Below are 95,755 nucleotides of genomic sequence, written 5' to 3' on the forward strand. Positions count from 1 at the left end.
TGGCATTGCGGAAGCGGCTGACGTCGTCGATCTCGGCATCGATCAGCCGGGCGAAGAACTCGCCAATGCCGGGGATCGTCTTCAACAGCTTCACATTGGCATTGGCCTTGGTCATCACCCGGATCGTCGTTTCCGACTGCTTGATCCGCTCGTTGATGTCGCCGATGAACGCGAGGCCGCGGTCGATTTGGACACGGTCAATGTCCGAGACGTTCACTTCGGCAAGCTGGATGCGGTCGGCCTTGCCAAACAGGTCGCCGAGTTTCTTCAGCTGGGCTGTTTGCTCCGGATACCGGTCAAACACCGTGACGATCCGGTTCTTGGTCATCGTGCGCAGTCTTACGTAAAACATCCGTTCGCGCAGCGCGACGCGAAGCTCCCGAGATTTTTCGCTGGGTGCCCAAGCCTCCGGCACCAGGTCGGCCCGCAGCAGATGCGCCAGTACCGTCGCATCGATCTTGTCGGTCTTGATCTTGGCGTCGGCGATCGCCTTGACCTTCAACGGGTGGGCGAGAACGACATCATCACAAATGTCGTCGAGCCAATCATACATCACCATCCAGTTGCGCGTCGCCTCGATGACCGCATGCGAGTTCTCGCGGTAGCGTTCGAGGAACCCGCCAAGCGAATGGCGATCGTTCTTAACCCGGCCGGAGCGCAGCGTCTTGCCGCTACTGTCCTGGACCACCAGGTGGCTGTAGGATTTGTGGTAATCGACGCCGATATGGTAATCATAAGAGGCAGTCATGCTTTCAACTCCCTTGTTGAGATCTGCGAAACCCCAACAGGATAAGCCGAAAGGCTGGAAGTGTGACTGTCCCTCGATCATTACCTGCATCTCACTGATCCGTTCTCTCAACGGGCGCGGCCTCTTTCATGCCACCTCCTTTTGCAGAACCAAGATACCTTCCAACTTGGCCAAATCACTTGAATCGAGATTGTTTGTTCCAATATGGCCTTAAGATGAACATGTCATGTGTGCACAAGCCATTAATCCGTCAATTATGGCAGGGCGCCTTCAATTTCGCGAGAATGCGGCATTGCGGCTGTTGAATTTAAATCGATTAGATAATAGACAAGGGCAGCGTGAAAATCGCATGCTGCCCACAAGCAGACTGATTTGCGCAAGAAGAGAAGAGAGCGATAGATGACCAGCCAGACAATTCCGGTAGAGCCTTTCGATTGCATCGTGTTCGGCGGTTCCGGCGATCTTGCCGAACGCAAGCTCATTCCGGCACTGTATCAGCGTCAGCGTGCAGGCCAGCTCACCGACCCAACGCGCATCATCGGCGCATCGCGCAGTGCCATGACCGATGAGGAATATCGGCAGTTCGCACGCGATGCCATCCACGAGCATGTGAAGGCTTCGGAAGTCGACGAGAAGGAAGTCGACAAGTTTCTCGCCCGTCTCAGCTATGTGGCGGTCGATGCCAAGTCCGAAGAGGGCTGGGATGCGCTCAAGACGCTGATCGGCAAGAAGCCGGAAAAGATTCGCGCTTTCTATCTCGCCGTCAGCCCCACGCTCTTCGGTGATATCGCCACGCGCCTCAAGGCGCATAGCCTGATTACCCGCGATACACGCATCATCGTGGAAAAGCCGATCGGTCGCGACCTCGAATCCGCCATGGCGCTCAATGATACGCTGGGCAGCGTTTTCCGCGAAGATCAGATTTTCCGCATTGACCACTATCTCGGCAAGGAAACCGTTCAGAACCTGATGGCGCTGCGCTTTGCCAATGCGCTTTATGAGCCGTTGTGGAACTCTGCCCATATCGACCATGTGCAGATCACGGTTGCCGAATCTGTCGGCCTTGAGGGCCGCGCCGGTTATTACGACACGGCAGGCGCGCTGCGCGACATGGTGCAGAACCACATTCTTCAGCTGCTCTGCCTTGTCGCCATGGAACCGCCATCCTCGCTGGAGGCCGATGCCGTCCATGACGAAAAGGTCAAGGTTCTGCGGTCCCTTCAGCCGATTACCAATGCAAATGTCGAAGACTTGACCGTTCGCGGCCAATATCGTGCGGGCGCATCCGCAGGCGGCCCGGTCAAGGGCTACCTGGAAGACCTCGAAAACAACACCAGCAACACCGAAACCTTTGTGGCGCTGAAAGCTGAAATCGCCAACTGGCGCTGGGCTGGCGTGCCGTTCTATCTGCGCACCGGCAAGCGTCTTGCCACGCGCGTTTCGGAAATCGTCGTCACGTTCAAGCCGATCCCGCACTCCATCTTCGGCGAAAGTGCTGGCAAGGTCATCGCCAACCAGCTTGTCATCCGCCTGCAACCGGATGAAGGCGTGAAGCAGTGGATGATGATCAAGGATCCGGGTCCGGGCGGTATGCGCCTGCGTCACGTGCCGCTGGATATGAGCTTTGCCGAATCTTTCAGCGAGCGCAATCCGGATGCCTATGAACGTCTCATCATGGATGTCGTTCGCGGCAACCAGACCCTCTTCATGCGGCGCGACGAAGTTGAGGCGGCATGGCGCTGGGTCGACCCGATCCTTCAGGGGTGGGAATTGAACAGCCAGCCTGTGCAGGGCTACACAGCAGGAACTTGGGGACCGTCATCGTCCATCGCGCTCATTGAGCGTGACGGACGCACATGGCACGAAAGCCTCTAAAAGCATTTCCAGCAAAAGTACGCAGCGGTTTTGCGTAGAATAATGCGAAAAACAAAGAGATAGAGCGGCTTCACGATTTTATCCGATTGAAACCGCTCTGGTTTCTGCTTTGGAAAGGTATGGAATGAGCATTGAACGGCACGATTTTACCAGCGGAACGGAACTGGCGCAGGCATTGTCGGAAGCCATTGCGAACAAGCTGAATGCCGCCATCGCTGAACGGGGACAGGCCACCTTGGCCGTCTCTGGCGGCACCACGCCGCTCAAGCTGTTCGAAGTGCTCTCCCGCAAGATGATCGACTGGAACCTCGTCACGATCACCCTTGTGGATGAGCGTTTCGTCCCCGTCGATAGCGACCGTTCCAACGAAAAGCTGGTGCGCGAGCATTTTTTGCGCGATCATGCGGGCGTGGCCAAATTCGTCGGCCTTTACAATCCGGCGGCGACGGCCGAAACGGCGGCGCTTGCTGCCGCCAGCCGCATCGATGCGTTGCGTCGTCCTTTCGACGTGGTGGTGCTTGGCATGGGCAATGATGGTCATACCGCCTCCTTCTTTCCCGGTGCCGACCGGCTTGATCAGGCGATCAACCCGGAAACAAGGGCGCTTGTGCTGCCGATCCATGCCGAAGGTGCTGGCGAAAAACGTCTGACCCTGACCCTTCCCATCATTGCCGAAGCCGACATGCTGGTTCTGCATATCGAAGGCGCTGCCAAGCAGGCAACGCTGGAAAAGGCGCTTTCCGGCGATGACGAGAATGAAATGCCCGTGCGGGCTGTCTTCCATCATGCGCGCACACCGATCCAGCTCTACTGGACAAGTTAAATTCGATTCAAGCCAGATTGGCACAGGTGATACCCATGCCCACCGAGACGGCACATAAACGCATTCAGGAAATCACCGCGCGCATTCGCGAACGGTCCAAGCCGACACGCGAAGCCTACCTTGGCCGTGTGCGAGAGGCTTCATCCAACAAGCCAAAGCGCGCCGTGCTGGGCTGTGCCAATCTCGCGCATGGTTTCGCCGCCTGCGGCCCGCACGACAAGGCGGCGCTGATCGGCGACGAGATTCCGAACCTCGGCATCATCACCGCCTATAACGACATGCTGTCGGCGCATCAGCCATTCGAAACCTTCCCGCAGCTTATCAAGCAGGCTGCACGTGAAGCGGGTGGCGTGGCGCAGGTTGCTGGCGGCGTGCCTGCCATGTGCGATGGGGTTACGCAGGGTTTTGCGGGCATGGAACTGTCGCTGTTCTCCCGCGAAGTGATTGCGATGGCAACCGCCGTCGGCCTGTCGCACGATATGTTCGATGCGGCCGTCTATCTCGGTGTCTGCGACAAGATCGTGCCCGGTCTCATCATTGGTGCGCTGACCTTCGGCCACCTGCCCGCCGTGTTCGTGCCTGCCGGGCCGATGACCAGCGGCCTGCCGAACGACGAAAAGGCCAAGACCCGCCAGCTCTATGCTGAAGGCAAGGTCGGGCGTGCCGAGCTGCTGGAATCGGAATCGAAGTCCTATCACGGTCCCGGCACCTGCACTTTCTACGGCACAGCCAATTCCAACCAGATGCTGATGGAAATCATGGGCCTGCATCTGCCGGGCGCATCCTTCATCAATCCGGGCACGCCGCTCCGCGACGCCTTGACCCGCGAGGCCGCCAAGCGCGCGCTGGCGATCACTGCCTGCGGCAATGAATATACGCCGGTCGGCGAGATGCTGGACGAGCGTTCCTTCGTCAATGGCGTCATCGGTCTGAATGCGACCGGCGGCTCGACCAACCATACCATCCACCTGATCGCCATGGCAGCTGCGGCCGGTATCAAGCTGACATGGCACGATATTTCCGAGATTTCGGATGTGGTTCCGCTTCTGGCACGCGTCTATCCGAATGGCCTTGCCGATGTGAACCATTTCCATGCCGCTGGCGGCATGGGCTTCCTGATCCGCGAACTGCTCGATGGCGGCATCCTGCATGAGGATGTGCGCACCGTGTTCGGCGACGGCTTGCGTCCTTACGCGATCGAACCGAAGCTTGGCGCCGATGGTACAGTCGTGCGTGAGCCGGCGCCGGAGAAAAGCGGCGACGACAAGGTTCTGGCCAAGATCCATACGCCATTCCAGCCGACCGGCGGCCTCAAGGTTCTGACCGGCAATATCGGCAATGCGATCATCAAGGTTTCCGCCGTGAAGCCGGAGCGCCAGGTCCTCGAAGCGCCCGCCAAGGTCTTCAACGATCAGGCAGAAATGCAGGCCGCGTTCAAGGCTGGCGAGCTGACCGGCGATTTCATCGCGGTGGTTCGCTATCAGGGGCCGAAAGCCAATGGTATGCCCGAGCTGCACAAGCTGATGACGGTTCTGGGCATTCTGCAGGATCGCGGCCAGCGTGTTGCCCTTGTTACCGACGGTCGCCTGTCCGGTGCATCAGGCAAGGTGCCCTCCGCTATCCACGTCACACCGGAGGCTCTCGATGGCGGCGCCATCGGAAAAATCCGCGACGGCGATGTCATTCGTCTGGATGCCGTGAACGGCACTCTGGAAGCTCTGGTCAATGTGGCCATGCTGAATGATCGTGGCGAAGACCGTCCCGATCTTTCAGGCAACGAGCATGGCATGGGGCGCGAATTGTTCCGCGCTTTCCGCCAAATCGCCGGACGGGCCGACGAAGGCGCTTCGGTGTTCTGAAAACAGTCCGAATGAAATTAAGGCAAAACAGCGATTTCAGCTGTTTTGCCTCTCAAACCATCAAAACCGGAATAAAACTGCGCAAAAAGCGCGGTTCAATTGTGTCAAAAAACTGGCTTTTTCACGCCAGCAGTGCGGCAGGCCGCAGTCAGCGTGTTGGCCATCAGCATGGCGATGGTCATCGGACCGACGCCACCTGGAACTGGCGTGATCGCTCCGGCAACTTTTTCGGCTTCCGCGAAATCGACATCGCCGACCAGTCGTGTCCTGCCTTCGCCCCGTTCCGGTGCCGGAATGCGATTGATACCGACGTCGATCACCGTTGCGCCCGGCTTGACCCAATCGCCCTTGACCATCTGCGGGCGTCCGACCGCCGCCACCAGAATATCCGCAGTGCGGGCAATCGCGGGCAGGTCTTTCGTGCGGCTGTGCGCAACCGTAACGGTTGCATTGGCAGCGAGCAGAAGATTGAACATCGGCTTGCCAACAATGTTGGAGCGACCGATTACCACGGCATTGAGACCCGAAAGATCACGACCATGGACGCGCTCAATCATGATCATCGCGCCCGCGGGCGTGCAGGGAACGAAAGCCGTTTCAACTTCGCCGGTGCCAAGCTTGCCGACATTGATAAAGTGAAAGCCATCGACATCCTTGTCGGGTGAAATGGTCTGGATCACCCGGCCCGAGTCGATGTGCTTCGGCAGCGGCAACTGCACCAGAATACCGTGAATGGCGGGATCGTTGTTCAAGCTCTCGATCAGGTCGAGAAGCTCCTGCTCCGACGCCGTTTCCGGCAGATCGTGCTGCACCGAGTGGAAACCGCATTCCTTGGCCTTCTTGCTCTTGGAAGCGACATAGACCTGACTTGCCGGGTCTTCACCGACAATCACCACCGCAATGCCGGGCACGATGCCGTTTGCGGCCACGAGCTTTTCGGTTTCGGTCTTCACCGTGGAAACCACATCCTCGGCGAGCTTTTTGCCATCAATCAATTGAGCCATAGCGAGCGCTCCGTTCTTTTGTGATATCGGGCTTAAGTGTCTGGGAGATACACGACATCTTTTTCGTACACATGCCCATAAGCGTCATGATGCCCGATGACAATTGGCGAATGCGCGACAATGCAGGATTTTATGAAGTTTCAGAACGGAAAGTCCTGCGAGAACCGGTCAGGACTTTGCGACACGGGATGAGCGCACATCATCGATGGCACGACCGAGGGCGGCATTTTCCGTGGTGCTGTTGATGCCTTCATTCTCGGCTTCCCAGCGCGCATTGGCTTCGCGGATAACGGCAGCAAGCCGGGTTTCGCCATAGGGTTCCAGAACCTCGTCCGGCTCGACTTCGCTTCTGACCGACGATCGGGGCTTGCGACCGGCCAGCATCATCGCAAGAAGGCCAAGCAAAAACCCGCCCAGCAATCCAAGGGCGATAAACCCTTGTGGAGAGAGAGTGCGCGGGCTCGGTTCCGCCATCGCTGGCGTAACGATCCGCACTGTCGCAGCAGACCCCGCCGAGGCAGGTTCGCCCCGTGCCGCACGCATCTGCAAATCTTCAAACAGCGCCTGCTTTGCCGCCACATCGCGTTCCAGCATCTGCAGGTGTGCTTTGTCTTCGTCCGTGGCAGGCGTCGAGCCGAAACCGGCAATGGCAGCTGCTGCCTTTTGCTCGCGTTCGACTGCATTCTTAAGATCGGCCTGTAACACACTACGTTGGCTGGAAATCTCCTTGTCGATTTCCGCTTCGATCTGGTTCGCGTCAGCCCCCTGCCCTGCAGCGCGATAACGCTCCACCAGAGCACCCAACGCTCCGGAACGCATGGATTCGGGCACGCCCTTACCGGCGAGGCTCTCCGCAGTCACGTCGTTCAGGCTGTTGGCCTCCGCTGCGATGCGTGCTGTCTCGGCCTTGCTGTCGGCGAACTCGCGTTGAAGCGCGGCCTTGTTGTCGTCATCGCCAAAATCCCGGCTGACGCGAAACGCAGTTGCAGCCTGCTGCGCCGCTTCGGCATCCGCCTCCAGACTTTGCAGACGCGCTGGAAGATCACCCGCAGACCCGTTTAACTCTTCGCCACCCTGCAGATGATCGCGAAACGCCTGCGCAACGGCATTGGCCAAAAGTGCGGCCGTTTCCGGCCTGTCAGCCGTGGCCTCGACATTCACCGTGCCACTGTCAAGCGCCTGTGTGAAATCAAGGCGCTGGCGCAGCAATTGCGCACCCGACATTTTTTTGTGTCCAGCCAGGGCCGGAGATTGCTGGTCTTCGGGCAGCAATCGGGTCAAGCGAAAGCGCAATTCTTCCAGAAATGAAGGCGCGCCGAGATCAACTGCACGTTCAATGCGCGCCATCTGTGCAGCACGCTCCAGAACGACATTCGAGGCAATTTCGCTGCGCCGCCCCGGCGGAAAAACCTGCAAGGATGCCGTCGCGCCATATTGGGGCGGTTCCAGAAGAGCATATGTGGTTCCGATAATTCCGCCCAACAGCGTGAAACCGGCCAGAAGCCCGAAGCGACGCCTGCGGCGCGGCGCTTGCACCGGCTGGCTTTCAGGTTTCGTGACAGGGGGTAAGGACGTTTCCGGCGTTGGCTCGGTCTTAATCGATGCACCGTCGAGATTGGCTTGCAGTGCCTCCCGCACGGCATTCATCCGGCCCTGCATATCCGCCTTCGGATCGATCCTTTCGCTCTCTTCGGCGTCTATCAGATCCTGTTTGCGGCGAAGCAATTCCTCCCGACGTCTTTGATGTTCTCGGTCTTCGTCGCTGTCTGCGGTCTCGCGTGCAAATGGCACAGGCTCAAGGAATTCCGGCGCATAGGCCAGAAGTGGGCGCACAGTCGCACGTCTCCTCTCTCCGTCCCGTTCCACCATCGCTCCGTCCCGCTTTTCACCCGTGATTATTGATCCAGATTAATATACATCATGGCAAATAAACCGTTAAAATTGCAATTATATGTATTGATTCATACAGATAAATCAGGAGACCGCCATGAGCGCCGAAACGGAATACCCGATCGATCCTGTCCGGCTTGGCGGCATAATCCAGTTTATCCAACACGCTGAACGACTGAAAAGCACTTTGCGTTCCGGCCATACCTCTCAGGGCCGACCGGAAAGCACAGCCGAACACAGCTGGCGGCTATGCCTGCTGGTGACGCTGTTTGACCGGGAGCTGGGTGATTGCGACCGGCTGAAACTCATCAAGATGTGCATCGTCCACGATCTGGGCGAGGCGATTTCCGGTGATGTGCCCGCTATCCATCAATCCGCCGATGATGGACGAGCCAAGCGCGAAAAAGCCGACCTCATAACGCTGTGCGCACCGCTGCCGGATGATCTCAGCGCAGAAATCATGGAGCTGTGGGCAGATTACAGCGAAGGCAAATCGACGGAAGCTATTTTTGCCAAGGGCTTCGACAAGCTCGAAACCATGATGCAGCACAATATCGGGCTCAATCCGCCGGATTTCGATTATGCGTTCAATCTCGATTACGGCGTCAAGCAGACGGCACGCCACCCGCTGCTGCGCCAGTTCCGCGAAATCGTGGATGCGGAAACCCGGCGTAATGCAGAAAAGCGTTAGAGCATTTCCTGTTTTGATTGAATCATCGGAAACACTCTATCTCTTTGTTTATACGCATGTCTTTATCTCAAAACTGGTTCACTTCTGGGAGACACGCTCTAACTCAACGTCGCGAAGTGGCGCAGTGTGAAGGTGATCTGGTAAACTAGCGCAACGGCGGCAAAAACCGCATGATAACGCCGGTTATCCCAGAACACCGCGATCAGACTGAACAGGATGAAGCAAGCGACCTGAATCGGATATTCGATTCCATAGACCCGGTAGTGGTCTGCTCCTTTCAGCAGCGTATCGATGAAATCAGCCACATAGACCAATGCCAGAATGCCGAAGAACCATTTGCGCCGAGAAATGAAATAGTCACGATAGCCTGTATATTCTTCCATACTGTCGGGGAAGAGCAGCGTGCAGAGCAGGAAATAGAGACCGGCGTAGAAAATAACGAACAGATATTTCTCGAAGGTCCAAAGCGGAATGGTTCGCAAGCTGAACTCGAACCACCAGAAATGAATGACCGAAAGCAGAATGAAACCCACCCATGCCAGATGAACCGGATAGATTTTCTGCTTGCCCGGATGCTGGATAAAGCGCGCTAGCCCGCTGAGAAGTCTGGAAACGCACAGGCCCAAGATCATGCCTATGATGATGCGGACGTGGCCGAAAGCTTCGGCTGGCGGCACACCCGTTGTCAAAGCCGGATCCATTCTTCCCCTCCGAAACTTCACTCAATTTTCGTTCATATTGGTCGAGATAGTTCGGGCAATCAATGATTTAACCTCAGAAATTCGTGGATACGCCGCATATACTTGCGCAGCGTAATAAGGCAGGGCTATACCATCGCGGACCATGTCCCAATGAAATCCAAAGGTGGAACAATCACTATGTATGACACGGTAATTCTGGTCGGTTGCGGCAATATGGGCTTCGCCATGCTGAAAGGCTGGCTCGATAGCGGTATCCTCAAGGCGAAAGACGTGTATGTCGTGGAGCCTACCGAAGCGCTTCGTGATCGCGCCGCCGGTGCTGGCGTCCATGCCTTTGCCGACGCTGAAGCCCTCCCCGGCGATCTGAAGCCCCGCATGGTTCTCGTCGCGGTCAAGCCGCAGGTCATGGCACAGGTTCTGCCAGCCTATAAGCGCTTCACGCCGGCTGCCACTTTCGTCAGCGTTGCAGCCGGTATTCCGGTCGCTCTTTTTGAAAGCAAGCTTGGTCACGATGCAGGTGTGCTACGCTGCATGCCGAACACGCCTGCCGCCATAGGCAAGGGGATGCTCGTCACCTACAAGAACGCCAATGTAACCGACGAGAACGAAGCCTTCGTCGCGCGCCTGCTTGAGACATCCGGCAAGGTCGCAAGTGTGGATGATGAAGCGCTGATGGACGTCGTAACCGCCGTTTCGGGTTCCGGGCCCGCCTATGTGTTCCACTTCATCGAAGCGCTGACCGACGCCGGTATGACCGCCGGTCTGCCGCATGAAACGGCCGCACTTCTAGCCATGCACACCGTAATGGGTGCAGGCGCTCTGGCCGTTGCCAGCACGGACACGCCGTCAAAGCTGCGCGAACAGGTGACCAGCCCGAACGGCACCACCGCTGCCGCGCTCGAAGTTCTGATGAGCGGCGACCGCCTCAAGACGCTGGTGGCCGAAGCCGTGGAAGCCGCCCGCAAGCGTTCGGTGGAACTGGGCAAGGTTTAAACGAATAGTCGCGGCACCGCCTCGATGAGCGCTTTGGTGACAGGCGCTTGCGGTGCCGTTATCAACTCCCGCGTCGGGCGGCATTCAACAATCTGCCCGCGCTCCATCACCGCAATACGGTCCGCCATCTGTGCCGCGACCGCCAGATCATGCGTGATGAAAAGATAGGCCGTCTGTTCGGTTTTCTGTATACCCCGCAGCAGGTTGAGAATGGCGCCGCGCAAGGTGACATCGAGCGCCGAAACCGCCTCGTCCAGCACGATCAGCGACGGAGTAGTCGCAAGCGCCCGCGCAATCGCGACGCGCTGGCGCTGCCCACCGGAAATCTCATGGACGCCGCGCCGTGCCAGCGCCGGATCAAGCCCGACCGTTTGCAGAAGGCTGGCAATATCGCGCTTCAGCCCATGAATGCGCAGCGGTTCGCGCAGAAGATCATAGACGCTCGCACGTGGATTGAAGGCCGAGAGGGGGTCCTGAAACACCATCTGCATGCGCGCGCGCTGCTTGCGGAGGCCGGTCCCCTTGAGCGCCAGCCAGTCCTCGGCTTCAAATCGGATTGTACCACTTGCAAGCGGGTGAAGCCGCAGTAGTGCCCGCGCCAGCGTGGACTTGCCGCTGCCAGACGGACCAACCAGCGCCAGTGTCTCGGCCGGCTGGATCGTGAGGCTGACACCGTCGAGCGCAAGGGCGTCGCCGTAGCGTAAAATGAGATCGTCGGCCTTCAGAAGTGGATCAACCATGAGCGGCTTCCAGCACCGGCACGGCAGCGATCAGCGCCTTCGTATAATCTGTTTGTGGGTCTGAAATGATCGTTCGAGCGGGGCCGAGTTCGATCAACTCTCCCTGACGGAAAACCGCGATGTGATCGGCCAATCCCGATGCCAGCGCAATGTCATGGGTGATGAAGATCAGCGTCATTCCATCAGCATGCACCAGTTCGCGCAAGAGAGAGACAATCTCCTTCTGCACAATAGTGTCGAGCGCGCTTGTCGGCTCATCCGCGATCAGCAAGCGTGGACCGGCGGCAATGGCGAGCGCAATCGCAATGCGCTGTTTCTGACCGCCAGAAAACTGATGCGGATAGCGCGAAAAACTTGCTTCAGGTTGCGGAATGTGAACCCGCTGTAAGAGGCTGACTGCTTTGGCTTTCGCTGCTGTTTTGTCGATTTTCGCATGGGCGCGAATGGTCTCGACAAGTTGCGCGCCAACCGTCATCAGCGGATCGAAGCTCGATGCCGGGTCCTGAAACACAAAGCCAATGTCGCGTCCCGGCTTCAACCTGTCCTCCGACCATTCCATATTGCCCGAAATGCGTGCGTTGGCTGGCAGGAGCGAGGCCAGCGCCAGTGCCAGCGTGCTTTTGCCCGAACCGCTTTCACCAATAATCGCCAGCGTTTCACCGCGCCGGACATCGAGATCGATATTCTCCAGCGCCGTTTCACGGCCATAGCGCACGGAAAGCTGTTTCAGCCGGATGATCACCGTCATGACTGCACCTCGCGACGGGACAAGGCGTTCGTCAGTCCCTCGCCCGCCAGATAGACGCCAACAACAGTCAAAGCTAGCGCCAGACCCGGCAGGATCGAAAGCCAGGGTGCAGAGCGCAGGACCGTGCGCCCCTCGGCAATCATACCGCCCCAGGTGACGCGGTTCGGATCGCCAAGGCCCAGAAAAGACAGAGCCGCTTCAATCAATATGGCGGAAGCGACAATCACCGGCACCAGCGCCAGAACCGGCGGCAGAGCGTTGGGCAGTATCTGGCGGAAAGCGATTTCCATCGGATGCATGCCGATGACGCGGGCGGAAGCCACGTAATCGCTTTCGCGGATTGTGAGCACCTGTGCGCGTGTGAGGCGCGCAGCCTGCGTCCAGCTAGAAAGCGCAATGGCAGCGATCAGCACTGGCAGCGACGGCCCGGCAATGCTGACGAGCGCCAGCGCCAGCAGAAAGCCCGGTACGGTCTGGAAGGTTTCCGTAATCCGCATCAGGACTTCATCGACGATACCGCCCGCAAAGCCGGCCAGCGTCCCGATAATACTACCGAGGATAATTGAGGCCAAGGCAGCGGCCAGCCCAACGCCAAGCGATGTGCGCGCACCATAGAAAAGCCCAGCCAGAACATCACGTCCAAGCCGGTCAGTTCCAAGAATAAAATCCGCATTATCAAAAGGCTGCAGCAATGGCGTTGAGACGATGCTTAAAGGATCAGCGGGAAAGATAAAAGGTGCGACAAGTGCCGCCAGCACAAGCAGCGCCAGCAGGATTATACCTGTTATACCCTCACCTGCTCTGAAATAACGTTTAGCTCCACTCATGCTCTGCCGCCTCCAGCCGCGATACGCGGGTCGAGCCAGAGATAGATCATGTCGATAAGGAAATTGACCACGATCACCATGACGGCGCTGACCAGAATGACGCCGAGCAGAAGCGGCGTGTCACGACTTGCGACAGCCTCCTGCGCCAACCGTCCCAGCCCCGGCACGGCGAAAACGCTTTCGATCACCACGCTGCCGCCAAGCATGGATGCAGCCTGCAAGCCCAGCACGGTAACGAGCGGCAGCAGTGCATTCCGCGTCACGTGACGCAGGACAATGTGCGAATGCGAAATGCCCCTCGCCCGCAAGGCGCGCACGAAATCCATGCGCCAAACCTCAGCCATGGCAGAGCGCATGACACGAAGGTAAAGCGCCAGATAGATTACCGCCAGCGAGACGACCGGCAGCACCAGATGGACCGCAATATCGCCTGTCCGCGCCAGCCCGTGCTTGCCGGAAGCGATTGTTTCGATGCCGCTCGACGGCAACCAGCGCAGCCTGATCGAAAACAGGATGACCAGCACGAGCGCCAGCCAGAAACCGGGGATCGCATAGAGAACCAGCGATGCCACTGAAAGAAACCGGTCGCGAAAGCTTCCGGGCCTGGCACCAGCCACAATGCCGAGGAGCGACCCCACGGCAAAAGACAAGGCGGTCGCCGCCCCCATCAAAAGAAGCGTGTTGGGCAGGCGCTCCAGAATAACATCGAGAATAGGCCGGTTGAAACTGACGGACCAGCCGAGATTACCCTGCGCAAGCGCTGCCAGATAGGCCCCGAGCCGATGCCAGACCGACTGATCCAGCCCCCATCGCGCTCGCATCTCGGTAATCGTTGCCGCATCGCCGCCAAATGTCACGGCATAGGCGTCGACGGCATCGCCCGGTGCGCTTTCTGCCAGGAAAAAACAACCGATAATGACAATCAGCAGCACCATAATGCTGCCGACCAATCGTTTGCGGAAAAGGGCCAGAATCTGTTTCACGGTGGTAGGATACAATCAATCCACGAGGTTCGTCACTGTTCCAGCCACGTATCCGCCCAGTTGGAAACTGCCCAACGCGGATTGCTGGAAACATTCTTCACGCGGTCGCTCGCGACGGTGATGAAACCCCATTCCGCAACATTGATGAGCGGCAAATCTGCGTCCACCATCTGCTGGAACTGATGATAGAGCGCCGTGCGCTTTTTCTCATCGATCTCGCGTGCGGCTTTGGCGATCAGCGTGTCCAGTTCAGCATTGGCATAGCCGCCCTGATTGGAAAACGGCACGCCGACCGGGATACCGCCCTCAACCAGAATTGTCGTGGATATGGCTGGATCACCACGATAAACCGTCGGCGCAATGGCCAGATCAAAATCGTGGTCAGTGTAAACTGCCTTCTGGTGCGCGGCGGAATCGTTGTTGACGATGCGCGCATCGATGCCGACTGCAGCGAGCGCCTGACGCAGATAATCGCCGAACTGCTTCGTTTCGTTGAAATAGGGCGCTGGGAGAAGCTTGAGCGTGAAGCGCGTTCCGTCCTTGCCCCGCTCGTAACCAGCCTCGTCCAGAAGCGCATTCGCTTTCGCGACGTCGAACGGATAGGGCGGCACGTCATCGGTATAGAACTGGCTGTCATAACGCGGCACAGGACCGGTCGAGGTCTTGGCGTAACCGAGGAAAATTGTCTTCACCACGAAATCGCGATCGATGGCATGGGCGATTGCCTGCCGAACCTTCAGGTTCGCCAGTTCCTTGCGGCGGTGGTTGATTTCCACCACGAGCTGGTAGGTCAGCGCCTCATAGCCCTTGGAGATGACCGTGAGGCCCGGAACCTTCGAAATGCGGTCCAGATCGGCGAGCGGCACGGCGGAAAAGGCGGCGAGGTCGATTTCTTCGGCCTCCAGCGCGCCTGCCGCTGCGGCACGGTCCGGCAACACGCGATAGACAATCTCGTCCAGATAAGGCTCACCCTCGCCCCAATAAGCGTCGTTACGTGTCAGCCGGTAATATTCGCCGGTCTTATGTTCGGCATATTTGAACGGGCCGGTGCCTACGAGCTTTTCATTGGCTGGATTAGCCATGACGTCACTGCCCGCAAAGACATGCTTCGGCAGCACTGCCGTCAGCGCCGGCAGGGCATTGCGGATAAGCTGGAAGGGCGTCGGCTCGGAGAAATGGAAAACGGCAGTGAGGTCATCCGGCGTTTCGACCTTCTCCAGCGCCTTGAACACAACACGGCCCAAGTTTTGCAGCGGTTTCCAGATTTCCATGGCCGAGAACGCAACATCCGCCGATGTGAACGGCTTGCCGTCATGCCATTTAACGCCTTCGCGCAGACGGAACCTCACCGTCAGCCCGTCGGCGGAGCCTTCCCAGCCTGTCGCAAGCCGTGGCGCGAGACCATTTTCGCCCTCGAAGGACGCTTCCGCCAGAGGTTCGATCACCTTGCTTGCGACGAAGAAAACGCCATTGGAGGCCACGATGGCCGGGTTCAGATTACGTGGCTCTGAATCTGCGGCCACGACCAGCCGCCCGCCTTTCTGCGCTTCACCAGCCGCATTCGACCGTTGCGGCCAGACGGCGACAGCGGCCAAAGCGGTCGATCCCGCCAGAAAAGCCCTACGTGACAGAACCAGTTGAGCCATATCCATTGCCCCGCAATCACATTTTCATTTGACGACTTTTTATACCAGTCACCCGTAAATGACAGGATCAAAACCTGTTACCGGAACAATAAATATCGAAAGACACTTCGCTTTCCGGCATCTTTAACCGTCAAGTAAAAATAATATTTCAATTATTTGCTAGCTTATTATTGAAGTATTTCAACCTATGCGTTTGAATTATTTTTTCGATTAAACCCAATTTAAAGAAAATCGCCTCTTGCCAAACAGGCCTTCTTCCGTAGATCATGGTTAATTATGTGTTGTCGTATTTCGTGAGCTTCATTTCGACACGGCACGCATAGACCACTGAAGAGCAATTCATGGCTCTTATTTGAATGCATTTGTGCGCCCCATTTCATTCATCTGGCGGCAAATGCCCCTGAAAGCTGAACCCATTGGAAGAGAGGAAACAGAAATGTCTAGTTTGCTGCCCCCGCTTCATGACGGTCACGCACCGATCTATCTGCATCATGCATTCCAGGATGCGGTCGATGCTTATGAAGATTGGGCTCTGGAAACGACCGAACCGTCCGTTCAGGTCAACGGCAAGGTCACACGGATCAGTGTCATCTTCCGCCGCCTGTGGAACTGCACCGACATGGTGCCGCGCCACACGCTGGAAGCGCTGAGGGATATCGTTCCGACCGGCATCATCCATGCTGAACATTGGAAGGAAACGCCCACATTTGCAGAAGCTGCCCGCATCATGCGTGCCGCTCTGGAAGGGCGCAAGGCACGACGGCTCCCGGTCGTGTGCTGATTTCCTGAAACCCATAAAGGAAACGGGCGGATTTTCCGCCCGTTTTGCATTCAACTGCTGATCCTTCGACAAGCTCAGGATGAGGTTCGACAGTTCTGGATGAAGGAAGCCGAGCCTATGCAGCCACCAGCGCTTAAGAGCCTGAATCAAAAAGCTGCATGTGTGTGCGAAAATGGTGATTTTCGAGTACCGGAGCGCAGTGTACTTTTGAGCATGGCCCCCAAAAGTTGCAGACTTTTCGGATAAGACTATGCACCAGAGAAAGCTACATGAGCGCCGGAACGCAGACAAATTGCCATTTGCAGCCACACAGGATGGCTTTTGGAACAGGCTCTAAACAACAGGATCAAGTTTGCGGAAGCGCACGCGGGCGCTGCGTTCGATAGCGGCAACGGTCAGTTCATCCAGTGTCCAGCGGTCACGCAGCATCTGGAGAAATTCCAGTTCTTCCTGCTCCACATGCAGATCGGCAGCAGCGACTTCGACAGCCAGCGCATAGGCCGTATCGTAGAGACGTTCCGGCAGTGCTTCATGGGCAAGGTCGAGAATTTTTTCCAGGCCGTCTTCATCGGCAAGAAGCGCATAGCAATCATTGGCAATCTGCGGCAGGCGCCCGGTATCGAAACCGCGGAAAACCGGCAGGCGCGTCACCACATTGCCGATGGATTCCAGCTCGGCATCGGTCATGGTGGTGTCGGCGGCAGACGTCGTAATCATAATATAGACGAGTGCATCCTGCTGGGTGATCTTTTTCATCGGGTACTCCTGCACAACAATAGCCGGAATCAACTTCAACGGCCCAAATTGTTTTGAAAGTTAGGAAGCCGCATCCCGTTGCGCAAGGAAATTCGGTCGCAACCGTTGACGGACAGTGGTTGCCGCGCCATAGAGCAGTATGCGCCTCCGCTGCGCGCAAGTTTTCAATGAATAAACTTTCTTCACAGGATTAAACCATGACCTCGCACCGCCTTCCCGAAATCACGCTGACCCCGGAACTGACCGCGGCGGCTGCGGAAGCGAAAGCATGGCCTTTTGAAGAAGCGAAGAAAATCCTCAAGCGCTATGCAAAGACCAGCCTGCCGGAAACGGTGATTTTCGAGACCGGTTATGGCCCTTCCGGCCTGCCGCATATCGGCACGTTCGGCGAAGTGGCGCGTACCTCTATGGTGCGCCACGCCTTTCGCATCCTGACCGAAGACAAGGTCAAGACACGCCTGATCTGCTTCTCGGACGATCTCGACGGCATGCGCAAGATCCCGGACAACGTGCCGGACAAGGCAGCCCTTGAACCCTATCTGCAGATGCCGCTTTCCGCCGTTCCGAACCCGTTCGGTGGCGAATACAAGAGCTTTGCGGACCATAACAACGCCATGCTGTGCCGCTTCCTCGACACTTTCGGCTTCGATTATGAATTCGCCAGCGCGACGGAATATTACCAGTCCGGCAAGTTCGACGCCGTGCTTCTCAAGGCCGTCGAGCGCTATGACGACATCATGAAGGTGATGCTGCCGACGCTCGGCGAAGAGCGTCAGGCGACCTATAGCCCATTCCTGCCGATCTCGCCGAAGTCCGGTCGCGTGCTTTATGTGCCGATGAAGAGCGTGGATGCCAAGGCTGGCACCATCACGTTCGACGATGAGGACGGCGTTGAAACCACGTTATCCGTCACAGGCGGCAAGGTGAAGCTGCAATGGAAGCCGGATTTCGGCATGCGCTGGGCAGCGCTCGGCGTCGATTTCGAGATGTTCGGCAAGGACCACCAGACCAATGCGGGCGTTTATGACCGCATCTGCGAAATTCTCGGTGGACGCGCGCCGGAACATTTCGTCTACGAACTGTTCCTTGACGAGCTAGGCCAGAAGATTTCCAAGTCCAAGGGCAACGGCATTTCCATCGATGAATGGCTGGCTTATGCGCCGACTGAAAGCCTTGCGCTTTACAATTTTCAGAAGCCGAAGACCGCCAAGCGGCTTTACTTCGATGTCATCCCGAAGGCGGTGGACGAATATTTCACCTATCTCTCGGCCTATGAGCGTCAGGAATGGAAGGACCGGCTGAACAATCCGGTCTGGCACATTCATTACGGCAACCCGCCGAAGGTGAACCTGCCAGTCACTTTCGCGCTGATGCTCAATCTGGTCAGCGCATCGAATGCCGAAAATCCAGCTGTACTGTGGGGGTTCATCTCGCGCCACGTGCCGGGCGTTACGCCGGAAAACAATCCGGAACTCGACGCGCTCGTCGGCTATGCGATCCGTTACTTCAACGATTTCGTGAAGCCGACCAAGCAGTTCCGCGCGCCGGACGATGTGGAACGCGCAGCGCTCGAAGCGCTCGATGCGAAGCTCGCAACGCTGCCTGCCGGCACTGATGGCAACGACATCCAGAACGCCATTCTTGACGTCGCCCGTGCCATTGAGCGTTATCAGGACCACACCAAGAAAAGCCCGGAAGGCGGTCCCGGCGTTTCGGTTTCCTTCTTCCAGATGCTCTATGAAGTGCTGATCGGTCAGGAACGCGGACCGCGTTTCGGCTCCTTCGTCGCGCTTTACGGCATCGACGAAACCCGCGCGCTGATCAAAAAGGCGCTGGCTGGCGAACTGGTCTAAGCGTCAAGACAAGAAGCGAAACAGCCCCGGTTTTCCGGGGCTTTTTTCATTGGATGACCGACGTTGCCCTGGGTCACATACCCATGCGCTGAACAAGTTCTTGCTGATAGCGCCTGATCTGCGGGCTCTGCGCGGTTTCAATAACCTCCGCCGCCCAGCTGCTATCTGTCACTCGACCCCAATATGCCTGGGATGATGAGCAACCACGCTTCCTATGCTGAATCAATCCTGTTGAGGAGCCATGGTGGCACTCCCGGTCACCTATTCACTTCTGCGCTCCCGCGCTGGAGTATTTCAAAGTAAGTTTAAATATACTCTTGATTGCCATTTTCATCTTTTCTTGTATTAACATATGTTAACCTGGAATAATCTCTATTAAATAACGGCACCGGAATATAAACCAAAGATTATTTGGTAATCCCACCATCATCTGTGATAGGATGTATGGATAGTATCCAATCTTCACACACAGTGCGAGCATCCCTTTACTCCATCGAATGCTAGGTTCGATGGACATTCGGAACTGTCGAGAAGACCTCCGGCGATTGAAGAAACGGAGCCTGCAGTGTCAACCGGGTTTGAAAAGATACGGCGCACAGTGCGCAGACGTCGAACCATGATCATCGTGGCCAAACATACGCTCGTGCGGACATCCATCGTGAAATTCCTGGAATACGAACTTGCCGATTGTAATGTTGTTGGCATGGCCTCTTTGACAGAACTGGTCAAAGCCAGTAGACGTGACATAGCTCTCATTGCGTTGGATCTGGGAGGCAGGGCGATGGATAGCTCCGCACTGCGGGAAGAGCTCCTCGTCGTTGAGAGCCACTTTCAAGCGGCGTCGATTGCCCTTTTCTCTGACAAGGACGATGTTCTGCTGGAGTCACAAGCAATTAAAATGGGCGTGCGAGGGTTCTTTACGTCATCCCTTCCGGTAGAGATCGCTCTGGCTGGCATTCGGCTGGTGCTCGCGGGAGGCATATTCTGTCCGCATCCGCAGGGCGCTCAGAGTACGATTCAAACTACGATCTCCCTCAAGGACAGATCAGCGACTGAACCGGCCGACGATGGAACCGATAGTGTGAACTACAGCTGGTGCCAGCCAGCCATTACCGGTTTCACACCACGGGAAGTCGATGTTCTGACTGAGTTGCAGCGCGGTCATTCAAACAAGGTCATTGCTGAGAAGCTCAATCTTTCCGGCAATACCGTGAAGATGCACTTGCAGCATATTATGCGTAAACTACATGTTCAGAACAGAACAGAAGTCGTTCTGTTGCTTGGTGCCAAAGCGACTGCCAATGGGAGCGCCATTCAATAGGCGCAGATAATTCAGTTTTCGCGGAAAGCCCGGTGAAAACTGTCCAGCAATGGCCTGACAGCATAAAGTGCGACACTGCTTTCCCCGGTTTCTATCAGGGCCTGCACAGGCATTCCGGGGATCATTTCCACGTCTCCGGCCTGCATCAGTTCATCGTCGGTCACGCGGATCGTCGCGGCATAATAGGGCTGCCCGGTCTGTTTATCGATAAGCCGGTCGGCCGAAACATATGTCACTTGTCCTTCCAGAAGAGGCACGCGTCGTTGATCATAGGGCAAAAGATGCACCTGAGCGTTCAAGCCGGGACGCACAAGGTTGATATCCTCGGGCCGAACATGCGCTGATACGATCATGTTGCCATCCTGCGGCACCAGATCCAGCAACGGCTCGCCTGCCCCGATAACACCGCCCGTCGTGTGAATGCGCAAATCCATGACAATCCCGTTCTCGGGCGCCTTGATATCTGTCCGGATCAGTTGATCATTGATTGCGCGATATCGTTCGCTTAACAGGAAAAGCTGGTTTTCGGTCTCGCGCAGATCTTTTGCGATCTCGTTCTGGCGATCACTCTCCAGCTTGACGAGATTGGCCTGCGCTTCATTGATCACCTGATAAGCGCGGGACATCTGAGCTATGGTCTCTCCCAGCTGTCCATCCAGATCAGCTTTCTCGCGTGCGAGATTCAATACGCTCGTTTTGCGCTCGAGCCCCTTTTTCACAAGCGGATTTATCATGTCCAGTTGCTGGCGCGTGATCTCGATGCGGGACGACAAGGCCATTTTTTGCGCCGCCAATCCGGTTATCTCTTCCTTCACCTGCCCCATTTTCTCGTGCGTTATGGCAATTTCAGATCGATAGACGTCGCGACGGGCTTCAAATATTCTTCGTTGTCCGACGACAATGGCGTTGACGGCCGGGTTATGCGGCGCGAGTTGTTCCAGCTCCGGTGGAAACAAAAGTTGCATCTCGTTCGCCTGTTCAGCGACCAGCCGAGCCCGGCTCGCCTGTGCGTCCCACAGCTGTCCCTGAATGCCAACGAGCTCCGTCCTGGGTTTTGTATCGTCCAGCTTGATCAGAATCTGACCGTTGGAAACCAAATCTCCATTGTGGACATAGATCTGCTGAACAATACCGCCTTCCAGATGCTGAATGGTCTTGCGGCTGGATTCCGCTTCGACAATACCCACAGCGACCGCCGCACTTTTAAGCGGTGCGAAAACTGCCCATATTCCGAAGCCTGCAACGAATATCAATACGAGCAGGTTGCCTGTCCAGGCCACGCCGCGCAGCCTTGGCCGTGATGTCAGCGGCGTTGGCAAAGTGTTTTTCCCAGGCAGCAACAGCGGGAAAGACGGGAGCTTCAGCTGTATTGCCCGCAAATGAGCCAGCAGCAGCGAATACTTCAACGCATTTGCTACCTTCACCGGGAGTTCGATGGGAACGAGGGTCATGACGAGGCATCCCTTACGGTCCAGTTTTCGCGGGGACGCGAAGGAAAGCATCGAAGATTTTCTCGCTATCTCCAAAAGCGCTCACCATACCGTCGCGCATCACAGCGATTTTGTCGGTCACGGGCAGAATGCCCATTCGATGCGTGATGATCACAATTGTAATTTGCCTGCACTTCATGCGCTCTATGGCGTCGAACAACAGCCGCTCACCCTCATAGTCGAGACTGGAATTCGGATCATCAAGGACCACAAGAGGAGGGTTGCCATAGGCTGCGCGCGCCAGTCCCAATTGCTGGCGTTGCGCCCGCAGAAGCAAGGCGCCACCTTCGCCGATATCGGTTTCGTATCCCTGCGGCAATCGCATGATTGTCTCATGCAGTCCGACGAGCTTGGCAGCTTCGATAACCTTACGCGGATCCGAGCTGTCGAGCCGCCCGATGACGTCTTTGATCGCACCGCCGAAAAGTTCAATATCCTGCGGGAGATAGCCGATATGGCGGGCATTGTCGCAATGGCGAAGCAGTGAAATATCAATGCCACCCAGAAGAGCACACCCACACGTGGGCCGCGAAACGCCGGCCAGAATTCGTCCGAGAGTCGACTTGCCCGATCCAGAAGGGCCAATCAAGGCAACACAATCGCCAGGAGCAACCTGAAACGATACGCCTCGCAGAATGAACCGATCCGATGAGGGGAACCGATAGCCGACATTGTCGAGAACGAGCTGGCCCTTGGGCTCCGGTAGCAGAATGGTTCGCTTGTTGTCTCCGGGTGCAACCAGAGTGAGCATCTTGTTCAGGCGGTTGAATGCGCCGCGCACGAAAGCCAGTGCCCGCCACGCGCCTATGGCTCCTTCTACAGGTGCCAGTCCACGCCCCAGCAACAGACTGGCGACAAAAATAATTCCGGGGTTGCTGTTGTTCTGGAGGACGAGCCATGTCGCGGCTCCCATCATCAAAATTTGCGTCAACGCACGCACCGATTTCGAGAATGCCTGAAGTACCTCTGTTCGACGTACCACCCCGTCCTGAGCCGCTCTGACAGCCTCGGCATCCCGGTAAATGAGGTGAGCCGCGCCATGTTGCATCCCCATCGCGCGGATTACACCGATATATTTGAGAGCCATTGTGAAGCGGGAATAGCTTCGTGCCTGCGCAATATTTGCCTGTTCATTCAATTCGCGCGTCGTGAATTCATTCAACAAGGCCAAAAGCAGCAGGCACAATGCACTGCTCAAGCCGATAAACCCGAGGAGCGGATGAACCAGAAAAAGCAGCACAAGAAAAACTGGGGCCCAGGGAATATCGAACAATAGTGCACATGATGGGGAATCCAGAAACTGGCGCAACACGGAAAGGTCACGATAATTTTCAGCGGCTGTTCCGGCATCGGTGCGCGCCGCATATTCGAAGGATGCATTCATGACGACAGGACGCAATTGACGATCGAGCCAGCTACCGATCCGGGAAAGCGCGGCGCGGCGTACGATATCGAACAGAGACCCGACAATAACGGCTATCGCGATGATGATCGTCAGCATCAGCAAAGTATCAACACTGCGGCTCGACAGAACACGATCATAAATCTGAAGAAGATAGAGGGAGGGAGCAAGCAGAAAAATATTGTAGCCGCAACTATAGGCGAAGACCAAACCGAAGGCACCGGCACACCGACGCAAGGCAGCGACCAATGGGGTCACCGTATAGCGCGCTTGCGTAAATGCCGCTGTCATGTGTCGTCTCCGTCGAGATCTCCATTGTTATCGTAGGTTCACAATACCCATTGGCCTGCGAGGCAATGTCAGCGTATCGGCAATTCCGGGTAAAATGGGGAGCAACGATTTCAACCATCGCTCCCAAGTCGGATTTCTCGACTACGCAGAAAAACCCAATTGCCGATCACAGCGGCAAGTGGCTCAGATCGATATCGTGAAAATTGTCGTTAAAGCTGTCGATAAAGTTCGCTATATCGTTGGTCGTCGTAGTGGTTGTTGTGGTCGTCGTTTCCGGATTGGAGTGCACGAGCGCAGAGGAAATATCACCGCCGCGAGCCATGTTCCCATCGCCGCCGTTGCCACCGACCCCTGCAAGGATCGTTGCGTGCTGGTCGGCCAGAAGTTCGGTATATTGAACGGCACTGGTGTCCGCCTGACCGGCTGCTACATTGCCGCCGCTCGAAGAACCCAGACTGCCGTTGGAATTCGCGTCGCCGCCAGCACCGCCTGCACCATTGTTGGTGATGTTGGCGAGAAAGCCATTCGCTGCATCGGCTCCGCCGCCATCTCCGGCATGGCCTGCGTCCCAAGTGGCGTTTAACCAGGGGGAATCGCCACTATGCACATCAACGGCTGCGCCTGTTACGTTTTGCGTATTGGCCACGACTGCACTTGGATTGTAATTGATATTCCCAAAATTATAGCCGTCAGCACCGTTACCGGCATTAGCGTCGCCTGCATAAACGTCACTGAGATGGATTGTGTCGGAAACTCTCGGAATAGGCATTGTTTAATTCCTCCCTGTTGAGCCCCAGCCCTGTTTCGGATTGAACATCAGTCTTGGTGGTCGGCATTCCCAGATAAGAGATTGGCAAAATCGCGTTACCGACCGCGTTCCAAAGAGTGCGCGTGTTGATGTTGCGGGACTAGCTAGAAATTCGGGTACCTACTTTAGGGTGGGCCAGACCGGAATGTATCAAGCGTGAAGAAGGCCAAGAATGTCGCTTGCAAGAAGCGCATCATGGCTTGTGTCGGTCAGATTGTCGTAGCCGCCTGAACCACCGATACCGGCAATCTGTAGAGCATGCTGATCGACAAGCAGATGGTCTAACTGCTGGGCATCAGCGGTTCCGCCAGCGGGAACTGCAATATTGATCGGGTGGAAATACCCGATATTCACGTCCACCATACTGCCCAGGGAAACACTGTCACCACCGCTTCCTGCAGCTGTATTGCCGGTGAAAATTGTGTCCGAGGCCATGTTGAAGCCGCCGCCATTACCGCCGATCCCGGCAATCTGCGTGCCGCCCTGATCGAAAATCACGTTGTTTGTCTGGTGCGCCTCTGCATTGCCGCCAGCAGCAGCGACAGCGATATTGATGGGGGAGAAAATCGCCACGTTCACATCGATCATGGTGCCGGCAAAAACACCCGCGCCACCATGACCCGCATAATTATCACCGGTGAAATAATAGGAATTTCCAGCGTCTGTATGTATCGGAGAGGCCGAAACAGACCCGGCAGCATTATGGTCTCCACCCGAGCCTCCAATACCCGCCATCTGGTCCGCGCCTTGCAGGAAGGCAGCGTTGTTGGTCTGGTTGGCAGACGCTACGGAATTGGATCCGCCTGCAACCGCAGCATTGACGGGAGCAAAAACCGCGACGTCGGAGCTGACAAGTCCGCCAAAGAAAACCCCGTCGCCACCGCTTCCTGCATGATTGGAGGTCGCGCCTTCTGTACCTCCGATCACGGCGTTGCCGTTTCCGCCGTCTCCCCCCATTCCAGCCATTTCAACGACATGCTGATTAATCAATGCATTGTTGAACTGGTCCGCGCCCGCCCCGGCTCCCGGACCGGCAACTGCCGTATTGGACGGAACGAACACAGCGGATGCGTCGCTGCTTATCACACCGACGCTCAGTCCCATTCCACCGCTTCCGGCGGAATTGCCGGTTGTGCCTGAAGCGACACCGAAAGGGAGCCATGTTGGCACGAGCGCCAGGTGTCCGGCTGCGATAGTTAAAGACGTACCTTGAACACCACCTGCAGTGAGGGTCTCGTTGGATATGGGACGTAGTTCATTCATCACCATTTCTCCTCGCCGGGCCCAATTCCCAATGGTGTTGAGAAATATTCGGCTCCATGGCTATTGTGCCGTCAAATGACGCAAAAGAAGAGCCGGTAATTTGTCTACATCTGTTTAGGTGTAATGCACCCTTCGGGTTCCGTGCGGGTAACTTGAGCTTATATGTATCCGCTGCAGGAAACCTGCTCTGCGCGGACCGCAGCTATACCGACAGCTACCATTTCACATGGCTCGCGACGGTCCGCCCACATTTCGCAAGTGAAACAATTATCTTCATTTGACTTTCTTTTTGTTTTCGATTTTCATTGTTTGGCTTTCACACTCGCAATGGCCGAACGTGTGAACAGGGGGAGGAACATGTCAGTTACGAGTGCGCATGCCCTCTTCTCGGACAGTGGCGATAACGGCGTTCGGCACCATCGCCAAAGCGACAAGCTACGTGCTTGTCGAAGTCATCCAAACCGAGTTTGTTCAAGCGTTAAAGATCACGGTCGCGCTGCCGCATCTGCTGGCTCGCGCTCGTTGAGCGCCGGGTTCGGTGTTGTGTTAAGCTGGATGAAATCCGTTGGGAAACATCCTGTTAACAGTGCCCGGATTGTCGTTGGAACTTGCATGTTTCCTGAGAAAGTGTGGAAGCGGATCGCAGAACACGGATTGCTCATAAGGGATAAGGCACAGTCCCTGGAAGTTCATATTGAGAGGAATTGCCAATAAGCGCAATAATTCCGACGGTTGGAGGAGGCCTCGGGACATATGCTGGAATTGCGAAATATCTCGAAGACGGTTGGTGGAGCCACCCATATCCATCCGACAAGTCTGGTACTGCCTCGCGGGAGCCTGAATGTCCTGCTCGGACCGACCTTGTCCGGGAAGACCTCGCTCATGCGCCTCATGGCGGGCCTGGACAAGCCAAGTGAAGGCTCGATCCTGTTCGACGGACAGGATGTTACAGGCATGCCCGTGCAGAAGCGCAATGTGGCGATGGTCTACCAGCAGTTTATCAATTACCCGGCTCTGACGGTCTATGAAAACATTGCTTCCCCCATGCGCATCGCTGGCAAGGCCCAGTCGGAGATCGACAGCGAGGTTCGCAAAGCGGCGGACCTTCTCAAGCTGACGCCTTATCTGGACCGCACACCGCTTAACCTCTCCGGCGGACAGCAACAACGCACTGCGATTGCCCGGGCCATTGTGAAAAAGGCCAATCTCGTCCTCCTCGATGAACCGCTGGCCAATCTCGACTACAAGCTGCGTGAGGAACTCCGTGAAGAGCTGCCGCGCATCTTTGCCGAATCCGGTGCGATCTTTGTTTACGCAACAACCGAACCTTCGGAAGCCCTGCTGCTCGGCGGCAATACGGCGGCACTTTCGGAAGGTCGCATCACGCAGTTCGGGCGCACAATCGATGTCTATCGCCGCCCGCTCGACCTCGTCACGGCACGAACATTTGCCGATCCGCCCCTGAACACAGCACGCATGGTCAAGTCGGGGGATCGTTTCCTGCGCGCCGACCGCCCGGCCATTGCCGTACCAAGCCAATTGGCTGATATAAGCGACGGTCCGCTGACGATCGCGTTTCAGCCGCATCATCTGCTGGTCCGTCCGACGGAAAACGCTACGGTTCCCATTCGGGCCCGCACGCTGGTATCCGAGATCGCCGGATCGGAAAGCTTCATCCATCTCGATTACGAAGGCGACCGCTGGGTCATGCTGGCGCACGGTATCCAGATCGTCGAGCCCGATCGCGAAATCGAGGTCTACCTCGACACGCGACACCTGATGGCATTCGATGAAACTGGCCGCGCGGTTGGCCGCACGGTTGGTTTGGCGGCATAGGAGGGCGACGATGGCACGTATCACTCTCGATCATATCCGCCACGCTTATAACGCGAAGGCGCAAGCGGCAGGCGAATACGCTCTCAACATGGTCAATTACGAGTGGGAGGACGGCAGCGCCTACGCACTGCTCGGCCCGTCCGGTTGCGGCAAGACAACCCTGCTCAACATCATTTCCGGCCTGCTGCAACCGACTGAGGGGCGAATCCTTTTCGACGGGCAGGACGTAACCGGCCTTGCCACCGAGGACCGCAACATTGCGCAGGTCTTTCAGTTTCCCGTCGTCTACGACACGATGACCGTGTTCGACAATCTGGCCTTTCCGTTGCGCAACCGACGGATGCCAGAAGCGGAAGTGGAACGTCGCGTCAAGGATATTCTGGAAATGACCGATCTCGGCGGCATTGCCGGGCGACGCGCACGCGGACTGACGGCAGATCAGAAACAGAAGATTTCGCTCGGTCGGGGACTGGTACGCGCGAATGTGAACGCAATCCTGTTCGATGAACCCCTGACGGTTATCGATCCGCATATGAAATGGGTGCTGCGCTCGCAGCTGAAACGCTTGCACCGCCAATCGGGTTTCACGATGGTCTACGTCACGCATGACCAGACGGAGGCGCTGACATTCGCCGACAAGGTCGTGGTGATGCATAACGGAGAAATAGTGCAGATCGGCACGCCTGCCGAACTGTTCGAGCGCCCGAAGCATACATTCGTTGGCTATTTCATCGGCTCGCCGGGTATGAACCTCATGCCAGCACGGATCGACGGCCAGACTGCCACAGTCGGCGCGCAGGCCATTCCACTGCCCGGCATACCGCAGATTGGTGATGCAAAAAGCATCGAACTGGGCATCCGTCCGGAATTTGTCAGGCTCGGTCGCGAAGGCCTGCCAATCCGCATCGACAAGATCGAGGATATCGGGCGCTACCGCATCGTGCGGGCAGGCTTCGAGGGGCAGAAACTCGCCGTCGTGATCGGCGAGGACGACGAGATACCAGCCGAACCGCGCGTGACCTTCGATCCGAAGGCAATCGGCATATTCGCGGATTCCTGGCGCGTGGGAATGGAGGGCTGACCATGGAAAAAAGCTGGAACAACAAAGCCTGGTTTCTGGTCTTGCCGGTGCTGGTGCTGGTCGCCTTTTCCGCCGTCATTCCACTGATGACGGTGGTGAACTATTCGGTGCAGGATACGTTCGGCAACAACCAGTTCTTCTGGGCCGGGACGGACTGGTTCGAGCAAATCCTTCATTCCGGTCGTTTCTGGGATGCGCTCTGGCGCAATCTCATTTTCTCGTTCATCGTCCTCGCGATCCAGATACCGCTCGGCATCCTGATTGCGCTCAACATGCCCAAAAAGGGCTTCTGGGTCCCCGTCTGTCTGGTCACCATGGCATTGCCCCTGCTGATCCCGTGGAACGTGGTCGGCACGATCTGGCAGGTTTTCGGACGCAGCGACATCGGCCTGCTCGGCTATTACGCCAACTGGCTGGGGCTGGACTACAACTATGTCAACGATCCGTTCGACGCCTGGGTGACGATCATCATCATGGACGTATGGCACTGGACCAGCCTCGTCGTGCTGTTGTGCTATGCAAGTCTCGTATCCATTCCGGATGCCTATTATCAGGCAGCCAGAATCGACGGAGCCTCGCGGTTGTCAGTGTTCCGTTACATCCAGCTGCCGAAGATGAAGCGCGTTCTGCTGATCGCCGTCCTGCTCCGTTTCATGGACAGTTTCATGATTTATACCGAGCCCTTCGTGGTGACGGGCGGTGGACCGGGCAATTCGACAACATTTCTGTCGATCGATCTGGTCAAGATGGCGCTGGGTCAGTTCGATCTTGGACCGGCGGCGGCGATGTCGTTGATCTACTTCCTCATCATCCTGCTGCTGTCATGGGTGTTCTACACCGTCATGACCAGCCACGATCAGGAGGTGTGAGATGAACGCCATACAGGGAACTTCGGTGGGCAGTGCACCTGCAATTGCACCGGTCTCAAACGCAGTCCGACAAAAATCTAGCAGACGTGAGAGGTCGCGGTTCGGCTGGCTGATACCGACAATCTATATCGTTCTGCTTCTGATACCGATCTATTGGCTCATCAATATGAGCTTCAAGACCAATCAGGAAATCCTGACGTCGCTGACGCTCTTTCCGCATGAGCCAACACTGCAGAACTATCGCGCCATCTTCACCGACTCCGCCTGGTATTCGGGTTACATCAACTCGATCATCTATGTGGTCATGAACATGGTGATTTCGGTTTCGGTGGCGCTGCCTGCAGCCTATGCCTTCTCGCGCTACCGATTTCTGGGCGACAAACACCTGTTCTTCTGGCTCCTGACCAACCGCATGGCGCCTCCGGCGGTGTTCGCCCTGCCGTTCTTCCAGCTCTATTCGGCATTCGGGCTCATCGATACGCATATCGCGGTCGCACTGGCGCATTGTCTGTTCAATGTGCCGCTGGCGGTGTGGATTCTGGAAGGCTTCATGTCGGGCGTACCGAAGGAAATCGACGAGACAGCCTATATCGACGGCTATTCGTTTCCAAAGTTCTTCGTGAAGATCTTCATGCCCCTGATCGCATCCGGCATCGGCGTGGCAGCCTTCTTCTGCTTCATGTTCTCATGGGTGGAATTGCTCATCGCCCGCACGCTCACGACGACAGACGCGAAACCCATTGCAGCCACGATGACACGCACCGTTTCTGCTGCAGGTATGGACTGGGGGCTGCTCGCTGCGGCGGGTGTTCTGACGCTGATACCCGGTGCGTTGGTGATCTGGTTTGTTCGCAATTACATCGCCAAGGGCTTTGCCCTGGGGAGGGTATGACGATGTTTCATATGCCCGACTTTTCATGGATGGCCTGGACCTGGCAGACGGCGGCATTTTTCTGCGCCATAGCATTTCTGCTGCTGGGCATGGGCGTGTGGGAATATATCTCGCCTGGCGGCTCGCCGCGCAACGGTATCCTGCGCTTCGAGACAACACGTGGCGACCGCCTGTTTATCTCGCTCCTCGGCAGCGCATTCATCAATCTGGCATGGCTCGGGCTGGTTGGTCCGAACCTCTGGTGGGCTCTTGCCATTTCAGTGGTCTACGCCATCGGCGTATTCCGCTTTGTGTGAGAAATCCGGAGCGGAAACCTTCCGCTCCGCGCAAAATGGGCTCGGGGGACAAACCGCGCCCGGAAGTCGATATGCAATGCACTCGCAAGCTTTGGGAGGATCAACATGCGACGGCATCTAATGACGACTACAGCACTTATCGTGCTGGCAATGACAGGTGCAGCTTCAGCGGGAATGGATGAGGCGAAGCAATTTCTCGACAAGGAAATTGGCGACCTTTCATCCCTGTCGCGCGCCGATCAGGAAAAGGAAATGCAGTGGTTCATCGATGCGGCCAAGCCTTTCCAGGGCATGGATATCAAGGTCGTTTCGGAATCGCTGACCACCCATGATTATGAATCGAAGGTGCTGGCGCCCGCATTTACCGCCATCACCGGCATCAAGGTCACGCATGACCTTATTCAGGAAGGCGACGTCGTCGAAAAAATTCAGACCCAGATGCAGACCGGCCAGAATCTTTATGACGGCTGGGTCAACGACTCCGATCTGATCGGCACGCACTGGCGCTATCAGCAGGTCCGCAACCTCACCGACTTCATGGCCAATGAAGGCAAGGATGTCACCAATCCGGGCCTCGATCTGGACGATTTCATCGGCAGCAAGTTCACGACGGCTCCGGACAAGAAGCTCTACCAGCTTCCCGACCAGCAGTTCGCAAACCTCTATTGGTTCCGCTACGACTGGTTCAACGACGAGAAGAACAAGGCCGACTTCAAGGCCAAGTACGGCTACGATCTTGGCGTACCGGTCAACTGGTCTGCCTATGAGGACATCGCCGAGTTCTTCACCGGTCGCGATGTCGACGGCAAAAAGGTCTACGGCCATATGGACTATGGCAAGAAGGACCCGTCTCTCGGCTGGCGTTTTACCGATGCGTGGCTTTCCATGGCTGGCAACGGTGACAAGGGACTGCCAAACGGTCTGCCGGTCGATGAATGGGGTATCAAGGTTGATGAACAGTCGCGTCCGGTCGGCTCATGCGTAGCCCGCGGCGGCGACACCAATGGACCAGCTTCGGTCTACGCCATCCAGAAATATCTCGACTGGATCAAGGCCTATGCTCCGGCAGAAGCTCAAGGCATGACCTTCTCCGAATCCGGCCCGGTTCCGTCGCAAGGCAACATCGCCCAGCAGATTTTCTGGTACACGGCTTTCACTGCCGATATGGCCAAGCCCGGCCTGCCCGTCGTGAACGAGGATGGCACGCCGAAATGGCGTGTTGCCCCCTCCCCGCATGGCGTCTACTGGAAGGACGGCATGAAGCTTGGCTATCAGGACGTGGGTTCCTGGACCCTCATGAAGTCCACCCCGGATGACCGGGCCAAGGCTGCCTGGCTCTATGCGCAGTTCGTGACGTCCAAGACGGTCGATGTGAAAAAGAGCCATGTGGGTCTGACCTTCATCCGCGACTCATCCATCCATCATCAGAGCTTCACGGATCGGGCACCGAAGCTCGGCGGTCTGGTCGAGTTCTATCGGTCGCCGGCCCGCGTCCAGTGGTCGCCAACCGGCACCAACGTGCCTGACTATCCAAAGCTGGCTCAGCTCTGGTGGCAGGCGATCGGCGATGCATCGTCGGGTGCAAAAACGGCACAGGAAGCGATGGATTCACTTTGCGCCGAACAGGAAAAAGTTCTCTCGCGTCTGGAACGTGCGGGGGTACAGGGCGACATTGGACCGAAGCTCGCCGAGGAACATGACATCGAGTACTGGAACAAGGATGCCGTTTCCAAGGGCAACCTCGCTCCTCAACTGAAGATCGAGAACGAAAAAGAAAAGCCGGTTACGGTCAATTACGATGAACTGGTCAAGAGCTGGCAGAAGTAAGCCTTGCGCATAAAACTGTCGGGAAATCCGTGGGATGACACGACAGGCTGAACATTGAAAAGCATTGCGTACATTCATTGCGCAATGCGGTTTTCATATCAACTTGAGGACAAGAAGAAGGGCGGCAGTTAACCTGCCGCCCTTTTGTATTTTGGTCACAATCAGCCACGCTGTGAATCGAGCTGTTCGTGGTTCTTTTCGACTTCCTGCGCCTTCAAGTAGCTTTCGATGAGAAGCTGGTAGGGAGGGAAAATCTTGGTGTAGACATTGGCCCATTCCTGCGCATCGTCACGATGCCATGTCTTCTGGAGTTCCGAAGCCACCGCAGCCGTATCCATCGGCACGACACCGGCCTGAACAACACGAGCGAGCGTAATTTCCTGCGCCATCTTGGAATAGGTTCCGGATGCGTCCACCACGGCGAAAACCTTGTAACCATCCTGAACGGCACTGATTGCCGGGAAGGCCATGCAAACGCTGGTAATGGTGCCTGCGATGATCAGGGTCTTGCGGCCCGTAGCCTTCACGGCAGCAACGAAATCCGGATTGTCCCATGCGTTGATCTCGCCGCGGCGCGCTACATATTTGGCATGAGGGGCGTTCTCATGAATCTCGGGGATCAGCGGACCATTGGGGCCCTGCGGCACGGATGCCGTGGTGATAACCGGCATCTTGGTCAGCGTGGCCATCTTGGCAAGCGCGGTCGCATGATTGCGCAAAACAGGCATCGGCATGTCTGCGACGGTCTGAAACAGGCCGCTCTGATGGTCGATCAGAAGCATGACGGCGTCGTTGGGGTCGATAACCGGACGCTGGCCATTAAAGTTAGCTGGGCTGCTCATTTTAAGTCTCCTTCTTCAGGCTTGGACGTATTCAGGGCCGAAAGCATTTCCGGTCCGGGGATACCCGTGGTTCATACTGACACCAGGGGAATGGATTAGGCAGGAATGGTGCCGAATTTCCCTGTTCGGAAATCCGCGAAAGCATCCTGCAATTCTTCATTTGTGTTCATGACGAAAGGGCCACGCATGGCGACGGGCTCTTCAAGCGGTTCGCCGCTCAGCAGAAGGACGGTTGCGTCGCTGTCAGCCGTAACCTCGAAACTTCCACCTTTTCGGTCGAGCAGAACGAATTGCGCATCCCGTGCCGATCTGTTGCCGTTGACGGTGATCGTTCCGCGCAAGATTGCCAGGCCGGTCGTATGTTGATCGGGAAGATCAAACACAACGCTTCCGCCCTGTTTCAGGCGCAGGTCCCATAGATCAATCGGCGTGAAGGTGCGTGCTGGTCCGGCATGTCCGGCATAGTTCCCGGCTATGACACGGACAATTCCAGCTTCATCCGGCAGGGCCACGGTCGGAATATCCCGATCGAGCACCGTCTGGTAAGCGGCGGGCGCGGACTTGTCCTTGGCAGGCAGGTTGACCCAGAGCTGCACCATTTCCAGCGTGCCTCCCTGTTCGGTAAACGCCTTCGAATGGCGCTCCTCGTGCAAAATCCCGGCGGCAGCAGTCATCCATTGTACATCACCGGGACCGATCATGCCTCCGCTTCCAGTGGAATCGCGATGTTCAACTTCGCCCTGATAGACAATGGTCACGGTTTCAAAACCGCGATGGGGATGGCTGCCAACACCGCGCGGGGTTGCCGTGGGTGCAAACTGTTCCGGCCCGGCATAATCAAGATGCAAGAAGGGACTGATGTGTTCGCCCATTGTCGCATGGGAAACCATGGAGCGAACCGGAAATCCATCACCCACCCAATGGGGCGATGAGCTGCTGTAAATGCCGATAACCTGTCTCATCTCGATCTTCCCGATTTATTTCGTTGCCTTGCGGACACTGAATTGACTGTCTGAGAGCAAAATAAATCTGGAACAAATTGACCGGTAGATCGAAGTTCAGGCTATACTGTCCTGAAAACAGGACAATGAAAGGCCCGGCCATGGCTGATCTCAACGATATGCGGCTTTATGTGGAAGTCGTGGAGCAAGGCGGCTTTTCCGCTGCGTCCCGAAAACTGGATATGCCGCGCTCCAGGCTAAGCCGCCGGATCGCCCTGCTGGAAAATGATCTCGGTGTCAGGCTTATCCAGCGCACCACCCGACAATTTGCCGTGACAGATATCGGCCAGGAATTTTATCGCCATTGTCTGGCGATGATGGTTGAGGCCGATGCCGCACTGGATGTGATCGACAGAATGCGCACGGAACCGCAAGGCACGGTGCGCGTGAGTTGCCCGGCATCGGTCATTTATTTCCAGGTCGGTGAGATGATCGCCCGTTTCATGGCGCGCTACCCAAAGGTGAAAATACATCTGGAAAGCACAAACCGGCGCGTGGATGTTATCCGCGAAGGCTTCGATCTCGCGATCCGCGTCCGCTTTCCACCGCTCGAGGATAGCGATCTCGTCATCCGCAAGCTGGCGGAAAGCGAGCAACGACTGGTGGCAAGCCCTGTATTCGTCAAGGAGGGATGCAACGCCGTCCCCGCCGACCTCGTCGACATGCCCGGCCTTGCCTGGGGATCATCCCACAACAGTTTTGAATGGAACCTGCTTGGTCCGAACGGCACGACGGCTGAAATTCCCTATCAACCGCTGCTGATCACGGAAGATATGGTTGCGCTGCGGCTGGCCGCTCTTCAAGGCATCGGCGTTTGCCAGTTTCCCACAATGGTTGTCCGGGATGATATAAAGGCTGGGCGGTTGATTGATCTTCTGCCCGACTGGGTACCCCGCAGCGGCATCATCCATGCTGCCTTTCCCTCGCGGCGTGGCCCGCTGCCTTCGGTGCGCGCGCTTCTCGATTTTTTGGTCGAAGAGTATGCCGCTTTATCCGCAAGCGAACACAGGTCATGACGACCCAGAGACCTTCTCCGACGTATCGTCTACCGCTGGCTAAAGAATAGTTTCGTCGATGGCCTTGCGCTGAACGGCACATTCCCGCGCCAGAAAGTCGATCAGGGTACGCACCGAAGGCAGCAAGCCACGTCTGGATGGAAATACAGCATGGACGATACCCGCGGCCGGGCGCCATTCGGGCAAGACAGGCACCAATGTGCCTGCGGCAAGGTCACGCCAGATCATCATGGTTGGCAGCTGCACGATCCCGGCACCGTCGAGCGCGGCATCGCGCAAGGCAGCCATGTCGTCAGTCAGGAAGCGGGGACGGTGCGGAATGACGGCGCGCTCGCCATTGTGCTTCTCAAGCCGCCATTCATAATTATGGGAGGCTGATGTCCATGCAAGGCTTGGTAGCCCCACCAGATCAGCCGGTGTGGTCACAGGTTCATTGAGGAAGCCCGGCCGCGCGACCAGATACTGCGAACTGTCGTCCAGTTTGCGCATCAGAAGGTCGGTTTGCTCCAGCGGCGGAAACCGCACGCGGATGGAAACATCGAAACGTTCGCCGATCACGTCAACACGGCGGTTGGTGCTTTCCAGATGCAGGTCCACCTTCGGATAGGCTGTGAGAAACTTGGCAAACAACGCCCCGAACTGGAATGAAATCAGCGCTGTCGGGCAGCTTAACCGAACCACGCCTTGCGGCTCGTCGCGATGTTGCGCGATGAAAGCAGTGGCAGCTTCCGCTTCAACCAGAACTGCCAGACAGCGGCGGTAATATTCACGTCCGATATCGGTAACGGAAAAATGGCGCGACGAGCGCTGGATTAGGCGGACGCCCAGCCGCTCCTCCAGAATCGCGATACGGCGGCTCAGTTTCGATTTTTGCAGGCCGATGGCGCGGCCTGCCTGCGCGAAGCCGCCATGATCAACCACCTGCACAAAGTAATAGAGGTCGTTCAGGTCTTCCATCGTTCCATTAATAGAACGCAGCGTCGATTTTGACAATCTTTTGCGCTTTTCGTTGCCGGGATAGCTTTCATTCATTCCACCAACGCCAAACGTTACACGAATATACGGGTGGCGATCTATCCTCTGACTTCCTGAAAGGAAACGTCGATGACCAAGCCATATGTACGCCTCAACAAGGATGATGTTGCTGTTCTTCTCGTCGATCACCAGACCGGTCTGCTGTCGCTGGTACGGGATTTCGACCCGGACAAATTCAAGAACAATGTGCTGGCGCTGGCCGATCTCGCCAAGTATTTCAAACTGCCGACTGTTCTGACCACCAGTTTTGAAAACGGCCCGAATGGCCCATTGGTGCCGGAGCTGAAGGAAACATTCCCCGATGCGCCTTATATCGCTCGCCCCGGCCAGATCAACGCCTGGGACAATGAGGAATTCGTCAAGGCGGTGAAGGCTACCGGCAAGAAGCAGTTGCTCATCGCTGGTGTCGTGACCGAAGTCTGCGTGGCTTTCCCGGCATTGTCCGCTATCGAAGCCGGTTTCGACGTCTTTGTCGTCACTGATGCGTCGGGCACCTTCAATGAAGTGACCCGCCATTCGGCATGGGACCGCATGAGTGCAGCCGGTGTGCAGCTGATGACCTGGTTCGGCGTTGCCTGTGAACTGCATCGCGACTGGCGCAACGATATTGAAGGTCTGGGTACGCTGTTTGCAAACCACATTCCAGATTATCGCAACCTGATCACCAGCTACAACACGATGGCATCCGGCAAATAAGCCGCCGCGACAATTTCGGTAAGCGAACTTTGCTTGTCGGTTGGAACGTTGCAAGAGAACGCCGGGTTATAGCCCGGCGTTTTTGTCATTTCTGATGAGTCAGGCTTGGGAAGCTGTTATCGCTTCGCGCAGAACAGAACGCAGCCAGGCAACAGCCGGATGCGCCCCGAAAGTATTGTGCGACAGCATGTTGATCTGAGTGGCTGGCAACGGATAGGGCGCCTCATGCAGAACGAGACCGTAAGTATCTTTGTAGGTTTCCGCGACACTGCGCGGTAACAGGGCGATCATATTGGTCGCCGCGACAAGCGGCGGTACGGCAAGAATGAGGGAAACCGTTGCGCCAATACGGCGTGACAGACCGACCTCCCGTAGCAGCCCCTCAAGAAATGGCGGATTGCTGGTTACAAACGCTCGCTCAAGGCCTTCCTGCTCTTGCATGCCGGCAGCTTCCATTGCCGCACGACCTGACAACAAGACGTCAATATGCGGATACTGCCCGAGTGTTTCAATTGTCAGCGGGCCGGAAGAAGCCGGATGGCCCTTGCGCATGATCCAGACATTATCGACGGATACCAGTGGCTCCCGCCTGAAACGGCTGGGAACGCGTCCGAAAGCACCGACAACGAGATGCAGGGTTCCGCGATCCAGCTCTTCGACCAGATTGAGATCATTGAACAATCGAAGCCAAAGCCGGATGCCCGGCGCTTCCTTTTCGAGCCGCTCCATGACGGCAGGAAAGAGCGTGCCGATATAGAAATCGGAAGTGGCAACCACAAAGCTCATATCCGCCGTGGCGGGATCGAACTGAACTGGTGAAAGTGCTGCCGATATGTCAGCAAGAGCCGAACGCAGCGGCTGCGACAGCTCTTCGGCGCGTGGTGTCGGATTCATACCCTGTGGGCCGCGCACGAACAGTTCATCTGACAGCAGCTGACGCAATTTTCCAAGAGCATGACTGACCGCCGACTGGGTGAGATTGAGCCTCTCCCCGGCCTTGGTCACGTTCCGCTCTTCCATCAACGCGTTGAAGACACGGATCAGATTGAGGTCGATATTATGAATCCTGCTCATAATTCAAATTATAACAAATCATTTCAATCATGAAAGGGGGCGTACCATATTCGCTCCATCAAACGGCTTTGATTTTCACAAGCCAAAACAAAGTCACAAGGAGACAGAAAATGAAAAAGATCGCTTTTGCTATTACCGCAATTGTTCTCAGCACCAGTGCCGCTCTGGCTGAAAACCCATTCGTCGGCCAGCCGGAAGCCATGGCCGCACAGGACAAGGCATTTGTTCTGCCCGGACGGAATGGGAACTCTTCGTTCCTCAAGCTCGACTTCACCAGCACGGCGGCGATCGTTCCTGCAAAAGAGGTCACAGAGAACGGCTCGGCACATCGCTTCGGCGATGCTTCACCTTCCAGCTTCCAGAACTAACGATACTCATCCCATGTCAAAACTGAAGGCGAAGCCGCGGCTTCGCCTTTTGGTTCTCACAGTCGGGTATAGATTCAAACAATCAACTCAGGAACTGCGTGTTATGAACAAGCCAGTTGTTCTCTTTCAGCAGCCAGCTCCAGTCAAGGACAAGCCGGAGCTCCCCAAAATCGCAGGAAAGGCCCGGCGCCGAACATATCTCAGCCTTGCCCGCGCATCTGTGATTGTCGCTGGGATCGGTCTTGCCATCGTCATTCCGCTTGGCTGGGGAAGCTGGGTAGCAGGCATGACCAACCAGACGACCGACAATGCCTATCTGCGTGCCGACACAACGCCGGTCAGCGCTGAGGTTGGCGGGCGTATCGTGCGCCTGCTGGTGGAGGATTACCAGCACGTCAAGATCGGACAATTGCTGATGCAGATCGATCCGACCCAGTATCAGGCACAGGTGGATCAGGCCAAGGCAAGCGTAGCCGCCGCCCAGGCCACAATCCGCAACGCACAGAGCAACATCACCTTGCAGCAGCGTTTGATCGAGCAGGCGGAAGCCGGACTGGCGGCGCTCAACGCCGACCGCGAGCGTGTCGTCAGTGAAGGTCGCCGCCAGACATCTCTGACGAAAGACGGCTGGTCGACAGCGCAAAAGCTGGAAGCCGCGATTGCCGACGTCAAACGCATCGAAGCGCAGATTGCAGAAAAACAGGCCGAAATAGCAGCCGAGCGTCAGAAGCTGGACGTTCTGGCAAGCCAATCCGACCAGGCACAGGCTGAACTGTCCAATCAGCAGGCTGCATTGCGGCTCGCGCAGATCGACCTGGATCGCACCCGTATCACAGCACCGATGGATGGCGTTGTGGGTGTCAGCGGCGCGCGCGAAGGACAATATGTGCGGGCCGGGTCGCAACTCGTTTCCGTCGTTCCTGTCTCGAAGCTTTATGTCGTCGCTAATTTCAAGGAAACGCAGCTGGCTAAGTTCAGGCCGGGACAGCTTGTCAGCGTGACGGTCGATACATTCCCGGACAAGGAACTGCGCGGTCATGTGGAGCGGTTGTCACCGGCAACCGGATCGGAATTCAGCCTGCTGCCACCGGACAACGCGACCGGCAATTTCACCAAAGTGGCCCAGCGCGTCGGCGTGCGCATCGCGCTTGAACAGAATGGTGAACTCGACGAACTGCTTCGCCCGGGCATGTCGGTCGTGGCAACCGTGCATACAGACCAGAGCATTGAGACAACAGCCAGTCTCATCAAATAGCTAATTGAGCCGCTTGCCGCGAAACTTCGTTTGAGACGGCAGGCGGCAGGAGCCGAAAAGCCATGTCCACCGCTACGACCGTTCAGGGTTCTGCCCAATCGCGCCCCACAAGCCTACCCGACATGCGGGCTTTGATCGGCGTCGCCGCCGTCCTGCTTGGCACAACGACATCCCTGTTGAACTCGCGCCTCACCGATATCGGGCTTGCCGATATTCGTGGAGCGCTTGGTGTTGGCATGGATGAGGCGAGCTGGCTGACGACGGCTTATGTCGTTGCCGAAGTGGCCGCCATACCATCCGCCGTCTGGCTGCGCTCGATCCTCTCGCCCGCTCGCGGGGTCATGATCGGAGCACTCATCTTCACGATTGCATCTTTGGCGGCCCCATTCAGTCCCGATCTCCAGACCCTGATCAGCATTCAGGCGATACGTGGCCTGAGTGCAGGTATCCTGATGCCGATGGCTTATGCCGTGATCATGCGGCATCTGCCGCAGCATTTGCGGCTTTACGGCCTGTCGCTCTATGCGCTGGCTTCGTCACTGACGCCAAACCTCGCTGTCAGTATCGAGGGGTGGGTAATTACTCATCTGTCATGGGAATATCTGTTCTGGATCAATATCATACCCGGCAGTCTTACACTGCTGGCGGGAGCCTACGGGCTTGCCAACGATCCTATCAAATTCCTGCGCTTTCGCAGGCATGACGGTTTTGGTCTGCTGGCGCTGTCTTTCGGGCTCGCTGCATTGGTAACGGCACTCGATCAGGGCAATCGCCTCGACTGGCTCGGATCGGGATTGATCGTGGGTCTGCTGGCTTCGGCCCTGTTCTTTCTGAGCATTTATCTCATCCATGCATTGCGGCATCCGGACCCGGTGGTCAGCCCGCGTCTGCTTGCCAGACGCAATATAGGCTTCAGCCTGTTCCTGATGTTCGCCATGCGCATCGGGCTGATGACCTCTGCCTATCTGCTGCCGCAATACCTGATCCGTATTCAGGGCTATCGCGCGCTCGAAAGCGGCACGATGTTCTGGGTCTCCGCTTTGCCGCAGATCGCTCTGACGCCATTCGTGGCCTGGCTAGCCTACCGGATGGATCCGCGCAGTCTGGCAGCTTTCGGGCTGATGCTGTTCGGCGCAGGCGTTCTTATGCTGTCCGATCTCACGCATCTATGGACGTCGGATCAGATATTGCCTTCGCTGTTCGTGCAGTCCATCGCCGCACCATTCACCGCCATACCCTTGATGGTTCTGATAACGGAAGACATCAGCGTCAGGGAAATACCGTGGATTGCTTCCCTTGTTCATATCGTTCGCACGGTTGGCACAGCCATTGGCCTTGCTGCGGTCAGTACATTCACACGCATGCAGGAGCAGCTGCATTCCAATCTGCTTGGCCTGCATCTGGAACGTGGCGCTGCGGATGTGCAGGGTCGCATCGACCGAACCGCAGCCATGCTGGAAGCTCACAACAGCGATCCGACGACGGTGACTGCCCAAGCCACCGCCATGCTCGCCACAACCGTTCAACGGGAGGCTTTCGTGCTGGCCTACAGCGACATGTTCGTCATGATCGGTCTTGCCATTGCTCTTGCAGCGCTCGCAACACTCTTCATGCGCCGGCCAAAGCTGCCAGGAAAATTCCTTTGATCCCGGCTGTATCTGCTGCAGTTCCCGCTTCAACGCAAGCAACCGTCCTATTTATAGGACATTGAGTACCGAAATCCGAACTACACAGCGTTGCGCCCCACAGCTACTTACAAAGGCATCGAAGCGATCACTGTATTCACGCTTCACGGCTAAATCTCGACAAGGAAATGGACATGAGAAAGTTCGTACTGCCACTCTTAGCCTCGTTGCTGTCAGTCTCGGCTGCCCAGGCTGCGGATTACAAACTGGACCCAACACATACAAAAGCTGTTTTCTATATTGATCACTTCAATACATCGACAAACAGCGGCGGTTTCTATGAAATCAACGGCGATATCTCGTTCGATCCTGAAACCATGGATGGGAAGATGGATATTTCAATTCCCGTAAAGACGCTGAATACAGGCATGGCCGCATTTGATAAGCACGTGACAGGTGCTGACATGCTGGACGCGGAAAAGTTCCCGACCATTGAGTTCAAGTCGACCAAGTGGAATTTTGATGAAAACAAGCTGGTATCGGTGGATGGCGATCTGACCATGAAGGGAAAGACACTGCCAATCCAGCTCACGGCCACCAAGTTCGGTTGTTACCAGAGCCCAATCTTCAAGGCAGAAGTCTGTGGTGGCGATTTTGAAGCAACTATCGATCGCACCCAATGGGGCGTGGACTTCCTTGTAAAGGAAGGCATGGCCAAGATGGTCAAGCTTGAAATTCAGGCTGAGGCTATCAAGCAGTAAATCAACTGCTCTCACGACGTATATAGGCTTATATTACTTCGTCTCCATATGCCAGCCAGCGAGCCAAACGGCTCGCGTGGCTATGAGAAGCTCTAACGGTTTGCTTCAACACGCATCTCGTTCCGACAACCGTTCCACATTTTTCGGAATACGCTTTAGTATCAATCAGCAACCTGCTGGAATACCGCGTCGGCGTTTCAGCTGAGGAACAATTTGACGAGCAGCGGCACAACGAGTGACGTTGCAATAGCGTTCAGCGCCATGGCAATCCCGGCGAAGAGCCCAGCCGTCTCATCGACATCGAAAGCACGTGCAGTTCCGATCCCGTGCGACGTCAGCCCAACAGCAAATCCACGTGCGGCGTAGTCCCTTATCCGCATGGCATTCATGAAAGGGGTGACGACAAGTGCGCCGATGATACCGGTAAGTACGACCAATACCGCGGTTAGCGACGGTGTGCCGCCAAGTGTGGAAGAGATCGCCATGGCAACCCCGGCAGTTGCGGATTTTGGCAGAAAAGAAATCAGCACTTCATTGGAGAGATTGGCCCATTTACCCATCACCACAATGGAAAGAACCGCAAAGAAGGAGCCGACGACCAGCGCTGCTCCCATTGGGATCAGCGCTTGCCGCACCTGATGCCATTGGCGGAATAGAGGCACGGCGATGGCTACTGTGGCTGGACCGAGCAGGAAGTGGATAAACTGAGCTCCTTCAAAGAATCGTCCATAGGGAACATCAAAAATCACAAGCAGGCTGGAAAGCAGCACAATGGAAATCAGTACAGGATTGGCCAATGGATGGCGCTTCAGTCGAACGGAAATATGCGTCGCCACGATCCATGCGCATAATGTGAGAGTGAGCCACAGCAAAGGTGATGCTGAAAGGTAAACCCATAGTTCCAGTGGATGTTTCATGACGCTACCTCCGCCCCATGAAGCGTTGCACAAGAATGAAGGTCCAGACCGTCACCGCCAATGTGAGAATTGCCGAGATCACCACGATAGCCAGAATTGCCGTGGCCTGCCCCTGAATCTGGCTCCACATAGCCACCACTCCGACCCCCGCCGGGACAAAAAGCAGGCCGAGATTACCGAGAAAACCATCGGCCGCCGTTTCTGCTTCGGCAAAGATACCCCAGTCGAATATCTTGCACAGTTGCATGGCAACGAACAGAAGCACGAGCCCCACAACGGGGCCCGGTATAGGAAGCCCGCTCATGAAGATAAAGCTTTCGCCAAGCAGCTGAAACAACAATAGCAGCGCTATACCCTTGATCATGAAGGCTTCATCTCCGGTTCAAATCTCAAGAGCCAAGGTAACCGACCGGCCGTCCTACCGTCTATACGGTCGGCAGTGATAGTGTTTCTGATTTGCAAGAACATATGCTCGCCGAGCAGGCCCCGGGGCTTTGCTCCCGGCACAGGCACGCCTGAGGTTGGCGGCGTGCAGCACCACAATCCAACCGGAAATTCAATATACGGGTGCCGCCCGAGGCGTTTCTACCGAAGGATCATTGCGCGCGGCGCACGGTTTCCGATGGGAGATAGCCGAAGCGCTGTCGGTAATCCGCTGAAAACAAGCCCATATGATTGAAAGCCCAGGCCATGGCGATACGCGTGATATCCCCCGGCCCGGCATGGCCGCGGACAAGCTCCGCATGCACCTTGTCCAGCCGCATGTTCTTGAACACGCCGAGCGGCGTGTTGCCCCGGACACTGCGAAATGTGCGGTGCAAGGTACGTGCGCTGGTGCCCGTTGCATCGACAAGCTCCTGCAAGGTCAGCTGCTTGTCGAGATTGTCGAGCATGAATTTTTCAGCACGCTGGACATAGCTCGGAACCGCACTCGTCAGCGGCCTTGCGCGCGGCTGCGTGTCGAGCGCCGCTGCAAGCGATGCCATCAGGCTGTCTTCGAGACGCTCCGACAGACCGCCATGGAAAAATGCTTCCTTATCCTTCTCGATTTCGTTTATGACGAAATGCGCCAGCTGATAGAAGGCATGCCCCACCAGAGTATCGAAGGATACGACGCGCTTGTTATGGGTAAACCGCTCGATGAATTCCTTGCCCCCCAGAATGTCGATCTGAGTATCGTTCAGGCTGAAGATCAGCATGCGCGTGGAAGGGTGAAATTCGAGATCAATCGCCGAATGCGCGTCGACCAGCTGCGCATTCATGCCGGACTGATACAACAGCTCGTCACCGCGCCGGTCGCGCGAGACGAAGATGCCCTGCAACGGAACCTGCAACAAAGTCATGTCGTTATGCGCTTCAACTTCGATGCGGGCATGGCCGCCAATGCGGATCGCAGTCAGGCCGAAGGGACGCATGCGCCCATGTGAAACTTCCGTCCGGTAGGTCCGGCTGGATTTCTTCGAGATGCGGCAAGGCCTGAGGAGACCCGACATGGTGTCTTGGAACGAATCGATGGACGGCGAAAGCCTGTGCATATAGCTCGTAGTCGGCATCACGATATTCCCCGTATCTCATTTAGAGAGCATTTTATTTTAAGATTAAAGTATCACGCTGGAGCGAGAGCGCAAGCGCCACGAAAATTTTGCACGAAAGCGCGTTTCTGGCGGTTTCCTGTTAGGAATGGCGTTTTGGTGATAGACACCATTGTTTCCGCTTTTATCGTTGGTCCCAGGCGCCAAAGAGCAGCCACGAAAAAGGGAACCGCGAATGAAAGCGATTATCGTCGGAGGGGGCATCGGTGGCCTCACGATGGCATTGATGCTGCACGCACGAGGCATTGACTGCCAGATTTTCGAAGCAGCACCGGAAGTCCGTGAACTGGGCGTTGGTATCAATGTCCTTCCGCACGCCATCCGCGAACTGGCTGAAATCGGCCTTCTGCCCGCGCTGGACGCCACCGGCATCCGCACCCGAGAGCTGATTTACGCTACACGGCAGGGCCAGGAAATCTGGCGCGAGCCCCGCGGCGTCGATGCAGGCTATGATGTGCCTCAGTTCTCAATCCATCGCGGCTATTTGCAGAAACTGCTTTATAATGCCGTCATCGAACGGCTTGGACCGGATGCCGTCATCGCGAACCAGCGCTGCGTGGGCTACACCCAGAACGAGGGTTCTGCCACGGTTCATTTTGCCGAAGGTTCAAAAATTACCTCGGCAACTGCCGACATCATTATCGGCGCGGACGGTATTCATTCCGTCATTCGACATCAAATGTTCCCGAACGAAGCCGGTCTCAAATGGAACGGCGTCATGATGTGGCGCGGCGCTGTTGAAAGCGATCCGTTCCTTGACGGTCGCACCATGATCGTCGCTGGCGGCTTTACGTATAAGCTGGTGCTTTACCCGATAGCCAAGGGCACCACGCCCGGCAAGATTCTCAACAACTGGGTCGTCACCTATCGTCCCGGCGCCGACGGATCGCCTGCGCCGAAGCGCGAGGACTGGAGCCGTCGCGGCACGCATGAAGAGCTGATGCCCCATGTCGAAAAATTCGGCATCAATGTCGTGGACCTTGCCGCTTTGGTGCGCGCAACCAATACATTCTTCGAATATCCGATGTGCGACCGCGACCCCGCCCGCTGGTGGACGGATGGCCGCGTGGCGCTGATCGGCGACGCCGCCCATCCGATGTATCCGGTGGGGTCGAACGGCGCGAGCCAGGCGATCATCGACGCACGCACGCTTGCCGACCATCTTGCCGCTGCGGAGCACGGTCGCGCGGCGCTGGCGGCCTATCAGGCAATCCGGCTGCCTGCGACGGCGGAAATCGTCCGGCTCAACCGGCTGGGCGGCCCGGAAGGCGTCATCGATGAGGTTGAACGCCGCGCTCCATCCGGTGTTGCCGATCTGGACGGCGTCATCAGCTTTGCCGAGCGCGAAGCCATTGTTCGCGGCTATGCCGCAAAGGCTGGCTTTTCAACACAGCAAGTCAATCGGGGAGTGTCTCGGGCCTCCGCCTGAAACCTGCGTCTGTATATTTTTTTAACGCGCATCTTTTCCGAAAACCGTTTCACACTTTTCGGGGTGCGCTCTAATGAAAGGGAATTCGAGTGACTGTTCTTCAAGCTGGCGTGACCAAATCCGGTTCCTCCGTCGACGGTGTTGTCTGGCATATTCTCGGTCAGACCTATGTGCCCAAGCATGTCTGCGAAAGCTCCATGTCCTGGCACGCAACCTTCCCTCCCGGTACTTTCGTTCCGCCACATATCCACACCACGCAGGAAGAATTCATCTACGTGCTGGAAGGACGTTTCGACCTGCTTCTCGACGGCAAGGAAGCCGTTGCCGAAGCTGGCGATCTCGTCTGCCTGCCACGCAACGTGTCGCACGGTATTTTCAACAAGACCGAGCAGCCAGTGAAGTGCGTTTTCTGGGTTTCGCCGACCGCAAAACTTTGGGATCTGTTCGTTCGTATCGACAATGTCGGTGATCCTGCTGAAATAGTTCGCATTGCACCGGCACACGAGGTTGAATTTTTGCCCGCTCCAGCAGAATAATGCATCCGCCCGGCAGAAGTATGGGAGTACATCTGCCGGGTATCAGAGCATTTCCAGCAAAAGTGTGAAGCGGTTTTGCGTCGGATAATGCAAAAGAAAAATAAGACAAAACAGAACGCTGCAATCGAGGTGGAACAATGAAAATTTCGACGAAAGCGGCCTTCGCGCTGCTCGCCGCAACCATGTTGAACGGAACCGCGCAGGCCGAAGAAGGCAAGATCAAGATCGGTTTGATCTATACGCTGAGCGGGCCAGCGGCCTTGCTGGGCGAACAATCCCGCGACGGTTTTCTGCTTGCCATGGACAAACTGGGCAACAAGCTCGGCGGCCTCGATGCTGAAATCATCATTCAGGACGATGAGCAGAAGCCGGATATCGGCGTCAACAAGGTCCAGCAGATGATCCAGCGCGACAAGGTGGATTTTGTCGTAGGTCCCATCTTCTCCAATGTCCTGAACGCTATCGTCAAGCCAGCGACCGATTCCGGCACGTTTCTGATCTCGACCAATGCAGGCACGTCCAATCTGGCCGGTAAGGATTGCAACCCCAATCTGTTCGTCACCTCCTATCAGAACGACCAGATGCATGAAGTTTCCGGCAAATATGCCGAAAAGCAGAACTACCAGCGCGTCGTGCTGATCGCCCCGAATTATCAGGCTGGCAAGGACGCTCTGGCCGGTTTCAAGCACTCCTACAAGAACGAAGTCGCGCAGGAAATCTATGTGCCGCTTGGCCAGCTCGACTATTCGGCAGAACTGGCGCAGATCGCCGCTGAACAGCCGGACGCGGTCTATGCTTTCCTGCCCGGCGGCATGGGCGTAAATTTCGTCAAACAGTATCGTCAGGCCGGTCTTGAAGGCACCCCGTTCCTCTCGGCATTTACCGTGGATGAGACCACCCTGCCCGCGCAGCAGGATGCGGCAGTTGGCTTCTTCGCCGGTTCGAACTGGGCGCCGGATCTTGATTCCGCACCAGCCAAGGAATTTGCCGCCGCCTATGAAGCCAAATTCAAGCGCATTCCGGCGACTTTTGCGGTGCAGGCTTATGACGCCGCCATGCTGATCAATGCTGCCGTCAAGCAGGTCAACGGCAATATTGCCGACAAGGATGCCTTGCGGGCCGCCATGAAAGGCGCGAAATTCACCTCGCCGCGCGGTGAATTCAGCTTTGGCGACAATCACTTTCCGATCCAGAGTTTCTACCTGACCAAAGTCGTCAAGCGTGACGACGGCCAGTTCGCCACGTCCTACGTTGAAACGGTCTTCAACGATTACAAGGATAATTACGCAGCTGAATGCAAGATGTAACCCGGTGGAAGGCGGGTGCTCCGATGAGCCCAGTCCTCTCAATTTCCAAGTCTGAAACAGTTCACGCCAGTTTGTCTGGCGTGAAACGGACTTCAGTACAACGAGTTCCGGACGTCCCCCATGCTCAATCTTTTTCTGCTGCAGTCCCTTAACGGGATTCAGTTTGGCATTTTGCTCTTTCTCGTCGCAGCCGGTTTGACACTGATCTTCGGCGTCATGGACCTCATCAACCTAGCGCATGGCGTTCTTTATATGGTCGGCGCCTATCTGACAGCGACTTTCACTGCCATGACAGGCAGCTTCTTTTACGGCATCCTGATCGCCCTCCCCGTCACCCTTATCATCGGCATTGTGCTGGAAGTGCTGGTCTTTCGACGATTATACGAACGCAGCCATCTCGATCAGGTTCTGGCTACATTCGGGTTGATCCTGATAGTGAACGAACTCGTGAAGATCATCTGGGGCGCGGCTCCGCTCAGCGTGCCGATGCCGGATTCCCTATCCGGTTCCATCCAGCTCTTTGGCAACCTGCGCTATCCCGTCTATCGCCTGCTGATCATCGCCGCTGGCCTCGCCACGGCGGCGGGTCTTTATGTCCTCGTCAATCACACGCGCATCGGCATGTTGCTGCGTGCCGGAGCGACCAATGGCGACATGGTCTCGGCTCTCGGCATCAATATACGCCGCCTGTTCATGGTGGTTTTCGGACTTGGCGCGATGCTTGCAGGCTTTGCCGGTGGCATGATCTCCCCCATTCTCTCCGTTGATCCAGGCATGGGCGATTCCATCCTGATCCTCACATTCGTCGTCATCGTGATCGGCGGCGTCGGTTCCGTGCGCGGTGCTTTCGTTGCGGCCATCACCGTTGGCCTCGTCGATACGCTTGGCCGCACCTTCGGGCCGATGCTGCTCCGCAACCTGCTCGATCCGGCCGCTGCCTCCCAGATGGGCCGCACGCTGGTGCCGATGCTCACCTATATTCTGATGGCAGCCGTGCTCTATTTCCGTCCGACAGGTCTCTTCCCGGCGCAGGGAGGAACCCGATGAGCGAGATTACCCATAACAGCACCCGCGATACCGCCATGCCGGAAACGGCAAAGAGCCGAACCTCGCTTTTGCTGGATGCGGGCCCGTGGCTGGTCTTCGCCGCCTTTGCAATCGTTCCGCTTCTCGCATCCGTATTGAACGACAGCTTTCTTCTCGTGATCGTGACACGCATCATGATCTTCGCGCTGGCCGCGCTTTCGCTCAATTTCATCATGGGTTACGGCGCGCTCGTTTCCTTCGGCCATGCTGCCTATATCGGGATCGGCGCCTATGCAGTCGGCATCCTGTCCAGCTATGGCATCGACGATCTGATCCTCCAGCTGGTTGCGGCCATCGTTGTTGCGGCGTTCTTCGCCCTCGTCACCGGCTATATTTCGCTTAGAACCAGCGGCGTCTATTTCATCATGATCACGTTGGCCTTCGGGCAGATGGCCTTCTTCTTCATGGTTTCCCTGTCAGCCTTTGGCGGCGACGATGGAATGACGCTGTCCACCCGCTCAACGCTGTTCGGCAATACGCTGCTTTCCAGCAATCTGGTGCTGTTCTACTTCGTGCTGGCGGTTCTGATGGGGGCATTTTTCATCTTCCGCATGCTGGTGCATTCACGGTTCGGTCGTGTGCTGCGTGGAACGCGGGACAATCCGGTGCGTATGCGCGCCATCGGTTTCTCGCCCTTCTCGTTTCAGCTCACCGCCTATGTGATTGCCGGTGTGGCAGCGGCCATTGCCGGTGTTCTGCTCGCCAACCAGATCCAGTTCGTTTCGCCTGCCTTCATGAGCTGGCAGCGTTCTGGCGAACTGATCGTCATGGTCGTTCTGGGTGGAATGGGCACGCTGATCGGCCCGGTCCTCGGCGCAACTGCCTTCATCTTTCTTGAGGAAGTGCTGGCGCATTTCTCAGAGCACTGGAAACTCGGCCTTGGTCTTTTCCTTGTTCTCGTCGTGCTTTTCAGTCGCGACGGTATCGGCGGGCTGCTCCGCAAGCTGCGTGGAGGTTCCGATGTCGGATGAACTGCTTCAGGTTCATGACCTGCATAAAAGCTTCGGCGCGCTCAAGGTCACGGATGGGGTCAATCTCACCGTCAAACGCGGCGAAATTCACGCGCTGATCGGCCCCAATGGCGCCGGAAAGACAACATTGATCCACCAGCTTTCAGGAAATCTCAAAAGCGACCGCGGTTCGGTCATCTTCGATGGCCGTGAAATTTCCGGTCTGCCTATGCCCAATCGTGTCCATCTCGGCCTTGCACGTTCGTTTCAGATCACCTCGGTTCTTGAAGGTTTCAGCGTGCTGGACAATGTTGCGCTTGCCGTTCAGGCACGATCCGGTTCAAGCTTCCGCTTTTTTCAGGCGGCAAACAAGGAAGCCGATATCAACGAGCAAGCCATGACTGCGCTTGCTCGCGTCCGGCTGGACGACCGCGCCCATCGCCGGGCCGGAGCGCTGTCGCACGGCGAAAAGCGCCAGCTTGAGATTGCCATCGCGCTCGCCACCGAAGCGCAGATGCTGTTGCTCGATGAACCACTGGCTGGCACCAGCCACGAGGAATCCGTGGTGCTGGTCGAACTGATGCGCGCTTTACGTCAGACGCATACGCTGGTTCTGATCGAGCATGACATGGATGCCGTTTTCTCGCTGGCGGATCAGGTGAGCGTCCTCGTCTACGGACGCGTCATCGCGTCCGGAACACCCGCTGCCGTGCGCTCTGATCCGGACGTGCGCGCCGCCTATCTCGGCGAAGAGGAGGCTGCGTGATGCTGAAGGTCGAAGGACTCCAGAACGCCTATGGCCAGTCCCGCATTCTCTTCGGCATCGACTTTGAAGTCAGTGCGGGAGAAGTCGTCACGATCCTCGGCAGAAACGGCATGGGGAAAACGACAACCATCAAGTCGATCTTCGGCTTGCTGCCGCCCAAGGGCGGCAAGGTGTTCGTCAATGGCCATGACGTTACCGGCAAACCGCCCTATGCAATTGCCCGCGAGGGGCTCGGTCTGGTCCCGGAAGGGCGGCAGATATTTCCGACGCTGAGCGTCGAAGAGAACCTGCTGGCCACCCGGCGTTCGGAAGCCCGCTCGTGCAAATGGACGCTGGAAAGCATCTATCGGATGTTCCCACGCCTGAAGGAGCGGCGGCGCAACATGGGCAACCAGCTTTCCGGCGGTGAACAGCAGATGCTGGCGGTTGGTCGCGCACTGATGACCAATCCGAAAATGGTCGTGCTGGATGAGGCGACGGAAGGCCTGTCGCCGCTGATGCGCGAAGAGATCTGGTCCTGCCTGCGCAACATCAAGGATGAAGGCGAGGCAATCCTCGTCATCGACAAGAATGTCGATGCGCTGGCGCGCTTCGCAGACCGTCATGTGGTCATCGAAAAGGGCCGTGTGGTGTGGAGCGGTGACAACGCTGCCCTTTTGAACACCCCGGACATCAAGGAACGTTACTTGCACGTTTGACCCAGCAGTCGAACGCAAACTTGCATTGACAGGAGAAGAGCATGCACCCCAGCGCTCATGTGGACACATTCGTTCTGGATAATCTCCCGGCTGCGGAACTCCTACCGGATATTATCAACCTCGACGCACTCGGCTACCCGGAACAGCTCAATGCCACCACCGAACTGGTGGATGCACATCTTGCAAACGGCAAAGGCGACCGCATTGCATTGCAGGCGCCGGGCGTGCGCTGGAGCTACAACGATCTTGCCGCAATGATCAACAAGATAGCCAATGTGCTGACCGACAAGCTCGGCATGAAGACCGGCAATCGCGTGATGATCCGCTCGGGCAATAACCCGACCAAGATTGCGCTCTATATGGCGATTATCAAGGCGGGCGGCGTTGTCGTCGCAACCATGCCGCTGTTGCGCGCCAAGGAGCTGGTCCAGATCATCGATAGGGCCAAAATCGGCATTGCCTTTTGCGATCACGCACTGACCGGCGAGATGCAGAATGCCGTGGCACAGACCGATTTCATCAAAACTCTGGTGACCTGGGAGGGCAATGCAGGCGGGGAACTTGGCGCATTGCTGGCCGGTGCATCCAGCGATTTCGATGCGGTCGCAACACGGGCCGACGATCCATGCCTGCTGGGCTTTACATCCGGCACCACCGGCTTGCCGAAAGCGACGATCCATTTCCACCGCGACCTGCTGATCGTCTGTGATTGCTATGCACATCATATATTGAACGCGACCGAAGATGACATTTTCATCGGCTCGCCGCCGCTGGCGTTCACGTTCGGTCTTGGCGGGCTGGTCCTGTTTCCCTTCAGGATCGGCGCTTCCACAGTGCTGCCGGCAAAAACCGCCCCGCATGACCTCGCGCTCGCTATCGGGGAATATAAACCAACTGTCTGTTTCACAGCGCCGACCGCTTACCGAGCCATGCTTTCGAAGATCGATCAGTACGATCTTTCGTCCCTGCGCAAATGTGTTTCAGCTGGTGAAGCCCTGCCGCTCCCTACTTTCGAAGCGTGGAAGCGTGCGACCGGGCTTTCGCTGGCCGACGGCATCGGCGCGACGGAAATGCTGCATATCTTCATCTCTGCGCCGGAAGACGACATCAGACCCGGAGCGACTGGTAAACCCATCCCCGGTTATGAAGCGCGTGTCATCGATGACAACGGGCAGGAATGCGCGCCCGGCACCCCCGGACGACTTGCCGTTCGTGGGCCGCTCGGCTGCAAATATCTGGCCGACGCGCGCCAGACCAAATATGTCGAGAACGGCTGGAACATCACCGGCGATACCTATGTCATGGATGCGGACGGCTATTTCTGGTATCAGGCCCGCAATGACGACATGATCGTTTCTGCCGGATACAACATCGCCGGACCGGAGGTCGAAGCCAGCCTGCTCGCGCATCCAGCCGTGGCGGAATGTGGCGTGGTGGCGGCGCCCGATGACGAACGGGGCTGCATCGTCAAAGCCTATGTCGTGCTGAACGAAGGATATAATGGCGACACGAACTTGCAGGAAGCACTGCAAAGTCACGTCAAAAGCGAACTCGCGCCTTATAAATATCCACGCCTCATATGCTGGGTTTCAAGCCTGCCCAAAACAGAATCCGGAAAATTGCAGCGATCCGCCCTGCGCGCGCAGGCGGCAACCGAAGCCCGCGCCTGACGTGCGGCTTCAAGCATGAAATACGCAGGAGACTTCTGTGCTGCACGACTACGATACCGCTTACGACAATATGAAGGCCATCAGCGATTCCGCCACCTATCCGCCGCGCTGGACGGAACTGGCATCCGGCTTTCGCGAGAAGATGCGCGATCAGGGTCGCTTGATCCCTGACATCGCCTATGGCGATGGCGTGCGCAACCTTTACGACCTTTTTCTGCCGGAAGGCCAGGCCAAGGGCACACTTGTTTATGTCCATGGCGGCTATTGGAAGGGGCTGGACAAAAGCTTCTGGTCACATCTGGCGCAAGGCGCGCTTGCGCGCGGATATCGCGTTGCCATGCCAAGCTATACGCTGTGCCCCGAAGCGCGTATTTCTGGTATCACACGGGAAATTGGCCGTTTCATCAACCACCTTGCGCAGGAAGTGGACGGTGATATCGCCTTGACCGGCCATTCCGCCGGAGGGCATCTGGTCAGCCGCATGGCGTGCGAAAATGCGCCCATTGCCGCCGCAACGGCGGAACGGATAAAGCGTGTTCTTTCTATCAGCGGGCTGCACGATTTACGCCCGCTTCTCAAAACCGCGATGAACGATATTTTCTCTATGGACGAGGCCGAAGCTGTCGCGGAGAGCGCGGCACTCCAGCGCCCGCGTACAGATATTGCCGTTCATTGCTGCGTCGGCGGCGATGAGCTGATGGAGTTCAGACGACAAAATGCGCTGCTGGCAAACATCTGGTACGGGTTGGGGATAGAAACCAGCGCTTGGGAAAGCGATGGCACGCATCATTGCAATGTCATCGACACGCTGTGCGATCCCGAAAGCCGCGCCGTTAAATTCCTCTGCCTTTAGTAACGCGGAAAGCGTTTTCAGAAATGCTCTATGGGAAGGCCGCGCCGTTCCTGTCCCGACAGGACGAATCCGACCGGCTCGGCTTTCCTCGCACCGCTCATGCGGTTGATCAGGACGGCCACTTCGGTTCTGTTACGAACACCGAAACGCTTGATCAGATCGTCGACGTAATCCTTCACCGTATGGGGTGAAAGCTCCAGATGTCGGGCAATCTGCTTGTTGGTATTGCCAGCTGCAAGCAACCGGGCGACCGTCGATAGGCGCGGCGACAGGTTGGTCAGATTGGCGCTGGGCGTCTTCGCCGGACGCGCTTCCTGAATGTTGCGCAAGGCAAGCGCCGACGAACGGCACAGCAGCGAAACCTGTTCTTCGAGCTGTGTTGCGTGCATCTCGAAACCGGCGGCATAGATCAGCGCCTGTATGTTGTCGCCAACGTAAACCGGACAGCACAAGTTATCGTTGTAGTTCCATCGATAGAGCAGCGTTCGCATCAGCGGCACATTCCCCGCCGCATTCTGGGGCAATCGCGAGCCCGCAACCGCGCCGGCATTCTGCACCACTGCCGCAATCATCGGATCCGAATCCGCAAGCCCATTCTGATATTCAAGAAGAAAGCCGGTGGGCGTGTTGATGCTGTGAAAAAGGCGCGGTCGATTATTCTCCAGCAAATAAATTCCAAGCGATCGCACCCGCAGAACATTCGCTGCAAAATAATCACAAGCTATTGTAAAATCGTCATAATCACGGCTCTCCGCAACGGAAAGCGCTGCAGATATCCGCTCATCTGTCGATAATATTTGCCTGGGCATTCTCTCTCCCGAGTTCCCAAGCCCCCCATCTGGGGGGAATGTCCGTTCCCACTCTTGTCCGTATCATTCCTGCTTATAACCACTAAATCAAGGGGAACTAACTTGGATACCAGCGTGCATCGGACTCACACGGCCGACAACTATTCCGCAGTCCTTCAGGGCTTCAATGACCGCCTTCAAGCAATTCTACCCTTGATTGAAGAAAAGGCGGAAGAGGCAGAGACACTCGGACGGATGCATGACGACGTCGTGGACGCCATGCGTAAGGCTGGCTTTTACACAATGCTGTTTCCCAAGGAAGTCGGCGGCGCGGAATTGCGCCCAATCGATGCCATGAGATTAATGTCCGCGCTTTCCTATGCCCACGCATCATCGGGCTGGTGCACGATGGTCAACAATATGGAAGGCACCACCATGGCGATCTACCTCGACGACGAGGGGATTGCGAATGTCTTCAAGGACGGCGTCGATGTCACCATTGCAGGCAACGGCGTGCCGCGCGGCTTTGCCCGCAAGGTCGATGGCGGCTACATGATCCGCGGCAACTGGGCTTATGGAAGCTCCATCTTCCACGCGGAATGGATTCATTCCGGCTGTTTCCTGCTCGATTCCAAGGATCCGAGCGGCAAGGCGCTTTTGAAAGACGAAACCGGCGCACCGCAGATCATCGTCGCACATCACCCGCGCTCGACGATCCAGCTGCTTGGCAACTGGGATGTGCTGGGCCTGCGCGCCACCGGCAGCTTCGACTACACGCTGGCAACCGATGAAGACCTCTTCGTGCCGGTTTCAATGACCTATAGTTTCACGCAGTCCGCACCGAAGCGCGGTCAGACACAGGGCCATCTCGGGCTCGCGGGCTACAGCGCCCTCACCCATACAAGCTGGGCCATCGGCGTCGGTCGCCGGATACTCGACGAACTCGCCAAGGTGATCCGTCAGCGACAGGATCCGTTCGGCAAGAGCGCAGACAGCGCCAGCCTGCGGTTCCAGTTTGCCAATGCCGAAGCCCGTTACCGGGCCGCACGGGCACTGGCCATGGAAACATGGGAAGATGTCTCGCAGACCACCGCATCTGGCGATGTCCCGTCGCTCGACCAGATGACGATGGTGAAGCTCTCGCTTCGCTATATGCACGACATCGTTTCAGATGTGGCGACATTCGCGCATCGGGCGGCTCGGGGAGCATCGCTGCATAACACGGCCATGCAGCGCTTCTATCGCGATATCCATTCCGGCACCCAGCATATTCTGCTTGCCGACCAGATCGTTGAGGAATGCGGCAAGGGGCTACTTGGCCTTTCAGGCGCCGATGCGCGATGGACCGTTTTCGGCATCAGCGAAAACTGAGACCGGCCATGGCGCGAAATATTGTCAGCTTCGTCGGGTGTGATCGCCCGACGAAAGTTCACCGGCTAACCCAGGCGATTGCCGCAAGGCTGGAAGCGGAAGACGATGTGTCGGTCACACATCTGGACCTGTCGCATGCCGGATCGAACCTGTTTACCGTCAATCGCAAGGCGCTGGACCAGCAATCCGAGAGCCTCATTTCAGAGATTGAACATTGCGATGCGTTGATCGTCGGTTGCCCTGTTTATCAGGGAAGCTATCCCGGTCTTTTCAAACACGTGTTCGATCTCGTCCATCCGCTCGCGCTGCGCGGTCGCCCGACCGTGCTATGCGCAGTGGGCGGCGGGCAACGTCATGCGCTGGTCGTCGAGCATCATCTGCGTCCGCTCTTCGGCTTTTTCGAAGCGGGAACCGTCGCAACGGGCATTTATGCCTGTTCGGCGGAACTGGAACCGGACGGCCTTCTGCCTCCGGTTCTGGAAACGCGGATCGAAAGCGCCGTCGACCAGATGAGAAAGCAATTGGTCCAGTCACACCAAGCCAACGGCATAAGGTGGAAAGATGTTGAATTACTCGAGCAGTTTTGAAAAACGCACGGTCGAAATTCGGGGCAAAACCGTCACCTATCTCGTCAAGGGTGAAGGCAAGGATGTTGTCTTTCTGCATGGAACCGGGACATTTCCCGGCTTCGACAGCCTGATCGACATTGCCTCCAGAAACCGGCTCATCATTCCGTTTCATCCGAATTTCGGTGAAAGCGACGCTGATACCGATATCGTGCAGATTGGCGACTATGTACTACATTACATGGATTTCTTCGATGCACTCGCACTGGATCAATTCAGCCTTGGCGGCTTTTCGCTTGGCGGCTGGATTGCCGCAGAATTCGCGATAAGACAGCCGGAAAGGCTTGCCGCGCTGTTTCTCGCGGCACCTGCCGGACTCGATATTCCGACAATCCCTCTCCCCGATCTGTTTCAGGTCGCGTCCGCCGATATCCCAGCCCATCTCACGCATGATCCGTCAGTTGCACTCCGCTATTTCCCAACTGCGCCCGACAGCCGGTTCGATGAAGCACTGGGACGCGAAATGGGTGCGCTGGCGCTGGTCCACGCAACCGACGGACGCGGCAATAAAACGCTTGGACACTGGCTGCACCGGCTTCACATGCCGACCCTAATCCTCTGGGGCGAGGAAGACAGGGTCATCCCCGCGCAATATGCCGAAGAATGGCAGCGCGGGATCGATGAAGCACGGCTGGAGAAACTCGGCGCGACCGGACATTTGCTGTTTGAAGAGGCGCCAGCTGCGGCGACACTTGTGCGCGATTTCCTGTCTACGGTCTGAGATCCGACTTCAAACATTGGGCACAGCACGCTCCCGCGAGGAAGCGTCATAACTTTGCAGGTAAAAATAAGGGGAACCAGCCATGCAATGGGAAAGCCTATCGGACTTCGATCAAACCAGAATAAAGCGCTGGCAATGGGGAATGCTGGCGCTGGCGCTTTTGTGCGAGATGTTTCTCGCCGCTGACTGGTACGCCTTTGCGGCAGTGATACCGTTCATTTCGGAAACGCTCCAGCTTGATTCCGCGCAGGCCGGTCTGGCACAGGGGATTTTCGCACTGACCTATGGTCTCGGTATGATTGTCTGGTCACAATTGAGCCGCCGCATGAATGCCCGGTCGCTGCTGCTGATCGGTCTGTTCTGCACCGCTGTCGGCATGGTGGCGCAAGTCTATGTGCAAACCTACGCGCAGCTGATTGCGTTGCGCCTGTTCATCGGTTTCTTCGATGCCGCAATCTTCCTCGGCAACATGAAACTCATCATCGGCTGGTTCCCGCAGAAGCGGCGCGGCAGCATGATCGGCTTGATCCTCGCGGCCTATAGTCTTGCAATCACGCTGGACTTTGCGATTGGCATTCCGCTTTCCATCACCTACGGCTGGCGCACCTTCTTTGCTATTCTTGCCATCGGAACGCTGGTGACGGCGGCGGCTGTGCTGCTCTTCACCCGCAACAATCCGGCTCATATCGGCTATAAGGATTTCCGCTGGGAGCCGGAAAAGCAGCAAACCTCCACGGCGTCTCTGGCCAGCATCTTCCGCTCGAAATGGATTATCGTCGGCAGCCTCGGCATTTCGGCCTGCACGATGGCCATTGCCGGAACCGCCACCTGGGTCATTCCCGGATATATTGCCGTGCATCAGATGCCGGTGGAAGACGCCGCCCTAATCGGCACCTTGATGGGACTGTCGCAGGTCGTGTTTCTCGTCATCGGTGGTTACGCCGCCGACCGCCTGAACAAAACAGGGATGATCAAGTTCGGAACCGTGCTTGCCGTCCTCGTCGCGGCAATGTTCACCGTCGGCATGGCCATACCGCTTGGCTTCGGCTGGCTCATCCTGATGGCGCTCCTGAGCGGCATGGCACTTTTCGGCGGCGGTGCGATCTTCGCCTTTCTCAGTGAAAAATACCCAGAAGAGCTGGCGACGGCGGCGGTTGGCTATGCCGAAATCTTCGCCATCCTTGCGACGTTCATTTCGCCCTGGGTCATGGGCGTGGTCATCAAGGTTTCGGGCGGGTCCTTTGTCAGCGCCTTCCTGACCTTCGCGATCATGGAAGCGATCATTCTGGCTATCGTTCTTGTAGTCACCCGCGAGAGTTTCAGCCTCAACGACGACAAGGTTGCCATTGCCACCAGCGGTAACGGCATCTCGGGTGAGGCCTCCCGCTCCTGATCCAGAAACAGCCGCGGATGCAATTGCAAGATCGCATCCGCCTTTTTCTCTGGCATCTTTCCACAACCGATATTAACACCGATGAGAGCGCCTTGTTGCGCCTGATGTCTCACCGCATCGGGCGCATGACTATTGTAACCATGATCTAAAGTGAGGGAATTCATGGAGGAACGCTTCTCAGGTACGGTTCTGGCTTCCGAACATCAGGAGGAGAACCCCGCGCGTTCGCTGGGCGAAATCGGTCTGAACAGTTTTGCACCCTACCTGATGAACCGCCTGATGGCACGCTACAATGCGAACCTTGCGGAGGCGCTGAAAGGCCGCCAGATCACGACAGTCAAATTGCGAACGCTGGCTGTCCTAAGTGTCACGCCTTCGGCCACGATCAACGAGCTTGCGGTCTTTACCGTGACCGAACAATCGACGATGAGCCGCACCCTCGATTCCCTTGAAGAGCAGGGTTACATCCGCCGTCAGGCGCGTGCAGAAGACATGCGCATTCGCGATATTTCGATGACCGAAGAAGGCCGCAACATTTTTAACGAAGCATGGCCGGTCATGTATGATCTGCTGTTGCAATTGTTTGAAGGCATTGATGAAGACGAGCATCGCGCCTTTGTCGGCACCTTGCAGAAAATGCTGCGCAATATCCGTAAGAACGAACTTTGATAGTATGCTGAATAATAGGCCGATCCGCTCTTGAGAGCGGATCGGCCTTTTCGTGGCTTAGTCCGTCGAGCGCGACGGGATCAGCGCGGTTGCCACAGCGGCCAAAGCGGCGACGATGGCAAAGATATAGAAGTTCCACTGCGGGCCGACATTGAGGCTTGCGATCAAACCGCCCAGAAGCGGACCCGACAGCGCGCCAATGCGCGAGAAGCTCAACGCCCATCCGGTTCCGGCAGAACGGATCGAGGAATCAAGTCGCTGGGCCAGAAAGCCTGTCAGAACCAGCGACGCCGACACGGTGCCAAAACCGGCAATTGCGACAAACACATAGTTCATCAGCAGCGAGCCCTTGAAGGCGAGCGCCACAATGCCAAGCGCGCCCAGCGCATAGGAGCAGGCAACCGTGCGGCGCACGCCAAAGCGATCCGCCCATGTGCCCAATACAATACCGCCAATCGCCGAGCTGAGGCTGAAGACAGCAAGGAAGAGCAGGCTGTTGCCAAGATCATAGCCATTCTTGCGCATGATCTGCGGCAGCCATTGTGCGAGACCATAGACCAAGAGCAGCCCCATGAAGAGTGCGATCCAGAAACAGGCGGTTTCGAACGCCTTTTTCGGGGAGAAGATTTCGCTGAAAACGGTGCGCCAGCCAACCTTGCCATGCTTGCGGACAATTGCCGCCGGAACGCCGACGCCCATGCGCGCTGCCGTCTTGCGCGCTGCATCATGCTTACCGCGCTGGACCAGCGATTCCACGCTTTCCGGCAGGAATGCGAGGAAGATCGGAACAAACAGCAGCGGGATTGCGCCGATCAACACGATGGTGCGCCAACCATGCGCTTCGAGAAAGCCGCGACCGCACAAGGCGGCGGCGAGTAATCCCATTGAATAACCCGAATACATGAGACCGTAGTTGAAGCTCTTCTTCTTGATCGGGGAATATTCCACCGTCAGCGCGGCGGCGACCGGAATAATCCCGCCAAGCCCGATGCCGGAAATGAACCGGCTCAGCCCGAAGATGAAAGGCGACGGCGCCATGGCGCTGACGATCATGCACAGCGAAAACAGAGTGATACAGGCGACGAATAGCGGTTTGCGCCCATGAAGCTCGCTCAGCGTGCCCGCAAGAATGCCGCCGATCAGCATGCCGATCACCGTATAGCTGCCGATGGCGCCAAGCTCTATCGGCGTCAGTTGCCAGACCGGATCGACGGACAAGGCGGGCAGAATGGCCCCGATGACGCCGACATCATAGCCTTCCGCAAAAATGGCAAGCCAGCACAGGCCGACGACGAGCAGGCTTTTGCCTGCCGATATTTCCTTTCCGGCAACAGCCGGCGCATCTATGCTCTGCGCTTGAGACATAGTCCTTCCCCTTTTTTCTTTGAAATAGCGGCGCGCTTCTCTCAGAGCGTCGCGATTGTTTTCAGCGCGCCATCAAGCGCGATACCCTGTTCGTCCAGCAAGGCTGCCTGCCGCAGACGCCGCAGCCAGGCTGCGCCGTCGTTACGCTCACTGAGAACTGGCAAGGCGGACAGGACGCGGTCGAATTTCGACAAGCCGCGCGAATGCGTGTCGGAGTAGCCCTTGACCAGACGGCGGCAACCAAGCACCTCGACCGCGAGATCGTAATTCTTGGGTAAGGCGGCCAGCGCCTGTGCCAGCCAGGCTTCGCGATGTTCGACCTCACGCTGATGGCGCAGGCTGCCGCGTCGAAAACGCCGCAGCTCCGAAACGACATAAAGCCCCGTGAACCAGAACAATGTTCCCGTATTCACCCGGCGACCCTTGCTGATGCGCTTGTCGAGCCAAGCAAAGAGTTTTGGTCGATTTTCGATCCAGGCGCCGATGCCTTTCGGCAAAGTGCCGCACACTTCTTCCATGCGCGGATGCATATATTCGGTCGTATAGGCAATCTGGTCTTTCTTGAGGCCGATTTCCTTACGCACCCGCTCAAACCGCGAGCCCCGCACCTTGATTTCGGCCACCCGGACCACATCGTCATAGGCCATGGCGATAGCGACATATTTTGCCGCCTGCTCGGTGAAGGCAAAGCCATGCGCCGTGCCGCCATTATCGCGATCGGCCTTGAGCAAAGCAGCGCAACGGGTCAGATATTCATCCGCATAGGCCGGGTCCTGAAACTCGGTCAGTTTCTTGATGCCCGCAAAAAACATCGGATGACATTCACCCGGGAATTCGCTGCGAATGCGCTTGATAAGCCCGTCAAGTGCCGGATGATCGGACCGTTCGGGCAGAGGGTCGAGCCGCTTTGCGGGCGTTGCCGCAAGCTTGTCATTCGCGCCGCCAAGCGCGCGCTGATAGGCATCTTCAAAAGCCCTGAGACTTGCCTCGATGCCCTTGCCACCAGACTTGATGGTCGCTTCGAAGGCGGCCTTGTCGAAAGGCAAAGCGCCGGAAGCCGCAAGCGCGCCGAACAAAGCCGAAGACACCACGCTGCCGCTTTTTGTCGCCAGCGCTTCCATGTCAAAGGCAATGGTCTTGCGCGCAGCAAAAGCTGTCGCGTCCTCAACGACCACCGGATTGCCGATGCCGTCGCCCGGCTTTTCCTTTTCGCCCACCGCGAAGGAGCGATGGGTGGAAGTGATGAGCAATGTCTTGTCCGGCGTCACGAGGCCGCGCAGCACCGAGCGCCCCGCTTCCATCAATTCAGCCGCGATGACGATATCGACGTCGCCGGGCGTGGGCATCAGCGACAGGATGGGATGCGCCCCTTCGCGGGTCCGCAACAGTTCGAGATAATAGATCGTCGCGCCGGTTCTCTGCGCCACGCCGGGCACGGAGGTGGTCTGCGCAACCCAGCCATTGTTTTCCGCCAGTGCCACAACCCAGTCGGCCAGAACGCCGCCGCCCTGCCCGCCCATGGCGAGGATGGCAATCGATAGCGGTTTGTCCTGCGAAAGAAGGGCGGACGGCGATGCATTCAATGTAGACATGGCCTGTTCCTCAATCCGCAAAGACAATGCGAGACGCGCGGCGGCGCTTTTGCAGCCAGCCGATGACGCCGGAGCGCAGACGATGCACGAACTTGTCCCAACCCGTCGGGTTGTGGATGACATCGGCGCGATAGAAGGACGGGCACAGAACCGCCGCTTCCGAAACTTCACCGCAATTGCCGCAACCGACGCAGGAATTGTCGATGGCCGCGACCGGATCGTCCTTCAGCGGATCGTCGGTGTGCTTCACCGAAAGCGAAGGGCAGCCCGACAGACGAATACAGGCGTGATCGCCGGTGCACACATCCTCATCGACACCGAAACGCTGCTTGACCATCCGCTTGCCGTCTTTAACCGCCTTGGCGAATTGCGGCTTCACGCGGCGCTGCTTGTTGAGCATGCATTCCGACGACGCCACGATGATCTTTGGGCCTTTTTCTTCCGTCGTCAGCGCTTCCTTCAGCGTGTCGCGCATCTTTGCAACGTCATAGGTGTGGTCGATCTGGCGGACCCAGCCCGCACCAATTCCCTTGACCGCATCGACGATGGAATTGTTGGTCTTGCGGCGCGGATTGATCGCTCTGGAGGACATCACGTCCTGACCGCCCGTCGCCGACGAATAGTAATTGTCGACCACGAGGATGACGCCGTCCTGCTTGTTGAAGACGGCATTGCCGACCGAAGTGGCAAGACCGTTGTGCCAGAAACCGCCATCACCCATCACGGAAATGGAGCGTTTGCCCGCAGGCACGTTGAAAGCGGAGGCCGAGGCCGGACCAAGGCCGTAACCCATGGTCGTGCCGCCGAGATTGAACGGCGGCAGAATGGAAAAGAGGTGGCAGCCGATATCGGCTGACACGTGATGCTCGCCGAGCTCCTTTTCCACCAGCTTCATGGCGGCGAAGATCGGGCGTTCCGGGCAACCGGTGCAGAAACCTGCGGGGCGCGGCGGCACCACTTCGGCCAGCGCCTTGACGCGCTCATCGGCCAGAACCGGCGACGGATCGGGCAGCGGCGGACGGTTGCCGAGCAATTGCGGCGCATGCGCATCGAAGAACGCCGTCAAGCCCTTCAAAAGCACAGGCGTCGTATATTCGCCGCCGAGCGGCAGCACGTCCTTGCCGGACAGTTTTGTCTGGATATCGCGGCGGCGCAGCAGCGTATGCAGCGCCTGCTCGATATATTCGGGCGCACCTTCCTCCAGCATCACCACGGCTTTTTTGCCGGCAACGAAGTCGATGACCTCGTCGTCTATCATCGGATAGGCGACATTCATCACATAGAGCGGAACCCGGCTTTCGCCGTAAACATCGGCCAGCCCCATTTGCTGCAAGGCGCGCATGGCGCTGTTGTAAAGCCCACCTTGCAGGATGATGCCGACATCGCCCTCTTTCGGACCGAAATATTCGTTGAGACGATTGGCTTTGACGAACTCGACGGCTGCGGGCCAGCGCTTTTCGAGCTTTTCCTTCTCATGCAGGAAAGATGCAGGCGGCAGGACGATGCGGTTGACGTCGCGCCTCGGATTTTCCAGCGCTTCGGCCAGCGTGTGGGCAGGCCGCTTGTTATCCTTCGCCACAAATTGACCATGCACGTGGCAGCTGCGAATGCCGACCTGCAACATGACGGGCGTGTTGGAGGCTTCTGACAGTTCAAAGCCTTTTTCAACGGCTTCCACAATCGAGGGCAGGTTGGGCCGCGGCGTCAAGAGCCACATTTGCGATTTCATCGCATAGGCATGGCTGCGCTCCTGCATGATGGAGGAGCCTTCGCCATAATCCTCGCCGATGATGACCAGCGCGCCGCCGGTCACCCCGCCAGAGGCAAGGTTGGACAGGGCGTCGGAGGCGACATTGGTGCCAGCCGTCGATTTCCACGTCACCGCACCGCGCACCGGATACATCACGGAGGCGGAAAGCATGGCCGCAGCCGCAGCTTCCGACGCGGACGATTCGAAATGAACGCCCAGATCTTCCATCACGTCCTTCGCATCCGCGAGAACGTCCATGAGGTGGGAAATCGGCGAACCCTGATAGCCGCCGACATAGGACACGCCCGACTGCAACAGCGCCTTGGTGATGGCGAGAATGCCTTCACCACTGAAAATTTCGCCTGAGCCGAGTTTCAGATCCTCGACCTCGCGGGCGAACGACCGCTCCGCCATGATAGTTCCCCTTTTCCGTTTGCCGGAATATCAATTCATTTGCATCAGCATATTTTCCAATTCTAAACTGTGTCAATAGCGGTTTTTGGTGTGATTATAATTATTGCATTTGCATATTTTAGTTCACAGCCATTTCCCCTGTGTCGTAGGCGATATGAAAAAGATGGCGATTTTTTCACTTGACGCGTCGAAGTCGCCAATTATATTTTAAACTTAAAATAATTAACCGGCGCCGTTTGGCAGCATATCGGAAAGGGAACTCAACATGCGTATCGTGTGTATTGGAGGAGGTCCGGCCGGCCTTTATTTCGGCCTTCTGATGAAAAAACTTCATCCGGAACATGACATTACGGTCGTGGAGCGAAACCGCCCCTATGACACGTTCGGCTGGGGTGTGGTGTTTTCCGACGCGACCATGGAATCCATGAAGGTCTGGGACCCGGAAAGTGCGGCCGAAATTCAGGACGCCTTCAATCACTGGGACGATATCGAGGTGCTGTTCAAGGGCACGCGCCAGCGCACCAGCGGTCACGGCTTTGTCGGCATCGGGCGCAAGCGCCTGCTCAACATTCTTCAGCTGCGCTGCGAAGCGCTGGGCGTGAAGCTGCAATTTGAAACCGACGTGGAAAGCGATCTCGATTTCCCGGACGCCGATCTCATCATCGCTTCGGACGGTCTGAACTCCCGCATTCGCAATCGCTATGAGGATGTGTTCGAGCCCGATCTGATCGTGCGGCCCAATCGCTATATCTGGCTCGGCACGGAAAAGCTGTTCGACGCCTTTACCTTCGACTTCCGCAAGACCGAACACGGCTGGTTCCAGGCGCATATCTACAAGTTCGACGACAAAACCTCGACCTTCATCATCGAAACCACCGAGGAAGCCTATCTGGCGCATGGCCTGGACCAGATGGACCAGACCGCATCCATCGATTTCTGCGAAAAGCTTTTTGCGGAAACGCTGGAAGGCGTGCCGCTGATGACCAATGCGCGCCATATGCGTGGCTCGGCCTGGCTGAACTTCAACCGCCTGATTTGCGGAAAATGGAGCCACTTCAACGGCAATTCCCATGTGGTGCTGATGGGTGACGCAGCCCATACCGCGCATTTCGCCATCGGATCGGGCACCAAACTCGCCATCGACGACGCGATTGAACTGGCCAACCAGTTCCAGAAACTCGGCCACGGCAAGGAAGGCATTCCTGAAGTCCTGCATGCCTATGAGGAAATCCGCCGCGTCGATGTCGCACGCATTCAAAACGCTGCGCGCAATGCCATGGAATGGTTCGAGGTCGTAGGCCAGCGTTATGCCGACACGCTGGAGCCGGAACAGTTCATGTATTCCATGCTGACGCGCTCGCAGCGCATCAGCCACGAAAATCTGCGCCTGCGCGACAAGAACTGGCTGGAAGGCTATGAGCGCTGGTTTGCCCGCAAGCAGGGGCTGAACGTGACGGAAGACGAGCGTTGCCTGCCGCCGATGTTCACGCCCTATACGCTGCGTGGCGTGACACTGCCAAACCGCATCGTCGTGTCGCCGATGGCGATGTATTCCGCGACTGATGGCCTGATCGACGATTTCCATATGGTGCATCTGGGCAGCCGCGCCATGGGCGGCGCGGGACTGGTCTTTGCCGAAATGACCTGCGTGTCGCCTGATGCACGGATTACGCCCGGCTGTCTCGGCATCTGGAACGATGCACAGGCCGAAGGCTGGAAGCGCGTTGTGGATTTCGTGCACAACAACAGCAATGCAAAAGTTGCCATGCAGATCGGCCATGCCGGGCGCAAAGGTGCTACCAAGCTTGCATGGGAAGGGATCGACCAGCCGCTGGACGAGGGTGCATGGCCGCTTCTGTCCGCATCCGCCCTGCCCTATCTCAAGCACAGCCAGACGCCAAAGGCGATGGATCGCGCCGACATGGATCGGGTGAAAGCCGACTTCGTCGCCGCAACCAAACGTGCGGCGGAAGCGGGCGTCGATTGGCTCGAACTGCACTGTGCGCATGGCTATCTTCTGTCGAGCTTCCTCTCGCCGCTCACCAACCGGCGCGAGGATGAATATGGCGGTGCTTATGAAAACCGCACACGCTATCCGCTGGAAGTCTTCCATGCGATCCGCGAAGTCTGGCCACAGGACAAGCCGATCTCGGTTCGTCTTTCCTGCCACGACTGGTTCGAAGGCGGCAACACGCCGGAAGATGCGGCGATCCTTGCGGAGATGTTCAAGGCCGCAGGTGCCGATCTGATCGACTGTTCGTCGGGTCAGGTCTGGAAGGAAGAAAAGCCGGTCTACGGTCGTTTGTTCCAGACCCCGTTCTCCGACAAGATCCGCAACGAAATCCAAATCCCGACCATTGCAGTCGGCGCGATTTCGGAAGCCGATCATGCGAATTCGATCATCGCAGCAGGACGCGCCGATCTTTGCGCGGTGGCACGCCCGCATCTTGCCGATCCGTCATGGGCGCTCCATGAGGCGGCGAAAATCGGCATCAACTCCATCGCATGGCCGAAGCAATATCGCTCCGCCAAATATCAGTATGAAGCCAATCTCGCCCGCGCCGCCACAGCGCCGCAAGGCGCGAAGTAACGGGAGATTGCGATGAACGATGCCGCAGTTGGCCTTGCCCTTTCCGGCAAGCATGCGCTGGTCACCGGCGCCGGTAGCGGCATCGGCGCCGCGATCGCCGTTGGTCTTGCGCGCGCCGGGGCCAACGTAACCCTGGCGGGTCGCCGCCGCGAACCGCTGGAAGCAACCGCCGCCCTTCTGGACTGGCAGCGATGCTTCATTGCCGATGGTTTCGATGTGACCAACCGCGAAGCCATTGCAACCGGGCTGGACAGCGCGCGCGCCGCTTTCGGGCCGGTCAGCATTCTTGTCAACAATGCCGGGGAAGCACCGAGCGCACCTTTCGAGAAAACCAGCCTCGACATGTGGAGCCGTGTACTCGACGTCGATCTGACCGGCGTTTTCAATGTAACGCAGGCCACCCTTGACGACATCAAGGCGGGCGGCAAAGGCGGGCGCATCATCAATATCGCCTCCACGGCGGGCCTGAGCGGCTATGCTTATGTCTCGGCCTATTGCGCCGCAAAGCACGGGGTCGTCGGGTTGACCCGCGCGCTGGCGCTGGAACTCGCCCGCAAGGGCGTGACCGTCAACGCCGTTTGCCCCGGCTTCACCGATACGCCGATCATTTCCCGCTCGATTGCCGCCATTGTCGCGAAGACCGGGCGGTCGGAGGAAGATGTGCTGGCGGAATTCGTCAAGGCGAACCCGCAGGGACGCCTGATACAGCCGGAAGAAGTGGCTGAAACCGTGCTGTGGCTCACATCGCCCGGCGCGCAATCGATAACTGGACAGGCGATTGCAATCGCCGGTGGGGAGGTAATGGCAGGATGAGCGACGGCACTGTTTCGATGGCGAGCAATCTGAAGCCCTTCAAGGATTATCAGGCGACGCATTTTCTATGGCAGACGAGCGAAGACGGTCGCGTTGCCACGCTGACCCTGAACCGCCCGGACCGGAAAAATCCGCTGACGTTTGAGAGCTATGCCGAGCTGCGCGACCTGTTTCGCAATCTCGTCTATGCCTCCGACGTGCGCACCATCGTCCTGACCGGCGCTGGCGGAAACTTCTCGTCGGGCGGCGATGTTTTCGAGATCATCGAACCGCTGACCCATATGACGATGCCAGATCTTCTGGCTTTCACGCGCATGACCGGCGATGTCGTCAAGGCCATGCGCAAATGTCCGCAGCAGATCATTGCTGCCGTTGACGGCATTTGCGCAGGCGCTGGCGCCATTCTGGCCATGGCATCGGATTTGCGTATCGCCACGCCGGAAGCCAAGACGGCCTTCCTCTTCACCCGCGTCGGCCTTGCTGGCGCCGATATGGGCGCATGCGGTATTCTCCCGCGACTGATCGGCCAGGGCCGCGCGTCGGAACTTCTTTATACCGGACGCTTCATGAGCGCCGACGAGGGCGAGCGCTGGGGCTTCTTCAACGCGCTGCATCCAAAAGGCGATCTTCCGGGTAAGGCCGAAGCGCTGGCGCGTAGTATTGCCGACGGTCCGTGGTTCGCGCATGGCATGACCAAAACCATGCTCAATCAGGAATGGGCGATGGGCATTGAAGAGCTGGTGGAATCGGAAGCGCAAGCACAGGCGATCTGCATGGCAACGCAGGATTTCCGCCGTGCCTTCGAGGCTTTCGCAGCCAAGCAGAAGCCCGTTTTCGAGGGGAACTGACGATGGATAGTTCCGCAGCAAAGCCGCTGACGCGGGAGCATCTCGACTGGCCGTTTTTTGGAAGCGCCCATGCCGACTGGGCCGCAAAACTGGATGCCTTTGCTAAAAGCCCGGCGCTGGCCGGTGTCGACCACAGCGACACGGACAATGCCTGCCGCGCGCTGGTGAAGGCACTCGGCAAAGCCGGGCTGCTGGAAGCAGCAGTCAGCTTGACGGGCGACGAAGGTATCGATTCCCGCAAGCTTTGCATTGCCCGCGAGACACTGGCCTACCACGATGGTCTCGCTGATTTCGCTTTTGCTATGCAGGGCCTTGGCACCGGTGCGATCAGCCTCACGGCATCGGACGAACTCAAGCAGACCGTGCTCCCGAAAGTGGCAAGCGGCGAATGGATTTCGGCCTTTGCCCTGTCGGAAAAACTGGCGGGGTCCGACGTGGCGGCAATGAGTTGCGCCGCCAGAGCCGACGGCGATGACTATGTGCTCGACGGTGAAAAGACGTGGATTTCCAATGGCGGCATCGCCGATGTCTACACCGTCTTTGCCCGCACGGGCGAAGCACCGGGAACACGGGGCATTTCGGCCTTTGTTGTTTTCGCCACCGATCCCGGGTTTTCCATCGCGGAACGCATTGATGTGATCGCGCCGCATCCATTGGCCACGATCCGCTTCGACAATTGCCGCATCCCGGCCTCGCGCCGCCTCGGCGCGCCGGGCGAAGGTTTCAAGATCGCCATGCGCACGCTTGATATTTTCCGCGCATCGGTTGCGGCGGCGGCACTTGGCTTTGCACGCCGTGCGGCCAGCGAGGCGCTGTCCCATGCGCGGTCGCGCCCGATGTTCGGCGGCGCTTTGGCCGACTTGCAGCTGACACAAGCCACGCTCGGCGACATGGCGACCGATATCGACGCCGCAGCACTTCTGACCTATCGCGCCGCATGGCGGCGCGACGTTCAGAAGCTGAACACCACCAAGGAAGCCGCGATGGCCAAGATGGTTGCGACGGAAAACGCCCAGCAAACCATCGACAAGGCCGTGCAGATGTTTGGCGGTCGCGGTGTGAAAAGCGGCGAAATCGTCGAACGGCTTTATCGCGAGATACGCGCACTTCGCATCTATGAGGGCGCAACGGAAGTGCAGAAACTCATTATCGCGCGCGAACTGCTGAAGGCCAACTAAGCCTTTCCCGCACGTATTTTCTGGAGACACAACATGCATAAGACACTTCAGCCGCAAGGCTGGGCCCGCCCCATCGGATATGCCAATGGCGTTGAAACGCGTGGGCGCACCGTCTATATCGGCGGCCAGATCGGCTGGAACGAACAGCAACAGTTCGAGACCGACGATTTTGTCGAGCAGACCGAGCAGACATTGAAGAACATTGTCGCCATTCTGGCGGAAGCTGGCGGCAGGCCGGAGCATATCGCCTCCATGACCTGGTATTTCACCGACAAGGCTGAATATACCGCCAATCTGAAAGGCATCGGTCGCGCCTATCGCGATGTGATCGGCAAGCACTTCCCCGCCATGGCGGCGGTGCAGGTGGTCGCGCTGGTCGAAGACCGGGCCAAGATCGAAATACAGGCTTTTGCCGTGATACCGGACTGAGACCACCATGGCCGATAGACGCGAATTCTCCCCCGTTGTGATAGGCATGGTTGTCGATGGCATTCTTGTCGTCACGATCGACAACCCGCCGGTCAATGCCACCTCTGCCGAGGTGCGCAAAGGGCTTGCCGCAGCCATTCACCATGCTTCCGCAACAGCTGCGATCCGGGCGACCGTGCTGAGCGGTGCAGGCAAGATCTTCATCGGCGGGGCGGACATTCGCGAATTCGGCAAACCGCCGGTTGAACCGACATTGCCGGATGTCATCACGATCATCGAAAACGCCGACAAACCCGTGGTGGCCGTAATCAACGGCCCCGCTTTGGGCGGCGGACTTGAAGTAGCACTTGCGGCTCACGCCCGCATCGCATCGACCAGCGCCTCCTTTGCCTTGCCGGAAGTCAAGCTTGGGATCGTGCCCGGCGCTGGCGGCACGCAGCGCCTGCCCCGATTGATCGGGCCGCTCGCAGCACTGGACATGATCGCCACGGGACGCCAGATTGCCCCGGATGAAGCGCAGCAACTGGACTTGATCGACCGGATCTCGGACGGCGATCTTGTGACCGACGCTATCGCGCTTACCCATGCGCTGGTCGGCAAGCCTTTGCGCCGGACCTGCGATCTGCCGGTTACCGCGCCCGATGCCGCCACCTTTGAACAGGCCAAAGCCAAGATACTGAAGAAAGCGCGTGGCGCGACCGCCCCTGGCGAAGCCGCGCGGCTGGTGCAGCTTTCCACCACGATCTCGATTGCCGAAGGTTTGGCCGAGGAACGGACAACCTTCATCCGCCTGCGCGACAGCGAAGAGGCAGCCGCCTTGCGGCATCTTTTCTTTGCCGAACGCGCCGCTGGAAAAGTCGAAGGCGTGGAGGCAAAACCTCTGGCGCTTTCGACCATCGGCATTGCCGGGACCGGCCTGATGGGATCAGGCATTGCCGTCGCCTGTCTTGCCGCTGGCTACACGGTTATCGGCTATGAAACGACCGCGGAAGCAGCTGCCAAAGGCCATGCGCGGATCAGCGATATGATCCAGAAGGCTGTCGATACCGGCAGGCTTTCCACCGAAGCCGCAGACGCGCAACGCGCAAAGCTCTCCGTCAGTGCCGATATGGCTGCCCTTGCCGATGCCAATCTCGTCATCGAAGCCGTCTTCGATGATTTCACCGTCAAGGCATCGCTGTTCCGCGAGCTCGACGCTTTGCTGCCTCCGGCAACTATACTGGCAACCAATACCAGCTATCTCAATCCGGATGAACTCGCCGCCGTTACGAACCGCACCGACCGGGTGCTGGGATTACATTTCTTCTCGCCAGCCAATATCATGCGGCTCCTGGAAGTGGTGCGGTGCGCGGAAACCTCCGACGAGACGCTTGCAACGGGCATCGCCTTTGCCCGCAAGATCAAGAAGCTGCCCATCGTCACCGGTGTCTGCGAAGGCTTCATCGGCAACCGGATGTTTTCAGCCTATCGCACGGAAGCAGAGAAAATGCTGGCTGAAGGCGCCTATCCCGAAGATATTGATCGTGCCATGGAAGCCTATGGCTATCCGATGGGACTCTTCGCAGTTTACGACATGGCCGGCCTGGAAATTGCCTGGGCGCGGCGCAAGAGAGCGGCGGCAAGCCGCGATCCGAACCTCCCCTATTTCGACGTTGCCGACAAACTATGCGAAGCCGGGCGTTTTGGCCGCAAGGCCGGTCTCGGCTGGTATCGCTATGCGGACGGTGTCCGCACAAACGACCCCGACGTCCACGCGCTGATCGACGATTACCGCGCGCGCAACGCTATCGTTGCACACAGTTTCAGCGATGAAGCGATCATGCAGCGCCTGCTCGCCGCCATGGCGCATGAAGGGCAAGCCCTGCTTGAAGAAGGCATTGCGCGCCATTCCGACGACATTGATCTCGTTTTGGTCAACGGCTACGGCTTCCCCTCGATCAAGGGCGGCCCGATGTTCGCGACACGCCAGACTGGAGAAGCCCGATGACAGAAGCTTTCATCTGCGACTACATCCGCACCCCCATCGGACGTTTTGGTGGGGCGTTGTCCAGCATCCGCACGGACGATCTTGCCGCTATTCCGCTCAAAGCACTGGTCGAGCGCAATCCGGCACTGGATTGCGAGGCGATTGAGGACGTGATTTTCGGCTGCGCCAATCAGGCAGGGGAAGATAACCGCAATGTTGCGCGCATGGCGGCACTGCTTGCCGGTTATCCCGTTACCGCCACCGGTACGACGATCAACAGGCTCTGCGGTTCCGGGATGGACGCCGTGCTTGCCGCCGCGCGCGCCATTCGTGCAGGCGAAGCAGAGCTTATGATTGCGGGTGGTGTGGAAAGCATGAGCCGCGCGCCCTTTGTTTTACCTAAAGCAGACAGCCCATTCTCCCGCCGCGCAGAAATTCACGATACGACAATTGGCTGGCGTTTCGTCAATCCGGTGATGAAAGCTCAATATGGCATCGACTCCATGCCGGAGACCGGGGATCACGTGGCTGTCGATTACGCGGTCACACGCGCCGATCAGGATGAATTCGCCTTGCGAAGCCAGAAGAAGGCTGCAGCAGCACAAAGCAACGGCCGACTGGCGCAAGAAATAACGCCCGTTTCCATTCCTCAGCGCAAGAGTGATCCCGTGGTCGTCGGTGCTGACGAACATCCGCGTGAAACCACGCTGGACGCGCTGGCCAAACTGAAACCAATCAACCGGCTGGAAGGTGCCACGGTTACAGCTGGTAATGCGTCGGGCGTCAACGATGGAGCGGCAGCGCTCATCATTGCTTCGGAAGCCGCTGCCCGCAAATTCGGCCTCACGCCTGTTGCTCGAGTTCTGGGTGGTGCTACGGCAGGAGTTCCTCCACGCATCATGGGTATCGGCCCAGCGCCAGCCAGCCAGAAATTGATGGCACGGCTGGGAATGAAGCAGGAGCAGTTCGATATAATCGAACTGAATGAAGCCTTCGCCAGCCAGGGATTGGCCACGTTACGTCTTCTTGGGGTTGCCGACGACGACATCCGCGTCAATCCGAATGGCGGTGCCATCGCTCTCGGACATCCGCTCGGCATGTCCGGAGCGCGCATCACCGGCACGGCAGCGCTGGAACTGAAACTTGGTGGCGGTCGTTTTGCGCTCGCCACGATGTGCATCGGTGTGGGGCAAGGTATCGCCATCGCGCTTGAAAGGGTTTAACGTCCATCGCAACGATCAGCCCTTTAGAGCGCGTCATTCTGCAATCAAGGCAAACGTATTTCGATATCTAACAAAGTTTCTGCAAAAGCCGTTGCGTTGCTTCAATGTCCTGGATCATCAGGCTGCCCGCTTTTTTTGCGTCGCCGGCACAAATGGCATCCAGCATTTCGTAATGATAGGCTGAATAAGGATGGATAATACCCTGGTCCACTTGCTGACGGACATGATTGGAAAGAAGGCGCATATAGGGTCCAAGTCGCAGCCACAGCGTTTCAATCATCTGGGGTAATGTTTCCGATCCCGATAGTTCGTAGATCGTGAAATGAAACTCCTGGTTCTTGCGCAGCATCTCATAGATCTTGCCTTCTTGACCGAGAGCTTCATGCTCCCGCGCGAGCGTCAGACAGCGGTCAATATCGGCAGCCGTCATCCGCGGCGTTGCAAGTTCTGTGGCGAGCCCCTCGAGAGCAACGCGGACCCGACAAATGTCATCCAGCCGTGTCCGCGAAATATCAGGCACACGTGCCGATCCATTACGGGCGATTTCCAGTCCGTTCTCCGCCGCCAGCCGTCGCAGCGCCTCACGTACGGGCATATGGCTTGTGCCGAACTCCTCGGCAAGTGAAGCGATCGTCACCGCCTGCGACGGCTCGAATGAGCCCCACATCAAAGCCTGGCGAAGCTGTTGGTAGACACCGTCTTGCACAGTTACGCGCGAGGATACCTTCAACAGACGGGTTTCACCGATCATTTGCTTCAAATCCCTTGTCTCCGTGTTCCTTAGTTATAGCATTTTACCACCCGATAGGATCACCGGGTGTCGCATAAATACGGTGAATACAACAGGTTCGAGCAGAAATCGGCATGGAACCAAAAGGCTTAATCGAGCGCCAGCCTATCCAGCGCATCACACAAGGCTTCCGTTTCCATCAGGGAGGTCACCGACCCAGGTGAAAACCGCAGAATACGACTGCGACAATCACAGTAAAAATTTTCAACCTTCAATGCGGTCACGATCGCGGCCGCCCTTTCAGCCGAAACCGCTTGCACCATCACGCTACCGCCGCGCTCTTCAGGCCTTTCTGGAGAGACCAACCACAGTGCAGTGTTGGCAGCGACCCGTTCCACAATCTTGCCGGTCAACAGTTCGTTGTGCCGGGCCAGCACGTCGACACCCGTCACGGAAACAAAATCAAGGCCGGGTTGCGAGGCTATAGCCGCCAGCACGGCAGGCGTGCCATGGTCGAAGCGCCGCGCATCGTCGGCATAGGCAAAAGTATCAAGATCCCAGGAAAACGGATTAGGTTGACTAAACCAGCCACGCAATTCCGGCTTGCAAATCGTCAATAGTCCCGGACGCACATAGATTGCCCCTGCTCCCGAACTTCCACAAAGCCATTTGAGAGACGATCCCACCACGACATCTATCTCTCCGACGGAAAAGGGGCGGATGCCTACGCCCTGGGTGACATCTGCAACGATGATCGTGCCGTGCTGCCTGCCGTGTTTGGACATCAGGTCCAGGTCGGCGCGCTTCGATGTCGTGGACGACACCCATGTCACCAACGCAATCGCAACATCGCTACCCCAAACATCGATGAAATCCTCGTCGCGTACAAAACTCTCGCCCTGTCTCATGGGTACGGTTTCGAGCGTAAATCCGAACCGCGCCTGCAACCCGGCCAGCAAAAAATGCAGACTCGGGAAGCAATCGGCGGCGGCCAGGATTCGGCGGCCGCGCAATAATTCCTCAGGCAGTGCACCGATCAGACTGTAAAGGGCCAGTGTCACATTCTCTGCAGTAGTCATGGAGCCCGCGGGAGCGCCGATCAGGTTCTCCCAGCTTCGGATGAAATGCCCGCGCTCCGCCAGCATTGCCGGCCATTGAGAGTCATTTTCTGCCGACCAGATATCCGAATAACGACTAAGTGCCGCTTTCACCTTTTCCGCTTTACCCGGAAATGTACCGATCGAGTGATAGAGAAAATAACCGCTCATGTTATGCCTGCCATATTGCTGTTGCCGATATCCGCCGATGAAACCAGAATTGGACTATCGGACTCTCTCCTTTTTGAAACGCGCCTCAAGAAGCGCGACCAAGCGCACCAGCGGCAGCAGGAGGATGAGATAGATAAGCGCTGCGCCGATCAATGGTGTCGGATTGGCATAAAGCGCCTGCGCGTCCTGCGCTTCCTTCAAAAGCTCGGGCAGAGCCACAGTAGACGCCAATGCGGTGTCCTTGAACATGGAAACACAATTGCTGGTAGTCGGCGGAATGATGATACGGATCGCCTGTGGCAGAACCACTTTCCAGAGAGTAACCGGGAATGGAATTCCAAGCGCAGAAGCAGCTTCGAACTGGCCGCGTGGTACACTTTCGATACCAGACCGGAACACTTCCGCCGAATATGCCGCCATAACCATGGAGAAAGACATGATGGCAGAGGTCCAGGCAGAAAAGCGTATCCCGATGAATGGAAGTGCATAATAGATCAGGATCAGCACGACCAGAACCGGCATGGCACGGAATACATCGATATAGGCGATCGCGAGATAACGAAGAACCTTCGGTCCGTAGATACGGACAATACTGATCAGCAAACCCGACAGAACACCAAAGAAAATGCTGGCGATACCGATGAGAAACGTATTGAGCAGGCCACGTCCAAGCGCTGGCAGGCTCGAAGCGAGAACATCGGTGTTCAAGAAGGTTTCGACGAATGTCATATTGGCGTCCTTCGCAGGCAAATCCTGGGAGCGCACGACCGGTCAGTCTGAGAAGTAACGGTCGAAGATGGGCCGATCCTGCAAATGCGGCCCATCTGTCACCAACGTCAAAAGATTACGGCTTCGGGATCGGCACGACGGTGACTGTCGAGGAACTGGCTGCAGGTTCCGTACCGAACCATTTTTTGTGAATAGCCGCAGTGGTCCCATCCTGCTTCATGGCGGTAATCGCATCGTTGAGCTTGCCAAGCAACGGATGGTCCTTCGCCATCATCAGACCATATTGCTCCCCGGTCTGAATTCGGTCTTTCACGGCAAAACCCTTCATCTTCAGAAAGAGATGTTCCATGCCGGGGATGTCGGAAATGACGGCATCTATGCGGCCTGCACCGAGATCAAGAAACAGATCCTGTTGCGAGTTATAGCCTTTGATATCGGCGAAGCCTTTGGCCTCTTTGTTTTCCTTGACCCATTTTTCGCCGGTAGAGCCGGAAAGGGCACCAACGGTCTTGCCCTTCAAATCGGCCAGTCCGGTGACAGCACTATCGGTCTTGGTCGCAACCCCGATGTCTGAATCGTAGTAAGGCTGGGTGAAGGACTGTGATTTCAGGCGTTCCGGCGTGATTGTTATGGACGAAACCGCCACGTCGATACGCCGGGAAGTCGTTGCGGCAAACAGGGCCTGAAACCCGTAATCAGCGATTTCCGGCTCCAGACCGGCCCGTTTGGCTGCCTCGGTCGCGATATCGATTTCGAAGCCTTCGAACGTCCCATCGGCATTTTTCAACTCGAAAGGAGGGTTACTGGGATAGGCACCGATATTAAGTGCGTCGGCAGCCAGAGATGCAGATGTCATGGCAAAGGAGCTTGCAGCCAGAGCGCTTGCAAGGCCTGCCATAGCCAGAAAATTACGGCGACAGATCATCATATTGTTATTCCCTCTATGGGTCGTTTCTTTTCGGCAGAAGTCCCTGCTCCTACCTGCGTCGACCTATTTGATTATTTGATCATATGGAATTTTAAGTTTCAACTAAAATCGCATTGATCTGAGCAACCAGACCGCAGCGAAGATGCTCCAGTCACTCAAAGGGAACCAAAGAACCGCTGAAGGCGATCCATGGCTTCATTGACACGTGCGAGCGATTGCGAACCGAAACAGACACGCAAATGCCCTTCACCGCCCGTTCCGTAAAAACTCCCCGCTTCCAGCACAACGCCCGTCTCTGTCATGATGCGTTCAGCCATATCCTGAGATTTAAGACCCAGTGCAGCGATTTTGGGAAACGCGTAGATCGTGCCTTCCGGCCAGTCGCACGTGACACCTGACATTTGATTTAACCGCGACACAACAATGTCGCGCTTTACTTTGTCTTCCGTCACCAGTTCGGCCAATATCTCCTCTGACCCCGAGACCGCCGCCAGCGCCCCCGCCTGAATGAATGTGTTCACGTGAGTGACGTCGTTGGTCGTGATCTTCAGGATACCTTCGATCATATGCCGCGGTGCGGTGAGATACCCAAGTCGCCAACCATCCATGGCGAAACTCTTGGTAAAGGCGAACATTGAAATCGTTCGCTCCTTCATGCCGGGCAACGAAGCGATCGAAACATGGCGTGCGCCATCGAACAGTATCTCTTCGTAAACCTCGTCAGAAACCACCACCAGATCGTGACGGCGAGCAATATCCGCCAGAACTTCCAGCTCCTCGCGACTGTAGACCCGTCCCGTTGGGTTACACGGATTGATCAGAACAATCATTTTTGTGCGGGCCGTGATCTTCGGTTCGATCAGTTCCGCCTTGATCGAGAAACGGTCGCTGGCATCCAGCGGCGCCAGAACAGGCTTGGCTCCGGCGAGCTCTATCTTGCCGATATGCTGAGGATAATAAGGTTCCAGCAGGATCGCCTCGTCGCCCGGGTCAAGCAGCGCCATGAAAGCGGCAAAGGACGCATGGGTCAGCCCGTTCGTGACAACGATATCGGAGGCTGAAACATCCATGTCATTCTTTGCACGCAGACGGGCGGCCAGGGCTTCGCGCAATCTTGGAATTCCCTGAAAATGCGAATAATGGACATCGCCTGCCATCAATGCATTGACCGTCGCCTGCTTGATATGCAGTGGCGTATCGGCATGGGGACTGCCAAGCTCCATGTGGATGAGGTCACCGGCATCCGCTCCGAGTGCCGCTGCCCGGGCATACATGCCAAAAGATTTGCTGGAACTTTCGGTGATGCGTCTGGCAAGGCGGATCATAAATCTATCTCTCCTGTTGTTTTCCGTCTCAGCCCCGCCCCTCAGCGAGTGTCAAAGCCGGCCTTCCGGAAATCTGGTCAGCTGGCGTAATCAAACCAGCACCGTCCTGTCCCTTTGTTTTCACATCTTCGTCCTGAGCGGACTGCATGAACGCTGCTTCAACTTGGATTGGCTTCCCAACATGCGCACATCTAAAGATCATTTGATCAAATAAGCAAGCCAAATATTCTCTGATAATTTCTGCAAGTGCAGGAATTATATCGTTCCTTATATCAAATTGTTATTATTGTGTTTTTTATCGTATCTCAACACGAAGACAGAGAGTAGGTCAGTCATCCATATCGAATGGCGGAGCTGGGGTTGCTATTCCTCATTGTCATCCATGAGGTGATTGCCGACCGATTTTTTGACACGCTTCATATCTCTCAGCAACGAAGCGATCGTGTCGCGATCGACCTCGGCCATCAGATCACGTAACCAGCGTTCATGGACCCGCGCCATTTCTGCGAACACCGTCTGCCCAGAATCAGTCAATCGCGCGACGGTAACGCGTCTGTCGGCGCCGGGTGTTTCACGACGCACAAGACCGTCGGCTTCCAATCGCTCAATCAAGCCGGTGATGTTGCCATTCGTCACCATGGTCCGACGCGAGAGTTCTCCCAGCCGCAACCCGTCCGGTTCCCGGTAAAGCTGGGCAAGAATGTCAAATTGTGGCAGCGTGACACCAAATTCATTGCGCAGACGGCGGCGGATTTCCTGTGAAACCAGTCTGGTTGTTGCCAGCATACGCAGCCAGAGGCGCAATTCCTGCTTCTCGCCCTCATCGACTTCGGTGACTATAAATTCGAGATCCATTATCCGCCCGGTGCATATCGTTGCGCTGCAATCAATGAGAATTGCGCCAGACAGCCGATATTTCAAGCCTAAATTAACCTGACCGCTACACACCTGCCCTTTATTGGCCGGCAGATCACACAAAAACCTTCCCTTAAAGCAATCGAACTGTGAAGAATGCCGTCGACATGCGAGCCCAGTTTTTACAGATGACCGATATTATACTTGAATGCATATAACTGCATTACCTTTCACGAGGTTTCACTACCAGTCACGGCAGGACGCACGGACAAAAAAATCCAGAAAATTCGGTTTATTGGCGAACGCTCTTCTGCCGCGAGAAAATTCCTGGAAGATTTTGTAAAAGAGATACTTGCAAGAGCATATTCCCTGCCATAGGCTTCGAGTGAACGTCCGAAAGAGACCGGTTCATCAAGGACCGCACAATAATGCCGGCGCCGGCTCAGGGCGAAATGGGGATTTCATGAACGATAGATCTGCTCTTTCCAGCCTTGCGTCCGGACTGCTGTCTGGCACCGTCAAGGTCGTTGACATCACCGCACCACTCGGTCCGGATACGCCCGTCCTTTACCTTCCCCCACAATTCGGCAAAAACACACCGAACGTTAAAGTTCACACTATCAGCCAGTATGATCAGGACGGTCCGTTCTGGGCCTGGAACTGGATAGAGCTTGGCGAGCACACCGGCACCCATTTCGATGCCCCGTGTCACTGGATCACCGGCAAGGATCACTCCAACAACACCACCGATACGATCCCGCCACAGAACTTCGTTGCTCCTGTAAACGTAATCGACCGTTCCGCACAAGCCGCCGCCGATGCTGATTATCTGCTGACGGTTGATAGCATCAGGGAATGGGAAGCAGAGCATGGTGAAATTGAAGCCGGGTCATGGGTTTTGATGCGTACCGACTGGTACAAGCGCAATGGTTCGGCCGATACATTTCTGAATGCCGATGAAAACGGCCCGCATTCTCCGGGACCAACAGTTGAAGCAATCGAATATCTGCTTTCCAAAGGCATCATCGGCTGGGGTCAGGAAACAGTCGGTACGGATGCAGGATCCGCAGGAACCATGACCCCTCCGTTTCCTGCACACAACCTCATGCACAAGGCAAACCGATACGGACTGGCAAGCCTGAGCAACCTTGACCAGCTACCAGCCAAGGGGGCGATCCTGATCGCAGCACCCCTGAAATTCGTGAAAGGAACCGGCTCGCCGGTCCGTGCACTCGCACTCGTCGTCGGAGAAAAAACGACCGGACAGTAGCATCTGCGACAAGGAAGTCCTGCGCCGAGCCAAGAAAGGCTACGTGACATACTATAAAGTATATTGCGTTTCACTGTCTCCAGCGATTGGAGGCAGTGAGAGTGCCTTTGATCGAACTGATTTCGTATGGTCGGTGATCGAACCACTTCTTCCGACCACAGTGCGCGGCAGACCTCATGTCGATGAACAGCACATTTCGAACGGTATTCTCTGGCATCTGAGAACAGGTGCACCCGCATTCCAGTTCGATACGACCCTCTTCTTGGAGGCTTGCTTTAAGAGGCTTCACTCTTTTCGTCATTGTGCAGGCGGCGCGGGCGGGAAATCACCCTGCGGCTGCGGCGACGGCGAGGATGGCTGCGGCTCCGGTTCAGGTGCCAGCGGCGACGGATTATCCATCATATTGCCGCTATCCGGCTCCGCATTGGGCAGAGACGTATCGGGCTTGTCGCCGAAAATGCCGAGACGCGCTTCCACGGCCTTGCGACCCGCTTCGTCATAGGCACCGCCCGGAACAGCCTTCGCCCAGCCATTGGCAACCAGCCATGCGGCTGCATCTTCATTGCCCAGCATGCATTCGGTCGCGACCGCAGCACCGCTGACATTTTGCGGCAGGCGGCACATGACGGCACGGGAACGCAGCCATTGCCGGAAGGCAGTGCGCGCCTGCATGCCGCACGGCCAGCTTTCACCGGAAGCGGTCTGGCAGGTCTGTTCTAAGGGTACGATTTCGATGCCCTGCAATTCAATCATACGGCCCTGACTTTCAAGCCGTCCGGCCGCCACAGCGACAGGTCGCTGCAAAAGCTGCATCTGTTCGCCCGCATCGACAGGCGTGGCCGGTGCCGGTGGCTCTGGCGGTTTGGGCGTGGATGCAAGACCGAGATCGCTCAGCGGTGGACGCGGTGCCTCGCGTTCAATGCCGTTGTCATTCACCTGATCGTTGACCTTGCCGTTCTCTTTCCACGCAGGCCGCTGCCCTTCAACGGGGGCGGCTTGGCCCGGTTGCGGCGACGTCTCCTCCGAGGCATTGCCCGTTTCAGCCGATGTCCCCGGCTCGTTATAGTCGAACTGTTCGACGACGATGCCGTTTCCCGTACCGGATTCTGTCTTCGTATCACCGGAGTTGATGACGACCACCGGGCGATCCAGCGCGCCATAGAACGGCGCCACGAAGGCTGCGATCAGAACTGCGCCTGTTATGCCAGCCAGACCGCCGAAAACGGCGCGTGCATGGCTTCTATCCTGCGATTGCGCCATTACTGGCTCGCCCATAAAATGCGGGCGACCCATTCGATATCCTTGGACTCGAAAATGCGGTTCGGATGTTCGGGATTGAGCGAATGAAGCTCAATGGTTCGTGGCGTCTGGCGATGCAGGATCTTGGCCATCACTTCTCCGTCTTTCGTCCGCACCACCACGCGATCGCCCCGGCGAATGGCGGTATTGGGTGCTACGATCAGCGTATCGCCATCACGGTAAAGGGGCAACATTGAGTCGCCCGAAACCTCCAGCGCGTACACACCTTCTCCCGATCCGGCCGGGAATTCCACAATGTCCCAGCCTTGTCCAGCCGGAAAACCGGCATCGTCAAAATAGCCGCCAGCGCCCGCTTCGGCCATGCCGAGCAATGGAATGGACTGCATGTCCTGCGTATATTCGCCGAATTGCGGCGTGCGGTTTCCGCCACGGATGAGCCGTGTGAATTCATCGAACGTCGAGCCGGTTGCTTCCATCACCTTGGCCAGCGATTCCGTCGAAGGCCAGCGCGCACGCCCATCGGAAGCATAGCGCTTGGATTTGTTAAAGGTCGTAGGGTCGAGCCCTGCACGACGCGCCAGACCGGACGCGCTCAGGGAATGACGTTCAGCCAGGGCATCAATGGCCGCCCACACGCTCTCGTGAGAAAACATAGTAATGATCCGCCACCTAGGTTCCGACATATCCTCCTGAATAACCCCCATCAGGAAAGATATGTTTCAAAGGATTTTAAACCTATTATTCCGTCCCATCTTCGGCTTCAACCTACCGAAAAAGCAGTAATTGCGCAAGACGGCTGAATTAACAGGGAAAATTTTCTTATCCGGGGATGGTGCAGTTCAGCTATGGCAAGAAGCACAAACAAAAAGCGCGGCATGAAACATGCCGCGCCTGATGATCTTGCGAAGGGTTAAGCTTACGCTGCCTTCTTTGCTTCCGTCTTGTACGGGTTGAAACGCTGGTAGAAGCTTTCACCGTTTTCGGCCATGTCAAGCAGAAGTTTCGGCGCCTTAAACTGCTGGCCGTACTTCTTCTGCAACTCCTTGGCAAGCTTGACGAATTTCTTCGCACCCATACCGTCGATATAGGACAGCGTACCGCCGGTATAAGGCGCGAAACCAAAGGCAAGAATGGAGCCGACATCGGCTTCACGCGGATCGGTGACAATGCCTTCTTCCATCACGCGGGCAGCTTCCAGAGCGATGGTGACGAGGAAACGTTCCTTCAGCTCCGTCACGTCGATCTTGTCCGGGTTCTGCTGCGGATAGAGATCCTTGAGGCCCGGCCACAGATGCTTCTTGGCAGGCTTCGCCGGATAATCGTAGAAGCCGTTGCCGTTCTTGCGGCCCTTGCGATCGAACTCGTTGACGAGACGATCCACCAGTTCCACATGGCGCGGATCGACCGCCTTTTCACCGAGATCGGCAAGGGTTGCCTTGAGGATCTTCTGCGACAGGTCGATTGCCGTTTCGTCGTTGAGCGCCAACGGACCAACCGGCATACCGGCCATACGGGCGGCATTTTCGATCATGGCCGCCGGAACGCCTTCAACCAGCATGTTGTAGGCTTCCGACATATAGCGCAGCACACAGCGATTGACGTAGAAGCCGCGCGTATCGTTGACGACAATCGGCGTCTTCTTGATCGCGCGGACATAATCGAGCGCGACGGCCAGAGCCTTATCCGAGGTCTTTTTGCCGAGGATCACTTCCACCAGCATCATCTTGTCGACAGGCGAGAAGAAGTGAATGCCGATGAAGTTCTTCGGACGCTTTGAGACTTTGGCAAGACCAGTGATCGGCAGGGTCGAGGTGTTGGAAGCAAAGACTGCGGAAGTCTTGAGCACTTCCTCGGCCTTCTCGGTCGCGACACGCTTGACTTCGCGGTCCTCGAACACGGCTTCGATCACCAGATCGGCACCTTCGAGAAGCGCGTAATCCGGCGTTGCCGTGATAAGCGACAGGAGCTTTTCCTTGTCGGCTTCCGTGGCGCGGCCCTTCTGCATTTCCTTGGCGATAAGGTCAGCCGTGTGCGCCTTGCCCTTATCGGCTGATTCCTGATCGCGGTCGATCAGCACAACCGGGATGCCAGCCTTGGCCGTCACATAGGCGATGCCTGCACCCATGAAGCCAGCGCCGATAACACCGATCTTCTTGAGCTTGGTCGGCTTTTCATCGACCGGACGGCGTGCGCCCTTGTTCAGTTCCTGCAGCGACACGAAGAGCGAACGGATCATCATGCCCGCTTCGGTCGTCTGGAGAATTTCGGTGAAATAGCGCTGCTCGATCTTGAGGCCGGTATCGAATGGAACCAGCAGGCCTTCATAAACCGACTTCAGGATAGCAAGTGCTGCCGGATAATTACCGGAGGTTTCGCGACGCAGGATTGCCGTTGCGGCAGGCCAAAGGTTCGCACCGGCAGCCGAGTAGATCGCGCCGCCCGGCAGCTTGAAGCCTTTTTCATCCCATGGCTGAACCGGCTTGAGACCGCCTTTGATGAGCTTCTTTGCGGTTTCCACCAGCTTCTTGGCCGGAGCAATCTCCGTGACGAGACCCATTGCCTTGGCGCGCTGCGCAGTCAAGCTGGAGCCGGTCGTCATCATCTGGAGCGCGTCCTGCTGATTGGCAAGGCGCGGAACGCGCTGCGTGCCGCCAGCGCCCGGGAACAGGCCGACCTTGACTTCCGGCAGTGCCATTTTCACGCCCGGCGCATCGGATGCCACGCGCGCATGGCAGGCGAGCGACATTTCGAACGCGCCGCCCATACAGGTGCCGTTAATAGCCGAAACCCAAGGCTTGCCGCAGGTTTCAAGCTTGCGGAAAAGACCACTCATCTTGCCGACATTGTCGAACAAGGTCTGGACCGCGCCCTGCGGGTCCTTGGCCTTTTGCTTCTGGAACTCCTTGAACATGCCTTCCAGCATGGTCAGGTCGGCGCCACCAGAGAAGCTGTCCTTACCTGACGTAATAACAACGCCCTTGATCTTATCGTCGGCAGTCACCGCGTCGATGATGGAATTCAATTCCTGCATCGCCTCGACGGTGAAGACGTTCATCGACTTTTCAGGCATGTCCCAAGTGACGAGCGCAATGCCATCGGCGTCGGTTTCAACTTTGAAATTTACATAAGCCATTCGTAAAACCTCCCTCGCCTTAAACGCGCTCGATGATTGTTGCCGTACCCATGCCGGCACCGATGCACAATGTCACCAGCGCTGTGTTGAGATCGCGGCGTTCCAGTTCATCCAGCACTGTACCGAGGATCATCGCACCGGTTGCACCGAGCGGATGGCCCATGGCAATGGCGCCGCCATTGACGTTCATCTTGTCGTGCGAAATGTCGAAGGCCTGCATGTAGCGCAGAACAACCGCCGCGAAGGCTTCGTTCAGCTCGAACAGGTCGATGTCCGAGATTTTCATCTTCGCCTGCTTGAGAAGCTTTTCCGTCACATCGACCGGGCCGGTCAGCATGAGCGCCGGTTCGGAGCCGATATTGGCGAAAGCACGAATGCGCGCACGCGGCTTGATGTCGAAGGCCTTGCCAGCCTTCCTGGAGCCGACCAGAACGCCAGCCGCCCCATCCACGATGCCCGACGAGTTACCGGCATGGTGGACGTGATTGACGGTTTCGATTTCCGGATGGGCCTGAATGCCGACAGCATTGAAGCCACCCATTTCGCCCGGCATCACAAAAGATGGATTGAGCTGGCCCAGCGCCTGCATGTCGGTCGTCGGTCGCATGTGCTCGTCATGATCGAGAATGGTCAGCCCATTCTGGTCCTTGATCGAAATGACCGAATTCTTGAAGTAGCCCTTTTCCCACGACTTGGCAGCGCGCTTCTGGCTTTCGACGGCATAGGCATCGACGTCATCGCGGCTGAAGCCGTATTTCGTGGCGATCAGATCGGCAGAAACACCTTGCGGCATGAAATAGCCGGGGAAGCCGACCGATGGATCCATGTACCAGGCACCGCCCGACATGCCCATGCCGACGCGCGACATGCTTTCCACGCCGCCTGCAATCACCAGATCGTCGGAACCGAAGGCGACCTTGGCTGCCGCCAGATTGACCGCATCGAGGCCGGAAGCGCAGAAGCGCGAAATCTGGATGCCCGGCGCCTTGAAGTCGTAACCGGCTTCAAAAGCCGACGAACGCGGGATGACCGCACCAGCCTCGCCGACCGGATCGACGCAGCCGAAAATAATGTCATCGACCTTTGCCGTGTCGATACCGTTGCGGTCGCGCAGGGATTCCAGAACCTTCGCGCCCAGACGAACGGCAGGCACTTCGTGCAGGCTGCCATCCTTCTTGCCACGTCCGCGCGGTGTGCGCACGTGATCGTAAATATAAGCCTCAGCCATGTTGACTCCTTCCCGCTAAATTCGAAATTTAGCTCAATCCCTAACTCAGAATGTGTCCGCGTTGAGCGCCATCATCGAATCCGCGCCCGACTGGATGCGTGCGAGATGTGCTGCGCTTTCCGGCATGATCCGCTCGAAATAATAGCGCGCGGTAACAAGCTTGGCTTCAAGGAACACCTTGTTGCCTTCGCCACTGCCAAGCTTTTCTTCCGCGATCTTGGCCATGCGCGCCCACATGAAGCCGAGCGCCACCAGTCCGAAGAGATGCATATAGTCGTTGGAGGCAGCACCGGCATTGTCGGGCTTGGCCATCGCATTCTGCATCAGCCACATGGTGGCGGCTTGAAGATCGTTGAGGCCCTTCTTCAGATGCTTCGTGAAGAAGGAAAGCTTCTCATTTTCGCGGTTGGCTTCGCAGAAATCACCCACTTCCTTGAAGAACGCGGTGATTGCGCGGCCACCGTTAAGCGCCAGCTTGCGGCCGACGAGGTCAAGCGCCTGAATGCCGTTCGCACCTTCATAAATCATGGCGATTCGTGCATCGCGCACATACTGGCTCATGCCGTGTTCTTCGATATAGCCATGGCCACCGAAGACCTGCTGCGCCATGACGGCGTGTTCAAAACCCTTGTCGGTCAGAACCCCTTTCAGAACCGGCGTCAGAAGCCCGACGAGATCGTCTGCTGCCTGACGTTCCGCTTCATCGCCTGCGCGATGGGCGATATCGGAGTTGAGTGCCGTCCAGAGGATAAGCGCCCGACCGGCTTCGTTGAAAGCACGGATATTCATGAGGTTGCGGCGGATATCCGGATGCACGATGATCGGGTCGGCCTTCTTGTCCGGTGCAGCAGCACCCGAAAGCGCGCGACCCTGAATACGCTCACGCGCATAGATGGCAGCATTCTGGTAAGCGGTTTCGGCAATCGAAAGGCCCTGCAAAGCTACACCAAGACGAGCTTCGTTCATCATGGTGAACATGGCGCGCAGCCCCTTATGGGCTTCACCGATCAGAAAACCCTTTGCCTCGTCATAATTCATGACGCAGGTGGAGTTGCCGTGAATGCCCATCTTTTCTTCGATGGAACCGCAGGACACGCCGTTACGCTCGCCCGGATTGCCGTTTTCATCGAGAATGAACTTCGGCACGATGAACAGCGAAATGCCCTTCACACCTTCCGGCGCGCCGTCGATACGGGCCAGCACCAGATGGATGATGTTGTCCGACATGTCGTGTTCGCCAGCCGAGATGAAAATCTTCTGGCCGGAAATCTTGTAGGAACCGTCTTTTTGCGGCGCGGCGCTGGTGCGCAGCAAGCCCAGATCGGTACCGCAATGCGGCTCGGTCAGGTTCATCGTGCCGGTCCAGGTGCCTTCAACCATCTTCGGCAGATAGGTGTCTTTCTGCTCATCGGTGCCGTGGGTCAGGATCGCGGCAATCGCGCCCTGTGTCAGGCCCGGATACATGGTGAGCGCCATATTGGCAGACGACATATATTCGCCGACAGCCGTGTGCAGCAGATAAGGAAGCCCCTGCCCGCCATATTGTTCCGGCACGGCGAGGCCGAGCCAGCCACCTTCGCGATAAAGGTCGTAAGCCTGCTTGTAGCCTTTCGGCGTCGTCACCGAACCGTCCGAATGACGCTTGCAGCCTTCGCGATCAGCAGTCTGGTTGACCGGAAACAGGGTGCCCTCGGCGAGCTTCGCACCTTCCGACAGGATTGCCTCGACGACATCGGGCGACGCGTCGGCAAAGCCCGGCAGGTTGTTGTAGCGCTGATAATTCAGAACGTCATTGAGAACGAAATTCGTATCCTCAACTGGCGCGCGATAGCTCGGCATAGAAATCCTCCAAATTCACCACCTGAGCCGTTCCGCGATGGCTGGAACGAGCCCGTAACCGCGTTTCATGCCTGCATGCCACATTATAGCAAAACGTTGTGACAGCGCGCATGTTGCAACAAAAAGGGATGATTTCCTGCGAAAACAGCCATTTTTGCCGCTTTTTTGACTGACCACATCACGGAATTCGCGCTCGTCCAGTCAATTTCGGCTCGAAGCTAACCTACTTTGACGTTTCCGTAAACGTCAAAAATTACACAAGTTCGTGCGGGACGGGGAAATGTTCATGTAAAGACGCTTTTCATCTTGATAGTGGTCAAAAAGAAAGTGTGATAAGCGCCTGCAAGCAACAACAGGAGTATAGGGGTGAGCGAACCTACTGTAGCGGAAGCGACAGACCGAATTTATGAATCGCTTCAGGCGGATAATGTCGACATCGATTTGCATATCGCCGCCCTGAAAGCAGCGCTTGAGCGCGCGGGCTTGAAAGAGGCTGTGTTCGATCCGGCCAAGCTGGTGCAGAACAACCGTTCCGGCAGGAAGCTCATGCAGGCATATTTTCGCCAGCGTGGTGTTATGGTCAAGTTTGCGGCTTCGTGAACGGTCATTTTTGACCGGTAACGCGACCTGAACGGTGAAAATCACGCCGATTGCGTGGACCGGATGACCACATGTGAGACATGAGAAAGGCGGCAGAATTGCCGCCTTTCTACTATTGATCGATCCTCGAAGGCTTACTTGACCCATACAACGCGGCGGGTCTGCGTATCGATCAGAGCCGGACGATCTTCCACATAAACATAGGAATAAGTCGGCTGCTCCGGAACAGCCACCAGCGGCACATCCTCGGGGATGACCATGCCTTCGGCTATATCTCCTTCGATGATGACCGGATCAACCGGATTGGTTTCGATGTAGGTCACGACTTCATTCGGCACCAGCGGGCCGGCATTCGGCCCTTCGGTATAATAGACAACCTGACGGTTCTGCATGGAAACGATCACCGGTTCACCATTGACATAGATGTAACCGAAACCCGGATTGTCGGGGATCGGATGAACCGCGATTGCATCAGGGAGAACATAACCGTCACTGATTTCGCCCTCAATGACGACCGGGTCCGAAGGATTTGCGATGACATAATCGCGTGCTGCCTGAGGCACTTCGATAAGCACTCGATCCTGCGCCAGCGCAAAACCGGAGCTGGCGAGAAACGTCGCTACGGTTAGAACAAGAGCTTTTTTCATTGTCGGCCTCACTTTCGCATCAGAGCGAGTTCGATCTGATTGGATCAGACCGGCGCTCCATCTGTTCGTTCTGGGCACATCTTGGATGCGCCATCAGTCGCAAGGCTGGAATAACCCCGTCGATGCGTCGAGGTTCCCACTGCACGGCACACTTCATGCAACAGGCTGAAACATTCGGACCTGCTAGGCTGAGTTCGCTCCGACCTCGATCTGGCCGAGGCCGCACATTCGTGGATGCACACATATAACCAAATTAAAAAGATGACGGCGAATAATTGTGAACCGTAGTTTCATCGTCCAAAGTCGCCCCAGAGCGCCCTTGGCGAGACACAAGTTGATACAAATTTTCAGAAATCCCAGAACGAAGCCTTCCGGAAGCTTCCTTGCGGATAATTCAGTTATCCGAAAATTACATTTCAATTTTTAGCGCTAGTTAAATTAGACAATGGAGATTGAGAAATCTTACCCAGCAAGTTGCTATTTTAAGATCCAGTTAAGACTGCTTTGTTTTCAACGAACAGGAGGTTTTAAAACTTTTTCTTATTGCTAAATACGACCCGTTCTCGCTCTGCAAGCAACATCTGTGTTGGTGGATCAGATCAAACACAGCATGCGGAGCAAAAACGGAGAATGCAAACGGCTTGTATAATACCGATACAGGGTAGGTCGTTCCGTCATCCTCCGTATGGCGCCAAGTCTAAATTGCATTCTAAAGGCGTTGATTTTTTTATATATATTTTTCATTATGAGTGAATGAGCTGCCCTTGTTTAGCTCATCAATCAGGTAAGGGCAGCCACATTTTCAAGCTTCATACACCTGCAATCACAGCGGTGACCGACCCATTCGCGCGAGGATGGTCCGAAGCTCTTCAACTGACCGATTTACCTCATCCTTTTTTTTCTCAAGCTCGACCAGTTTTTCCTTGAAACGCTTGCTTAGCTTTTCGACTTCGACAGAGTCGCCGATGCCTTTTTCCCACACGCTGATCAACTGGCCCATCTCGCCCAACGTGAAGCCGATGCGACGTCCAAACAGGATAAGACGCAGTCGCGTATGATCATTATAATCATAAAGCCGCGTCACGCCCGCACGGCGCGGATTGAGCAACCCCTTGTCTTCGTAGAAGCGCAAGGCCCGCAACGTCAGGTCGAACTCCTCCGCTAAATCGCCAATCCGGTATAGTTGACCGCCTGAATGGCTGTCCTTTCGAATATGCCCGCTTGCGCCGGTTAGCAGATCGGCAATCGCTATATCAGCGACCAGCCTTGGCGCGTTTGTCTGTTTACTCATGTTCTACCCTGTTTCCGCCCCCGGAAACGCCCGGTCACCGCACGATCGCGCGATGGAACCACTGTTGATGACAGCTCACATTGACATTGCTGTCAGTGCCGCAGCTTCGATTTACATTTGCCGCCGCGGTTCACGCATCTTTCGTATTCGATAGATCCGCTTTTCATGCCGGGTCGCGTTTGACACGCTGAATTCAGCCCGCTCAACCATGGGATGCTATTCGGCATCCATGAAAGCAGTCACTTAGCCGCATATATTAACGAGTTATTTACCACGTTTGTACAAATGTAAGCAGAGCAAATTCTTGCCTGTTGCGCTGGTGAAATTTGCTCCCGGCGGCCTCTATCATTAGAAAAAGTGAATTTATCATGGCAAATCCAGATATGGCGTCAGGTTCACGATCAATTATCGACGATTTGAATGCCCGCCGCGAGCGCCGAGCGTCATCACCTGCCATGGAAGAACTTAACCGCACGCTGGCGAGCCTTGAGAAACGCCTGATGGATCTGGAGCACGACAGCGCCCCGGACGTGCGTGATATTCTGCGTTCCGAACGTCACCCAGTTCGCCATCCGGACGAGACTGTAACCGGCCTCGCCGAGATTGCCGAAAATCTCCGTCGGATGCGCGGTAGCCATGAAGAGCCGCAGCCGCATTATGCCTCAAGCGCCGAGGTCAGCCGTGCCAGCCGCGAGATGACCCGCCTTCAGCGCGCCGCAAGCGAAGAAGGCTTTTCACAGCAGATGAGCGATGATTTTGAGCGTATCAACGACAGTGTGCACCTTCTCGCCGAACGCAGCAGTGAGGCAAACGCACAGGCGCTCCGCCGCCAGCTCGAAGAGCTCAATCGCACCGTCCAGAGCCTCGCGCGCGAAGAAACACTGCATCGTCTCAACAATCGTTGGGATCGCTTCGACGCGCGTTTCGAGGCCTTCGAACAACGCCACAATGCCGTCGATCCGGCGTTGGATGCGATCGGCTCGCGGCTTGAGCAGGTGCGCGACGCCATCGGTACTTTGCCCCAGTCGAACCGCCTGAGCGCAATCGAGGATCGCATCGGCCAGCTCGCGAATTCCATCGAGGAATCGCTCAGCCCACAACACGCGTCGTCGCTCGATCAGAGCCGTCTGCAGCAGATCGATGAGCGGCTGGACGAAATCAGCCGCGCTATCATTGCCACCAGCCGCGCCCAGCGCCCGGATCAGGACAGTGCGCGCCGACTGGAGCGTATCGAAAGCCGTTTGGCAGAGCTCGCAGAACAGCTCGCCACTTCGGCAACGCAGCAGAATTCCGACACGCTCTATCGCAAGCTCGGCGAACTTTCCTCTCGCATCGACGGTCTTTCAAGCGGCTCAGCGCTACCGGAAGGCGTCATCGACCAGCTCGCACACCAGATCAACCTGCTTGCCAATCAGGTTGGCAAGGTCATGGAGAATCTGAACCAGTCCGACTATCACGCTGTAGAGGCACGTCTTGAAGCCATCGGCGAGAAGCTCGAAGCTGCCGAGCGCCGGGTAGAGGAGCCGCATCCTTCTGTTCTGGACAAAATCGACCGCCGCTTTGCAGAACTGACCGAGCGTCTCGACGCGCAATATGCCACGCAGCATGTCGACAACAGCGCGATCCACACTCTGGAAGGCCGCCTCGACGATCTTTCGCAGCAGATTTCACTAGGTCTCCTTCAGGCGCCGACCTATGACGGCCCTGGACTGGATGTGAAGGCAATCCGCAGCCTCGAAGATCAGATTGCGAATATCGCCCATCATCTTGCGCAGCCCGTTGCCGAGATCGCAGAATTGAAGCCGCGTCTCGATTCCATCGAGCGTTCCATCGCCTCCAATCGCGAAACAGTACTGGATGCAGCGCGCGAAGCTGCCGAAAGTGCAGTCGCGCGCGTTCTGCAGCATGGATCACATGGCGACAGCGTGATCGCCCGGCAACTCGCTGAAGACATGAAATCGCTCGAGGCCCTGGCGCGCAATTCCGACGAGCGCAACGGCAAGACATTCGAGACCGTCCACGACACATTGGTCAAGATCGTTGATCGTCTGGCCAGGCTTGAGCAGGACGTGGCAGGCAAATCAGACACGTCGGACACTGAAAAGCCGGCCTTCACCAGCCCCAACGCTGGATCGCCGCGTCCGTCGGCACCGCGTTCCCCCGCTGCAGCGGCAGCGGAAGCAGCTTTTGCAACCGTCCAGAGTGAAGCCGGTCCCGCCGATATGCAGGCAGGTGCCTTGACCGGGAAGTCATCGCTCTTCGGCGGTTTCGCGAAAGCTATACGCGGTCGCCGCGCCGACAAATCCATCGGAAAGAACGACGAAACGCTCGAAGCCAGCGCTTTTGACGCGACGCTTGATGCGCCAGCCTTCGAAAGCGATCTTGCGGCCATCGAGCCGATCACACGCGAAGAGCCGGAGCTGGAAGCGACCCCATCCCCTCGCCCTCAGGGCGAAGGGATGCCGGACCTCAATTCGATTATGAAGCGGGTACGCGAAGAACGCCGCCAGCGCGAAGACGCTGCCGATCTGGCCCTTGCCGCCAACGGCAAGGTAGACTTCATCACGGCAGCGCGGCGTGCCGCCCAGCTTGCGGCCGCCGAATCCGAACAGCTTCAGAAGGGCGCGACCAAGCGCACCGGTAAGAAAAAGTCATCAGTCGGCGACATGATCCAGCGCCAGCGTAAGCCGATCCTGATGGCAATCGGTGCTGTGATGATCGCGATGGCTGGCCTGCAGATCGGCTCAGCTTTCCTCAACCGCGACGAGCCGGTGGAAGCCGCACTTGATACGGCACCGCCTCAGATCGACACAACTGCCGCCGATAATACACCTGCGCCAGCCGACGAAATCGCTGCAAAAATCGCGTCGGACACCACATCTGCCCTCGAACAATCCGCAGAAACCACGCCCGCGATCGCTGAGTCCGGCGCGGAGAAAATTGCGCAGGAAGAAAACCCGGAACGAGTAAACGAGCAGCAGGCAGCGGTCGAAATCCCCACACAGATTGAACAGCCTGCCGTAGCAACCGAAACAGCCGCCCATCCGGTAGCCCCTGCGGAAACGGCTACATCAACCGAACCTGCCGCACAGCCCCAAGCCACCATTCCATCTGTACCGGAAGAAGCCGGTCCGACAGCGCTTCGCGAGGCTGCAGCCAAAGGCGACGCCCGTGCCCTCTTCGAAGTCGGCAATCGCTACATGGAAGGTCGCGGCGTTGCCGCCGACTTTGCCAAGGCGGCGAAATGGTATGAGATTTCTGCAGGTCAAGGCTTTGCCCCGGCGCAATATCGTCTCGGCAACTTCAACGAGAAGGGCCTTGGCATGGCCCGCGATCTCGAAAAGGCCAAGACCTGGTACCAGCTTTCAGCGCAGCAGGGTAACGCCAGCGCGATGCACAACCTCGCCGTCCTTTTCGCAACCGGCGCCAATGGCAACCCTGACAATGCTTCCGCCGTGCGCTGGTTCACCGATGCCGCCGAACTCGGCGTGAAGGACAGCCAGTTCAATCTCGGAATCCTTGCGGCCAAGGGACTGGGCATGCCGGTCAATCTGGAAGAAAGCTACAAATGGTTCTCGCTTGCCGCCAATGCTGGTGACAAGGATGCTGCCGACAAACGCGACCAGATTGCCAAGGCATTGAAACCGGAACAGCTTGAACGCGCCAAGGATTTAGTCAAGCTCTGGAAGGCCAAGCCGCTCGATCAGGCAACCAACTCCATCGACGTCCCGGATGCTTGGACCGAGAGCAAACCGCTCACCACCGGCTCGGTGGATATGAAGAAGGCTGTTCGTAACATCCAGCTAATTCTCCAGAAGAACGGCTACGACGTCGGCACTGCCGATGGCTTGATGGGCGGCAAGACCCGCGCTGCAATTGCTGCCTTCCAGAAGGCGAATGGCCAGACGCCGACCGGCGACGTCGACCAGAAACTGGTTCAGCTTCTTCTCGAGAAGAACAAGTAACGCATTGAAGTAATTTTGATTTTTCGAGGGCAGCACAGGCTGCCCTTTTTTCGTTTGGCCACAAGTGTCTGAAAGAAGTGACAGGTTGAATCGACTCGTTGAGCCTTATTATCTAAGCCCTATCAACGAGGGGATAGACGATGCTCTTGCACGTAAACAACGACATGGAAAACGGGATCATCGCGAAGATTCCCCTCGCGCTCGACAAGGACATCAAAAACTTCCAGGGAGATGCGATCGACTTTGAGAGCCTGTACCAAAAAGGGTTGAGCGATTTCAGCAGGTTATGATTCAATCGGATTTCTGACATACGATGGAGATCACGATGGCCTGGACTGAAACCGCTCGCCGACAGTATGAGCGTCGCAATTCGCGTTATGCAAGCGATTTAACGGATGCGGAATGGTCTGTGCTCGAACCGCTGATGCCTTTGCCACGACATCTCGGTCGCCCTCGAAAGACAAACCTGCGAGAAGTGGTGAACGCGCTTCTTTATATAGCTTCTTCGGGCGGTGCGTGGCGGCTTTTGCCTACTGAATTCCCACCATTCTCCACGGTGCAGAAATATTTCTACCGCTGGAGAGATGATGGCATGCTGCGGACCATCAACAACACACTTGTGATGATTGCGCGTGAACAGGCCGACAAGCAGCCCAGCCCCACGGCTGGTGTGATCGATAGCCAGTCGGTGAAAACCACGGAAAGCGGCGGAATACGAGGTTTTGATGCGGGGAAGAAGATCAACGGTCGCAAACGTCATATTGTGGTTGATACTCTCGGCCTGATGGTTGGTCTCGTGATCCATTCTGCGGGCATTCAGGACAGAGACGGCGCGCCGGATGTCTTGAAAACCATTCTCAAACGTTGGCCGTGGTTGCGGCATATCTTTGCTGACGGCGGATACGCAGGACCAAAGCTCAAAGGCAGGCTGGAAAAGGTCGGGAGGTTTACACTGGAAATCGTCAAGCGGTCTGATCGCGCTGAAGGTTTCCAACTACTCCCGCGTCGATGGGTTGTCGAACGCACATTTGCATGGCTGGGACGGTGTCGCAGACTGACCAAGGACTTCGAGAAAACCATCGCTTCCTCTGAAGCGTGGATCTACATCGCAAATATCCGCTTCCTCACCCGAAGGATCGCAAGAGCCTGATATCGTTACGTTCATTATGATTCAGGCTCT

The 95,755-nt window shown here is 56.9% G+C and carries 85 protein-coding genes and 1 pseudogene; 48 read left to right on the forward strand and 38 right to left on the reverse strand.

What is annotated here, in order from left to right:
• A partial coding sequence (locus AAE521_RS19605) for an IS110 family transposase (RefSeq protein ID WP_342062198.1) occupies nucleotides 1-748 on the reverse strand: 748 nt, incomplete at its 3' end.
• A gap of 399 nt (nucleotides 749-1,147) precedes the next feature.
• Here AAE521_RS19605 and zwf point away from each other — a divergent pair.
• The 3 genes from zwf (at nucleotide 1,148) to edd (ending at nucleotide 5,305) form a co-directional block, all read left to right on the forward strand.
• Nucleotides 1,148-2,623, forward strand: a complete 1,476-nt coding sequence (zwf, locus tag AAE521_RS19610; protein WP_071631271.1) for a glucose-6-phosphate dehydrogenase — start codon at nucleotides 1,148-1,150, stop codon at nucleotides 2,621-2,623.
• A 124-nt stretch (nucleotides 2,624-2,747) separates the two neighbouring features.
• Nucleotides 2,748-3,446 (forward strand): 6-phosphogluconolactonase, encoded by a 699-nt coding sequence (gene pgl, locus AAE521_RS19615; protein WP_342062199.1) that lies wholly within the window; start codon nucleotides 2,748-2,750, stop codon nucleotides 3,444-3,446.
• Nucleotides 3,447-3,481: 35 nt separating this feature from the next.
• Nucleotides 3,482-5,305: a phosphogluconate dehydratase gene (gene edd, locus AAE521_RS19620; protein ID WP_071631269.1), complete on the forward strand. Its 1,824-nt coding sequence runs from the start codon at nucleotides 3,482-3,484 to the stop codon at nucleotides 5,303-5,305.
• Between the two features lie 104 nt (nucleotides 5,306-5,409).
• Here the strand turns inward: edd and folD are convergent, their stop codons facing one another.
• Nucleotides 5,410-6,309 (reverse strand): bifunctional methylenetetrahydrofolate dehydrogenase/methenyltetrahydrofolate cyclohydrolase FolD, encoded by a 900-nt coding sequence (folD, locus tag AAE521_RS19625; protein WP_071631268.1) that lies wholly within the window; start codon nucleotides 6,307-6,309, stop codon nucleotides 5,410-5,412.
• Nucleotides 6,310-6,477: 168 nt separating this feature from the next.
• Nucleotides 6,478-8,178: a GumC domain-containing protein gene (locus AAE521_RS19630; RefSeq protein ID WP_071631267.1), complete on the reverse strand. Its 1,701-nt coding sequence runs from the start codon at nucleotides 8,176-8,178 to the stop codon at nucleotides 6,478-6,480.
• A 118-nt stretch (nucleotides 8,179-8,296) separates the two neighbouring features.
• Here AAE521_RS19630 and AAE521_RS19635 point away from each other — a divergent pair, with 118 nt between their 5' ends.
• Nucleotides 8,297-8,890 (forward strand): HD domain-containing protein, encoded by a 594-nt coding sequence (locus AAE521_RS19635; RefSeq protein ID WP_071631266.1) that lies wholly within the window; start codon nucleotides 8,297-8,299, stop codon nucleotides 8,888-8,890.
• A 98-nt stretch (nucleotides 8,891-8,988) separates the two neighbouring features.
• On the opposite strand, the gene AAE521_RS19640 is transcribed toward AAE521_RS19635, so the two are convergent.
• Complete coding sequence (locus AAE521_RS19640) at nucleotides 8,989-9,591, reverse strand: hypothetical protein (protein WP_071631265.1); 603 nt, start codon at nucleotides 9,589-9,591, stop codon at nucleotides 8,989-8,991.
• A 177-nt stretch (nucleotides 9,592-9,768) separates the two neighbouring features.
• Between AAE521_RS19640 and proC the strand changes: the two genes are divergently transcribed.
• Complete coding sequence (proC, locus tag AAE521_RS19645; RefSeq protein ID WP_071631264.1) at nucleotides 9,769-10,584, forward strand: pyrroline-5-carboxylate reductase; 816 nt, start codon at nucleotides 9,769-9,771, stop codon at nucleotides 10,582-10,584.
• Here proC and AAE521_RS19650 read toward each other — a convergent pair.
• The 5 genes from AAE521_RS19650 to AAE521_RS19670 are packed head-to-tail and all read right to left on the reverse strand — an operon-like array spanning nucleotide 10,581 to nucleotide 15,528.
• Complete coding sequence (locus AAE521_RS19650) at nucleotides 10,581-11,324, reverse strand: ABC transporter ATP-binding protein (protein WP_071631263.1); 744 nt, start codon at nucleotides 11,322-11,324, stop codon at nucleotides 10,581-10,583. The genes proC and AAE521_RS19650 overlap by 4 nt on opposite strands.
• A complete protein-coding gene (locus AAE521_RS19655) occupies nucleotides 11,317-12,072 on the reverse strand; it encodes an ATP-binding cassette domain-containing protein (RefSeq protein ID WP_342062200.1) in 756 nt (251 codons plus the stop codon). Before AAE521_RS19655 ends, AAE521_RS19650 begins: the two co-directional genes overlap by 8 nt.
• Nucleotides 12,069-12,899 (reverse strand): ABC transporter permease, encoded by an 831-nt coding sequence (locus AAE521_RS19660; protein ID WP_071631261.1) that lies wholly within the window; start codon nucleotides 12,897-12,899, stop codon nucleotides 12,069-12,071. The genes AAE521_RS19655 and AAE521_RS19660 overlap by 4 nt, the downstream gene beginning before the upstream one ends.
• Nucleotides 12,896-13,897, reverse strand: coding sequence for an ABC transporter permease (locus AAE521_RS19665; protein WP_071631260.1), 1,002 nt, complete (start codon nucleotides 13,895-13,897; stop codon nucleotides 12,896-12,898). Before AAE521_RS19665 ends, AAE521_RS19660 begins: the two co-directional genes overlap by 4 nt.
• A 17-nt stretch (nucleotides 13,898-13,914) precedes the next feature.
• Complete coding sequence (locus AAE521_RS19670; protein ID WP_071631363.1) at nucleotides 13,915-15,528, reverse strand: ABC transporter substrate-binding protein; 1,614 nt, start codon at nucleotides 15,526-15,528, stop codon at nucleotides 13,915-13,917.
• Nucleotides 15,529-15,964: 436 nt separating this feature from the next.
• Here AAE521_RS19670 and AAE521_RS19675 point away from each other — a divergent pair, with 436 nt between their 5' ends.
• Nucleotides 15,965-16,309 (forward strand): BRA0787 family protein, encoded by a 345-nt coding sequence (locus AAE521_RS19675; protein ID WP_010659156.1) that lies wholly within the window; start codon nucleotides 15,965-15,967, stop codon nucleotides 16,307-16,309.
• A gap of 333 nt (nucleotides 16,310-16,642) precedes the next feature.
• Here AAE521_RS19675 and AAE521_RS19680 read toward each other — a convergent pair whose 3' ends face one another.
• Entirely contained in the window at nucleotides 16,643-17,065 is a 423-nt protein-coding gene (locus tag AAE521_RS19680) for a tellurite resistance TerB family protein (RefSeq protein ID WP_010659157.1), read from the reverse strand.
• Between the two features lie 197 nt (nucleotides 17,066-17,262).
• Here AAE521_RS19680 and AAE521_RS19685 point away from each other — a divergent pair, with 197 nt between their 5' ends.
• A complete protein-coding gene (locus AAE521_RS19685) occupies nucleotides 17,263-18,918 on the forward strand; it encodes a lysine--tRNA ligase (RefSeq protein WP_071631259.1) in 1,656 nt (551 codons plus the stop codon).
• Nucleotides 18,919-19,534: 616 nt separating this feature from the next.
• A complete protein-coding gene (locus tag AAE521_RS19690; protein WP_342062201.1) occupies nucleotides 19,535-20,239 on the forward strand; it encodes a LuxR C-terminal-related transcriptional regulator in 705 nt (234 codons plus the stop codon).
• Between the two features lie 11 nt (nucleotides 20,240-20,250).
• Here the strand turns inward: AAE521_RS19690 and AAE521_RS19695 are convergent, their stop codons facing one another.
• From AAE521_RS19695 to AAE521_RS19710, 4 genes are all read right to left on the reverse strand, one after another.
• A complete protein-coding gene (locus AAE521_RS19695; protein WP_071631362.1) occupies nucleotides 20,251-21,690 on the reverse strand; it encodes an HlyD family type I secretion periplasmic adaptor subunit in 1,440 nt (479 codons plus the stop codon).
• A gap of 13 nt (nucleotides 21,691-21,703) precedes the next feature.
• On the reverse strand, nucleotides 21,704-23,422 hold the full coding sequence (locus tag AAE521_RS19700; protein WP_342062202.1) for a type I secretion system permease/ATPase: 1,719 nt from the start codon (nucleotides 23,420-23,422) through the stop codon (nucleotides 21,704-21,706).
• 166 nt (nucleotides 23,423-23,588) lie between these two features.
• Nucleotides 23,589-24,191: a PE-PGRS family protein gene (locus tag AAE521_RS19705; protein ID WP_071631256.1), complete on the reverse strand. Its 603-nt coding sequence runs from the start codon at nucleotides 24,189-24,191 to the stop codon at nucleotides 23,589-23,591.
• A gap of 189 nt (nucleotides 24,192-24,380) precedes the next feature.
• Nucleotides 24,381-25,493 (reverse strand): hypothetical protein, encoded by a 1,113-nt coding sequence (locus AAE521_RS19710; protein WP_071631255.1) that lies wholly within the window; start codon nucleotides 25,491-25,493, stop codon nucleotides 24,381-24,383.
• Between the two features lie 376 nt (nucleotides 25,494-25,869).
• Here AAE521_RS19710 and AAE521_RS19715 point away from each other — a divergent pair, with 376 nt between their 5' ends.
• From AAE521_RS19715 to AAE521_RS19745, 7 genes are all read left to right on the forward strand, one after another.
• Nucleotides 25,870-26,019, forward strand: a complete 150-nt coding sequence (locus tag AAE521_RS19715; protein ID WP_342062203.1) for a hypothetical protein — start codon at nucleotides 25,870-25,872, stop codon at nucleotides 26,017-26,019.
• A gap of 227 nt (nucleotides 26,020-26,246) precedes the next feature.
• A complete protein-coding gene (locus AAE521_RS19720) occupies nucleotides 26,247-27,329 on the forward strand; it encodes an ABC transporter ATP-binding protein (protein WP_342062204.1) in 1,083 nt (360 codons plus the stop codon).
• A 10-nt stretch (nucleotides 27,330-27,339) separates the two neighbouring features.
• Complete coding sequence (locus AAE521_RS19725) at nucleotides 27,340-28,410, forward strand: ABC transporter ATP-binding protein (RefSeq protein WP_029926706.1); 1,071 nt, start codon at nucleotides 27,340-27,342, stop codon at nucleotides 28,408-28,410.
• Nucleotides 28,411-28,412: 2 nt separating this feature from the next.
• Nucleotides 28,413-29,279: a carbohydrate ABC transporter permease gene (locus AAE521_RS19730; RefSeq protein ID WP_342062205.1), complete on the forward strand. Its 867-nt coding sequence runs from the start codon at nucleotides 28,413-28,415 to the stop codon at nucleotides 29,277-29,279.
• A gap of 1 nt (nucleotide 29,280) precedes the next feature.
• A complete protein-coding gene (locus tag AAE521_RS19735) occupies nucleotides 29,281-30,171 on the forward strand; it encodes a carbohydrate ABC transporter permease (protein WP_010659166.1) in 891 nt (296 codons plus the stop codon).
• Nucleotides 30,172-30,173: 2 nt separating this feature from the next.
• Nucleotides 30,174-30,467 (forward strand): DUF2160 domain-containing protein, encoded by a 294-nt coding sequence (locus AAE521_RS19740; RefSeq protein ID WP_012093317.1) that lies wholly within the window; start codon nucleotides 30,174-30,176, stop codon nucleotides 30,465-30,467.
• A gap of 105 nt (nucleotides 30,468-30,572) precedes the next feature.
• Nucleotides 30,573-32,294 carry an ABC transporter substrate-binding protein gene (locus AAE521_RS19745; RefSeq protein ID WP_342062206.1) on the forward strand — a complete coding sequence of 574 codons (1,722 nt, stop codon included), beginning with the start codon at nucleotides 30,573-30,575 and terminating at the stop codon, nucleotides 32,292-32,294.
• Between the two features lie 161 nt (nucleotides 32,295-32,455).
• Here AAE521_RS19745 and AAE521_RS19750 read toward each other — a convergent pair whose 3' ends face one another.
• Nucleotides 32,456-33,136: a hydrolase gene (locus AAE521_RS19750; RefSeq protein ID WP_010659169.1), complete on the reverse strand. Its 681-nt coding sequence runs from the start codon at nucleotides 33,134-33,136 to the stop codon at nucleotides 32,456-32,458.
• 95 nt (nucleotides 33,137-33,231) lie between these two features.
• Nucleotides 33,232-34,098, reverse strand: coding sequence for a pirin family protein (locus AAE521_RS19755; RefSeq protein WP_342062207.1), 867 nt, complete (start codon nucleotides 34,096-34,098; stop codon nucleotides 33,232-33,234).
• A gap of 140 nt (nucleotides 34,099-34,238) precedes the next feature.
• Between AAE521_RS19755 and AAE521_RS19760 the strand changes: the two genes are divergently transcribed.
• Nucleotides 34,239-35,153, forward strand: a complete 915-nt coding sequence (locus AAE521_RS19760) for a LysR family transcriptional regulator (RefSeq protein ID WP_342062208.1) — start codon at nucleotides 34,239-34,241, stop codon at nucleotides 35,151-35,153.
• A gap of 39 nt (nucleotides 35,154-35,192) precedes the next feature.
• Here the strand turns inward: AAE521_RS19760 and AAE521_RS19765 are convergent, their stop codons facing one another.
• Nucleotides 35,193-36,110, reverse strand: a complete 918-nt coding sequence (locus AAE521_RS19765) for a LysR substrate-binding domain-containing protein (RefSeq protein ID WP_012093321.1) — start codon at nucleotides 36,108-36,110, stop codon at nucleotides 35,193-35,195.
• 147 nt (nucleotides 36,111-36,257) lie between these two features.
• Between AAE521_RS19765 and ycaC the strand changes: the two genes are divergently transcribed.
• Nucleotides 36,258-36,884, forward strand: coding sequence for an isochorismate family cysteine hydrolase YcaC (gene ycaC / locus AAE521_RS19770; RefSeq protein ID WP_071631247.1), 627 nt, complete (start codon nucleotides 36,258-36,260; stop codon nucleotides 36,882-36,884).
• Nucleotides 36,885-36,983: 99 nt separating this feature from the next.
• On the opposite strand, the gene AAE521_RS19775 is transcribed toward ycaC, so the two are convergent.
• Entirely contained in the window at nucleotides 36,984-37,958 is a 975-nt protein-coding gene (locus tag AAE521_RS19775) for a LysR family transcriptional regulator (protein ID WP_342062209.1), read from the reverse strand.
• Nucleotides 37,959-38,068: 110 nt separating this feature from the next.
• On the opposite strand from AAE521_RS19775, the gene AAE521_RS19780 reads away from it, so the two are divergent.
• The 4 genes from AAE521_RS19780 to AAE521_RS19795 all read left to right on the forward strand — a co-directional run bounded on the left by AAE521_RS19780 (nucleotide 38,069) and on the right by AAE521_RS19795 (nucleotide 41,967).
• Nucleotides 38,069-38,326, forward strand: a complete 258-nt coding sequence (locus AAE521_RS19780) for a hypothetical protein (protein WP_071631245.1) — start codon at nucleotides 38,069-38,071, stop codon at nucleotides 38,324-38,326.
• Between the two features lie 103 nt (nucleotides 38,327-38,429).
• On the forward strand, nucleotides 38,430-39,581 hold the full coding sequence (locus tag AAE521_RS19785; protein WP_342062210.1) for an HlyD family secretion protein: 1,152 nt from the start codon (nucleotides 38,430-38,432) through the stop codon (nucleotides 39,579-39,581).
• A gap of 62 nt (nucleotides 39,582-39,643) precedes the next feature.
• A complete protein-coding gene (locus tag AAE521_RS19790) occupies nucleotides 39,644-41,227 on the forward strand; it encodes a DHA2 family efflux MFS transporter permease subunit (protein ID WP_342062211.1) in 1,584 nt (527 codons plus the stop codon).
• Between the two features lie 173 nt (nucleotides 41,228-41,400).
• A complete protein-coding gene (locus tag AAE521_RS19795; protein WP_071631242.1) occupies nucleotides 41,401-41,967 on the forward strand; it encodes a YceI family protein in 567 nt (188 codons plus the stop codon).
• A gap of 197 nt (nucleotides 41,968-42,164) precedes the next feature.
• Here AAE521_RS19795 and AAE521_RS19800 read toward each other — a convergent pair whose 3' ends face one another.
• The 3 genes from AAE521_RS19800 to AAE521_RS19810 form a co-directional block, all read right to left on the reverse strand.
• The gene (locus AAE521_RS19800) at nucleotides 42,165-42,884 is read right to left on the reverse strand and encodes an LrgB family protein (RefSeq protein WP_012093330.1); all 720 of its coding nucleotides are present in this window, start codon (nucleotides 42,882-42,884) and stop codon (nucleotides 42,165-42,167) included.
• A 4-nt stretch (nucleotides 42,885-42,888) separates the two neighbouring features.
• A complete protein-coding gene (locus tag AAE521_RS19805; RefSeq protein WP_010659175.1) occupies nucleotides 42,889-43,248 on the reverse strand; it encodes a CidA/LrgA family protein in 360 nt (119 codons plus the stop codon).
• Between the two features lie 232 nt (nucleotides 43,249-43,480).
• Complete coding sequence (locus AAE521_RS19810; RefSeq protein WP_071631241.1) at nucleotides 43,481-44,437, reverse strand: AraC family transcriptional regulator; 957 nt, start codon at nucleotides 44,435-44,437, stop codon at nucleotides 43,481-43,483.
• 214 nt (nucleotides 44,438-44,651) lie between these two features.
• On the opposite strand from AAE521_RS19810, the gene AAE521_RS19815 reads away from it, so the two are divergent.
• From AAE521_RS19815 to AAE521_RS19855, 9 genes are all read left to right on the forward strand, one after another.
• Nucleotides 44,652-45,905, forward strand: a complete 1,254-nt coding sequence (locus AAE521_RS19815; RefSeq protein WP_342062212.1) for a flavin-dependent oxidoreductase — start codon at nucleotides 44,652-44,654, stop codon at nucleotides 45,903-45,905.
• Nucleotides 45,906-45,994: 89 nt separating this feature from the next.
• Nucleotides 45,995-46,441: a cupin domain-containing protein gene (locus tag AAE521_RS19820; RefSeq protein ID WP_010659178.1), complete on the forward strand. Its 447-nt coding sequence runs from the start codon at nucleotides 45,995-45,997 to the stop codon at nucleotides 46,439-46,441.
• 137 nt (nucleotides 46,442-46,578) lie between these two features.
• Nucleotides 46,579-47,748 (forward strand): ABC transporter substrate-binding protein, encoded by a 1,170-nt coding sequence (locus AAE521_RS19825; protein ID WP_342062213.1) that lies wholly within the window; start codon nucleotides 46,579-46,581, stop codon nucleotides 47,746-47,748.
• Between the two features lie 120 nt (nucleotides 47,749-47,868).
• On the forward strand, nucleotides 47,869-48,795 hold the full coding sequence (locus AAE521_RS19830; RefSeq protein WP_342062214.1) for a branched-chain amino acid ABC transporter permease: 927 nt from the start codon (nucleotides 47,869-47,871) through the stop codon (nucleotides 48,793-48,795).
• Nucleotides 48,792-49,805, forward strand: coding sequence for a branched-chain amino acid ABC transporter permease (locus tag AAE521_RS19835; protein WP_342062215.1), 1,014 nt, complete (start codon nucleotides 48,792-48,794; stop codon nucleotides 49,803-49,805). The genes AAE521_RS19830 and AAE521_RS19835 overlap by 4 nt, the downstream gene beginning before the upstream one ends.
• The gene (locus AAE521_RS19840; protein WP_342062216.1) at nucleotides 49,795-50,550 is read left to right on the forward strand and encodes an ABC transporter ATP-binding protein; all 756 of its coding nucleotides are present in this window, start codon (nucleotides 49,795-49,797) and stop codon (nucleotides 50,548-50,550) included. The genes AAE521_RS19835 and AAE521_RS19840 overlap by 11 nt, the downstream gene beginning before the upstream one ends.
• A complete protein-coding gene (locus AAE521_RS19845; RefSeq protein WP_342062217.1) occupies nucleotides 50,550-51,248 on the forward strand; it encodes an ABC transporter ATP-binding protein in 699 nt (232 codons plus the stop codon). The genes AAE521_RS19840 and AAE521_RS19845 overlap by 1 nt, the downstream gene beginning before the upstream one ends.
• A gap of 41 nt (nucleotides 51,249-51,289) precedes the next feature.
• Nucleotides 51,290-52,918, forward strand: a complete 1,629-nt coding sequence (locus AAE521_RS19850) for a benzoate-CoA ligase family protein (protein WP_342062218.1) — start codon at nucleotides 51,290-51,292, stop codon at nucleotides 52,916-52,918.
• Between the two features lie 37 nt (nucleotides 52,919-52,955).
• Nucleotides 52,956-53,771: an alpha/beta hydrolase gene (locus AAE521_RS19855; protein ID WP_342062219.1), complete on the forward strand. Its 816-nt coding sequence runs from the start codon at nucleotides 52,956-52,958 to the stop codon at nucleotides 53,769-53,771.
• A 17-nt stretch (nucleotides 53,772-53,788) separates the two neighbouring features.
• Here AAE521_RS19855 and AAE521_RS19860 read toward each other — a convergent pair whose 3' ends face one another.
• Nucleotides 53,789-54,580 carry a response regulator transcription factor gene (locus tag AAE521_RS19860; protein WP_235817605.1) on the reverse strand — a complete coding sequence of 264 codons (792 nt, stop codon included), beginning with the start codon at nucleotides 54,578-54,580 and terminating at the stop codon, nucleotides 53,789-53,791.
• 114 nt (nucleotides 54,581-54,694) lie between these two features.
• Between AAE521_RS19860 and AAE521_RS19865 the strand changes: the two genes are divergently transcribed.
• The 5 genes from AAE521_RS19865 (at nucleotide 54,695) to AAE521_RS19885 (ending at nucleotide 59,339) form a co-directional block, all read left to right on the forward strand.
• Nucleotides 54,695-55,930, forward strand: coding sequence for an acyl-CoA dehydrogenase family protein (locus AAE521_RS19865; RefSeq protein WP_342062220.1), 1,236 nt, complete (start codon nucleotides 54,695-54,697; stop codon nucleotides 55,928-55,930).
• 8 nt (nucleotides 55,931-55,938) lie between these two features.
• Entirely contained in the window at nucleotides 55,939-56,517 is a 579-nt protein-coding gene (locus AAE521_RS19870; RefSeq protein WP_071631231.1) for an NAD(P)H-dependent oxidoreductase, read from the forward strand.
• Complete coding sequence (locus AAE521_RS19875; protein ID WP_071631230.1) at nucleotides 56,492-57,277, forward strand: alpha/beta fold hydrolase; 786 nt, start codon at nucleotides 56,492-56,494, stop codon at nucleotides 57,275-57,277. Before AAE521_RS19870 ends, AAE521_RS19875 begins: the two co-directional genes overlap by 26 nt.
• An 82-nt stretch (nucleotides 57,278-57,359) precedes the next feature.
• Complete coding sequence (locus AAE521_RS19880) at nucleotides 57,360-58,670, forward strand: MFS transporter (RefSeq protein WP_071631229.1); 1,311 nt, start codon at nucleotides 57,360-57,362, stop codon at nucleotides 58,668-58,670.
• A gap of 162 nt (nucleotides 58,671-58,832) precedes the next feature.
• A complete protein-coding gene (locus tag AAE521_RS19885; protein WP_010659191.1) occupies nucleotides 58,833-59,339 on the forward strand; it encodes a MarR family winged helix-turn-helix transcriptional regulator in 507 nt (168 codons plus the stop codon).
• A gap of 57 nt (nucleotides 59,340-59,396) precedes the next feature.
• On the opposite strand, the gene AAE521_RS19890 is transcribed toward AAE521_RS19885, so the two are convergent.
• From AAE521_RS19890 to AAE521_RS19900, 3 genes are read right to left on the reverse strand one after another with little or no spacing between them, the layout of a single operon-like run.
• The gene (locus AAE521_RS19890; RefSeq protein WP_071631228.1) at nucleotides 59,397-60,704 is read right to left on the reverse strand and encodes an MFS transporter; all 1,308 of its coding nucleotides are present in this window, start codon (nucleotides 60,702-60,704) and stop codon (nucleotides 59,397-59,399) included.
• A 41-nt stretch (nucleotides 60,705-60,745) separates the two neighbouring features.
• On the reverse strand, nucleotides 60,746-62,296 hold the full coding sequence (locus tag AAE521_RS19895) for an indolepyruvate oxidoreductase subunit beta family protein (RefSeq protein WP_342062221.1): 1,551 nt from the start codon (nucleotides 62,294-62,296) through the stop codon (nucleotides 60,746-60,748).
• Between the two features lie 10 nt (nucleotides 62,297-62,306).
• A complete protein-coding gene (locus AAE521_RS19900; protein WP_012093348.1) occupies nucleotides 62,307-64,460 on the reverse strand; it encodes a ferredoxin family protein in 2,154 nt (717 codons plus the stop codon).
• Nucleotides 64,461-64,725: 265 nt separating this feature from the next.
• Between AAE521_RS19900 and AAE521_RS19905 the strand changes: the two genes are divergently transcribed.
• From AAE521_RS19905 to pcaF, 7 genes are read left to right on the forward strand one after another with little or no spacing between them, the layout of a single operon-like run.
• Nucleotides 64,726-67,050, forward strand: a complete 2,325-nt coding sequence (locus AAE521_RS19905; RefSeq protein ID WP_342062222.1) for a bifunctional salicylyl-CoA 5-hydroxylase/oxidoreductase — start codon at nucleotides 64,726-64,728, stop codon at nucleotides 67,048-67,050.
• Between the two features lie 12 nt (nucleotides 67,051-67,062).
• Nucleotides 67,063-67,863, forward strand: a complete 801-nt coding sequence (locus AAE521_RS19910) for an SDR family NAD(P)-dependent oxidoreductase (protein ID WP_071631224.1) — start codon at nucleotides 67,063-67,065, stop codon at nucleotides 67,861-67,863.
• Complete coding sequence (locus tag AAE521_RS19915) at nucleotides 67,860-68,711, forward strand: enoyl-CoA hydratase family protein (protein WP_342062223.1); 852 nt, start codon at nucleotides 67,860-67,862, stop codon at nucleotides 68,709-68,711. Before AAE521_RS19910 ends, AAE521_RS19915 begins: the two co-directional genes overlap by 4 nt.
• A 2-nt stretch (nucleotides 68,712-68,713) precedes the next feature.
• The gene (locus tag AAE521_RS19920) at nucleotides 68,714-69,889 is read left to right on the forward strand and encodes an acyl-CoA dehydrogenase family protein (RefSeq protein ID WP_342062224.1); all 1,176 of its coding nucleotides are present in this window, start codon (nucleotides 68,714-68,716) and stop codon (nucleotides 69,887-69,889) included.
• A 33-nt stretch (nucleotides 69,890-69,922) separates the two neighbouring features.
• Entirely contained in the window at nucleotides 69,923-70,318 is a 396-nt protein-coding gene (locus AAE521_RS19925; RefSeq protein WP_071631221.1) for a RidA family protein, read from the forward strand.
• A 7-nt stretch (nucleotides 70,319-70,325) separates the two neighbouring features.
• Nucleotides 70,326-72,305: a 3-hydroxyacyl-CoA dehydrogenase NAD-binding domain-containing protein gene (locus tag AAE521_RS19930; RefSeq protein ID WP_071631220.1), complete on the forward strand. Its 1,980-nt coding sequence runs from the start codon at nucleotides 70,326-70,328 to the stop codon at nucleotides 72,303-72,305.
• Complete coding sequence (pcaF, locus tag AAE521_RS19935) at nucleotides 72,302-73,507, forward strand: 3-oxoadipyl-CoA thiolase (RefSeq protein ID WP_071631219.1); 1,206 nt, start codon at nucleotides 72,302-72,304, stop codon at nucleotides 73,505-73,507. The genes AAE521_RS19930 and pcaF overlap by 4 nt, the downstream gene beginning before the upstream one ends.
• Before the next feature lie 67 nt (nucleotides 73,508-73,574).
• On the opposite strand, the gene AAE521_RS19940 is transcribed toward pcaF, so the two are convergent.
• The 6 genes from AAE521_RS19940 to AAE521_RS19965 form a co-directional block, all read right to left on the reverse strand.
• The gene (locus AAE521_RS19940) at nucleotides 73,575-74,258 is read right to left on the reverse strand and encodes a GntR family transcriptional regulator (protein ID WP_342062225.1); all 684 of its coding nucleotides are present in this window, start codon (nucleotides 74,256-74,258) and stop codon (nucleotides 73,575-73,577) included.
• A 128-nt stretch (nucleotides 74,259-74,386) separates the two neighbouring features.
• Nucleotides 74,387-75,505 (reverse strand): aminotransferase class V-fold PLP-dependent enzyme, encoded by a 1,119-nt coding sequence (locus AAE521_RS19945; protein WP_071631218.1) that lies wholly within the window; start codon nucleotides 75,503-75,505, stop codon nucleotides 74,387-74,389.
• 54 nt (nucleotides 75,506-75,559) lie between these two features.
• The gene (locus AAE521_RS19950; protein WP_010659204.1) at nucleotides 75,560-76,234 is read right to left on the reverse strand and encodes an amino acid ABC transporter permease; all 675 of its coding nucleotides are present in this window, start codon (nucleotides 76,232-76,234) and stop codon (nucleotides 75,560-75,562) included.
• A gap of 115 nt (nucleotides 76,235-76,349) precedes the next feature.
• Nucleotides 76,350-77,162: an ABC transporter substrate-binding protein gene (locus AAE521_RS19955; protein WP_151663265.1), complete on the reverse strand. Its 813-nt coding sequence runs from the start codon at nucleotides 77,160-77,162 to the stop codon at nucleotides 76,350-76,352.
• Between the two features lie 155 nt (nucleotides 77,163-77,317).
• Complete coding sequence (locus AAE521_RS19960) at nucleotides 77,318-78,487, reverse strand: pyridoxal phosphate-dependent aminotransferase (protein WP_071631215.1); 1,170 nt, start codon at nucleotides 78,485-78,487, stop codon at nucleotides 77,318-77,320.
• 363 nt (nucleotides 78,488-78,850) lie between these two features.
• The gene (locus AAE521_RS19965) at nucleotides 78,851-79,342 is read right to left on the reverse strand and encodes a MarR family winged helix-turn-helix transcriptional regulator (protein ID WP_071631214.1); all 492 of its coding nucleotides are present in this window, start codon (nucleotides 79,340-79,342) and stop codon (nucleotides 78,851-78,853) included.
• A 463-nt stretch (nucleotides 79,343-79,805) separates the two neighbouring features.
• On the opposite strand from AAE521_RS19965, the gene AAE521_RS19970 reads away from it, so the two are divergent.
• Both AAE521_RS19970 and AAE521_RS19975 read left to right on the forward strand, forming a co-directional pair.
• Complete coding sequence (locus AAE521_RS19970; protein WP_071631213.1) at nucleotides 79,806-80,612, forward strand: cyclase family protein; 807 nt, start codon at nucleotides 79,806-79,808, stop codon at nucleotides 80,610-80,612.
• An 85-nt stretch (nucleotides 80,613-80,697) separates the two neighbouring features.
• Nucleotides 80,698-80,847: pseudogene (locus tag AAE521_RS19975) on the forward strand (transposase); the annotation flags it as partial.
• A 62-nt stretch (nucleotides 80,848-80,909) separates the two neighbouring features.
• Here AAE521_RS19975 and AAE521_RS19980 read toward each other — a convergent pair.
• The 5 genes from AAE521_RS19980 to AAE521_RS20000 form a co-directional block, all read right to left on the reverse strand.
• The gene (locus AAE521_RS19980) at nucleotides 80,910-81,872 is read right to left on the reverse strand and encodes a thermonuclease family protein (protein WP_071631211.1); all 963 of its coding nucleotides are present in this window, start codon (nucleotides 81,870-81,872) and stop codon (nucleotides 80,910-80,912) included.
• On the reverse strand, nucleotides 81,872-82,525 hold the full coding sequence (locus AAE521_RS19985; RefSeq protein WP_012093365.1) for a S24 family peptidase: 654 nt from the start codon (nucleotides 82,523-82,525) through the stop codon (nucleotides 81,872-81,874). Before AAE521_RS19985 ends, AAE521_RS19980 begins: the two co-directional genes overlap by 1 nt.
• 263 nt (nucleotides 82,526-82,788) lie before the next feature.
• Nucleotides 82,789-85,005 carry an FAD-dependent oxidoreductase gene (locus tag AAE521_RS19990; protein ID WP_071631210.1) on the reverse strand — a complete coding sequence of 739 codons (2,217 nt, stop codon included), beginning with the start codon at nucleotides 85,003-85,005 and terminating at the stop codon, nucleotides 82,789-82,791.
• A 19-nt stretch (nucleotides 85,006-85,024) separates the two neighbouring features.
• Nucleotides 85,025-86,233 carry an acetyl-CoA C-acetyltransferase gene (locus AAE521_RS19995; RefSeq protein ID WP_071631209.1) on the reverse strand — a complete coding sequence of 403 codons (1,209 nt, stop codon included), beginning with the start codon at nucleotides 86,231-86,233 and terminating at the stop codon, nucleotides 85,025-85,027.
• A gap of 45 nt (nucleotides 86,234-86,278) precedes the next feature.
• Nucleotides 86,279-88,072: an acyl-CoA dehydrogenase C-terminal domain-containing protein gene (locus AAE521_RS20000; RefSeq protein ID WP_342062226.1), complete on the reverse strand. Its 1,794-nt coding sequence runs from the start codon at nucleotides 88,070-88,072 to the stop codon at nucleotides 86,279-86,281.
• Nucleotides 88,073-88,438: 366 nt separating this feature from the next.
• Here AAE521_RS20000 and AAE521_RS20005 point away from each other — a divergent pair, with 366 nt between their 5' ends.
• On the forward strand, nucleotides 88,439-88,672 hold the full coding sequence (locus tag AAE521_RS20005; RefSeq protein WP_036587606.1) for a hypothetical protein: 234 nt from the start codon (nucleotides 88,439-88,441) through the stop codon (nucleotides 88,670-88,672).
• A 134-nt stretch (nucleotides 88,673-88,806) separates the two neighbouring features.
• Here the strand turns inward: AAE521_RS20005 and AAE521_RS20010 are convergent, their stop codons facing one another.
• Both AAE521_RS20010 and AAE521_RS20015 read right to left on the reverse strand, forming a co-directional pair.
• Nucleotides 88,807-89,319: a DUF1236 domain-containing protein gene (locus AAE521_RS20010; protein WP_071631207.1), complete on the reverse strand. Its 513-nt coding sequence runs from the start codon at nucleotides 89,317-89,319 to the stop codon at nucleotides 88,807-88,809.
• Nucleotides 89,320-90,142: 823 nt separating this feature from the next.
• Entirely contained in the window at nucleotides 90,143-90,610 is a 468-nt protein-coding gene (locus AAE521_RS20015; protein WP_071631206.1) for a MerR family transcriptional regulator, read from the reverse strand.
• A gap of 368 nt (nucleotides 90,611-90,978) precedes the next feature.
• Here AAE521_RS20015 and AAE521_RS20020 point away from each other — a divergent pair, with 368 nt between their 5' ends.
• The 3 genes from AAE521_RS20020 (at nucleotide 90,979) to AAE521_RS20030 (ending at nucleotide 95,725) form a co-directional block, all read left to right on the forward strand.
• Nucleotides 90,979-94,575, forward strand: a complete 3,597-nt coding sequence (locus AAE521_RS20020) for a peptidoglycan-binding protein (RefSeq protein ID WP_342062227.1) — start codon at nucleotides 90,979-90,981, stop codon at nucleotides 94,573-94,575.
• Between the two features lie 140 nt (nucleotides 94,576-94,715).
• The gene (locus tag AAE521_RS20025) at nucleotides 94,716-94,865 is read left to right on the forward strand and encodes a hypothetical protein (protein ID WP_342062228.1); all 150 of its coding nucleotides are present in this window, start codon (nucleotides 94,716-94,718) and stop codon (nucleotides 94,863-94,865) included.
• A 35-nt stretch (nucleotides 94,866-94,900) separates the two neighbouring features.
• Complete coding sequence (locus tag AAE521_RS20030; protein ID WP_342060385.1) at nucleotides 94,901-95,725, forward strand: IS5 family transposase; 825 nt, start codon at nucleotides 94,901-94,903, stop codon at nucleotides 95,723-95,725.
• The last annotated feature ends 30 nt before the right edge of the window (nucleotides 95,726-95,755 follow it).

The sequence above is a fragment of the Brucella cytisi genome (genome assembly GCF_038433355.1).
Taxonomy (GTDB): Bacteria; Pseudomonadota; Alphaproteobacteria; order Rhizobiales; family Rhizobiaceae; genus Brucella; species Brucella cytisi.

Excerpts from the sequence above, each read along its gene's own strand:
- edd (WP_071631269.1), top strand. The coding sequence starts at position 3,482 with ATGCCCACCGAGACGGCACATAAACGCATTCAGGAAATCACCGCGCGC.
- AAE521_RS19745 (WP_342062206.1), top strand. The coding sequence starts at position 30,573 with ATGCGACGGCATCTAATGACGACTACAGCACTTATCGTGCTGGCAATG.
- AAE521_RS19755 (WP_342062207.1), bottom strand. The coding sequence starts at position 34,098 with ATGAGACAGGTTATCGGCATTTACAGCAGCTCATCGCCCCATTGGGTG.
- AAE521_RS19845 (WP_342062217.1), top strand. The coding sequence starts at position 50,550 with ATGCTGAAGGTCGAAGGACTCCAGAACGCCTATGGCCAGTCCCGCATT.
- AAE521_RS19985 (WP_012093365.1), bottom strand. The coding sequence starts at position 82,525 with ATGTTTTCTCACGAGAGCGTGTGGGCGGCCATTGATGCCCTGGCTGAA.
- AAE521_RS19835 (WP_342062215.1), top strand. The coding sequence starts at position 48,792 with ATGAGCGAGATTACCCATAACAGCACCCGCGATACCGCCATGCCGGAA.
- AAE521_RS19700 (WP_342062202.1), bottom strand. The coding sequence starts at position 23,422 with ATGACAGCGGCATTTACGCAAGCGCGCTATACGGTGACCCCATTGGTC.
- AAE521_RS19905 (WP_342062222.1), top strand. The coding sequence starts at position 64,726 with ATGCGTATCGTGTGTATTGGAGGAGGTCCGGCCGGCCTTTATTTCGGC.
- AAE521_RS19920 (WP_342062224.1), top strand. The coding sequence starts at position 68,714 with ATGGATAGTTCCGCAGCAAAGCCGCTGACGCGGGAGCATCTCGACTGG.
- AAE521_RS19785 (WP_342062210.1), top strand. The coding sequence starts at position 38,430 with ATGAACAAGCCAGTTGTTCTCTTTCAGCAGCCAGCTCCAGTCAAGGAC.
- AAE521_RS19895 (WP_342062221.1), bottom strand. The coding sequence starts at position 62,296 with ATGTCTACATTGAATGCATCGCCGTCCGCCCTTCTTTCGCAGGACAAA.
- folD (WP_071631268.1), bottom strand. The coding sequence starts at position 6,309 with ATGGCTCAATTGATTGATGGCAAAAAGCTCGCCGAGGATGTGGTTTCC.
- AAE521_RS19760 (WP_342062208.1), top strand. The coding sequence starts at position 34,239 with ATGGCTGATCTCAACGATATGCGGCTTTATGTGGAAGTCGTGGAGCAA.
- AAE521_RS19680 (WP_010659157.1), bottom strand. The coding sequence starts at position 17,065 with ATGAAAAAGATCACCCAGCAGGATGCACTCGTCTATATTATGATTACG.
- AAE521_RS19730 (WP_342062205.1), top strand. The coding sequence starts at position 28,413 with ATGGAAAAAAGCTGGAACAACAAAGCCTGGTTTCTGGTCTTGCCGGTG.
- AAE521_RS19945 (WP_071631218.1), bottom strand. The coding sequence starts at position 75,505 with ATGAGCGGTTATTTTCTCTATCACTCGATCGGTACATTTCCGGGTAAA.
- AAE521_RS19655 (WP_342062200.1), bottom strand. The coding sequence starts at position 12,072 with ATGACGGTGATCATCCGGCTGAAACAGCTTTCCGTGCGCTATGGCCGT.
- AAE521_RS19990 (WP_071631210.1), bottom strand. The coding sequence starts at position 85,005 with ATGGCTTATGTAAATTTCAAAGTTGAAACCGACGCCGATGGCATTGCG.
- AAE521_RS19720 (WP_342062204.1), top strand. The coding sequence starts at position 26,247 with ATGCTGGAATTGCGAAATATCTCGAAGACGGTTGGTGGAGCCACCCAT.
- AAE521_RS19970 (WP_071631213.1), top strand. The coding sequence starts at position 79,806 with ATGAACGATAGATCTGCTCTTTCCAGCCTTGCGTCCGGACTGCTGTCT.
- AAE521_RS19780 (WP_071631245.1), top strand. The coding sequence starts at position 38,069 with ATGAAAAAGATCGCTTTTGCTATTACCGCAATTGTTCTCAGCACCAGT.
- AAE521_RS19640 (WP_071631265.1), bottom strand. The coding sequence starts at position 9,591 with ATGGATCCGGCTTTGACAACGGGTGTGCCGCCAGCCGAAGCTTTCGGC.
- AAE521_RS19850 (WP_342062218.1), top strand. The coding sequence starts at position 51,290 with ATGCACCCCAGCGCTCATGTGGACACATTCGTTCTGGATAATCTCCCG.
- AAE521_RS19870 (WP_071631231.1), top strand. The coding sequence starts at position 55,939 with ATGGCGCGAAATATTGTCAGCTTCGTCGGGTGTGATCGCCCGACGAAA.
- AAE521_RS20000 (WP_342062226.1), bottom strand. The coding sequence starts at position 88,072 with ATGCCGAGCTATCGCGCGCCAGTTGAGGATACGAATTTCGTTCTCAAT.
- AAE521_RS19930 (WP_071631220.1), top strand. The coding sequence starts at position 70,326 with ATGGCCGATAGACGCGAATTCTCCCCCGTTGTGATAGGCATGGTTGTC.
- pgl (WP_342062199.1), top strand. The coding sequence starts at position 2,748 with ATGAGCATTGAACGGCACGATTTTACCAGCGGAACGGAACTGGCGCAG.
- AAE521_RS19635 (WP_071631266.1), top strand. The coding sequence starts at position 8,297 with ATGAGCGCCGAAACGGAATACCCGATCGATCCTGTCCGGCTTGGCGGC.
- AAE521_RS19885 (WP_010659191.1), top strand. The coding sequence starts at position 58,833 with ATGGAGGAACGCTTCTCAGGTACGGTTCTGGCTTCCGAACATCAGGAG.
- AAE521_RS19925 (WP_071631221.1), top strand. The coding sequence starts at position 69,923 with ATGCATAAGACACTTCAGCCGCAAGGCTGGGCCCGCCCCATCGGATAT.
- ycaC (WP_071631247.1), top strand. The coding sequence starts at position 36,258 with ATGACCAAGCCATATGTACGCCTCAACAAGGATGATGTTGCTGTTCTT.
- AAE521_RS19900 (WP_012093348.1), bottom strand. The coding sequence starts at position 64,460 with ATGGCGGAGCGGTCGTTCGCCCGCGAGGTCGAGGATCTGAAACTCGGC.
- AAE521_RS20020 (WP_342062227.1), top strand. The coding sequence starts at position 90,979 with ATGGCAAATCCAGATATGGCGTCAGGTTCACGATCAATTATCGACGAT.
- AAE521_RS19705 (WP_071631256.1), bottom strand. The coding sequence starts at position 24,191 with ATGCCTATTCCGAGAGTTTCCGACACAATCCATCTCAGTGACGTTTAT.
- AAE521_RS19890 (WP_071631228.1), bottom strand. The coding sequence starts at position 60,704 with ATGTCTCAAGCGCAGAGCATAGATGCGCCGGCTGTTGCCGGAAAGGAA.
- AAE521_RS19860 (WP_235817605.1), bottom strand. The coding sequence starts at position 54,580 with ATGCCCAGGCAAATATTATCGACAGATGAGCGGATATCTGCAGCGCTT.
- AAE521_RS20015 (WP_071631206.1), bottom strand. The coding sequence starts at position 90,610 with ATGAGTAAACAGACAAACGCGCCAAGGCTGGTCGCTGATATAGCGATT.
- AAE521_RS19775 (WP_342062209.1), bottom strand. The coding sequence starts at position 37,958 with ATGAGCAGGATTCATAATATCGACCTCAATCTGATCCGTGTCTTCAAC.
- AAE521_RS19740 (WP_012093317.1), top strand. The coding sequence starts at position 30,174 with ATGTTTCATATGCCCGACTTTTCATGGATGGCCTGGACCTGGCAGACG.
- AAE521_RS19660 (WP_071631261.1), bottom strand. The coding sequence starts at position 12,899 with ATGAGTGGAGCTAAACGTTATTTCAGAGCAGGTGAGGGTATAACAGGT.
- AAE521_RS19685 (WP_071631259.1), top strand. The coding sequence starts at position 17,263 with ATGACCTCGCACCGCCTTCCCGAAATCACGCTGACCCCGGAACTGACC.
- AAE521_RS19875 (WP_071631230.1), top strand. The coding sequence starts at position 56,492 with ATGTTGAATTACTCGAGCAGTTTTGAAAAACGCACGGTCGAAATTCGG.
- AAE521_RS19955 (WP_151663265.1), bottom strand. The coding sequence starts at position 77,162 with ATGATGATCTGTCGCCGTAATTTTCTGGCTATGGCAGGCCTTGCAAGC.
- AAE521_RS19725 (WP_029926706.1), top strand. The coding sequence starts at position 27,340 with ATGGCACGTATCACTCTCGATCATATCCGCCACGCTTATAACGCGAAG.
- AAE521_RS19765 (WP_012093321.1), bottom strand. The coding sequence starts at position 36,110 with ATGGAAGACCTGAACGACCTCTATTACTTTGTGCAGGTGGTTGATCAT.
- AAE521_RS19995 (WP_071631209.1), bottom strand. The coding sequence starts at position 86,233 with ATGGCTGAGGCTTATATTTACGATCACGTGCGCACACCGCGCGGACGT.
- AAE521_RS19800 (WP_012093330.1), bottom strand. The coding sequence starts at position 42,884 with ATGAAACATCCACTGGAACTATGGGTTTACCTTTCAGCATCACCTTTG.
- AAE521_RS19795 (WP_071631242.1), top strand. The coding sequence starts at position 41,401 with ATGAGAAAGTTCGTACTGCCACTCTTAGCCTCGTTGCTGTCAGTCTCG.
- AAE521_RS19695 (WP_071631362.1), bottom strand. The coding sequence starts at position 21,690 with ATGACCCTCGTTCCCATCGAACTCCCGGTGAAGGTAGCAAATGCGTTG.
- AAE521_RS19675 (WP_010659156.1), top strand. The coding sequence starts at position 15,965 with ATGTCTAGTTTGCTGCCCCCGCTTCATGACGGTCACGCACCGATCTAT.
- AAE521_RS19630 (WP_071631267.1), bottom strand. The coding sequence starts at position 8,178 with ATGGTGGAACGGGACGGAGAGAGGAGACGTGCGACTGTGCGCCCACTT.
- AAE521_RS19810 (WP_071631241.1), bottom strand. The coding sequence starts at position 44,437 with ATGCCGACTACGAGCTATATGCACAGGCTTTCGCCGTCCATCGATTCG.
- AAE521_RS19715 (WP_342062203.1), top strand. The coding sequence starts at position 25,870 with ATGCCCTCTTCTCGGACAGTGGCGATAACGGCGTTCGGCACCATCGCC.
- AAE521_RS20010 (WP_071631207.1), bottom strand. The coding sequence starts at position 89,319 with ATGAAAAAAGCTCTTGTTCTAACCGTAGCGACGTTTCTCGCCAGCTCC.
- AAE521_RS19690 (WP_342062201.1), top strand. The coding sequence starts at position 19,535 with ATGATCATCGTGGCCAAACATACGCTCGTGCGGACATCCATCGTGAAA.
- AAE521_RS19735 (WP_010659166.1), top strand. The coding sequence starts at position 29,281 with ATGAACGCCATACAGGGAACTTCGGTGGGCAGTGCACCTGCAATTGCA.
- AAE521_RS19880 (WP_071631229.1), top strand. The coding sequence starts at position 57,360 with ATGCAATGGGAAAGCCTATCGGACTTCGATCAAACCAGAATAAAGCGC.
- AAE521_RS19915 (WP_342062223.1), top strand. The coding sequence starts at position 67,860 with ATGAGCGACGGCACTGTTTCGATGGCGAGCAATCTGAAGCCCTTCAAG.
- AAE521_RS19790 (WP_342062211.1), top strand. The coding sequence starts at position 39,644 with ATGTCCACCGCTACGACCGTTCAGGGTTCTGCCCAATCGCGCCCCACA.
- zwf (WP_071631271.1), top strand. The coding sequence starts at position 1,148 with ATGACCAGCCAGACAATTCCGGTAGAGCCTTTCGATTGCATCGTGTTC.
- AAE521_RS19815 (WP_342062212.1), top strand. The coding sequence starts at position 44,652 with ATGAAAGCGATTATCGTCGGAGGGGGCATCGGTGGCCTCACGATGGCA.
- AAE521_RS20025 (WP_342062228.1), top strand. The coding sequence starts at position 94,716 with ATGCTCTTGCACGTAAACAACGACATGGAAAACGGGATCATCGCGAAG.
- AAE521_RS19650 (WP_071631263.1), bottom strand. The coding sequence starts at position 11,324 with ATGGTTGATCCACTTCTGAAGGCCGACGATCTCATTTTACGCTACGGC.
- AAE521_RS19825 (WP_342062213.1), top strand. The coding sequence starts at position 46,579 with ATGAAAATTTCGACGAAAGCGGCCTTCGCGCTGCTCGCCGCAACCATG.
- AAE521_RS19960 (WP_071631215.1), bottom strand. The coding sequence starts at position 78,487 with ATGATCCGCCTTGCCAGACGCATCACCGAAAGTTCCAGCAAATCTTTT.
- AAE521_RS19750 (WP_010659169.1), bottom strand. The coding sequence starts at position 33,136 with ATGAGCAGCCCAGCTAACTTTAATGGCCAGCGTCCGGTTATCGACCCC.
- AAE521_RS19840 (WP_342062216.1), top strand. The coding sequence starts at position 49,795 with ATGTCGGATGAACTGCTTCAGGTTCATGACCTGCATAAAAGCTTCGGC.
- AAE521_RS19805 (WP_010659175.1), bottom strand. The coding sequence starts at position 43,248 with ATGATCAAGGGTATAGCGCTGCTATTGTTGTTTCAGCTGCTTGGCGAA.
- AAE521_RS19710 (WP_071631255.1), bottom strand. The coding sequence starts at position 25,493 with ATGAATGAACTACGTCCCATATCCAACGAGACCCTCACTGCAGGTGGT.
- AAE521_RS19830 (WP_342062214.1), top strand. The coding sequence starts at position 47,869 with ATGCTCAATCTTTTTCTGCTGCAGTCCCTTAACGGGATTCAGTTTGGC.
- proC (WP_071631264.1), top strand. The coding sequence starts at position 9,769 with ATGTATGACACGGTAATTCTGGTCGGTTGCGGCAATATGGGCTTCGCC.
- AAE521_RS19980 (WP_071631211.1), bottom strand. The coding sequence starts at position 81,872 with ATGGCGCAATCGCAGGATAGAAGCCATGCACGCGCCGTTTTCGGCGGT.
- AAE521_RS19910 (WP_071631224.1), top strand. The coding sequence starts at position 67,063 with ATGAACGATGCCGCAGTTGGCCTTGCCCTTTCCGGCAAGCATGCGCTG.
- AAE521_RS20030 (WP_342060385.1), top strand. The coding sequence starts at position 94,901 with ATGGCCTGGACTGAAACCGCTCGCCGACAGTATGAGCGTCGCAATTCG.
- AAE521_RS19670 (WP_071631363.1), bottom strand. The coding sequence starts at position 15,528 with ATGGCTCAACTGGTTCTGTCACGTAGGGCTTTTCTGGCGGGATCGACC.
- AAE521_RS19965 (WP_071631214.1), bottom strand. The coding sequence starts at position 79,342 with ATGGATCTCGAATTTATAGTCACCGAAGTCGATGAGGGCGAGAAGCAG.
- pcaF (WP_071631219.1), top strand. The coding sequence starts at position 72,302 with ATGACAGAAGCTTTCATCTGCGACTACATCCGCACCCCCATCGGACGT.
- AAE521_RS19950 (WP_010659204.1), bottom strand. The coding sequence starts at position 76,234 with ATGACATTCGTCGAAACCTTCTTGAACACCGATGTTCTCGCTTCGAGC.
- AAE521_RS19940 (WP_342062225.1), bottom strand. The coding sequence starts at position 74,258 with ATGATCGGTGAAACCCGTCTGTTGAAGGTATCCTCGCGCGTAACTGTG.